This is a genomic window from Nocardioides sp. SRI_004 (genome assembly GCF_057586415.1).
This window is the reverse complement of the sequence record NZ_JBYCZV010000004.1, coordinates 54392-165490: the sequence shown is the minus strand read 5'-3', so window position 1 is coordinate 165490 and position 111099 is coordinate 54392. Positions and strand designations below refer to the sequence as shown.

The window sequence follows — 111099 nt, the reverse complement described above, 5'->3', positions numbered from 1 at the left end:
CGGTCGTGGAGAAGACCAGCAGCCGCACGATCCGGGTGCGCTGGCCCTCCAGCTCGCATCGGTAGCCGACGGCGCCGGCGACCGATCCCGGCACGAGGCCGAGGCTGTTGGACATGTTGGCGGTCACGGGGGGAACGCCGAGCGCCAGCAGGGTCGGGAAGGTGATGAGGGTGCCGGAGCCGACGACGGCGTTGATCGTCCCGGCGCCGACGCCCGCGAGCAGGACGGCGGCGATCTCGAGGATGGTCACGGCTGGGCGGGAGGCTCCCCCGGCTGGCCCGGGCGTGCCGCGCTCTCGGCCTCGGCGATGGCCTCCTGGACCGCCTCGCTGGTGCCGGTCACCGACTCCACCGGCTCGGACGGGCCCATGTCGACGCGCTTGGCCGGGCCGGAGGTCGACCTCGGGATGCCGGCGACCTCGTGGATCGAGGAGCCGAGGCCCTCGAGCGCCTTGGTGATCTCGGACGGGATGACCCACACCTTGTTGGCGTCGCCCTCGGCGATGCGCGGCATCATCTGGAGGTACTGGTAGGCGAGCAGCGACTGGTCCGGGCGGCCGTCGTGGATCGCCTGGAAGACCGTCTGGATCGCCTGCCCCTCGCCCTGGGCCCGCAGGATCTGGGCCTCCCGCTCGGCCTGGGCGCGCAGGATCTGCGACTCGCGCTCACCCTCGGCGTTGAGGATCGCGGCCTGCTTGTTGCCCTCCGCGGTGAGGATGGCCGACTGGCGCTGGCCCTCCGCGGTGAGGACGAGGGCGCGCTTGTCGCGCTCGGCGCGCATCTGCTTCTCCATCGCGTCCTTGATGGACGGCGGCGGGTCGATCCCCTTGATCTCGACGCGCTTGACCTTGATGCCCCAGCGCCCGGTCGTCTCGTCGAGCACTGCGGACAGGCCGCTGTTGATCGACTCGCGGCTGGTCAGCGTCTGCTCGAGGTCCATGCCGCCGACGACATTGCGCAGCGTGGTCATGGTGAGCTGCTCGATCGCCTGGATGTAGTTGGAGATCTCGTACGTCGCCGCGATGGGGTCGGTGACCTGGAAGTAGATGACCGTGTCGACGTCGACCGTCAGGTTGTCCTCGGTGATGGCGGCCTGGGGCGGGAAGCTGACGACCTGCTCGCGCAGGTCGATCATGTAGCGCACCTTGTCGATGAAGGGCACCACGAAGTTCAGGCCCGCGGGCAGCGTCTCCTTGTACTTGCCGAAGCGCTCGACGATGCCGGTGTAGGCCTGCGGCACCACCCGGATCGACTTCGCGACCACGGTGATCACGAAGAGAAGCAGGAGGATCAGGACGACCAGGACGACCATGGGGGGCTCCTTCAGCCGGGGTCTGGGGGGTCAGTTCGCTTCGGGAAGCGCGGGCGGAGCAGGCGGGTCGCTCACCGGGCGCACCACGGCGGTGGCGCCGCCGATGGAGACGATCTCGACGGTACGCCCGACCTCGATGCCGGACTCCGCGCCCGCGGAGACGGCCAGCCAGCTCTCGCCGCCGATCTTCACGCGGCCGGGCCGGTGCTCGGCGACGGCCTCGGTGACGATGCCGCGCGACCCGACCAGGCTCGCCGGTCCGAGGACCAGGTCCGGTCCACCGTGCAGGCGGCGTACGAGCGGTGGGCGGACGCCGGCCAGGAGCAGCAGCGCTGCAGCCGAGGCGACGAGGACCTGGACGACGACGCTGTCGGTCAGGAAGGCCGCGCCCATGCCGGCGAGCGCACCGCCGGCGAGCATGAGCAGGAACAGGTCCATGCTGAGCAGCTCGGCCAGCGCGAGGGCGATCCCAACGGCGAGCCAGGTCTCCCAGAGGTGGTCGCGCAGCCAGTCCATGACCGAACCCTAACCGTGGCGACTAGCCACGCCGCTGGCGGCGGCGGGCGGCGTACCGTCCGTCGTTCTGCTCCAGCACGAGCGGCATGCCGAAGGTCGCCGACAGGGCCTCGGCGTTGAGCGTCGACTCCATCGGACCCTGCGCCACGACGCCGCCACCGCGCAGCATCAGCACATGGGTGAAGCCCGGCGGGATCTCCTCGACGTGGTGCGACACGAGGACGGTCGCCGGCGACGTCGGGTCGTAGGCGAGCACCGACATCGTCGACACCAGGTCCTCGCGGCCGCCGAGGTCGAGGCCGGCAGCCGGCTCGTCGAGGAGCAGCAGCTCGGGGTCGGTCATCAGGGCGCGGGCGATCTGGACGCGCTTGCGCTCGCCCTCGCTGAGCGTCCCGAAGGTGCGGTCGGCGAGGTGCATGACACCGACCTCCCGCAGGAGCGCGTCGGCGCGGGCGTGGTCGACGTCGTCGTACTGCTCGCGCCAGCGGCCCAGCACGGCGTACGACGCCGACAGCACCACGTCACGGACCTTCTCGTCGCGCGGGATCAGCTCGGCGAGCGCGGCGCTCGAGACGCCGATGCGCGGACGCAGCTCGAACACGTCGACGGTCCCGATCAGCTCACCGAGCACGCCGACGGCACCGGTGGTGGGATACATCTGGGCGGCGGCGACCTGCATCAGCGTGGTCTTGCCCGCACCGTTCGCCCCGAGCAGGATCCACCGCTCCCCCTCGCGGACCACCCAGCTCACGCGGTCGAGCAGCGTGGCCTGGCCACGCCGTACGGTCACCTCTGCGAGCTCGAGCACGGCGGACATGAAGGCCACCCTAACGACTAGGTTTGCACCGTGAGTGGACTCCCCGCATCTGGCCGGCTCGCGTGGTGGGGTACGGCGTGGCTGCAGGGCCGGATCGGACCGGACGCCTTCCTCGACGGCGTGCTCGGCGACGACGCGGCGCACGTGGTCGGTGGCCCCGACGGCGCCTCTCCCCTCCTGCTCGAGCTCGCCGACGCCCGCAACCGGGGCGCGACCGGCGTCGCGGCGGTCTTCCCCGTGCCCGGCGACCCGGCCGGCTTGCGGGGGCCGCGGGAGCTCAACGCGGCCGCGATCGACGCCGGCGAGGCCGCCCTCCTGCTCGGCGCCGCGACCGCGCTGGTGCCCGCCCAGGTCGGGCGCGCCGTCGAGTGGACCGTGCTGCCCGCGGAGCGGCGTCCCCCGCTCGACCTCGGCGAGGCCGACCGGGCGCTGCGGTCCGGGCTGCTGGCGGCGGCGAACCTGCTCGCGGAGCTGGACGTGGCGAGCTGGCAGCCGGAGGTCGCCGACGAGCTGCACGACCTGCGGGCCGCCGTACCGCTGCCGGCGCCGGAGGGCGTCCCGGCCCGGTCCGTCGAGCTCGCCGGGCGTGCGCAGCACCTGCTGGCCGTCGCCCAGCTGGCCCTCGGCGACGACGGCGGAGCGGTCAGTGCGGGCGAGGCGGCGGCCCGGCGGGCCGCGATCGAGCCGCTCGAGCGGGCCGCGCGGCACGCCCTCGGCGCCGCGTGCTCGCCCGACGGCTGGCCACCGGCTCGGTGACAGCCCCCGGAGCCGATAGCCTGCAGCCGCGATGAGCCCTCACGACGCCCCTGACACGCTGCTGATCACCGTCACCGGAACGGACCGGCCGGGCGTGACGTCCGCGGTCCTCGAGACCCTCTCCCTCTCCGGGGTCTCGGTCGTCGACGTCGAGCAGATCCTGATGCGCGGGCGGCTCGTGCTCGGCGTGCTGGTCACCGCGCCGCGCGACGCCAAGAAGCTGCGCAAGGCCGTCACCGAGACCGTCGAGGCACTCGGCATGAGCGTCGACATCGAGCGCGGCTCCGGCGACAACCGCAGCCGCTCGCGCGACCGCGCCCACGTCACGATCATCGGCGCTCCCCTCAAGGCATCGGCCATGGCGGCGATCGCCGGCCGGATCGCCGACTGCGGCGGCAACATCGACCGCATCGAGCGGATGGCGCGCTACCCCGTGACCGCCATCGAGCTGCACACCTCGGGCGCCGCGCCGGACCGCCTCCGGACCCTGCTCGCCGTCGAGGCGGCCCGCCACGGCATCGACGTCGCCGTCCAGCCGGCCAGCCTCCTGCGCCACGGCGTCCGCCTGATCGTGATGGACGTCGACTCGACGCTCATCCAGGGCGAGGTCATCGAGATGCTCGCCGAGCACGCCGGCTACGGCGCCGAGGTCGCCGACGTCACCGAGCGTGCGATGCGCGGCGAGCTCGACTTCGAGCAGTCGCTGCGCGCCCGGGTCAAGCTGCTCGCGGGACTCGACGCGTCCGTCATCGACGAGGTGTACGACGCCATCGTGGTCAACCCCGGCGCCCGGACGATGGTCCGCACCCTGCGCCGGCTCGGCTACCGGTTCGCCATCGTGTCCGGCGGGTTCAGCCAGATCACCGACCGGCTCGCCGAGGACCTCGGCATCCACCGCGCCCGCGCGAACACGCTCGAGATCGTCGACGGCAGGCTCACCGGCGAGGTCGTCGGCGAGGTGGTGGACCGGGCCGGCAAGGCGCGGGCACTGCGCGAGTTCGCCGCCGACCTCGGCGTCCCCGAGGCGGCCACCATCGCGATCGGCGACGGCGCGAACGACCTCGACATGCTCGACGCCGCGGGCCTCGGCATCGCGTACAACGCGCGCCCGGTCGTGCGCGAGGCGGCCGACACCTCGCTCACCGTGCCCTACCTCGACACGATCATGTACCTCCTCGGGATCAGCCGCGAGGAGATCGAGGCGGCCGACGCCGAGGCCGGGATCGTGACCCCGGCTCCCCCGCTGGCCTGATCCGGGCCCGGCTCGCCTCAGGGCCCGGTCAGGGTCCGGTCAGGCCCGGGCGACGTGGAAGGCGTCGAGCCGGGCCGCCATGGGCGCCAGGTCCGCCCAGGCGCCGTCGACGGTGAAGATCGCCGCCGTGCTGGTCGGGAAGCTGCCGAGCGCGACGGAGCCGGTCGCGGCACCCTCGCCGTCGTCGAGGAGCTGGACCAGCATCCCCATCGTCGGGTTGTGCCCGACGACCACGACCGTCGCAGCGTCGTCCTTCGTGCCGCGGACCAGGTCGAGGACGCCCTCCTCGTCGGTGCCGTAGAGGTTGCCGTCGTACTCGGGCACGAGGGTCCAGCCGGCTCCGGCGGCGACGACGTCCCAGGTCTCACGGGTGCGGGCGGCGTACGAGACGTAGGCGGCATCGGGGGCCACGCCCTCGGCCGCGAGCCACTCGCCGAGCATCCGGCCCTCGACCCGGCCCCGGTCGGCCAGCACGCGCTCCACGTCGGTGGGCGCGTACGGCTCCGCCTTGGCGTGCCGGATGATGACGAGACGCCGAGAGTTCTGCACGTGCTCACCCTACGACGTGGGCCATGCTGGATCCGTGGACCCGTACGGCACGACACACCTGGTGCCGCTGGGCCTGTTCGTCGTGGGCCTGGCGGTCGCGGTCGTGCTGGGCAGGCGACACGCGGAGGCCGACGGGCCGACCCGGTTCAGCCGCGCCTGGGCGCTCCTCGTGCCGGCGGTGACGATCCCGTTCCAGGTGATCGACCTCGTCGCGAACTTCGACATCGACGTCACGCTGCCGCTGCACCTGTGCGACCTGGCCTGGATCGCCGCGACCTGGGCGCTGTGGACGCACCGTCCGTTCCCGGTGGCGCTGACCTACTTCTGGGGTCTCACGCTAACGATCCAGGGCGTGCTCACGCCCTCGCTCAACGAGGACCTGCCGCACCCGCGGTACTTCGCCTTCTGGGCGCTGCACCTGCTGATCGTGTGGGCGGCGGTGTACCTCGTCGTCGGGCTGCGCCGGGCGCCGCGCTGGCAGGACTACCGTGCCGCCGTCGTCACGACGCTGGCGTGGGCCGTGGCGACGTACACCTTCAACGTGCTGGCCGACACCAACTACGGCTACCTCGTCCGCAAGCCGCGCTCGTCGATCCTCGACCTGCTCGGCCCGTGGCCGTGGTACGTCGTCGAGGAGATCGCGATCGTGGTCACGGCCTGGGCGCTGCTGACCGTCGCCGCCCAGTGGTGGGCGGCGCGTGCGGCAGGACCGTCAGGCACCCATGGCGTGGAAGCCGCCGTCGACGTGGACGATCTCGCCGGTGGTGGCCGGGAACAGGTCTGACAGCAGGGCGCAGACCGCCTTGGCGGTCGGCTCCTGGTCGGTGTTGTCCCAGCCGAGCGGCGACTTCGTGGTCCACATCGACTCGAGGTCCTCGAAGCCGGGGATGGCCTTGGCGGCCAGCGTGCGCAGCGGGCCGGCGGAGACCAGGTTGACCCGGACACCCTCGGAGCCGAGGTCGCGCGCGAGGTAGCGGTTGGTCGACTCGAGGGCCGCCTTGGCGACGCCCATCCAGTCGTAGACCGGCCAGGCGACCGACGCGTCGAAGGTGAGGCCGACGATCGAGCTGCCCGGCTGCAGCAGGGGGCGGCAGGCGACGGCGAGGGACTTCAGGGAGTACGCCGAGACCTCGACGGCCTGCGCGACGTCCTTCCACGGACCCTCGAGGAACTTGCCGCCGAGCAGCGTCTCCGGGTTGCCGTAGGCGATCGAGTGGACGACCCCGTGGAGGACCGCGTCCTCGCCGAGCGCCTCGCGCACCGCGCCCGGGAGGGCGGCGAGGTGCTCGGGGTCGGTGACGTCGAGCTCGATGACCTCGGGCAGCACCGGGAGGCGCTTCACGATCCGGCGGGTGATCCGCAGGGCCTGGCCGAAGTTCGACACGAGGACGGTCGCGCCCTGCTCCTGCGCGAACTTCGCGACCGCGAAGCCGATCGAGGTGTCGAGGGTGACGCCCGCGACGAGGACGTTCTTGCCGGCGAGAATGCCGTTGCTGTTGATGGTGGTCTCCGTCATTGTCAGTGCCCCATTCCGAGTCCGCCGTCGACAGGGATGACCGCGCCGGTGACGTACGACGCCGACGAGCTCGCCAGCCAGAGCACGGCTCCGGCGACCTCCGTCGGGTCGGCGTACCGGCCGAGCGGGACCTGGCTCCGGATGCCTTCCTTCTGCTCGTCGGTGAGCACCGCGGTCATGTCGGTGTCGACGTAACCGGGCGCCACGACGTTCGCGGTGATGGACCGCGGGCCGAGCTCGCGGGCCATCGAGCGGGCCATGCCCACCAGGCCGGCCTTCGAGGCGGCGTAGTTGACCTGGCCGGGCGAGCCGAGCAGGCCGACGACGCTGGAGATGAAGATGATCCGGCCCTTCTTCTGGCGCAGCATGCCCTTGGCGGCACGCTTGGCCAGCCGGAAGGATCCGGTGAGGTTCGTGTCGATCACCGACTGCCAGTCGTCCTCCGACATGCGGAGCAGCAGGGTGTCGGCGGTGATGCCGGCGTTGGCGACGAGCACCTCGACGGGGCCGTGGGCCTCCTCGGCCGCGGCGAAGGCGGCGTCGACGGCAGCGGCGTCGGTGATGTCGGCCTTGAGCTCGAGCGCGCCGTCGGGCGCACCGCCGCTCCGGGTGGTGACGGCGACCTTGTCGCCGTTGGCGAGGAACGCTTCGGCGATGGCGCGGCCGATGCCGCGGTTGCCGCCGGTGACCAGGACGGATCGGGGTTCGTTCACGCTCCTGACGCTACGGGCGTCGGTGCCTGCCGCTCGCCCGCGGCAGGCACCAAGTTCGCCCCGCTCCCTTGTAGGGGTCCTACAAGGGAGCTCGACAGGCGGTTGCCTACTCGTCGTCCTCCAGCCGGAAGCCGATCTTCATCGTGACCTGGAAGTGCTCGACCTGGCCGTCCTTGACCTGGCCACGGACCTGGGTGACCTCGAACCAGTCGAGGTGGCGCAGGGTCTGGCCGGCGCGGTCGACGCCGTTGCGGATGGCCTGGTCGATGCCGTCGGGAGAGGTGCCGACGATCTCGCTGATGCGGTAGGTGCGATTGGACATGCGGATCAGCCTAGTCCTGCGGCCCGGCGTAGGCTGGGGGCATGTCCTCCTCGCGTCACGGCCGCTCGCACGAGCCCGACGCGATCCGGATCACCACGGCGGGCGACAGCCCGGAGGCCGACATCGCCCGGCGGCAGAAGAAGTACGCCATCGCGATGGGCATCCGCACCCTGTGCTTCATCGGCGCAGCCATCACCGGCGCAGCCGGCCTGCACTGGGTCTGGCCCTTCCTCATCCTCGCCTCGCTGTTCCTGCCGTACGTCGCCGTCGTGATGGCCAACGCCAACGACAGCCGCTCCACGGAGCTCCCGCTCACCGGTGGCGGCGACGCGCAGCGCCAGCTCGGACCGGGCGGCCATGGAGACTGAGCCCGACTTCTGCTCGGCCAAGGGCTGCCGGGCCGACGCCGTGTGGCAGCTGCACTGGAACAACCCCAAGCTGCACACCCCCGAGCGCCGCAAGATCTGGTTGGCCTGCGACGACCACCGCGAGTCCCTCGAGCACTTCCTCGGCGCCCGCGGCTTCCTCAAGGACACCCTCCCCCACCCCTGACTTGCCGCTCTGCCGGGTCGAGTTGCCGGTCCGGCGCGGCGAGTTGCCGATCTGGCGCGTCGAGTTGCCGGTCTGCCCGACCGACTCGCCAATCTGCTCCGACGAGTCGGCCCCATGAGTCACTCCATCAGCCACCGCCCGCCCACAGGTCGATCCGTCGCAACGACCATCCACAGCCATGAAGGCACCCCCGTCGCTCACCGACCGGAGTGACGACAGTCGTGCAGCATGGAGATCAACGACTTGCCGGTCGAGCCCTTCCTGATCCGCAATGCAGAAGCGCTCGGGCTCACCCGGCGGCAGGTTCAACTGGCGACGGAGGACGGTCTGCTGGTCCGGGCCGCCAACGGCGTCTACCGACGCTCAGACATCGCCGACACGATCCAGGCACGTGCACTGGTCGTTGCTTGCGCGGTGGCAGCTCACCACGTGGCGGTGGACCGGACCGCAGCTTGGCTCCATGGGGTGGAGATGCTGACCCTCGACGAGCAGGTGCTGCCGCCGCCGATCGAGAGCTGCGCGCTGCGCGGGCGTCGCCCGTCGCGCCGACCGGAACTGGACGGCCGAACGCGCGATCTCGCCCCGGATGACGTCATGGTCGTCGACGGTGTCCGGGTCACCACGCCGCTACGAACCGCTCTTGACCTCGGCTGTCACCTCCGTCAGCGAGAGGCCTTCGCAGCGATGTGTCTTCTGGCCCGAGGGCACGCCTTCAATTCCCGGGACCTCGTCCACGAGCTCCCGAGATTCCGTGGGCGTCGCGGCGTGATCCAGCTGCGCGCCCTCGCACCACTGGTGGATCCGCGCGTCGAGTCGCACCGGGAGGCGTGGACCCTGCTGGAGATCGTCGGCTCGGGCTTGCCGGCCCCGCAACCCCAGTGGTGGGTCGAGATCGACGGTGTTCCGACCTATCGCCTGGACTTCGCCTATCCCCTCGCCCGGGTATGCGTCGAGTACGACGGCTTCGAGCACCATCTGCGAACGCCGGAGCAACGCGAGCACGACGAGAGGCGACGCCGCTGGCTGCACGAGGCGGGGTGGACGGTCATCGTGATCCGCCGCGGTGACTTCGCCGACGGCGCCTCGGCGCGCTGGACCCGTGAGCTGCGAGAGGCCCTCACGCCGTCGTACACGAACCGGCGCTGGTGACAGCTCGCACCGCGGAACCGGCAACTCGCGCCGCCAAAGTGGCAACTCGGCGGAGGAGGGGGAGCGTCAGCCGCCGATGGCGGACATGGGGCGGTCGGGCTGGAGGAAGGTGGGGTCGTCGATGCCGTGACCCGGGAGCTTGCCCCACATGGCAGTGCGCCAGCGCTCGGCGAGCTCGGCGTCGGTGGCACCGGCGCGCAGGGCGAGGCGGAGGTCGGACTCGGAGCGGGCGAAGAGGCAATTGCGGACCTGGCCGTCGGCGGTGAGCCGGACCCGGTCGCAGTCGCCGCAGAACGGGCGGGTCACCGAGGCGATCACGCCGACCGTGGCCGGGCCGCCGTCGACGGTGAACAGCTCGGCGGGAGCGCTCCCCCGCGGCTCGGAGGCGGTCGACAGCGTGAAGGCGGCCGACAGCGAGGCCAGGATCTCGTCGGCGGTGACCATCTCGGCGCGGCTCCACCCGTGCTGGGCGTCGAGCGGCATCTGCTCGATGAAGCGGAGCTGGTAGCCGCGCTCGATGCACCACGCGAGCAGCTCGGGCGCCTGGTCGTCGTTGACGCCACGCAGGAGCACGGCGTTGACCTTGACCGGGCCGAGCCCGGCGGCCTCCGCGGCGGCCAGCCCGGCCACCACGTCGTCGAGGCGATCGCGTCGGGTGATCTCGTGGAAGGAGTCGCGGCGCACCGTGTCGAGGCTGACGTTGACCCGGTTGAGCCCCGCGTCGGCGAGGGCGCCGGCCGTGCGGGCGAGGCCGAGCGCGTTGGTGGTGATCGACATCTCGACGTCGGCGTCGCGCTCGCGCACGCGGCGGACGATGTCGACGAGCCCGCGGCGCACGAGCGGCTCGCCGCCGGTGAACCGGATCTCCTCGACGCCGAGCTCGCCCACGGCGATCCCGATCAGCCGGACGACCTCGTCATCGGTGAGCTGGTCGTCGGTGGGCAGCCAGTCGAGGCCCTCGGCCGGCATGCAGTAGGTGCAGCGCAGGTTGCAACGATCGGTCAGCGAGACCCTCAGGTCCGTCGCCACCCGTCCGTACTGGTCGATCAAGGGCTGCACCCCACCATCCTAGGCCGCCTACTGGTTGGAACCAGGCTGGTCCTACCTTTGTCGGGTGCGATCGTGGCTGGCCTCCTGGCGATTCCTGCTCAGCAGGCGCTGGGTGCTCTTCTTCCTCGCCATCATCGTGGTCGGCTACGGCACGTGGTGGCTCGGCGAGTGGCAGTTCGGCCGGCTCGAGGACCGCAAGGAGCGCAACGCCTATGTCGTCGCCAACGAGAGCCGCGAGCCGATCCCGGTGACCGACGTCCTCGCCCCCGGCAAGGACGTCGCCGAGAGCGACGAGTGGCGGCTGGTCACCGCCACCGGCGTGTACGACGCCGAGGAGACCATCGTCGTGCGCTACCGCACCCGCAAGGGCGCCCCCGGCGTCGAGGTCGTCGTCCCGCTCGTGACCGCCGACGGCACCGCCGTCGTGGTCGACCGGGGCTGGTTCGCCACCGACGACCCCGAGATCGGCGCCGACGAGCTGCCCGCCCCTCCGGAGGGCGAGGTCACCGTCACCGGCTGGGTCCGCGCCGACGGCGAGGGCGACAGCACGGAGATCGTGGGTCACTCGACCCGGGCGATCTCCAGCGAGAGGATCGGCGACGCGATCGACACCCCGGTCCTCACCGGCTTCGTGGCGCTCAAGGCCGAGGACCCGGCCCCGGACGAGGCGCTCGCACCGGTCGAGCTCCCCGAGCTCGGCGAGGGCCCGCACTTCTTCTACGGCCTCCAGTGGTGGTTCTTCGGGGTGCTCGGCGTCGGCGGCTTCGCCTATCTCGCCTGGGACGAGCGCAAGAACGGTCGCCGCGGCGACCGGCGCCCGCAGCGGAAGGCCCGCGGACCGTTCTCCCGGCGCACCGACGACGAGGACGAGGACCGACGCGCGGCTCAGAGCCCGCGCGACATCCCGCCGTCGACCGGCACCATCACCCCGGACAGGAACGACGCGACGGGCGAGAGCAGGAACGCCGCCACCCGGCCGAACTCCTCCGGCCGGCCGTAGCGCCCGAGCGGGATCTGCGCGACGGCGGCTGCCTTCGAGGCCTCCGCGTCGCCGGTCGAGGCGTCCAGCTCGGCCACCCGCTCCGTCGCGATCCGCCCCGGGAGGAGCCCGTTGACGCGGATCCCCCGCGGGCCGAGCTCGTCGGCGAGGTTCTTCGCCACCATCGCCAGCCCGGGCCGGAGGCCGTTCGAGATGGCGAGACCGGCGATCGGCTGGCGCACGCTGGTGGACAGCACGAACGCGATCGAGCCGCCCTCGCCGAGCGCGGCGGCCGTCGTACGGGCCAGCCGGACGGCGCCGAGGAAGACCGAGTCGAAGGCGGCGAGCCACTGCTCGTCGGTCATGTCGGTGACCTTGCCGCCCGGCGGGCCGCCGACGCTGACGAGGACGCCGTCGAGCCGGCCCCAGGCGTCCTTCGCCGCCGCGACGAGCCGGTCGGCGGAGTCCGGCGCCGCGTTGTCGGCGACCACGCCGACGGCGCACCCGGCCCCACCGACGGCTTCCAGCGCGGCGACGGCCGCGTCGACCGACTCCTGTCGTCGCCCGGAGACGACCACTCGCGCGCCGTCGGCGACCAGCGCCTCGGCGGTGGCGTGCCCGAGCCCGCGGGTGGCGCCGGTGAGCAGGTAGACGTGGTCGCGAACCCCGAGGTCCATCAGCTGGTCTCCATCATGTCGTCGTTGTTCTCGAGCTCCTCCGCGATCCGGGACACCGGTACGACGTCCGGGGCGCCCTTCCGCGCGGCGTCGGCCGTGTGGTCGTCGGGCTGGCGCTGGCTCTCGCGCTCGGCCTCGACCCGCTTCAGGTAGTGCTCCAGCTCGCGCTTGGTCTGGTCGACGTCCCACTGGAGGTAGCCGCGGACCAGCTCGGCCACGTGCGGTGCGGCCGCGACGCCGCGGTCGAAGGTCTCGAAGGAGATCCGCATCCGCCGGGTGAGGATGTCGTCGAGGTGGCGGGCACCCTCGTGCGTGACGGCGTACACGGCCTCGGCCTGCAGGTAGTCCTCGGCGCCCGGCAGCGGCTCGGCGAGGTCCGGCTCGGCGGCGATCAGGTCGAGCACCTCCAGCACCAGCGAGCCGTAGCGCTCGAGCAGGTGCTCGATGCGGTTGATCGCGAGGCCGGACTGGGTGGCGAGGGTGCGGCGCTGGTTCCACAGCGCGTGGTAGCCGTCGGCCCCGACCAGTGGGATGTTCTCGGTGACGCACTCCCCCGACTTGCGCCCGAGCACGGTCTCCAGGCCGTGGACCGCCTCGTCGACGGCGTCGGCGGCCATCACCCGGTAGGTCGTGTACTTGCCGCCGGCGACCACGACGAGCCCCGGCACGCTGTGCGCGACCGCGTGCTCGCGCGACAGCTTCGACGTCGCCTCGGACTCACCCGCGAGCAGCGGCCGGAGGCCGGCGAAGACGCCCTCGACGTCGTCGCGGGTCAACGGCACCTCGAGCACGTCGTTGACGTGGGCGAGCAGGTAGTCGATGTCGCTGGAGCTGGCCGCCGGGTGGTCCTTCGAGAGCTCCCAGTCGGTGTCGGTGGTGCCGATGATCCAGTGCCGCTTCCACGGGATCACGAAGAGCACGGACTTCTCCGTGCGCAGGATGAGCCCGGTCTCGCCCCGGATCCGGTCGCGCGGCACGACCAGGTGGATGCCCTTGCTGGCACGCACCTTGAACTGCCCGCGCTCGCGCGCCATCCCCTGCGTCTCGTCGGTCCACACACCGGTGGCGTTGATGACCTGGGAGGCGCGGATGTCGAAGCGGCGCCCGGTCTCCAGGTCGATGACCGACGCGCCGACGACGCGCTCGCTCTCCTTGATCAGGCCGAGGACGCGGGTGCGGGAGGCCACCGCGGCGCCGTACGTCGCGGCCGTGCGGGCCAGGAACATCGTGTGCCGGGCGTCGTCCACCTGGGCGTCGTAGTAGCGGATCGCGCCGACCAGGGCGTCCTTGCGCAGCGACGGGAACACCTTGCGCGCCCCGTGCCGGGTCAGGTGGCGGTGCAGCGGCAGGCCGTCGCCGTACCCGCTGGCCCTGGACATCGCGTCGTACAGCGCGACGCCGCTGCCGGCGTACCAGCGCTCCCAGCCGCGGCCGTTGAGCGGGTAGAGGAAGGGCACCGGGCGCACCAGGTGCGGCGCGAGGCGCTGCATGAGCAGGCCGCGCTCCTTGAGCGCCTCAGCGACGAGGCGGAAGTCCATCATCTCCAGGTAGCGCAGGCCGCCGTGGATCAGCTTGGAGCTGCGGCTCGACGTCCCGGACGCGAAGTCGCGGGCCTCGACGAGCCCGACGGACAGGCCGCGCGTGGCGGCATCGAGGGCGGCGCCGGCACCCACGACTCCCCCGCCGATGACGAGGACGTCGAAGTGCTGGCTGCCGAGCTTCTTCAGCGCTGCCGAGCGGGCGCGCGGGGAAAGTGCTGCGGGCTTCATCGGTCGGTCTCCACATCCACCCAGTCGAGGGTTCGCTGGACTGCCTTCTTCCACTGCGCGTACCCCGCTGTACGCCGGTCCTCGTCCCACTGGGGCTCCCAGCGGGTGTCCTCCTGCCAGTTCTCCCGCAGCTCGTCGGTCGACGACCAGTAGCCGACCGACAGGCCCGCGGCGTACGCCGCTCCGAGCGCGGTCGTCTCCGGCACGACCGGCCGGCTCACCGGTACGCCGAGGACGTCGGCCTGGATCTGCATGCAGAGGCTGTTCATCGTCACGCCGCCGTCGACCTTGAGCACGCCGAGCTCGACGCCCGAGTCGCTGCACATCGCCTCGACGACGTCACGCGACTGGTAGCAGATCGCCTCCAGCGTCGCCCGGGCGACGTGGGCGTTGGTGTTGAAGCGGGAGAGCCCGACGATCGCACCGCGGGCGTCCGAGCGCCAGTAGGGCGCGAACAGGCCCGAGAACGCGGGCACGAAGTAGACCCCGCCGTTGTCCTCGACCTGCCGGGCGAGCGACTCCGACTCCGATGCCCCGCTGATGATGCCGAGCTGGTCGCGCAGCCACTGCACGGCCGAGCCGGTGACCGCGATCGATCCCTCGAGGGCGTAGACGCAGGGCTGGTCACCGAGCTGGTAGGCCGGCGTGGTCAGCAGCCCGGCCTTCGAACGCACGATCTCCGTGCCGGTGTTGAGCAGCATGAAGTTGCCCGTGCCGTAGGTGTTCTTCGCCTCGCCGGGAGCGAAGCAGACCTGTCCGACCGTGGCCGCCTGCTGGTCGCCGAGGATGCCCGTGATCGGGACCTCGCCGCCGAAGGGGCCGCTGCGCAGCGTCGTACCGAAGGGCGTGGTGGCCGAGGACTCCCGGATCTCCGGCAGCATGGCGCGCGGGACGCCGAAGAAGCCCAGCAGCTCGTCGTCCCACTGCAGCGTCTCGAGGTCCATCAGCATCGTGCGGCTGGCGTTGGTCACGTCGGTGACGTGGACTCCTCCGTCCGGCCCGCCGGTGAGGTTCCACAGCACCCAGGTGTCGGGGGTGCCGAACAGTGCGTCACCGCGCTCGGCCGCCTCCCGCGCGCCCGGGACGTTCTCCAGGATCCACTGCAGCTTGCCGCCCGAGAAGTACGTCGCCGGCGGCAGCCCCGCGCGGTGGCGGATCACGTCGCCGCGGCCGTCGCGGTCCAGCGCCGCCGCGATCGCGTCGGTCCGGGTGTCCTGCCACACGATGGCGTTGTGCAGCGGCCGTCCGGTCCGGCGGTCCCAGACGATGGTGGTCTCGCGCTGGTTCGTGATCCCGACCGCCGCCAGGTCCGCCGCGTCGAGGCGCGCCTTGCCCAGCGCGGTCTTCACGACGGCGGAGGTGCGCTCCCAGATCTCGACCGGGTTGTGCTCCACCCAGCCGGCCCGCGGCAGGACCTGCACGTGCTCCAGCTGGTGCCGCGCCACCTCCCTGCCCTGGTGGTCGAACACCATGAACCGGGTGCTGGTGGTGCCCTGGTCGATGGCCCCCACGAACCGCGCCTGCGCCATGCGCACACCCTACGGGCGCCGGGTCACCTCCCGCGCGACCTCCCACGCCATCTCTCGGGGACGACTCGGGGTCAATCCTGATGCCGGGGGTCCGTGGCGACTGGCAGGGTGGTGCCATGAGCGCCGCCCCCACGACCTCTGTCCCCCCGTCCGTCCCTCCGTCCCGCGCCGCGGCCCGGGCCATCGACCTCCGCAAGGTCTACGGCTCGGGCGACTCCGAGGTCCGTGCCCTCGACGGCGTGTCGATCGACCTCGCGGCCGGTGAGTTCACGGCGATCATGGGCCCCTCCGGCTCCGGCAAGTCCACCCTGATGCATTGCCTGGCCGCCCTGGACACCCCCACGTCGGGGCAGGTCGTCATCGGCGACACAGAGCTCTCCCGGCTGCGCGACAAGGCGCTCACGGCGCTGCGCCGCGACGAGATCGGCTTCGTCTTCCAGGCCTTCAACCTGGTCCCCACGCTCTCGGCCCGGGAGAACATCCTGCTCCCGCTCAGCCTCGCCGGGCGCAAGCCCGACCAGCAGTGGTTCGACACGGTCGTCGACACCGTCGGCCTGCGCGACCGGCTCGGCCACCGGCCCGCCGAGATGTCCGGCGGCCAGCAGCAGCGCGTCGCCTGCGCCCGCGCCCTGGTGAGCAAGCCGGAGATCGTCTTCGCCGACGAGCCGACCGGCAACCTCGACAGCACGTCCGGCGCCGAGGTGCTGTCCTTCCTGCGCCGGAGCGTGGACGAGTTCGGCCAGACGATCGTGATGGTCACCCACGACGCCGTCGCGGCGTCGTACTGCGACCGCGTCGTTTTCCTCGCCGACGGCCGGATCGTCGACGAGCTCCGCAAGCCGGAGCGCGAGCAGATTCTCGAGCACATGACCTCCCTGCAGGACGCCGCTGCGCGCGGGAAGGCCTGAGATGCTGCGCCTGACCCTGCGCAACCTCCTCGCCCGCAAGGTCCGGCTCGTGATGAGCGGGCTGGCGATCGTGATCGGCGTGGCCTTCCTGTCCGGCGTGCTGGTCTTCAGCAACGGGCTGTCCACGACCTTCGACGGGATCATCTACGGCTCGACGCCCGACGGAGTCGTCCGCGCACAGGACACCGACGAGTTCAGCGGCGGCGTGTCCGGGCAGTCCGCCCAGGCGATGACGCCGGACACGGTGGAGGCGCTCGCGGCCCTGCCCGAGGTCGCCCGCGCGGACGGTGACATCAACGCCGGCGGCATGAGCCTGCTCGCGAAGGACGGCACGCTCGTCGGTGGCACCGGCGCGCCGACGCTGGCCTTCAACTACCACGACGGCCCCAACATGGCCGGCGACGAAATCCTGCTGCTCAAGGGCGGTCGCTGGCCGCAGGGCAAGGACGAGATCGTCCTCGACGAGGGCGCCGCCGAGGCGGGCGACTACCGGATCGGCGACGAGGTCAAGCTCCTCGCGCCCTTCGGCGTCCTCGAACGCACCGCGACGCTGGTCGGCACGGCCGAGTTCAACGGAGGCGGTACGGCGGGCGCCACCCTCCTGGTCTTCTCGACCGAGGGTGCGCAGGACCTGTTCTTCCAGGGCAAGGACGTCTACAACCGGATCAGCCTCACGGCCGCACCCGGTGTCACCCAGCGCGAGCTCGCCGACGCCGCCTCGACCGTGCTCCCGGACGGCTTCGAGGCAGTCACCGGCGACAAGGTGGCCGAGGAGTCGCAGGACGCCGTCGGCAGCTTCCTCGACGTGATCAAGACCTTCCTGACCGTCTTCGCGATCATCGCCGTCATCGTCGGCGGCTTCATCATCGTCAACACCTTCTCGATCCTGATCGCCCAGCGAACCCGCGAGCTCGCGCTGCTCCGCGCGCTCGGGGCCTCCCGCGGCCAGGTGATGCGCTCCGTTCTCGTCGAGGCCTTCGTGCTGTCGGTCGTGTCGTCGACGCTCGCCATCGGGCTGGGGCTCCTGCTCGCGCGTGCCCTCGCCGCGCTCTTCCGCAGCGTCGGCCTCGACATCTCCGGCGACGCGCTCGACCTGACGTCGAAGGCGACGATCCTCAGCTATGTCGTCGGCATCGGCGTCACCATGGTGGCCGCCTTCCTGCCGAGCTGGCGGGCCGGCAAGGTCGCCCCGGTCGCCGCCATGCGGTCCGACGTCGCGCCCGAGCGCGCATCCCTGCGGCGTCGTACCGTCATCGGGGCGGCGCTCCTCGCCATCGGCGCCGGGTTCGCGGTCGCCGGGCTGGCGCAGTCCAACGCGCTCCTGATCGGAATCGGGGCGGTGCTGTGGATCCTCACCGTCGCCGCCACCAGCTCGATCATCGGCAAGCCGGTCCTGGCGCTGTGCCGCGGCCTGTTCGCCGGCGTCTTCGGGACCACCGGGCGCCTCGCGGGTGAGAACGCGCTGCGCGACCCGCGCCGCACCGGCGCCACCGCGTCGGCACTGATGATCGGGCTCGCCCTCGTCTCCACGATCGGCGTGCTCGCAGCCTCGCTCAACAAGTCCGTCGACGACGTGGTGGACGAGCAGTTCACCGCCGACCTGCTGGTGCAGAGCACGACCTTCCTGCCCTTCTCCACCGAGGTGGGCGACCGGATCGCCCAGGTCGACGGGGTGGGCACGATGAGCCGCCAGCAGTTCACCACGGCGCAGTACGACGGCAAGGCGGCCTACATCACCGGGATCGACCCGGAGTTCGGGTCGATCTACCACCTCGACGTGCTGGACGGTACCGAGCGGATCAGCGGCGACCAGGCCTTCATCGGCACGGACTTCGCCGAGAAGCACCACCTGTCCGTCGGCGACACGTTGCCGCTCGCCTTCCAGGGCGGGAAGAAGCTGACGCCCGAGGTCGTCGGGATCGTCGACGACACCGAGGTGGCGTCCGAGGTCAACGTGCCGCTCGACCAGCTGGCCGAGGTGGGCGTGCTGCGGCAGGACACCTCGATCAGCATCCTGCTGGAGCCGGGCGCCGACTCCAGCACGGTCCGGGACGCCGTCGACGACGCCGCGAAGTCGGTGCCGATCGTCGGCGTCTACGACAAGGAGGAGTTCTCCGACCAGATCCGCGGTCAGGTCAACCAGCTGCTCTACATGATCTACGGGCTGCTGGCGCTGGCGATCGTGATCGCCGTCATCGGCATCGTGAACACCCTCGGCCTCAGCGTCATCGAGCGCACCCGTGAGATCGGCCTGCTGCGGGCCGTCGGCATGAGCCGGGCCAAGCTGCGCCGGATGATCATGCTCGAGTCGGTCACGATCGCGGTGCTCGGCGCGGTGCTCGGCATGGCGCTCGGCCTGCTGATCGGCGTACTGCTGCAACGGGTGCTGAAGGACGACCTGACCAGCCTCGGCCTCCCGGTCGGACAGCTGGTGCTCTTCCTCGTGATCGCGATCGTCGTCGGCGTGCTCGCCGCCGTCATCCCCGCGATCCGCGCCGCCCGGCTCAACGTGCTGGCCGCGATCGCCACGGAATAGGACTACGCCAGCGCGACCAGGTCCGCGTAGTCGGCGCTCCAGAGGTCCTCGACCCCGTCCGGGAGGATGAGCACCCGGTCGGGCTCGAGGGCGTGGACCGCGCCCTCGTCGTGGGTGACCAGCACGATCGCGCCCTCGTAGCGGCGGATCGCGTTGAGCACCTCCTCGCGAGAGGCGGGGTCGAGGTTGTTCGTCGGCTCGTCGAGGAGCAGCACGTTGGCGGCCGACACGACCAGCGACGCCAGCGCGAGCCGGGTCTTCTCGCCACCGGACAGCACGCCCGCCGGCTTGTGGACGTCGTCGCCCGAGAACAGGAAGGAGCCCAGCACCGAGCGGGCCTCGGTGTCGGTCAGCTGCGGCGCCGCCGACTGCATGTTGTCGAGCACCGTCCGCCCGACGTCGAGCGTCTCGTGCTCCTGGGCGTAGTAGCCGACCTTGAGGCCGTGACCGGCCACGACCTCGCCGGTGTCCGGCTTGTCGACGCCCGCGAGGATCCGCAGCATCGTGGTCTTGCCGGCGCCGTTGAGGCCCAGGATGACCACTCGGGAGCCCTTGTCGATGGCCAGGTCGACGGCGGTGAAGATCTCCAGGGCGCCGTACGACTTGGAGAGGTCGTGGGCCGACAGCGGCGTCCGGCCGCAGGCGGCCGGCGTCGGGAACTTGATCGCCGCGACCTTGTCGGACTGCCGCTCGCCCTCGACCCCGTCGAGGAGCTTCTCCGCCCGCTTGAGCATCTGCTGGGCGGCGCTGGCCTTGGTGGCCTTGGCGCGCATCTTGTTGGCCTGGTCGGTGAGCGTCTTGGCCTTGTTCTGCGCGTTCATCAGCTCGCGCTTGCGGCGGGCCTCGTCGGTCTCGCGCTGGGTGAGGTAGTTCTTCCAGCCCATGTTGTAGACGTCGATGACGGCCCGGTTGGCGTCGAGGTGGTAGACCTTGTTGACGGTCTCCTCGAGCAGGGCGTTGTCGTGGGAGATGACGATGAACCCGCCCTTGTACGACTTCATCCAGTCGCGCAGCCACGTGATCGAGTCGGCGTCGAGGTGGTTGGTGGGCTCGTCGAGGATCAGCACCTCGGCGCTGGAGAAGAGGATCCGCGCGAGCTCCACGCGGCGCCGCTGGCCACCGGAGAGCGTGCCGAGCGGCTGCTCCATCAGGCGGTCGGGGATGCCGAGGCTCTGCGCGATCTGGAGCGCCTCCGTCTCGGCGGCGTACCCACCGCCGGCGTCGAGCTCGTCCTGCGCCCGCTGGAACTTGCGGAACGCCTTGTCCCGCTCGTTCGGGTCGTCGGAGGCCATCGCGACCTCGGCGGCCCGCATCCGTCGTACGGCGTCGTCGAGGCCGCGCGCCGAGAGGATCCGGTCGCGGACGATCACCTCGGGGTCGCCCACGCGGGGGTCCTGCGGGAGGTAGCCGAGCTCACCGCTGTTGGTCACCGAGCCGTTGGCAGGCAGGACGTCGCCGGCGAGGACCTTGGTGAGGGTCGTCTTGCCGGCGCCGTTGCGGCCGACGAGGCCGACCTTGTCGCCGGGGCCGACGCGGAAGCTGACGTTCTCCATGAGGAGCCGCGCACCGACGCGGACCTCGAGCTGGTGCGCAGTGATCATGACGGGTCGATTCTCCCACCGCGCCTCTCGCTCCCCCTAAACCGCGCGGTGCTGGCATAGGGTGCTGACCGTGGTGCGATTCAATCCGAAGGCCCGCCTCGACCAATCTCGGGTTCGTGACGCCGGGAGCGGCGGTGGCGGCGGCATGGGGGGCGGCGGACTCGGCGGCGGCGGGATGCGCCTCCCGATCCCGACGGGCAGGGGCGGCATCGGCGGCATCATCCTGCTGGTCGTGCTGTTCGTGGTCGCGCGCTGCGCGGGCATCGACCTCGGGCTCGGCGGCGACGGCGGGACCGGCGGGCTCGGCTCCGTGTACTCCCCCTCGCGGCTCAGCGACGCCCAGGACGGCTCCGACCGCTACGCGAACTGCAAGACCGGCGAGGACGCCAACAAGAGCCAGGACTGCGCCCGGGTCGCGATCGAGAACTCACTGACCGACTACTGGGGGTCCGAGCTGGGTGGCAAGTTCCGTCCCGAGGAGGCGATGGTCACCTTCACCGGGTCCGTGAACACCGGCTGCGGCGCCGCGTCGAGCGACGTCGGCCCGTTCTACTGCCCCTCCGACGAGACGATCTACCTCGACACCACCTTCTTCGACGACGTCCTCGAGGGCCAGCTCGGCGGGCCGGACGGCAGCTTCGTCGAGTTCTACGTGCTGGCGCACGAGTACGGCCACCACATCTCGAACCTGCTCGGCTTCATGACCGAGGCGAGCCGCCGCGGCCAGAACGGCCCGCAGAGCGGCAGCGTCCGCCTCGAGCTGCAGGCCGACTGCTACGCCGGGCTGTGGGCCAACCACGCCGAGTCCACCGAGGACGCCGCCGGTGAGCCGCTCATCGAGGGTCTGACGCAGGAGGACATCGACCAGGCCATCGAGGCCGCCAAGGCCGTCGGCGACGACTACATCCAGAAGCGCAGCGGCGGTCGCGTCGACGAGGAGGCCTGGACCCACGGCTCCTCCGAGCAGCGCAAGAAGTGGTTCATGGTCGGCTACGAGCAGGGCAGCCGCGACGCCTGCGACACGTTCTCCGTCGACCGGGTCTGACCATTCGGGCGAGCGCGTCTCCGGCGCGATGACGGGAGGCAGCAAGCTGCCGTCGCGCCTCCCGCCGCGCTGCCGCCGGGACCCGGAGACGCTGCGGTTTGGTCCCAAACCGCAGAGATCCGGCCCGAGATGTTGTGGTTTGGGACCAAACCGCAACCATTCGACCGGCCCCGCGGGTCACAGCTCGAGCAGCGCCTCCATGTGCCCGAACGTCCGCTGCAGCGTGCGCAGGTGGGGCGCGACGGCCGGATGCCGGTACTTCGCCGCCAGCGCTCCCTCGCCGGTCGCGACCCGCGCCAGCGCCCACTCCGCGCGGCTGAGCGCCGTGTAGACCGCGACCACCCGGGCGCCGAGGACGACGGTGTCACGGTCGGCGGTGGCGGTCGGCAGCCCGAGCAGGTAGGCGTCGAGCAGCGGCTCGAACTCCTCGCGCGACGACAGCGACAGGTAGCCGAGGTCGCCGCCGACCGGGCCGTGGCCGAGGGTGCCCCAGTCGATCGCGAGCGCGTCGTCGCCCTCGCGACCCGGCAGGTTCAGCGGCGTGGGGTCGCCGTGCTGGAGCACCTGCGGCAGTCCGTCGAGGAGGGTCAGCATCAGCTCGCGGCGGGTCCACAGGTGCTCGGCGATGTCGGCGACGGTGGTCCGGGCGAGGGTCGGCCAGCCGCCGCGCCGCGCCACCCGGTCGAGGCGGTTGCGCATCAGGTCGTTCGCCAGGAAGGTCGGGTGCCCGAGCGCGGCGCCGGCGAAGCGGCCGACGGAGAGGGCCAGGAAGAGCCCGCTCGACGCGGCGTCCTCCACCCAGTCGCGGGTGATCGTGATGCCGTCGTCGTCCTCCTCGACGGAGGCACCGGCGGCGCGCAGCCCCGGCGTGCCCGCCGTGAGGCCGGTCTCGAGCACGTCGGCCTCCCGACGCCAGTACGCCACGTGGCCGCGCTCGGAGAGGATGCCGGGGTCGCCGGGCTCGGGCCTGCCGAGACGCTTGACCACGACCGGTCGGCCGCCGAGGGCCGTGCGCCACACACCGACGGTGGACGTCCCGGATCCTCCCGGGAGCGCCACCCAGTCGGGCTCGGGCTGCCACATGGGGCCGAAACTAGTGGATGCGGTGCCCCATCTAGTGGATGTCACGCTCGCGGAAGCGCCACCACGCCACGACGAGGAGTCCCGCGGCGACCGCGCTCAGTGCCGTGGCGCTCCCCCAGCTCCACGGTTCGGAGGGCACCGCCGGCACGTGTGCGTACGGCGACAGGTCGGTCACCCACGCCGGGAGCTGGAGCAGGTCGCCCATCAGCGCGAGCACCATGAACGCGGCCGGCCACACCCACGCGAGCACTGCCCACCGGGTTCCCCAGGCGAGGGAGAGGACGGCGAGCGCCCCGACCACCCACGCGGCCGGCACCCACGCGAGGGCCGCCACGAGCAGGTTGCCGATCCCGGGACCGTCGGCGGCGACGTACCCGATCCAGAGGCCGAGGCCGGTGACCGCGAGGAGCAGTGCGGTGCCCACGAGCGCGAGGAGCAGCGAGGCACCGAACCAGGGCGCGCGGCTGGTGCCGGTGGCGAGGACCAGCTCGGCCCGGCCGTCGGTCTCGTCGCGGGCGGTGTGCGCGACGACGGTCGCGGCGAAGTAGGTCAGCACGACGGCGACCACCGACAGGATCGCCGCGACGAGCTCGCCGCCGAGCTCGTCGATGATCGACTGGGCGGTCTCGGAGTCCAGCAGGTCGCCGATCCCCGGCGCGATCATCCCGAAGACGACCCCCATGACGCCGGCCGCCAGCGTCCACAGCACGAGCGTCGTGCCGCTGGTGCGGACCGCCAGCGCGAAGGCGTCGGCCAGCCGGGGTGAGCCCGTCGCCGGTCCCGGGCGGGCGGCGAGCAGGCCGGAGCCGAGGTCGCGGCGCGCCCGGAGCGCGACCGCGACCGCACCGAGGACGAGCGCCAGGACGGGGTACGCCGCGAGCAGCCACCAGCGGGTGTCGCCGTACGCGCCGACCTGGGTGTTCCACCCGAGCGGCGAGAGCCAGCTCAGCCACTGCGGGCCGGTGTCGCCGGCGGCCCGGAGGACGAAGGCCACGCCGATCACGCCGGCCGCGAAGCCCGCGCAGGTGCGCGCGCCGGCGGAGAGCTGCGCGGTGACAGCGCCGATCCCGGCGGCGACCAGGCCGGTGCCGGCCCAGAGCCCTCCGAACGCCACCGAGCCCGTCGCGGAGAGACCGCTCAGGGTGTTGCCGACCGCAGTCAGCGCGCCGAGGGCGACGGCGAGCAGCAGCGCCTCGACGGCCACCGCCGCGAGCGGCGCGTTGCGTCCGACGGCCGTGCCGCCGACGAGCTCGGTCCGGCCGCTCTCCTCCTCCACCCGGGTGTGCCGGCGGACGACCACGACGAACAGCACGGCGACGAAGACGGCGTACAGGACGGTCATCTTGGTCATGGCGAGCTCACCCTCGCTCGTCACGTCCAGCACGGGGCCGTAGAGCGCGACGATGGCGGGGCTGGCGTTGAGGGCCTCTGCGGCGTGGACCCGGGCGGCCTGGTCGGCGTACAGGCTGGGCGTCGCGGCGGCCGAGGCGACGCTCATCATGACCAGCACGGCGATCCAGACCCCGGCAGGAACGCGGTCGCGACGCAGGGCCAGGCGCAGCAGCAGCCGCCAGCCCGCGGTCGTGCTCATCGCCCGGCGCCGGCGCGGTCGCGGTAGGCGTCGAGGAAGAGCTCCTCGAGGCTCGGCGGGCTGCTGGTCAGGCTGGTGATGCCGGCAGCCGTGAGCTCGGCAAGGACGCCGGGCAGCGCGTCGGCGTCGACGGTGCAGGAGAGCTGGGCGCCGTCCACCGTGACGTCGTGGACGCCGGGCCGCCCCGACAGGTCGGGTACGGCGCCGGAGAGTCCCGCCACCAGCCGGGTCCGCTGCAGGTGCCGCAGCGAGGCCAGGGTGCCGGTCTCCACCACCCGGCCCTCGCGGATGATCGTCACCCGGTCGGCCAGGCGCTCGACCTCGCTGAGGATGTGGCTGGAGAGCAGAACGGTGGCGCCGCGGGCGGTCTGCTCGGCCACGCAGTCGTTGAACACCTGCTCCATGAGCGGATCGAGGCCCGAGGTGGGCTCGTCGAGGATCAACAGGTCCGGGTCGGTGGCGAAGGCCGCCACGAGCGCCACCTTCTGGCGGTTGCCCTTGGAGTAGGCGCGCCCGCGCTTGGTCGGGTCGAGCCCGAACCGCTCGACCAGCTCGTCGCGGCGCGACGTGCGCGGGTCGGCGCCGCGCATCCGGATCAGCAGGTCGAGCGTCTCGCCGCCGCTGAGGTTCGGCCAGAGGCTGACGTCGCCGGGCACGTAGGCGAGGCGCCGGTGCAGCGACGCCGCGTCGCCCCACGGGTCGCCGCCGAGCAGCCGCACGTCCCCGGAGTCCCTGCGCAGGAGGCCGAGCAGCACCCGGATCGTCGTGGACTTCCCGGCCCCGTTCGGGCCCAGGAAGCCGTGCACCTCCCCCGGCGCCACCGACAGGTCCAGCTCGTCGAGGGCGCGGAAGCTGCCGAAGGTCTTCACCAGGTCGCGGATCTCGATGACGGGCGTCGTGCTGTCGTCCACGTCCCGAGGCTAGACCTCGAATCCTTCCGCAGGGGCCCGCGCCGACGGGGTGGGGACGAAGGACCCGGCGCCGTGGTGACCTCCGCCCCGCGGCAGGATGGCCCCGTGCAGATCCAGGTCGACGACCCCCGCCGTCCCGACGTGCTGGCGCTCCTCGAGGAGCACCTCGCCGACATGTACGCCACCTCGCCGCCCGAGAGCGTGCACGCCCTCGACCCCGACGCGCTGACGGTCCCGTCGATCACCTTCTGGACCGCGCGGGACGGCGACACCCTGCTCGGCTGCGTCGCCCTGAAGGCGATCTCGGGCGAGCACGCCGAGATCAAGTCGATGCGCACCGCCACGGCGGCCCGCCGCCGGGGCGTGGCCGGCCTGCTGCTGGACCACGTCCTGGCCGAGGCCCGCGAGCGCGGGCACGCGCGGATCAGCCTGGAGACCGGCGCGGAGGACTACTTCGTCGCGGCCCGGACCCTCTACTCCACCCGAGGCTTCCGCGAGTGCGGGCCGTTCGAGGGCTACGCGCCCGACCCCAACAGCGTGTTCATGACCCTGGAGCTCTGACACCCGGACCGGCGGCGTTCTCCACGTCGACCACCAGCGACTCCGCGTCCCGGACGACCTGCTCCAGCACCGCCCGCCGCGGATCGGGTACGGCGAACCACGGGCCCACCACGCGCACCGACCCCAGCCTCCGGTCGGCCAGCACCTCGGCGACCGCGGCCCGGTCGCCGCCGGCGACGACCACCTCGACGCCCTCCAGCACCCGGACGGCGTGGTCGGCCGCTGCCTCGAACGCCTCGCGCGCCTGGTTCGCCCGGCGGCGCGCGAACCGCTGCTGCGACTGGCCTCCGGCCTTCGTGCGGCCCTGGACGTGGCGCTGGCCCGTCTTCGATGCGACCACCGTGCCCCGCTCGATGCGGGCCGCCGCGAAGCCGCCCTTGCGCACGAGCAGGACTCCCCAGCCGGCTGGCGCGGCGACCGCATCGGCGAAGGCAGCGGGATCGGGCGGTCCGTCGTACCCGGTGGAGAAGGGGAGGTGGGCCACGAACCGCGACCCGTCGGGAGCGCTCCCCCGCAGACCGCCGGCAGCGACCTCGATCGTCGCGGGTCCGTGGGACGCCTCGAAGTTGGCGAGCCACCGGGGCCAGCGGGCGACTGGGACGAGGACCTCGGGCACGCGCCGACGGTACCGGCAGTCCGTTCACGAGAACGTGTTCTAGTCTGCTGCCATGGCCCGGATGCACCCCTGCGAGCGCGTCGGGATCGACTTCGTCGAGACCGCTCCCCACCGCTACGCCAACAGCGTCGAGCTCGCCGTCACGCCGGAGCAGCTCTTCGAGGTGCTGGCCGACGCCGACGCCTGGCCGCGCTGGGCGAGCGTCATCACGAAGGTGGTCTGGACCACCCCGGAGCCGCGCGGCACGGGAACGCGCCGGACGGTCACCATGCGCGGCGGGCTCGTGGGCGACGAGGAGTTCCTCGCGTGGGAGCCACCGAGGATGATGTCCTTCCGGTTCAACGAGGCGTCCACGCGCACCGTCAAGGCCTTCGCCGAGCGGTACGACGTCGTCGCGACCCCGACCGGCTGCCGGCTCACCTGGACCCTCGCCCTCGACGTCCGCGGACCCTCGCGCCTCGGCATGCCGCTGGGCAAGCCGGTCATGAACGCCGTCTTCCGGCGCTTCCTGAAGAGCCTCCGGACCTACACCGACGAGCGCTTCGCCTGAGCCCGGGCCGGGCAGTCCTCGGATCCGACGGTCCCCGTTCCGCCCACGCACGGGTCGGGTCGAGCCTACGATCCAGGGATGCTCCCCCGTCGCGTCGTCGTCGCGCTGGTCCTGCTGGCGCTCGCCGCGCTGTCCCTCCCGAACGGTGGGTCCGCGACAGCGAGCACCGGCACGCCGTCGTACACGTGGTCGGCGACGCCCTCACCCGTCGTGCTGCTGCTGCCGAGCAGGATGGTGCGGCTCCGGGCGACCACCTTCTGCTGGACGGCTCCGCCGGAGAGCTCGGGCGAGGGCGAGATCGGCTCGGCGCTGTGCAGCGACGGGATCGAGCCGTCCCGGGCGGACCTGCCGAAGGTGGCGCGCAGCCGGCCGATCCGGTTCTGGTTCGGCCGTCCCGGCTGGCGCTGGAGCGCGACGCTGACCAGCTTCGCGCACCCGCGCCGCGACGGCTGCCGGGTGCGCCGGGTGCCGACCCGGGTCACGGCGCAGCGCTACGACCTCGCACCGCCGCGCCACCGCGGCACCTACCGGGTGCGCCTGTTCGGGCAGGGGCCCGAGGGCGACGTGCTGGTCAGCTTCTCGTGGCGCTACGGGAGCCGGCCGGGCCGCTGCTCCTGAGGTTTCGAGACGATCGGTTCTCAACCTCTTCGCCCCACGCCGACCGCTCGTCCCTCGCGGCCGACTGGCCTCAGGTTTCGAGACGATCGGTTCCGGCCTCGCAGGCTCAGCCGGACGATCCCTCAACCTCTTCGCCCCACGCCGACCGCTCGTTCCTCGCGGCCGGCTGGCTCAGACGTTGAAGCCGAGCGCGCGCAGCTGCTCGCGGCCGTCGGGCGTGATCTTGTCGGGGCCCCACGGCGGCATCCAGACCCAGTTGATCGCGACGTCGTTGACCAGGCCCTCGAGGGCGCTGTTGGTCTGGTCGGTGATCACGTCGGTCAGCGGGCAGGCCGCGGACGTGAGGGTCATGTCGAGGACGAGGTTGGTGCCCTCGTCGACGTGCATGCCGTAGACGAGGCCGAGGTCGACGACGTTGATGCCGAGCTCGGGGTCGACCACGTCCTTCATGGCCTCCTCGATGTCCGCGAGGGCGACGCTCGTGGAGGCGTTGGTGCTCGACTCGGCGAGGCCGGCGGCCTCGGGCACGTGCGGCAGGTCGTCGTGGTGGCCGTGACCGTGGCCGTGGTGGCTGTGGTCGTGCCCGTCGTGGGAGTGCCCGTCGTGGGAGTGGTCGTGGGTGTGCTCGCTCATGCCTTCTCGTCTCCGTCTGCTCCGCTGGCGACGACCTGGGCCGTCGCGTCCTTCCATGCCATCCACGACAGCAGCGCGCACTTCACGCGCGCGGGGAACTTCGCCACGCCGGCGAAGGCGATGCCGTCCTCGAGGACGTCCTCGTCCGGCTCGACCGTGCCCTTGCCCTGCATCAGGGTCAGGAACTCCTGGTGGATCTCCATCGCCTCGTCGACGCTCTTGCCGACCACGAGGTCGTAGAGCACCGACGCGGACGCCTGCGAGATCGAGCAGCCGACGGCGTCGTACGACACGTCCTCGACCACACCGTCGTGGAGGTGGACGCGCAGCGTCACCTCGTCGCCGCAGGTGGGGTTGACGTGGTGGACCTCGGCCTCGTGGGCCTCGCGCAGGCCCTTGCCGTGGGGGTTCTTGTAGTGGTCGAGGATGATCTCCTGGTAGAGCGCGTCCAGGTCCTGACCGTGTGCGGTGGTCATCGTCAGTCCAACTTGAAGTACGAGCGGGTGTATTCCAGCGCCTCGACGAGGGCGTCGATCTCCCGCGGCTCGGTGTAGAGGTACGACGACATCCGCGTCGAGCTCTGCACGCCGAAGCGCGCGTGGGCGGGCTTCGCGCAGTGGTGGCCGGCCCGCACGGCGACGCCGCGGCTGTCGAGCACCTGCGCGATGTCGTGCGGGTGCACGCCGTCGAGCTCGAACGAGATCGCACCACCGCGGGAGGCCGCGTCGAGCGGTCCGAGGACCGTGAGGCCCTTGACCGACTGCAGGCCCTCCAGCGCGTAGCCGGTGATGGCCTGCTCGTGGCGGTGGATCGCCTCCATGCCGATGTGGCCGAGGTAGTCGACCGCGGCGCCGAGGCCGATCGCCTCGACGATCGGCGGAGTGCCGGCCTCGAACTTGTGCGGGATGCCGGCGTACGTCGACGCCTCCATCCGGACCGTCTCGATCATCTCGCCACCGCCGAGGAACGGTGGCAGCTGGTCGAGGACGGCGCGGGCGCCCCAGAGCACGCCGATACCGGTCGGTCCGACGACCTTGTGTCCGGTGAAGGCGACCAGGTCCGGTCGCTCGTCAGCGGGCATGGCCGCGATGTCGATCGGCAGCTGCGGCGCGGCCTGCGACGCGTCGACGACGACGATCGCGCCGACAGCGTGCGCCTTGCGGGTGATCTCGGCGATCGGGTTGATCGTGCCGAGCATGTTGGACACCCAGGTCAGCGAGACGACCTTGGTGCGCTCGTTGATCATCTCGTCGATCGTCGACAGGTCGAGACGACCGTCGTCGGTGAGGCCGAACCACCGCAGCGTCGCGCCGGTGCGCTGCGTGAGCAGCTGCCACGGAACGATGTTGGAGTGGTGCTCCATCTCGGTGATGACGACCTCGTCACCCGGACCCACCTGCCGCTCGCCGGCCCAGGCCAGCGTGTTCGCGACCAGGTTGAGCGCCTCGGAGGCGTTCTTGGTGAAGATCACCTCGTCGCGGTCGGGGGCGCCGATGAAGGCCGCCACCCGGTCGCGGGCCGCCTCGAAGGCCTCGGTCGACTCCGCGCCGAGCTGGTGCATCGCCCGCGCGATGTTCGCGTTGTGCCGCTCGAGGTGGTCGACCATCGTGTCGATCACCACCTGCGGCTTCTGCGAGGTGTTCGCGCTGTCGAGGTAGACCAGGGGCAACCCGCCCGCGAGCGTGCGCTCGAGGATCGGGAAGTCCTTGCGGATGACCGCCAGCTCGGGGAGCAGGCCTTCGAGGGACATGGTCAGACCGCCGCGCCGGTGGTGAACCGCTCGTAGCCGCTGGCCTCGAGCTCGTCGGCCAGCTCGGGACCGCCGGACTCGGCGATCCGGCCGTCGACGAACACGTGGACCACGTCGGGCTTCACGTAGCGCAGGATGCGGGTGTAGTGCGTGATCAGCAGCAGGCCCTTGCCCTCGCGCGCGGCGTAGCCGTTGATGCCGTCCGAGACGACCTTGAGCGCGTCGATGTCGAGGCCGGAGTCGATCTCGTCGAGGATCGCGAACTTCGGGTCGAGCAGGTCGAGCTGGGCGATCTCGGCGCGCTTCTTCTCACCGCCGGAGAAGCCCTCGTTGACCGAGCGGCTGGAGAACTGGGTGTCGAGCTTCATCCGGTCCAGGGCGCCGTTGACGTCCTTGACCCAGGTGCGCAGCTTGGGCGCCTCGCCGTCGAGGGCGGTCTTGGCGGTGCGCAGGAAGTTCGACATCGAGACGCCGGGGACCTCGACGGGGTACTGCATCGCGAGGAACAGGCCGGCGCGGGCGCGCTCGTCGACGCTCATCTCGAGCACGTTCTCGCCGTCGAGGAGGACCTCGCCACCGGTGACGGTGTACTTCGGGTGCCCCGCGATGGAGTACGCCGTGGTCGACTTGCCCGAGCCGTTGGGGCCCATGATCGCGTGGGTCTCGCCGTCCTTGATGGTCAGCGTGACGCCCTTGAGGATCTCCTTGGCGCCGTCCTCGGTGTCGACCGACACCTGCAGGTTCTTGATCTCGAGGGTGCTCATGCGGGGGTGACTCCATTCAGGGTCGTGGTGACGTCGACGTAGATCTCGCCGTCACGCACTTCGACAGGGAAGGTGGCGACCGGTTCGGTCGCCGGGAGGCTGGTGGGCTTGCCGGTGCGCAGGTCGAAGGTCGACCCGTGCAGCCAGCACTCGACGGTGCAGTCGGCGACCTCGCCCTCGCTCAGCTGCACGGCAGCGTGCGAGCAGAGGTCCTGCAGGGCGAAGACCTCGTCGCCGTCGCGGGCGATCGCGACGTCGTACCGGTCGACGGTGACCGCGAGGGCCTCGTCGTCCGGTACGTCGGCGAGCGCTGCGACTCGTTCGAACGTCACAGCGCGGCCTCGCGCAGGACGTTCTTCGCGAGCTCGGCCTCGACGGTGGTGAGGAGCTTCTCCTCGATCTCCGGGACGTCGATCTTGCGGATCACGTCGTTGAAGAAGCCGTGCACGACCAGGCGCTGCGCCTCCTTCTCGGAGACACCGCGCGAGCGGAGGTAGAAGAGCTGCTCGTCGTCGAAGCGGGCGGTCGCCGACGCGTGGCCCGCGCCCTCGATCTCGCCGGTCTCGATCTCGAGGTTGGGGACCGAGTCGGCCTGGCAGCCGTCGGAGAGGACCAGGTTGCGATTCTCCTCGTAGGTCTCGATGCCCTCGGCGACCTTGCGGATCAGCACGTTGCCGATCCACACGGTGTGCGCCTTCTCGCCCTGGAGCGCGCCCTTGTAGACGACGTGCGACTTCGTGCGCGGCGCCGTGTGGTCGACGAACAGCCGGTGCTCGATGTGCTGGCCGGCGTCGGCGAAATAGAGGCCGAGGCCCTCGTAGGACCCGCCGGGACCGGCGTAGTCGGCCGTGCTGTCGCTGCGGACGACGTCGCCACCGAAGGTGACGGCGACGTGCTTGAGCGCGGCGTCGCGGCCGATCCGGGCCCGCTGGCTGACGACGTGGACGGCGTCGTCGTCCCAGTCCTGGACCGTCACGAACGTCAGGTCGGCGCCGTCCTCGACGACGACCTCGATGTTCTCGGCCCAGGTCGCGGAGCCGGAGTAGACGACGACCACGGTCGCCTTGCTGAACCGGCCGGCGCGCACCAGCAGGTGGGCGGCGGTCGCGTGGTCGGTGCCCGTGCCGGTCAGCCGGATCGTCGAGGCACCCTCGACGACGGCGTCCTCGGGGATGTCGACCTCGTAGACCGAGGTCGCGGCCTCCCAGGCGCGCGCGGAGATCCGGTCGAGCGGGATGAAGCCCGACGTCCCGCGGCGGGAGTCGGCGGCCGCGACGCTCTGCGCGGTGACGCCGTCGGCGAGGTCGGCCTCGACCTTGAACGACGAGCCGTCCAGCGCCGCGTCCTTGTGGACGTCGCGCAGCCGCTTGAGCGGGGTGAACCGCCAGATCTCCTCGCGACCGGTCGGCACCTCGTGGGCGTCGACGTCGAAGGAACCTTCGGGGTGGAGGTGCGACTCGACCTTCTCGAGCGCGTTCTCCAGCACTTCCGCCGTCATCCGACAGCACCCTCCATCTGCAGTTCGATCAGTCGGTTCAGCTCGAGGGCGTACTCCATCGGGAGCTCCTTCGCGATCGGCTCCACGAAGCCGCGCACGATCATCGCCATCGCCTCGTCCTGCTCCATGCCACGCGACATGAGGTAGAACAGCTGGTCGTCGGAGACCTTCGAGACCGACGCCTCGTGGCCCATCGACACGTCGTCCTCGCGGATGTCGACGTAGGGGTAGGTGTCCGAGCGGCTGATCTGGTCGACCAGCAGCGCGTCGCACAGCACGTTGGACTTCGAGCCGTAGGCGCCCTCGTTGACCTGGATCAGGCCGCGGTACGACGTACGGCCACCGCCGCGCGCCACCGACTTGCTCAGGATGCTGGACGAGGTGTGCGGGGCCGCGTGCACCATCTTGGCGCCCGCGTCCTGGTGCTGGCCCTCGCCCGCGAACGCGATCGACAGGGTCTCGCCCTTTGCGTGCTCGCCCATGAGGTAGACGGCGGGGTACTTCATCGTGACCTTGGAGCCGATGTTGCCGTCGACCCACTCCATCGTCGCGCCGGCCTCGCAGACCGCGCGCTTGGTGACGAGGTTGTAGACGTTGTTCGACCAGTTCTGGATGGTCGTGTAGCGGCAGCGGCCGCCCTTCTTCACGATGATCTCGACGACCGCGGAGTGCAGCGAGTCGGACGAGTAGATCGGCGCGGTGCAGCCCTCGACGTAGTGCACGTAGGCGTCCTCGTCGACGATGATCAGCGTCCGCTCGAACTGGCCCATGTTCTCGGTGTTGATCCGGAAGTAGGCCTGCAGCGGGATGTCGACGTGGACACCCTTCGGGACGTAGATGAACGAGCCGCCGGACCACACCGAGGTGTTGAGCGCGGAGAACTTGTTGTCGCCGACCGGGATGACGGTGCCGAAGTACTCCTTGAAGAGCTCCTCGTGCTCCTTCAGCGCGGTGTCGGTGTCGAGGAAGATGACGCCCTGCTCCTCCAGGTCCTCGCGGATCTGGTGGTAGACGACCTCCGACTCGTACTGCGCGGCGACACCGGCGACGAGGCGCTGCTTCTCCGCCTCCGGGATGCCGAGCTTGTCGTAGGTGTTCTTGATGTCCTCGGGCAGGTCCTCCCAGCTCTGGGCCTGCTTCTCCGTGGACCGCACGAAGTACTTGATGTTGTCGAAGTCGATCGCGCTGAGGTCGGAGCCCCAGGTCGGCATCGGCTTGCGGTCGAAGAGCTTGAGGCCCTTCAGGCGCAGGTCGAGCATCCAGCCCGGCTCGCTCTTCTTCGAGGAGATGTCGCGGACGACGTCCTCGTTGAGGCCACGCTTGGCGTTGGCGCCGACGTCGTTCTTGTCGGACCAGCCGAAGTCGTAGCGACCGATTCCCTTGAGCTCGGGGTTCAGCTCTTCGATCGAGGTCATGAGACCTGCTCCTTCTTGTTGATGCCTGCGTCGGGGATGCACGTGGTGCACACCCCGTCACCGTGGGCGATGGTGGCCAGGCGCTGGACGTGGGTGCCGAGGACCCGGCTGATCGCCTCGGTCTCGGCCTCGCACAGCTGGGGGAACTCGTGGGCGACGTGGGAGACCGGGCAGTGCTGCTGGCACAGCTGCTCCCCCACGACGGGCAATTCACGGACGGCGGCGGCGTAGCCCTCGTCGGAGAAGACCATCGCCAGCACCTGCGCCGGCGAGGCTTCCGGGTGGGCGGCCTGGACCTCGGGGAAGCGCCGCTCGATGAAGGTGGCGCGCCGGTCGGCGAACGCCTTCACCGCCTCGGCTCCGCCCGTCTCGGCCAGGAAGCGCAGGGCCTCGGTGGCGAGGTCGTCGTACTGCTGGTCGAAGAGGTCGCGTCCGTGCTCGGTCAGGGCGAACACCTTGGCCGGGCGACCACGACCGCGCGAGCCGACCGGCCGCGGGTCCCGCTGCTCGACCGCCCCGTCAGCGAGGAGCTGGTCGAGGTGGCGGCGGACGGCGGCCGGGGTGAGCCGGAGGCGCTCCGCGAGCGCCGCCGCGGTGGACGGGCCGTTGACCAGGATCGACTGCGCGACGCGCTGGCGCGTCGGCTGGTCGCTCTCGGTCGGCATTTCCACAACACAAGTGTGCCGATAATGCCCCGGCCCGTTCAAGCAAGGTGACCCTTACCGGCTCAGGAGTCGGCGGCCGGCCTCGTGTGGTGCAGCCACGCCAGCCCGGCGAAGGGCAGTACGAGCGGCAGGAAGCCGTAGCCCTGGCCGAAGTGCGACCACACCGTCTTGTCGTGGAACAGGTCGGTGTCGAGGTAGCTCCAGGCACCCACCGCGAGCACGCCGACCAGCTCGACGGAGACCGCGACCCGGGCCACCGCCCAGCCGGTCCGGCCGCCCACGAGCAGGCACGTGGTGGCGACCAGGTAGAGCACGGCGGCGAGCAGGGAGAGCCAGTACGGCAGCTTGCCGGCGTCCTCGCCGAGCTGCACCGCCGACCGGCCGGTCGCGGCGACCGCGAAGACGCCGTAGACGAAGACCAGGGCGCGGCCCCAGCCGCTGGAGAGCTCAGCCACCGGTGCCTCCCCAGATGTCCCACAGGCGCAGCTCGAGCCCGGCGACCGTCGCGACGGCGAGCAGCAGGATCGTCGTACCGACCCGGGAGCGCTCGGCGAGCGAGAAGAAGGCGCCGACGACCGGGAGCAGCGCCACGGTCACGAGATAGCTGACGAAGACGGCGCCCTCGACGTCGCGGTCGGTCCGCGCCAGCGCGACGCACCCGCCGACCAGCTGGGCGAGCGCGCCCACCTGCAGCACGCCGAGGCCGATGTAGTGCGCGTCCTGCGCCGCCCGGTCGCGGACCAGGTCGACCACCAGCAGCACCGCGACCACGCCCGAGATGGCGAGGATCACGCCGTAGGACCAACCAGTCACGGCCGCCAGCGTAGAGCGGGAGGCCTGGTCCTACACTCGCCGGGTGCCCGATGCCCGTCCTGCTGTGCTCGTCGACGGCCTGGTGATGCGGTACGGCGAGCGTACGGCGGTCGACGGCCTGTCCTTCGAGGTCGAGTCCCACACCATCACCGCCGTCCTCGGCCCCAACGGCGCCGGGAAGACCACGACGCTCGAGACCTGCGAGGGCTACCGCCGCGCGCAGGGCGGCACCGTCCGCGTGCTCGGCCTCGACCCGGTGCGCCAGCGGCACGAGCTGATCCCGCGGATCGGCGTGATGCTGCAGTCGGGCGGCGGGTGGAGTGGCGCGCGCGCCGACGAGATGCTGCGACACTTCGCCAAGCTGCACGCGAACCCGCTTCCGACCGACCTGCTGATGGAGCGCCTCGCCCTGCACGAGTGCGGCCGGACGCCGTACCGGCGGCTCTCGGGTGGCCAGCAGCAGCGCCTCGGCCTCGCCCTGGCCCTGGTCGGCCGGCCCGAGCTGGTGTTCGTGGACGAGCCCACCGCCGGCCTGGACCCCCAGATCCGCCGGGGCGTCTGGGAGCTGCTGGAGGAGCTGCGCGCCGACGGCGTGACCGTCGTGCTCACCACGCACTACCTCGAGGAGGCCGAGCGGCTCGCCGACAAGGTCCACATCCTCGACCAGGGCCGGCTGGTCGCGAGCGGCTCGCCGCTCGAGCTGACCCGCGGCGGCACCGTCGCCACCATCCGGCTCGTCGTGACCCAGCCCTTCCCCGAGGGCGCCCCTCAGGCGCTGGCCCGCGCCCTCGGCGACAGCACCGAGCTGACCGTCCTCGACCCGCTGAGCCTGCAGGTCTCCGGCCCTGCCGACGGTACGACGCTCGCCACCGTGGCTGCGTGGTGCGCCGACCACGACGTCCTCCCCGAGTCGCTGTCCCTGGGCCAGCGCAACCTGGAGGACGTCTTCCTCGAGCTGACCGGTCGGGAGGACTTCGCATGAGCGGCACCTTCGCACCCGCGCCCGGCGGCGCGCCCGTGGTCCGCCAGCTGCTGACCCAGGCCGGCATGGAGGCGCGGCTGATGCTGCGCAACGGCGAGCAGCTGCTGCTGGCGGTCGTGATCCCGGTCGTCGTACTGGTCGGCGCGGTCCGCAACGCCGACCGGATCGACCTCGGCATCGACGGCCGCCCCGTCGACGTCCTCACCCCCGGCGTGCTCGCGCTCGCCGTCATGTCGACCGCCTTCACCTCGCTGGCGATCGCCACCGGCTTCGAGCGCCGCTACGGCGTGCTCAAGCGCCTCGGCACCGCTCCCCTGTCCCGCACGACGCTCCTCGGCGGCAAGGTCGCCGCACTGCTCGTCGTCGAGGTCATCCAGTTCGTGGTGATCGGCGGCGTCGGGCTCGCACTCGGCTGGGACGGCCCGTCGGGCGTCGCCGGCGTGCTCGCGGTGGTGCTGGCGGCCCTCGCTGGAACCGCCGCCTTCGCCTCCCTCGGCATGCTGATCGCCGGCACGCTGCGCGCGGAGGCGACGCTCGCCGCCGCCAACCTCGTCTACCTGCTGCTCCTCGCCGGTGGCGCGGTCATCCTGCCCGCCAGCACGTACGGCGGCCTCGGCGACCTCGTGCAGTGGCTGCCCTCCGGCGCCCTGGGCGAGGCGATGCGGTCCGCCTGCGACGGCGCCGTCGCCGTACGGGACCTGCTGGTGCTGCTCGCCTGGACCGTCGTCGGCTCCGCCCTGACCGCCCGCACCTTCCAGTGGGAGTGAACGTGACCACCTCGACCACCGGCCGCCTCGCGACGCTCCGGCAGGCCCTCGGCGACCGGCTGGTGCCGCTCGCGTGGGCGAACCTCGTCGCCAACATCGCGATCGCCGTGACCGGCGGCGCCGTGCGGCTGACCGACTCCGGCCTCGGCTGCCCGACCTGGCCGAAGTGCACCGACGAGTCGTACCTCCCCCACGGTGCCCTCGGCGTCCACGGCGCGATCGAGTTCGGCAACCGGATGCTGACCTACGTGCTCGTCGTGATCGCGGTGGCCTGCTGGGTCGCGGCCCGCGAGCGCGCGGCGGAGCACCCCCTCGCCGTACGGCTGACGACGATCGTCGCGCTCGGCATCCCGGCGCAGGCCCTCGTCGGCGGCGTCACCGTCCTGACGGACCTCAACCCGTGGATCGTGTCGATCCACCTGCTGCTGTCGATGGCCCTCGTCGGGGTGTGCGTGCTGCTCCTCGACCACCTGACCGGCCCCACCCGGTCCTCCGCGCCGCTGCCGGTACGCCGCCTCACGGCCGCGCTCTTCGCCGTCGGATGGGTCGTCCTCTACCTCGGCACCGTCGTCACCGGATCCGGGCCGCACTCGGGCGACCTCGAGTCGAAGCGGACCGGACTCGACCCGCAGGTGATGTCGCACGTCCACGCGTGGGCGGTCTACGTGCTCGTCGCCCTGACGCTCGTCACGCTGTGGCGCGCGCGCCGGCTCGGCCTGCTGACCCTCTACCGCGCCGCTCGCCTGCTCCTGCTCATCGAGCTCTCGCAGGGCGCGATCGGCTTCTGGCAGTACTTCACCGACCTCCCGGAGCTGCTCGTCGGCGTCCACATGCTCGGCGCCGGCATCACGTCCGCCGGCATCACCTGGGTGCTCCTGGCGTCGCGGACGCGCGGCTGGTCACGCAGCTCCTGACCGGCAGGAGCCGAGCTCACTCGACCAGCGCCGCCATCTCCTGGAGGGCCTCGATGATCGCCTCGTTGCCCTCGATGCCGTTCTCGTGGTTGCCGACGAGGGTGAGCACGCCGCCGGCCACCTCGATGCCGCAGTAGTCACCGGAGACCGTGCCGGGGTAGCACTTGCCCTCGCCGACCGGTGTGACGGGGTACTGGCCGTCGGTGGCCTGGTAGGTCGTCCAGTCGTCCAGGTCGTCGTCCGGGAACCACTGGAACAGCATCAGGTCGGCGCCCTCGCGGGGGTAGAGCGCCTGGGAGCGGTACTCGGACCGCTTCGCCTGGCGCTGTGACTCCGCCTCCTCGATCGGGACGCCACGGAAGTGGTCCGGGAAGGTGAAGGCGAGCTCCGCGGTGGGCTCGGTGGACGCCTCCTCCGTCGAGGGCTCGGTCGGGGGCTCCGTCACCGCGTCGGTCAGGGCGTCGGTCGGTCCGTCGGTCGAGCCCGTCTGCTCCGTGGTGTCCGACTCGCGGTCCTCGGCCACCGGGTCGTCGTCGCCGCTCGACACCGCGATCGCCACGCCGACGACGACCAGCACCAGCACCACCGCGGCGGCGATCGCACCCCCGATCAGCAGCCCTCGGTTGCCACCGGGCGGCCGTTGGCCCGGGGGTGGCCCCCAGCAGGGCGGCGGGCCCTGGGGCGGCGGGCCCTGGGACGGCGGGCCCTGGGGCGGCGGGCCCTGGGGCGGCGGACCCTGGGGCGGGAAGGAAGGGGGCGGCGGCAGCTGTCCGGACACGCGAGGGCCTTTCGGTCACGAACCACCCGGCGGCCCGAGCGGCCCGGAGGTCATCCCCGGACCCGACCTTTGCCAAACCCTCTCGGGTCCAGCAGCCAGCGCGGCTCAGTGCAGCAGCGGGTCGATCGCGACGGCGACGAACAGCAGGCTGAGGTAGAGGTTCGACGAGTGGAACAGCCGCATCGGCTGGAGAACGCTCAGCTCGTCGGAGTCCTTCGCCCGGCGGTACAGCCCGTGCGCCTGGACCAGGAAGACGGCGCCGAGAACCGCCGCGACCACCGGGTAGACCAGTCCGGTGTCGGCGACGGGCCAGAGCACCAGCGAGGTCGCGACCATCACCCAGCTGTAGACGACGATCTGGAAGGCGACCGAGCGCGCCGACTTCACGACGGGCAGCATCGGGACGTCGACCTGGGCGTAGTCCTCGCGGTAGCGCAGCGCGAGCGCCCACGTGTGCGGCGGCGTCCAGAAGAAGACGACCATGAAGAGCACGATCGGCACCCACGACAGCTCGCCGGTGACGGCCGTCCAGCCGATCAGCGCCGGGAAGCAGCCCGCGATGCCACCCCAGACGATGTTCTGGGTCGTCCGCCGCTTGAGCAGCATCGTGTAGACGAAGACGTAGAAGGCGTTGGCGCTGACCGAGAGCACGGCCGACAGCGGGTTGACCCAGATCGCCAGGACCACCGTCGACAGGACGCCCAGCACGGTGCCGAACACCAGCGCCGCGGCCGGCGTCACGATGTGCCGCGGCAGCGCGCGACGGCGGGTACGCCGCATCTGCTCGTCGATGTCGCGGTCGTAGACGCAGTTGAAGACCGACGCCGAGCCGGCGGACAGCGTGCCGCCGATGACGGTGGCCACGACGAGGCCCAGCCCGGGAACGCCCCGCGCGGCGAAGAACATCACCGGAACGGTGGTGAGGAGAAGGAGCTCGATGACGCGCGGCTTGGTGAGACCCACGTAGGCCATCACCACGTCGCGCAGCGTCTTCGGGGTCCCTGCGTCGTCGGCCAGCAGCTCGGGGCTGGTGGGGTCGACGTAGGTCACGACAGGTGTTCCTCGTGGCAGGGCCTCGCGGGCAGGGCTTGAGAGCGCTCCGAGTGTAGCCGCAGGTACCCGTGTCCGCCGCACCCAGCCGGTGTCGTGTGCGCCACCGCGCTCGGTAGGCTCGGAGCATGATCCCGGAGCTGGACTGGACCGACCTCGACCGCAAGGCCGTCGACACCGCACGAGTGCTGGCCATGGACGCCGTGCAGAAGGTCGGGAACGGCCACCCCGGCACCGCGATGAGCCTCGCGCCGGCGGCGTACCTCCTCTTCCAGAAGGTGATGCGCCACGACCCCGCCGACCCGGCGTGGACCGCCCGCGACCGCTTCGTGCTGAGCTGCGGCCACAGCTCGATCACGCTGTACACGCAGCTCTACCTGGGCGGTTTCGGCCTCGAGATCAGCGACCTCGAGAGCCTGCGCACGTGGGACTCCAAGACCCCCGGCCACCCGGAGTACGGCCACACCGCCGGTGTCGAGGTCACGACCGGCCCGCTCGGCCAGGGCGTGGCGAACGCGGTCGGGATGGCGATGGCCGCCCGGCGCGAGCGCGGCCTGCTCGACCCGGCGGCCGACGGCGGCCCGTCGATCTTCGACCACCACGTCTACGTCATCGCCTCCGACGGCGACCTCGAGGAGGGCGTGAGCGGCGAGGCGTCGTCCATCGCCGGCACGCAGGAGCTCGGCAACCTCACCGTCATCTACGACGCCAACCGGATCTCGATCGAGGGCGACACCCACATCGCGTTCAACGAGGACGTCGCGAAGCGCTACGAGGCCTACGGCTGGCACGTCCAGACCGTCGACTGGACCGGCAACGACCACTCCGACCTCACCAACTACGAGGAGGACGTCCCCGCCCTCCACGCCGCCATCAAGGCCGCCGACGAGGTCACCGACAAGCCCTCGCTGATCGTCCTCAAGACCGTCATCGCCTGGCCCGCTCCCAGCGCGCAGAACACCGAGGCCGCGCACGGCTCCGCGCTCGGCGCGGACGAGGTCGCCGCGACCAAGGTCGTCCTCGGCTTCGACCCGGAGAAGAACTTCGAGGTCCCCGAGGACGTGATCGCCCACACCCGCGGCCTCGTCGCCCGCGGGAAGGTCTGGGCGGCGGAGTGGAACGAGCAGTTCAACGCCTGGGCAGCCGCCAACCCGGAGGGTGCCGCCCTCCTGCACCGGCTCAAGGAGCGGCGCCTGCCGGACGGCATCGAGGCCGCGCTCCCGGTGTTCGAGGCCGACCCCAAGGGCGTCGCGACCCGCGCCGCGTCCGGCAAGGTCATCAACGCGCTCGCGCCGGTCATGCCCGAGCTGTGGGGCGGCTCGGCCGACCTCGCCGGCTCCAACAACACGACCATCAAGGACGCCAAGTCGTTCCTGCCCGTCGACCGCTCCGTCGAGGAGTGGCAGGGCGACCCCTACCAGGGCCGCGTCCTCCACTTCGGCATCCGCGAGCACGGCATGGGCGCGATCATGAATGGCATCGCCGTCCACGGCGGCACCCGCGTCTTCGGCGGCACCTTCCTCACCTTCTCCGACTACATGCGCGGCGCCGTCCGCGTGGCCGCGCTCATGAAGGTCCCGGTCACCTACGTCTGGACCCACGACTCGGTCGGGCTCGGCGAGGACGGCCCGACCCACCAGCCGATCGAGCACCTCTGGGCGCTGCGCGGCATCCCCGGGCTCGACATCATCCGCCCTGCGGACGCCAACGAGACCGCCGCCGCGTGGCTGCAGGTGCTGCGCAACAGCGACCGCCCGGCCGGCCTCATCCTGAGCCGCCAGAACGTCCCGACCTTCCCCCGCGGCACGGAGGGCTTCGCGTCCACCGAGGACGTCGCCAAGGGCGGCTACGTGCTGATCGACTCCGAGGGCGGCGAGCCCGACGTCGTACTGCTGGCCACGGGCTCGGAGGTCCAGCTGGCCGTCGCGGCGCGCGAGCAGCTCGCGGCCGAGGGCATCGGCGCCCGCGTGGTGTCGCTCCCCTGCCTCGAGTGGTTCGAGGCGCAGACCCAGGCCTACCGCGACACGGTCATCCCGCCGATCGTCAAGGCCCGCGTCTCCGTCGAGGCCGGCACGAAGACCGGGTGGCGCGAGTACGTCGGCGACGCCGGCCGGATCGTGAGCATCGACCACTACGGCGCCAGCGCCGACGCCGGCACCCTGTTCCGCGAGTTCGGGTTCACCCCCGAGGCCGTGGTGAAGGCCGCCAAGGACAGCATCGCCGCTGCCGGAGCCTGACCGGTTCCCGCAGCACCCCGCATCTCTCACAAGGAGGACACATGACTGACCGACTGAAGGCCCTTGCTGACGCGGGGGTGTCCATCTGGCTCGACGACCTGTCGCGCGAGCGGATCGAGACCGGCAACCTCGCCGAGCTCGTGACGAGCTCCTCGGTGGTGGGCGTCACGACCAACCCGACCATCTTCGCGAGCGCGATCTCCAACGGCGAGCGGTACGACGACCAGGTCCGCGGCCTGGTCGCCGACGGCGCGGACGCCGACGGCGTGATCTTCGCCCTCACCACCGACGACGTGCGCAACGCCTGCGACATCCTCGCGCCCGTCGCCGCGGCGACGAAGGACGACGGCCGGGTGTCGATCGAGGTCGAGCCCACGCTGGCCAACGAGACCGACGCCACCATCGCCTCGGCGAAGGCGCTGTGGGCTGCCGTCGACCGCCCCAACGCCCTGATCAAGATCCCCGCGACCCTCGAGGGCCTGCCGGCCATCACCGAGGTCATCGCGGCGGGCATCAGCGTCAACGTCACCCTGATCTTCTCCGTCGAGCGCTACCGCGCCGTGATGGACGCCTACCTCGCGGGCCTGGAGAAGGCGCAGGATGCGGGCATCGACCTGTCGACCATCCGCTCGGTCGCGTCCTTCTTCGTGTCCCGCGTGGACACCGAGATCGACGCCCGCCTCGAGAAGGTGGGCTCCGACGAGGCCCTGGCGCTGCGCGGCAAGGCCGCCGTCGCCAACGCCCGCCTCGCCTACGCCGCCTTCGAGGAGGTCGTGGCCTCGGAGCGCTGGCAGGCGCTCGCGGCGGCCGGCGCCCACGCCCAGCGCCCGCTGTGGGCATCGACCGGCGTCAAGAACCCGGCCTACCCGGACACGCTCTACGTCAGCGACCTGGTCGTCGCCGACACCGTCAACACGATGCCGGAGAAGACCCTGCAGGCGTTCGCCGACCACGGCGAGGTCACGGGTGACGAGGTCAGCGGCAAGGCCGCCGAGGCGCAGGCCGTCTTCGACCAGCTCACCGCGGTCGGCATCGACATCGACGACGTGTTCGTGACGCTGGAGACCGAGGGTGTCGACAAGTTCAAGGTCTCCTGGACCGAGCTGATCGACACGGTCAAGGCACAGATGGCCGCCGTCGCTGGTCCCACCCAGGCCTGAGCCCATGTGTGCGGCGCCGGTCGACCCCCGTTCCACAGCCGCCTGGACGACGCTCACCAAGCTCGCCGACGGCTTCACCCCGGACCTGCGGCGCTGGTTCGCCGAGGACGCCGATCGCGCGTCCCGGTTCACGCACGACGCTGCCGAGCTCCATGTCGACCTGTCGAAGAACCTGGTCGACGACACCATCTTGGGCGCCCTCGTGGAGCTCGGCCGCGAGGTCGGGCTCGAGGCGCGGCGCGACGCCATGCTGCGCGGTGACCACATCAACGTCACCGAGGACCGCGCCGTCCTGCACACCGCCCTGCGGCAGCCGGCCGACGCCGACCTCGAGGTCGAGGGCCACGACGTCGTCGACGACGTCCACGACGTCCTCGCGCGGGTGTACTCCTTCGCCGCCGACGTGCGCTCCGGCGCGTGGACCGGAGTCACCGGCGAGCGGATCCGGACGGTGGTCAACATCGGCATCGGGGGTTCCGACCTCGGTCCGGTCATGGCCTACGAGGCCCTCGCGCCGTACGTCCAGGACGGCCTCGAGTGCCGCTTCATCAGCAACATCGACCCGACCGATGCCGCCCGCACGCTGGCCGGCCTCGACCCCGCGTCGACGCTGTTCGTGGTCTCGAGCAAGACCTTCGGCACCCTCGAGACGCTGACCAACGCGCGGCTGTGTCGCGCGTGGCTGCTCGACGCGCTCCGCGCCGCCGGAGCCATCGAGGCGGGCGACGAGGCCGCGGCCGCTGCCGTCGCCAAGCACTTCGTCGCGGTGTCGACGGCGCTCGACAAGGTCGCCGCCTTCGGCATCGACCCGGCCAACGCCTTCGGCTTCTGGGACTGGGTGGGCGGGCGCTACTCGGTGGACTCCGCCATCGGCACCTCGCTTGTGGTCGCCATCGGTCCGGAGCGGTTCGAGGAGTTCCTCGCCGGCTTCCACGCCATGGACGAGCACTTCCGGACCGCTCCCCTGGAGCAGAACGTGCCGGCGCTGATGGGCCTGCTGAACATCTGGTACGTCAACTTCCTCGACGCCCAGACCCACGCCGTGCTGCCCTACGCGCAGCTGCTGCACCGCTTCCCGGCGTACCTCCAGCAGCTGACGATGGAGTCCAACGGCAAGGGGGTGCGCTGGGACGGCACGCCGGTCACCACCGACACCGGCGAGGTCTTCTGGGGCGAGCCCGGCACCAACGGCCAGCACGCGTTCTACCAGCTGATCCACCAGGGCACGCGGCTCATCCCGGCGGACTTCATCGCATTCGCCGAGCCCGCCTACCCGCTGGTCGACGGCGACACCGACGTCCACGAGCTCCTCCTGGCCAACTTCTTCGCCCAGACCAAGGCGCTCGCGTTCGGCAAGACGGCCGACGAGGTCCGCGCCGAGGGCACGGCCGAGGCACTCGTGCCCGCGCGTGTGTTCCCGGGCAACCGGCCGACCACCTCGATCATGGCGCCGTCGCTGACGCCTGCCGTGCTCGGCCAGCTGATCGCGCTCTACGAGCACATCACCTTCACCCAGGGCGTGGTGTGGGGCATCGACAGCTTCGACCAGTGGGGCGTCGAGCTCGGCAAGCAGCTCGCGCTCCAGGTCGCGCCCGCGATCCACGGCGACGAGACGGTGCTCGCCGGGCAGGACCCGTCCACGCAGTCCCTGATCCGCTACTACCGGGAGCACCGCGCATGACCCTCGACCGACCTGCTCCCCTCGTCGAGGTCCACGCCGACGCCGCGACGCTCGCGACGGCGGTCGCCGGCGAGCTGCTCAACCGGATCGCGGACTCGCAGGCCGCCGGCCACGTCCCCGACGTCGGGCTCACCGGCGGCACGATCGCCGAGGCGATCCACCGGGAGGTCGCCCGGCTCGCGGACGCGTCCGGGGTGGACTGGGGTGCCGTGCAGTTCTACTTCGGCGACGAGCGGTTCGTGCCGTCCGACTCCCCCGACCGCAACGTCGGCCAGGCCCGCGCGGCCTTCCTCGACGAGGTCGGCGCCCGCCGGGTCCACGCCGTCCCGGCGTCCGACGAGGTGGCGACGGCGGAGGAGGCGGCCGACGCCTACGCCGCGACGATCCGTTCGACGGGCAGCGGCGACTTCGACGTGCTGATGCTCGGCGTCGGCCCGGACGGCCACATCGCGTCGCTGTTCCCCGGCCACGCCGGCCTGGACGCGGTCGACGCCATCGCGATCGGGGTCCACGACTCCCCCAAGCCCCCGCCCGACCGCGTGTCGCTGACCTTCGAGGCGCTCAACCGGGCGCAGGCGGTCTGGTTCCTCGTGAGCGGGGAGGGCAAGGCCGACGCCGTACGACGCGGCCTGGCCGAGCTCACACCCGAGGACGAGGCGGGTGCGCTCCGGGAGACGCCGGCGCGCGGCGTCCGCGGGACGGCCGAGACGGTCTGGTTCCTCGACAGCGCCGCCGCCTCGCTGCTCTGACCCACTCGTCCCTCCCGCCCCGGGAGGGTCCGTCAGCCCTCCCCAGGCCGCGTGGGCGGAGGACTCCTCCACAGCGCCCCTCCGGGCTGCGGCGGAGGGTCGAGCCCCGCCCGCAGGATCTCGGGCATGACCTCCATGCCCCGTGCTGCCGTGCGCGCCCTGCTCGGCGCCCTCGTCCTCCTCTGCCTCGCCCTGCCGCCCGCCCGTGCCGAGCGGCTCGGGCCCGGCCACGCCTCGTCGCCGGGCTTCTCCGGCTACGTCACGCGGTCCGGCCACGAGCTCGGCGTCGCCCGAATCCCCGGCGGCCCGTTCGGCATCTGCCTCGACACGGGCACGCGCCGGTGGCCCTCCGGCGCCGGATCGCCCACCCGCGTCACCGATCCCGTGACGGCCTACCTGCTCTCCCGCCACCTCGACCGTGCCCGCACCGACGGAGCGCTCGCCACCGCCCTGTGGTGGGCGATCGGGCGGCTGCGCGGCCTGAACGCCGAGCCGGAGCGGATGAGCCGGCGGATGGCCGAGCTGGGGCGCGAGGCTCCCGCGCTGCGTGACCGGGTCCTGCGCCGGGCGAGGTCGCTGCTCGCCGACGCGCACCGCTTCGCCCCACCGCCGACCGGGTACGCCGCTCGCACGCCACGGCTCTCCACGGACGGCCCGACCGGGACGCTCACCGGCGTCGGGCTGCTGTCGGCCAGTGGCCGCTGGACGCCGGGCGTCGTAGCGCGGATCGAGCTCTCCGGCGCGACCTTCGCCGACGGCAGCGCGAGCCAGGTGGTCCGCACCGGCACCGTTCCGGTGCGGGCGGCATGGCGCCGCGACAGCGCGAGCGAGGTGGTCGTCCGCGTCCGCTACACCGACGTTCCCGAGCACCGCTACCTCCGCTACCGGCTCGGCGCCCGGTTCCAGCGGGTCGCCAGCTCCGCGGGCTCCCGCACCGTCGTCGCGACGGCACGCACCGCGGCCCTGAGCACGCCGCAGCTCTCCACCCGGGTGAACCGACAGCGGTCCCGGGTGGGCGACCTGATCGTCGACGCGGTGACCGTCACGGGCAGCCGCGACGGCGACCTGCGCGGCGAGTGGATGCTGCTCGGCCCGGTGGCACCTGACGACCGCCACCGATGCCGGCAGGCCCGGTGGACCGGTGCTCCGGTCGCGGCGCGCGGTGCCTTCTCGACCCGGGGCGATGGCACCGTGCAGGTCGGGCGGACGCGGATCCGTCGCGGCGGCTGCTACACCTACCGCGAGCGACTGCTGGCCTCACCCACGTCGACGGGGGCGCCGTGGACGCCGGCGGGCCTGGTCACCGAGACCTCGCTCGCCGGTCCGCGGCAGCCCACGGTGCCCGAGCACCCGCAGGTCGACACGGGTGCCCGCTGGACCGCGGGATCGCGGACCCCCGCTCCGCGGCACGCGGCGCGGGTCGTCGTACCGTCGGCACGGATCGCGGCGGGGCTCTCCTCCGTCCGCTTCCGCGGATCGGTGCTCCCCGCGCCGCACCGACGCAGCAGCGCCGGGGTGTGGGACGGCAGCGTGCCGCTGTCGTCGCTCGTCGGCACCACGCTGCTCGCCGGCCACGTCTCCGACGCCCGCGACCGCGCCGGCGCCTTCCACGGACTGCGCCGCGCGCGGGTGGGCGACCGGGTCGCGACCACGGACACCACCGGCGCCGTGCGCCAGTGGCGGATCGTGCGGGTCGACTCCGTCGACCGCCGCCGCCTGCCGAGGAGCCTGTTCCAGCAGGGCATCGCTCGCCGACTGGTCCTCGTCACCTGCACCGACCGGGTGACCCGGCCGGGCGGTGGCTTCCACTACCGCCGGAACCTCGTGGTCCAGGCGGTGCCGTGGTGAGGGATCAGAAGATGATCTCGCCCGACTTGCGGCGCGAGCGCAGCAGCTGGATCGCCTCGTCGAGGATGACCTCGGCCTCCTTGTCGGAGCGGCGCTCCTTCACGTAGGCGAGGTGCGTCTTGTAGGGCTCGATCTTCGGCGCCGGCGGCGCGTTGTCCGAGTCCAGGCCCGCAGGGAGGCCGCACTTCGGGCAGTCCCACGAGTCCGGCACGGTCGCCTCGACCGAGAAGGTGATCACCGAGCGGTGGCTGTTCGCACAGAAGTAGGTCACCGCCTGACGCGGCGCCGCCTCACCACGCTCGGCCTCGCCCATCGGGCCTGCACCGACGCGACTACCGCGGATCGCGTTCCCACCACCAGCCAACGGATTCTCTCCTCAAGCATTTCCATCGACCCGGAGCCAGGGTCGGTTGGAGTCGATCAGTTCTGATAGGCGAGCAGCAGGCCGAGTGCGATGACGCACGCGAACCAGATGACGCCGATGCCGACCGTGAACCGGTCGAGGTTGCGCTCGGCAACGGAGGAGCCGCCGAGCGAGCTCGACACACCGCCACCGAACATGTCCGAGAGTCCGCCGCCACGACCCTTGTGCAGCAACACCAGAAGGATGAGCAACAGGCTCGTGATCACGAGCAGCACAGTGAGAAGCGTCGACAACACGCGGGAATCCTACGTCAGACCCGGTGCTAGCCCAGCACCGGCATGTCGTAGAACCGGCAGATGCCGCCGAACTCGTCGGCCTGGAGGCTGGCGCCGCCCACGAGGGCACCGTCGACATCGGTCTTGGCCATGATGCCGGCGACGTTCGCGGCCTTCACCGAGCCGCCGTAGAGGATGCGCACGGAGTCGGCGGCCTCGTCGCCGTACGACTCCCGGACCTGGCCGCGGATGGCCTCGCAGACCTCCTGGGCGTCGTCCGGCGTCGCCACCTCGCCGGTGCCGATGGCCCAGACCGGCTCGTAGGCGATCACGAGACCGGCGACCTGCTTCTTCGACAGCCCGGCGAGGGAGCCCTCGACCTGCGCCATCGTGTAGGGAACGTGCTCGCCGGCCTGGCGGACCTCGAGGCCCTCGCCGACGCACACGATCGGGGTGATCTTCTCCCCCAGCGCCGCCTTCGCCTTGGCGTTGACGACCGCGTCGGTCTCGGCGTGGTACTGCCGCCGCTCGGAGTGGCCGACCACGACGTAGGAGCAGCCGAGCTTCGCGAGCATCGCTGCCGAGATCTCACCGGTGTAGGCGCCGCCCGCGTGCTCGGAGACGTCCTGGGCACCGTACCGGATCGAGAGGCGGTCACCGTCGACGAGGGTCTGCACCGAGCGGATGTCGGTGAACGGCGGGATCACCGCGACCTCGACCTTGCCGTAGTCGTGCCGCTTGTCGGACAGCGTCCACGCGAGCTTCTGGACCAGCACCACCGCCTCGGCGTGGTTGAGGTTCATCTTCCAGTTGCCCGCCATGAGCGGGGTGCGCCCCGCGCCTGCGGTCGAGCTCGTCGAAGCCATCAGTCCTCCAGAACCGTGATGCCGGGCAGTTCCTTGCCCTCGAGGTACTCGAGGCTGGCGCCACCGCCGGTCGAGATGTGGCCGAAGGCCGACTCGTCGAAGCCGAGGGTGCGGACGGCGGCCGCGGAGTCGCCGCCACCGACGACCGAGAGGCCGTCGACATGGGTGAGCGCCTCGGCGACCGCACGGGTGCCCTCGGCGAAGGCAGGCTGCTCGAAGACGCCCATCGGGCCGTTCCAGAACACCGTGCGGGCGTCGGCGAGGGCCGCGGCGAACGCCTTGCCGGACTCGGGGCCGATGTCGAGGCCGAGGGCGTCCGCCGGGATGTCGGTGGCCGCGACGACCCGGGCCGAGGCCTCGTCGCCGAAGCTGTCGGCTACGACGATGTCGGTCGGGAGCACGATCTCGACGCCGAGCTCCTTCGCGCGGGCCTGGTAGGACCGCACGGTGTCGAGCTGGTCCTCCTCGAGCAGGCTCTTGCCGACCTCGAGGCCGTCCGCCTTGAGGAAGGTGAAGACCATGCCGCCGCCGATGAGCAGCTTGTCGGCCTTGCCGAGCAGGTTGTCGATCACGCCGAGCTTGTCGGAGACCTTCGAGCCGCCGAGGACGACGACGTAGGGACGCTGCGGGTCGACGGTCAACCGGCGCAGGACGTCGATCTCGGTGGCGACGAGGCCGCCCATGGCGTGCGGCAGCCGCTGCGCGACGTCGTACACACTGGCCTGCTTGCGGTGCACGACGCCGAAGCCGTCGGACACGAACGCGTCGGCGAGCGCCGCGAGCTGGTCGGCGAAGGCGCCGCGCTCGGCGTCGTCCTTGCTCGTCTCGCCCGCGTTGAAGCGGACGTTCTCGAGCAGCGCGACCTGGCCGTCGCCCAGGGCCGCCACCGTCTCCTGCGCCGAGGCACCCACGGTGTCGGTCGCGAAGGCGACCGGGGCGCCGAGGAGCTCGGCGAGGCGCGCGGCCACCGGGGCCAGCGAGTACGCCGGGTCCGGCTCACCCTTCGGTCGGCCCAGGTGCGCCGTCACCACCACCCGGGCACCGGCGTCGGCCAGCGCCTTGATGGTGGGGACGCTCGCACGGATGCGCCCGTCGTCGGTGATCGTCGTGCCGTCCAGCGGCACGTTGAGGTCCGATCGGACGAGGACGCGCTTGCCGCTGACCTCGCCAAGTCCCTTGAACTCCGTCACAAGCGTCAGAGCCTAGTGGCGTTCAGAGCGACGCGCCGACGTGGGTGATCAGGTCGGCGAGGCGGTTGGAGTAGCCCCACTCGTTGTCGTACCAGCCGGCGACCTTGACCTGGTTGCCGATCACCTTGGTGAGCGGCGCGTCGAAGATGCACGACGCCGGGTTGGTGACGATGTCGGACGAGACGATCGGGTCGGTGGAGTAGACGAGGTAGCGGCCGTCGGCGGCTGCCTTCACGATCTCGTTGACCTCCTCGACCGAGGTCTCGCGCGAGGCCTCGAAGGACAGGTCGGTCAGGGAGCCGGTCGGGGTGGGCACGCGCAGGGCGTAGCCGTCGAGCTTGCCCTTGAGCTCGGGCAGGACCAGGCCGATCGCCTTCGCGGCGCCCGTCGAGGTCGGGATGATGTTGAGCGCGGCGGCCCGCGCGCGGCGCAGGTCCTTGTGGATGTTGTCCTGCAGGTTCTGGTCGGCGGTGTAGGCGTGCACCGTCGTCATCAGGCCACGCTCGATGCCGAGGCCGTCGTTGAGCGCCTTCGCCATCGGGCCGAGGCAGTTGGTGGTGCACGACGCGTTGGAGATCACCGTGTGGGCGGCGGCGTCGTAGAGCTCGTGGTTGACGCCCATCACGATCGTGATGTCCTCGTTGGAGGCGGGCGCGGAGATAATCACCTTCTTGGCCCCGCCGCCGTCGACGTGAGCCCGCGCCTTGGTGGCGTCGGTGAAGAAGCCGGTCGACTCCACGACGACGTCGACACCCAGGTCGCCCCAGGCGAGGGCGGCCGGGTCGCGCTCGGCGAACGCCTTGATCTTCGTGCCGCCGACGACGATCGCGTCCTCCGTCGAGGAGACGTCGGCGTCGAGCGGGCCGAGGATGGAGTCGTACTTCAGCAGGTGCGCGAGCGTGGCGTTGTCGGTGAGGTCGTTGACACCGACGATCTCGATGTCTGCCCCGCTGGCTCGCACTGCGCGGAAGAAGTTGCGGCCGATCCGGCCGAATCCGTTGATGCCTACGCGGACAGTCACCGTTGTTGCTCCTCTTGTGTCAGCTGGGTGAGTCAGGGTGTGACGCAGATCATGCGTCCACTGACGACCCTAGCCTCGGCGCCCTGTTCGGCGCCGCCCCCCGTCCGCGATACGGGCAGGTAACAACACAAAGCCACACAAAACAACATTCCGGGCAGGGGGCAGCGCCACCACCGCGGTCGCGGACTCCGTCGTCCGCCCGGCGCCTCAGGCGTCGCCGGCCAGCATCTCCGGCGTCAAGGACGCCTCGGTGTCGGGGATGCCGAGGTCCTCGGCACGCTTGTCGGCCATCGCGAGGAGCCGACGAATCCGGCCCGCGATCGCGTCCTTGGTGAGCACCGGGTCGTGCAGCTGCCCGAGCTCCTCGAGCGAGGCCTGCTTGTGCTGGAGACGCAGCTCCCCCGCCATCCGCAGGTGGTCGGGCACCTCCTCGCCGAGGATCTCCATCGCCCGCTCGACCCGCGCACCGGCAGTGACGGCGGCGCGCGCGGAGCGGCGCAGGTTGGCGTCGTCGAAGTTGGCGAGCCGGTTGGCGGTCGCGCGGACCTCGCGACGCATCCGTCGCTCCTCCCACGCCATCAGCGTCTCGTGGGCACCGAGCCGGGTGAGGAGCTGCCCGATGGCGTCGCCGTCGCGGATCACCACGCGGTCGACGCCACGCACCTCGCGGGCCTTGGCCTGGATGCCGAGCCGGCGGGCCACGCCGACCAGCGCGAGCGCCGCCTCGGAGCCGGGGCAGGTCACCTCGAGGGAGGACGAACGGCCGGGCTCGGTGAGCGAGCCGTGCGCGAGGAAGGCCCCACGCCAGGCGGCGACCGCGTCACAGGCACCACCGGACACGACCGCGGGCGGCAGGCCGCGGACCGGACGGCCGCGCTGGTCGAGCAACCCGGTCTGGCGGGCCAGCGCCTCGCCGTCCTTGGCGACGCGCACGATGTAGCGGCTGCCCTTGCGCAGGCCGTTGCCCTGCACCATCACGACGTCGGAGGACTGGCCGTAGATCTCGGAGATGTCCTTGCGCAGGCGGCGAGCGGCCGCACCCGTGTCGAGCTCTGCCTCGACCACGATCCGGCCGCCGACGATGTGCAGCCCGCCCGCGAAGCGCAGGGTCGAGGCGACCTCCGCCTTGCGACAACACGCCTTGGTGACCGGGGTACTGGCCAGTTCCGCCTTCACCTGTGCCGTCATCGCCATGCGCCCGATCCTGCCACGTTGGTCAACAACCCCCGACGGCGACGACGACGTGATCGTCATGACTCCGGAGAGCTCAGCGCCCGCCGAAGATCCGGGAGTACGCCGCCGCCAGCTTCACGGGGTCGTGGCGCGGCGTACCGTCATCGGCGGCGACGTCGTCGACGACCAGCCGGGCGCCGAGGGCGTGGACCATCTCCTCCAGCTCGTGCAGGTCTCCCCCGACCGAGCCGGTGTCGGCGAGCACGGTGTGGATGTGTAGGTCGGGTGCGTGCTCGGCGAGGACCCGCAGGTGGTCGGCCGGCCCGAAGCCGGGCGTCTCCCCCTCCTGCTCGTCGAGGTTGAGCACGACGACCAGGCGCGCGTCCGTGCGGACGAGGGCCTCGCGCAGCGCCGGCACCAGCAGGTGCGGCAGCACGGAGGTGAACCAGGAGCCCGGCCCCAGCACGGCCCAGTCGGCGCCGGTGATCGCGTCGATCACCGCCGGGCTCACCTCGGGCGCGGCCGGGTCGAGGGCGATCGAGTCGATCACCCCGTCGGTCGTGGCGACCTCCACCTGGCCGCGCACCGACGTCAGGGCATCGGGGTCACCAGGCACCAGACCGCGCACCTCGGCGGTGATGTCCATCGGGGTGAGCGCCATCGGCAGCACCCGACCGCGGGCGCCGAGGAGCCGACCGACCCAGTCGAGCGCGTCGACGTGGTCACCGAGGAGCTCCCAGAGACCGACGATCAGCAGGTTGCCGACGACGTGGCCGCGCATCTCCCCGTCACCCTCGAAGCGGTGCTGGAGGACGCGGGCCCAGGTGTCGCCCCACTCGTCGTCACCGCAGAGGGCGGCGAGGGCCATCCGCAGGTCGCCCGGCGGCAGGACGCCGAACTCGCCGCGCAGCCGGCCCGACGAGCCGCCGTTGTCGGCCACCGTGACGACCGCGGTGAGCGTGTCGACGGTCAGGTCGTCGAGCAGGTGCCGGAGGGCGCTGAGCGACGCGTGCAGGCCGTGGCCTCCCCCGAGCGCCACCACTGCCTGGGCGCGCTGGTCACTCACGGCCGAGGTCGCGGTGGATCGCGCGGGCGACGAAGCCCTGGTCGCGCAGGCGGCGGGTGATCTCCTCGGTCATCGCCACGCTGCGGTGCTTGCCGCCGGTGCAGCCGATGGCCACGCGCATGAAGCGCTTGCCCTCGCGCAGGTAGCCCTCGGCGACACCGGTGAGGAGGGGCACGTAGGCATCCAGGAACTCCTCGGCCCCCGGCCGGCCCAGAACGTACGACGACACCTCGCCGTCCTGGCCGGTGCGCGGGCGCAGCTCGGGGACCCAGTGCGGATTGGGCAGGAAGCGCATGTCGGCGACATAGTCCGCGTCGACCGGGATGCCGTACTTGAAGCCGAAGCTGATCACGCTGACCCGCAGCCGGGTGGCCTCCTCGTTGCCGAAGGCGTCGGCGATCCGGTCGGTCAGCTGGTGCACGTTGAGGTTGCTGGTGTCGATGACGAGGTCGGCCTCGGAACGGAGGTCGCCGAGCACGACGCGCTCGCGCTGGAGGCCGTCGAGGAGGCGACCGCCGTGCTGCAGCGGGTGCGGCCGCCGGGCGGCCTCCTGCCGCCGGACGAGCACCTCGTCGACGGCGTCGAGGAAGACGAGGGTCGTGTCGCGACCGGTCGCACCGTGGGCGAGGACGCTGCGCAGGCTCTGGAAGAACTCACCCGAGCGGACGTCGACGACCACGGCCACGGGCTGGGCCGGTCCGTGGCTCTCGTCGACGAGGCGTACGACGTCGGCCAGCAGGCTCGGTGGCAGGTTGTCGACCACGAAGAAGCCGAGGTCCTCGAGCTCCTTCGCGGCGGTGCTGCGGCCGGCGCCGGTCATGCCGGTCACCACCACGAGCTGGCCGGGCGTGCTCTCACTCATGGACGTCATTGTGGTGCAGTCTTCGCCCGGCCCGCCTTCTGGGCCGCGGCACCGGTGTCCTCGCGGTCCAGCGCGTCCTTGATCGCGCTCGCGGTGCGCGGGCCCACCCCCGGCACGGCGGCGATCTCCTCGACCGTCGCCGCCCGCAGCTTGCGCAGCGACCCGAAGTGGCGCAGCAGGGTCCGGCGCCGGACCTCGCCGAGGCCCGGCACGCCGTCGAGGACGGACTCGACCATCGACTTCGACCGCCGGTTGCGGTGGTGGGTGATCGCGAAGCGGTGGGCCTCGTCGCGGACCCGCTGCAGCAGGTAGAGCCCCTCGGAGGTGCGCGGCAGGATCACCGGGTCCTCCTCGCCGGGCAGCCACACCTCCTCCAGGCGCTTCGCGAGGCCGCAGACCGGGATGTCGTCGATGCCGAGCTCGTCGAGGGCGCGCTGCGCCGCGGCGACCTGGGGCGCACCGCCGTCGACGACCACCAGCCCGGGCGCGTAGGCGAACTTCCGGGGGCGGCCGGTGTCCGGATCGACCAGCATCGGGCCGCTGCCGGTCTCCGGGTCGCCGGGCTTCAGCTCCGAGCGGGCCTGCTCGTCGAGCAGCCGGCGGAAGCGGCGGGTGATCACCTCGTGCATCGCCGCGACGTCGTCGGAGCCTTCCTGGTCGCGGATCACGAAGCGGCGGTACTCCCCCTTGCGAGCCAGGCCGTCCTCGAAGACGACCATCGACGCGACGATCTCGGTGCCCTGGATGTGCGAGACGTCGTAGCACTCGATCCGCAGCGGCGCCTCCTCGAGGTCGAGCGCCTCGGCGATCTCGGCGAGCGCCAGGTTGCGGGTGGTCAGGTCGCTCGCCCGCTTGGTCTTGTGCAACGCCAGGGACTCCGTCGCGTTGCGCGCCACCGTCTCCTGCAGCGTCCTCTTGTCGCCGCGCTGGGGCACCCGGATCTCCACCCGCGAGCCCCGCAGGTCGGAGAGCAGCTGCTCCCACGTCGCCGCCTCGGGTGGCAGCTGCGGGACCAGGATCTCGCGGGGTACGGCGTCGCGGGCGTCCTCGGCGGCGACGCCGGCGTAGAGCTGCAGCAGGAAGTGCTCGACCAGCGAGGAGGTGTCGCCGTCGTCCGTGCGGTCGGCCACCCACCCGCGCTGGCCGCGGATCCGCCCGCCGCGGACGTAGAACACCTGCACGGCGACCTCGAGCGGGTCCTCGGCGATCGCGATCACGTCGGCGTCCGAGCCGTCGCCGAACACGACGGCCTGCTTCTCGAGGGCCTTCTGCATCGCGCCCAGGTCGTCGCGCAGGCGCGCCGCCTTCTCGAAGTCCAGCGCGTCGCTGGCGGCGTACATCTCCTGCTCGATGCGCTTCATGAACGGTCGCGTCCGCCCGGCCATGAACTCGCAGAAGTCGTCGACGATCGCCCGGTGGTCCTCGGGCGAGATGTTGCCGACGCACGGCGCCGAGCACTTGTCGATGTAGCCGAGCAGGCAGGGCCGGCCGATCTGGCTGGACCGCTTGAACACGCCGTTGGTGCACGAGCGCATCGGAAAGACGCGGAGCAGGATGTCGACGGTCTCGCGGATCGCCCACGCGTGGCTGTAGGGCCCGAAGTAACGGGTGCCGCGGCGCTTGGCCCCGCGACCGACCATCACCCGGGGGAACTCGTCCGAGACCGTGACGGCGAGCCACGGGTAGGACTTGTCGTCGCGGTACTTCACGTTGAAGCGCGGGTCGAACTCCTTGATCCAGGAGTACTCCAGCTGCAGCGCCTCGACCTCGGTCTTCACGACCGTCCACTCGACCGACGCGGCCGTGGTGACCATCGTGGCGGTGCGCGGGTGCAGGTTGCCGATGTCCTGGAAGTACGACGACAGGCGGGCCCGCAGGCTCTTCGCCTTGCCGACGTAGATGACCCGGCCCTTCGCGTCGCGGAACCGGTAGACCCCCGGCTCCGTCGGGATCTCCCCCGGCTTGGGCCGGTAGCTCAACGGGTCGGGCACGCCCTCCACCCTACGGATCGGCGCCGACAACGCCTTACTAGGGAATGTCAGGTGGTTTACTGTGGTTATGGGTTGTCGCGACTCCTACGGTTACCCCCTGACCACCAGCCGGCCCGCTGCCGATGCCTACGTCGACGGTGTCCGCGACCTGCTGCGCCTGCGCTCCGGCGCCGCCACCCGGTTCGCCACCGCGATCGCACTCGACCCGACCTTCGCCCTCGGGCACGCGACGCTGGCGCTGCTCGGGCACGAGATGTGCGTGCAGGTCGACGTCCGGGCCCGCCTCGCCGACGCCAGGCTGCACGCGCAGCGCGCGACGGAGCGCGAGCGCAGCCACGTGCACGCCGTCGACCGGCACCTCCAGGGCGACCCCGGCCCGCTGGTGGCCCACCTGGCGTCGTACCCGAGGGACGCGGTGCTGCTCTCCGTCGCGATGCCGACGATCGCCTTCGCGGGCGTCACCGACCTGCCCGAGCAGGCGTGGCGGATCGTCGAGGCCGCAGCACCGGCCTACGGCGACGATGCGTGGATCAACGGGCTGATGGCGTTCGTGCGGCAGGAGCAGCGCCGCTTCGACGACGCGATGGACCTCGCCTGCCGGTCCCTCGCGGTGGAGCCCTCCGGCGGCCATGCGGCGCACGCCCGCGCCCACGCGCACTACGAGACGGGCGACCACGCCGCGGGACTGGCCTGGATGGACTCGTGGGTGCTCGGCGACGGTGCGGCCACCGACAGCCTCACCCACTTCTCGTGGCACGCCGCGCTCCACGAGCTCTCCCTCGGCGACGTCGCCGCCGTACGCCGCCGCTACGACGAGCAGCTCCAGCCGCGCCACGCCGTCGGCTGCCGGGCGCTGGTGGACACCGGATCGCTGCTGGTCCGCTGGGCACTGACGCCGGGCGGCGCCGTCGTACCTCCGCTGGACGAGGTCGTCGCGCTCACCGGGACCGCCGTCCTCGAGCAGCCGTCGACGGCCTTCCTCGGCATGCACGCCGCGGTCACCCTCCTGGCGGTCGACGACGCCGCCGGGCTCGACCGGCTGGCCCGCTGGTGCGACGGCCACGACGGCGCCACCCACCGCGAGGTCGTCGCGCCGCTCGCCCGCGCACTGCGGCTGATGGCGGGCGGACGCTGGAGCGAGGGCGCGGACCGGCTGGCCGCCCTCGCCCCGCAGGTCTGGCGGCTCGGTGGGTCCGACGCGCAGCGCGAGATCGTCGAGGAGGCCCGGATCGCCGCACTGCTCCGCGCCGGACGGTACGACGAGGCGCGGCGCCTGCTCGACGAACGGCTCGACCGACGACCGGCCGTCCGCGACGAGCGGTGGCGCGACGAGGCGCTCCGGGCGGATCAGGCAGCGAGGATCTTGTCGCCCTGAACGTCGATCTCGACCGACGCCAGTGCGGACGGGGCGGGACCGCCCTCGACCTCACCGGTCTCCGCGGAGTACGACGAGCCGTGGTTGGCGCACTTGATCGTCCCGTCCTCGACGGACGTGACCAGCAGGCCCTGGTGGGTGCACACCGCAGTGAACGCCTTGAACTCGCCCTCGGTCGGCTGGGTGATCACCAGCTTCTGCTCGGTGAGGATGATCCCACCACCGACCGGCACCTCGCTGGTCGAGGCCAGCTCGGCACCCGCGTCGACGGTGGGCGTCGATCCGCCGTCGTCGCCGCTCCCGGCGCAGCCCGCGAGTGCGACCGCGACGCCGAGGGCCCCGAGGCCCGAGAAGACGATGCGGCGGTGGACGACCGGCCCCGTCACGCCTTCACCACCTGGTCGCCGTCGACCTTGACCGCGACCTCCGCGAGCGGCGCCGTGGCCGGCCCGCCCTCGACCGAGCCGTCCGCGGCGGAGAACGTGCTGCTGTGGCACGGGCAGTGGATCGTGCCGTCGGAGACGGAGCCCACAAGGCAGCCCTGGTGGGTGCAGATCGCGGTGAACGCCTTGAACTCGCCCTCGGCCGGCTGGGTGACCACCAGCTCGTCGTCCTTGAGCACGACGCCGCCGCCCACCGGCACGTCCGCGGTCGCGACGAGCCCGCCGGCCGCGGGAGCCTGGCTGGTGGCCCCGTCGGCGGTCTCGGTGGTCGCCGCCGAGGTCGGTGCGCTGGTGGGGTCGCTGCTGGCGGGGTCGTTCGCCGTCGCCTCCCCGTCGTCGCCGCACGCAGCGAGAAGGGGGACGCCGACGCCGAGGGTCGCTGCTCCGGTGAGTGCGCGTCGCCTGCTCAGGGGGGCCGTCATGGCGCTCAGGCTACGGGCCCTTCCTGAGGGGACCCTATGAGCTCGCCGCGGCCTTCCGTGGCGTCCGCGTCGTGGTCTTCTTCGCCGCTGCCTTCTTCGCCGGCGCCTTCCTCACGGCTGCCTTCTTGGCCGGGACCTCCGCCTTGGGCGCCCGCTTCGGCGCGCCGGGCTGCTTCGCCCCGCGGCCGTCGAGCAGCGGCTTGAGGAACTGTCCGGTGTGGCTGGCCGCCACGGCGACGACGTCCTCGGGGGTGCCCTCGGCGACGACCGTGCCACCGCGCGAGCCTCCCTCGGGCCCCATGTCGATGAGCCAGTCGGCGGTCTTGATGACGTCGAGGTTGTGCTCGATCACCAGCACTGTGTTGCCCTTGTCGACCAGGCTGGACAGCACGCCGAGCAGCTTGCGGATGTCCTCGAAGTGCAGGCCGGTGGTGGGCTCGTCGAGCACATAGACCGTGCGCCCCGTGGACCGCTTCTGCAACTCCGCGGCGAGCTTGACCCGCTGGGCCTCGCCGCCGGACAGGGTGGTCGCCGGCTGGCCGAGCCGGACATAGCCCAGGCCGACCTCGACCAGGGTCTTCATGTGCCGCGCGATGGCCGGCACGGCCGCGAAGAACTCCAGCGCCTCCTCGATCGGCATGTCGAGGATCTCGGCGATGGTCTTGCCCTTGTAGTGGACCTCGAGCGTCTCGCGGTTGTAGCGGGCGCCGTGGCACACCTCGCACGGGACGTAGACGTCGGGCAGGAAGTTCATCTCGATCTTGATCGTGCCGTCACCGGCGCACGCCTCGCAGCGGCCGCCCTTGACGTTGAACGAGAACCGGCCCTGCTGGTAGCCGCGCATCTTCGCCTCGGGCGTCTGCGCGAACAGCTTGCGGACGTGGTCGAACACCCCCGTGTACGTCGCCGGGTTGGACCGCGGGGTGCGGCCGATCGGCGACTGGTCGACGTGGATCACCTTGTCGACGTGCTCGAGACCGGTGATCTTCTGGTGCCGTCCGGGGATCGCGCGGGCGTTGTAGATCTGCTTGGCCAGCGAGGTGTAGAGGATGTCGTTGACCAGCGTCGACTTCCCGGAGCCCGAGACGCCGGTGACCGCACAGAAGACGCCGAGCGGGAAGCTCACGTCGACGTTCTTCAGGTTGTGCTCGCGGGCGCCGTGCACCTTGAGCTCGCGGCCGACGGTCCGCGGACGGCGCACGGCCGGGACCGGGATCTCGCGGCGACCGGAGAGGTACTGCCCGGTCATCGAGTCGGGGTGCTCGAGGAGGCCCTTGACCGTGCCCGAGTGGACGACCTGTCCCCCGTGCTCGCCGGCCCCCGGGCCGATGTCGACGACCCAGTCGGCGACGCGGATGGTGTCCTCGTCGTGCTCGACGACGATGAGCGTGTTGCCGAGGTCCTTGAGCCGGACCAGGGTCTCGATCAGCTTCTGGTTGTCGCGCTGGTGCAGCCCGATCGACGGCTCGTCGAGCACGTAGAGCACGCCGACGAGGCCGGCACCGATCTGGGTGGCGAGCCGGATCCGCTGCGCCTCGCCGCCGGACAGCGAGCCGGACGGCCGGTCGAGCGAGAGGTAGTCGAGGCCCACGTCCAGGAGGAAGTTGAGCCGCTCCTGGATCTCCTTGAGCACGCGCTCACCGATCTGGCGCTCGCGGGCCGACAGGTCGAGGTCCCTGAGGTAGGCCGCTGCCTCGTTGATCGGCAGCGCGCACACCTCGGCGATGTTCTTGCCACCGCCGTTGGGGCCGTCCTTGGGGCCGAGGGTGACCGCCATCGACACCGGCTTGAGCCGGCTGCCGTGGCACACGGGGCACGGGACCTCGCGCATGAAGCCCTCGAAGCGCTCGCGGCTGGTGTCGCTCTCCGCCTCGCGGTGCCGGCGCTCGACGTACGTCCGCACGCCCTCGAAGTCGGCGTAGTAGGACCGCTCGCGGCCGTAGCGGTTGCGGGTGACGACGTGGACCTTGGTCGGGTGGCCCTCGAGGATCGACTTCTGCGCCCGCGGGGGCAGCTGCTCCCACGGGGTGTCGACGTCGAAGCCGAGCTCCTCGCCGAGCGCGATCAGCAGGCGGCCGAAGTAGTCGGCGACGTGGGCGTGGCTCCACGGCTGCAGGGCGCCCTCGGCCAGCGTCGCGGTCGGGTCGGGCACGACCAGCTCGGGGTCGACCTCCATCCGGGTGCCGAGGCCGGTGCAGGACGGGCAGGCACCGAAGGGCGAGTTGAACGAGAACGAGCGCGGCTCGAGGTCGTCGGTCTCGATCGGGTGCTCGTTGGGGCACGCCATCTTCTCGGAGAACTTCAGCTCCTGGCCGCTGTCGACCATGTCGAAGACGACGAGGCCCCCGGCCAGCCCGAGCGCGGTCTCGACCGAGTCGGTGAGCCGGCGCTTGGCCGTCTCCTTGACCGCGAGCCGGTCGACCACGACGTCGATGGTGTGCTTGTACTTCTTGTCGAGCGTCGGCGGGTTGTCGAGGCTGTGGGTCTCGCCGTCGACACGGGCGCGGGAGAAGCCCTGCGTCTGGAGCTGTCGGAACAGCTCGACGAACTCGCCCTTGCGCCCGCGCACGACCGGCGCGAGGACCTGGAAGCGGGTGCCCTCCTCGAGCGCCATCATCCGGTCGACGATCTGCTGGGGCGTCTGCCGCTCGATCGGCGCGCCACAGGTCGGGCAGTGCGGCCGGCCCGCGCGGGCGTAGAGCAGGCGCAGGTAGTCGTAGACCTCGGTGATCGTGCCGACGGTCGAGCGGGGGTTCTTCGACGTGGACTTCTGGTCGATCGAGACGGCCGGCGAGAGGCCCTCGATGAAGTCGACGTCGGGCTTGTCCATCTGGCCGAGGAACTGCCGGGCGTACGCCGACAGCGACTCGACGTAGCGGCGCTGGCCCTCGGCGAAGATCGTGTCGAACGCGAGGCTCGACTTGCCCGAGCCGGAGAGGCCCGTGAACACGATGAGCGAGTCCCGCGGGAGGTCGATCGACACGTCCTTGAGGTTGTGCTCGCGCGCCCCACGGATGATCAGCTGATCCTGCACTACCGGGTCCCTTGCTGGTCTTGACGGAATCGAACAAGTGTTCGCCATGGTACGGCGTGGAGGCAAGCCGCCACGCAGGGATCCACCCTCTCACCCACCGCCGACAACCACATTTCAGCGGCATGATGGGGACGTGACCCTCCACGTCCAGGCCGCGACGCAGCGGCTGCTGCACACGGTCGACCGCCTCCCCGACAGCGCCTGGTCCGGGCCCAGCCACTGCACGGGCTGGTCGCGCGCCCACGTGATCGCCCACCTCGCGCTCAACGCGGAGGCGCTGGCCGGCGTGCTCCGCGGGTTCCGGGACGGCGTGCCGACGACGATGTACCGCTCCGACGAGGCGCGCGACCAGGACATCGACGACCTCGTGGCCGTCGCGGGCACCTCACCGGCGGCCGTCCGGGAGCGCTTGCGCACGGCCGTCGCCGCGTTCGCCGACGTGGTCGCCGTCGCCGACGGCCTGCCGAAGGACGCGACCTTCGAGCGGACCCCGGGCGGCCGCGTGGTGCCCGGACGCGCCGTACCCTTCCTCCGGCTGCGGGAGGTCGAGATCCACCACGCCGACCTGGACGCGGGCTACACCGCCTCCGACTGGCCACCGGACAACGCGATGTCCTTCCTCAGCAACGACGCACGGCAGTACCGCGGTCCCGGCTTCCACGCCGTCGCCACCGACGAACCGGCCCGGTGGACCTTCGGCGAGACCGACGCGACGTCGCCGACGGTGAGCGGCCCGCTCGGTGCGCTCGCGTGGTGGGCGACGGGCCGCGACCCGGGGTCGGTACTGTCCAGCACGAACGGGACGCTGCCGACGATGGAGGGACGATGACCTACACCGGAGAGGTGACGCCGGGAGGCGCACCCGACGTACGCGAGCTGCCGGCGCTGACGATCACCAAGCTGGCGGTCGACGAGAAGATGTCGAACAACTGCTACCTCCTCACCTGCCGCTCGACGGGCGAGAACCTCCTGATCGACGCGGCGGACCAGCCGGAGACCCTCTTCCAGGTCGCCGACGGCGCGATCGCCACGATCGCCACCACCCACCAGCACTGGGACCACCACCGCGGCCTCGCCGAGCTCGTGAAGCTGACCGGGGCCACCACCGTCGCCGGCGAGCCCGACGCGGACGCGATCATCGAGCAGACCACGGTCCCGATCGACCGCCGGGTCGTCGACGGCGACACCGTCACCGTGGGCGACTGCACGCTCGAGATCATCCGGATCACCGGCCACACCCCCGGCTCGATCTGCCTGCTCTACCGCGACCCCGAGGGCCACGGCCACCTGTTCACCGGCGACTCGCTCTTCCCGGGCGGGGTCGGCAACACCTTCGGCGACGCCGCCGCCTTCGCGACGCTCATCGACGACGTCGAGACCAAGCTGTTCGGCACCCTCCCGGACGACACCTGGTTCTACCCCGGCCACGGCAACGACTCGACCCTCGGCAACGAGCGGCCGCACCTCGCGGAGTGGCGCGAGCGCGGCTGGTGAGCAGCCCCGGCGACGAGCTCGTCCCCCTGTACGACGAGTCGGGCCGCCCCTCCGGCGAGGTGGTCACCCGCCGCGAGATGCGTGCGCGCAACCTCCGCCACGCGGCGACCGCGGTCGTGGTGCGCAACAGCGTCGGTGACGTCTACGTGCACCGGCGCACCGACACCAAGGACGTCTTCCCCGGCCGCCACGACTTCGCCGCGGGCGGGGTGCTGCAGGTCGGCGAGGCGCCGTACGACGCCGCGGTCCGCGAGGCCGAGGAGGAGCTCGGCGTCACCGGGGTCCCGCTGGAGCCGCTGGGCGAGGCGGACTACGCCGACGACCACACGTCGTACCACGCGTTCTGCTTCACCTGCGTGTACGACGGCCCGATCACCTGGCAGGCCGAGGAGGTCGCCTGGGGCGCATGGGTCCCGGTGGCCGAGCTGCGCGCGATGGTCGAGCGGGAGGAGTTCGTGCCGGACACGCTGGCGCTGCTCTGGCCGCTCGACCGTTCGTCCAGTTGAGCCGGAGCTGGGGCGGGACGTCATACGAAAGGGTCGCCCCGGCGGCCGCTCCGTATGACATCCCGCCCCAGACCAGCAGGAATCTCCGGGACGTCATGCGAATCGGTCGCCCGGGGGCTCGCAACGTATGACATCGCGGCTCCGCCACCGTGGGAGCGACAACCGGGTCCCGTAGGACGACGAGAACGACGACCCTACTCAGCGACCCGGCGGTTGTGGCACGCTCGCCGCGTGACCTCCGTGACCTCGCTCGCCACCGCCATGTTCACCGTCGCCGACCAGGACGCCGCGGTCGGGTTCTACACCGACACCCTGGGCTGGGAGCTGCGCTCCGATGTCGGCTTCGGCGAGGGCGACACCGCCGGGCGCTGGGTCGAGGTCGCTCCGCCCGGCTCGGTCGCGGTGCTGGCGCTCAATGTCGCCTGGGACGGCTCGGCGCCCGGCGGCGGCGCCGTCGGGGTGGAGGCCACCGATGTCCGGGGCGAGCGCGACCGGCTCGAGCAGGCGGGCGTCGCGGTCGGCGAGCTCATGGGCGGGGAGGGCCCGGTGCCGCTGATGTTCTCCGTCAGCGACGCGGACGGCAACACGATCTGGGTGGTCGAGGCGCCGCCCGTCACGCCGGGGGCGTGAACCCCGCCCGCGCCTTCGCCACCTCGTCGCGGGTCACGCAGCCCTCGGCGTGGTCGTTGACCAGCCCCATGGCCTGCATGAACGCGAACGCCGTCGTCGGCCCGACGAACCTCCACCCGCGCTTCTTGAGGTCCTTCGACATCGCGATCGCGGCGGGCGAGGTGGTAAGTGTCTGCGGCTCCCCCAGCTCGGCGAGGTCGGGCTCGAAGGACCAGAAGTAGGCGGCGAGCGAGCCGCGCTCCGCCACGAGGTCCAGCGCGCGGCCGGCGTTGTTGACCACCGCCTCGATCTTGCCGCGGTGGCGGACGATCCCCGCGTCGGCGAGCAGGCGGGCGACGTCCTCCTCGTCATAGCCTGCGACGACGGACGGGTCGAAGTCGGCGAACGCCGCGCGGAAGGCCGGGCGCTTCACCAGGATGGTGCGCCAGCTGAGGCCGGACTGGAAGCCCTCGAGGCTGACCTTCTCGAAGAGGCGCTGGTCGTCCACGACCGGGAAGCCCCACTCCGTGTCGTGGTAGGCGGGGAACTCCGGGGCGGAGGTCGCCCACGCACAGCGCAGAACGCCGTCGGGGCCGGGCAGCACGCTCGTCATGCGACGAACTGTGCCACCCGGCCCCGACAGGCCGATCAGCTGATCGAGGTGATCTGGGAGATCAGATCGCGCGGACGTTCTCCGCCTGCAGGCCCTTCTGGCCCTGCGTCACGTCGAACTCGACGCGCTGCTCCTCGGCGAGCGACTTGAAGCCGCTGCCGGCGATACCGGTGTGGTGAACGAACACGTCGGCGCCGCCGCCGTCCTGCGCGATGAAGCCGAAGCCCTTGGTGTCGTTGAACCACTTCACGGTGCCCTGTGCCATTTTTCTGCTCCTTGTGTGTCATCCCGGAAGCCACGCGAACCGGATTGGACGCGCGGGCTGAAGCCAACTGAACGCGCCTCGTGGAATGACCAGGTGGAGCTACAACAGTGAACCGGACGCCGGCGAGATGGCCCGGCGTCAAGACAGGGCCGACGAATCGGTCCCCTTCAACACGACGAGGCTATCAGGCAAGTCCTCGCGGCGCTCCATTCCGAGGTCCTAGTGTCAGCCCATGGCGTTCACCCCGAGGCAGGTCCGGGCGATGGGCCTCATCGCCGACACCTTCGCGACCGGCGGCGACGGCGTCCCGTCGCCCACCGAGGTCGGCTCCCACGAGCTCGCGCTCCGGATCGCGGAGGCCAACCCCCGCGCCGGCGAGGTGCGCCAGCTCAAGGCCCTGCTCGACGCGTGGGACACCCGTGCCCTCGGCCTCGCGCTGACCGGGCGACCGCGACTGTTCTCGCAGCTCAGCCAGGCCGAGCGCGAGGCCGTCCTCCTGTCGCTCTCCGACTCGCGCGTCGGCGCCAAGCGGGCCCTCTTCCAGGGACTCAAGGGCGCCTCCCTGCTCCCCTACTACATGACCGGCGGCCCGGCCCTGTGGGAGGGCATCGGGTTCCCCGGTCCGCTCGGCGTCCGCGCGGACCCGCCGCCGGCGACGATCACCCCGTTGCCCGTCGCCCGCGACACCGACCTGTCGTGCGACGTCGTCGTCGTGGGCAGCGGCGCCGGCGGGGGTACGGCGGCGGGCGTGCTCGCCGCGGCCGGGCTCGACGTCGTCGTACTCGAAGCGGGCGGGTTCCACGACGAGCGCCACTTCGACGGCGGCGAGGAGACCGGCTTCCTCGAGCTCTACGCGCTGGCACCGCAGGCCACGGCCGAGGGCCAGGTCCAGCTGGTCGCCGGGCGCGGACTCGGCGGCGGCACGGTCGTCAACTACACGACGTCCTTCCGCACCCCCGACCACGTCCGCGCGGAGTGGGCGTCCCACGGTGCGACGCAGTTCTCCGGCCCCGAGTACGACGCCTCGATGGACGCCGTCTGCGCCCGGCTCGGCGTCAACACCGACCACGACAAGGCCGCGCCGCGCGACGCGATCCTCGAGCGGGGCGCCCGCGGCCTCGGCTGGGACGTCGCGGCGATGCCCCGCAACGTCGACGGGTGCGACCAGGACGTCGAGTGCGGGCGGTGCGGGATGGGCTGCCGGCTCGGCGCCAAGCAGTCGACCGCCAAGACCTGGCTCGCCGACGCCGCTGCCGCCGGTGCCCGGATCCTCACCGGCGTCTCGGTGCGCACGGTGAGCACCAGCTTCGGCCGCGCGACCGGCGTCGTCGGCAGCACGGCCGAGGGCCACCGGGTCAGGGTGCGCGCCCGTGCCGTCGTCGTGGCGGCCGGTGCCATCCAGACACCGGCGCTCCTGCAGCGCAGTGGCCTGGCCAACCCCAACATCGGCCGCTACCTGCGCCTGCACCCCGCCACGGCGGTGTGGGGCCGGATGGACGAGCCGGTCGACGGCTGGGTCGGCGCCATGCAGAGCCGCTACGTCGACGCGCTCACCGACCTCGACGGCACCGGCTACGGGGTGCTCTACGAGACCGCTCCCCTGACCCCTGCCTTCGGCACCGGCTTCGTGAACTGGCGCGGCGCCGACGACTTCCGCCGCCGGATGGAGGAGCTCAAGCACACGCTCGGGGTCGCCGTGATCGTGCGCGACCGCGACCCCGGCGGGACCGTCCGGATCGGCCGCGACGGCGAGCCCGTCGTCCGCTACCAGCTCTCCCCGCGCGACACCGACCACCTCGTGCAGGGCCTGGTCGGCGCGGCCCGCATCGCCGAGTCCGCCGGCGCTGACTGGATCGCCTCCACCCACCACCGCACCGTCAGCTACGAGCCCGGCCGGCGTGGGTCCGTCGCGACCTTCGAGGCCGATCTCCGCGCGGCAGGGGCGGCTCCGGCGACGATGGCGCTCGCGGCGCTGCACATCATGGGCACCGCCCGGATGGGCGGCTCCGCCGCCGGCTCGGCCGTCGACCCCGACGGCCAGACGTGGGACGTCCAGGGCCTGTACGTCGCCGACGCGTCCTGCTTCCCGACCGCCTCGGGCGTCAACCCGATGATCTCCATCGAGTCCATCGCGCACATGACGGCCACCCGCCTGGCGGCGAAGCTGGGCTGAGCGCGGCGGCGGGCTCAGAGGGCGAGCAGGTGCTCCTCGAGACTGGCCGCCACCCGGGTCCCGAGCAGCTCGATGCCGCCCGCGAGGAGAGGCGTCGCCAGCTTCGCCGCGCCCTTCGGCCTGAACTCCGAGCGGTAGGTGACCGTCGTCGTCTCCGGGCCGGACGCGAAGCTGATCGTGTCGCGAAGGTCCATCCCGTTCGCGGTCCCCGTCAGCTCGAAGACCCGGTACGGCTCGTACTGCACCACCTCGTAGTCGACCGCCACCTCGCGGCCGAGCAGGCGGCTCACGTTGTGGTACGTCGTCCCGACGCCGCCGTCACCCGAGGTGCAGACGGTGGAGACGGTGGGCGGGTCCCACTGCTCGGTGGTGGTGAAGTCGGTGAGGTAGGTCCAGATGGCCTGGACCGGCCTCTCGACGGTGATCGTGCGCTCGACGGTCGGCATTCCGCGGAGGTACCCGGCATGGCAGCCGCCATCCGACCTCCCGCAGGGCTGTCTTGCCGCCCGACAGCCGCAACCACGCACCCATCCCGACTGCGCGCGCGGCAGCGTGGCGCCACCGCGGCGAAGCCGCATCGGAGGCAAGCGTGGGTCCGAAGGGTCTGCGCGCCGCCTTCGATCTGGCGACGCGCTCGCGCCAGTTCAGCTGTACGTGACCTTGACGTGGTCGGTGAGCGGGACCGACTGGCAGCCGAGCCGGATGCCGTCGTCCAGGTCGTCCTTGTCGAGCACGTCGTTGTAGATCATCTTGACGTCGCCCTCGAGCAGCCGGATGGCACAGGCGGAGCACTCGCCCTCGCGGCACGAGTACGGCGCCTTGACGCCCTTCGACTCGAGGAAGTCGAGCAGCTTGGTGCGCGGGTCCCAGTCGTCGAACGTGAACTCCTCGCCGTCGAGCTCGACCTCGACCTTGACCGGCCCGGTCGGGCCGTCCGCGAACACGTCGGCGGCGGAGCCGTCCTCGTCCGACTCGGCGAGGGCGATCTCCTCCTCGGCCGCCTGCACCTCGGCGATGTCGCCGAACGGGTTGCCGCCGAGCGAGACGAACTTCTCCTGGTGGCGCAGGCTGCGCGGGACCTCGAGCTCCTTGAGGACGGTGGTGACCATCTTCATGAAGGGCGCCGGGCCGCACACGAAGGAGTCGTAGCCGCCGTACTGAGACGAGAAGGCCTTCATCTGGGCCTCGGTCGGCAGGCCCTGGACGGACTCGAGCCAGTGGATGACCTGCAGGCGGTCGGGGAACTCCTGGGCGAGCCGGGTGAGCTCGTCGGCGAAGATGACCGACTTCTCGTCACGGTTGGCGTAGAAGACGACGATCCTGCCGGAGCCGTGCGCGAGCGCCGTGCGGGTGATCGACATGATCGGGGTCACGCCCGAGCCACCGGCGAAGAGCAGCAGGTCGGCGTCGAGCGAGGCGGGCGTGAAGATGCCCGACGGCGGGAGGACCCGGAGCGTGTCACCCACCGACAGGTTGTCGCAGATCCAGTTCGACGCGTAGCCGTCGGCGGTGCGCTTGACGGTGACGGTGAGCGGGCCACCGTCGTGCGGGCTGCTGGACAGGGAGTAGCAGCGGGCGGCGATCCCGGTCTGGTCGCTCGGGACGGCGACGGTCAGGAACTGGCCCGGCTTGTAGTCGAACGTGTCCTCCGCGCCGGCCGGCACGGCGAAGCTGATCGACTTGGCGTCGGCGGTCTCCTCGACCACACCGACGACATCCAGGACGAAGGACTCGATGTCCACGGAACTCCCCTGTAGAAAGACGACATTTGGCGGGGCTCAGTACCCGTCGTGCGCTCCGACCGGGACGACCCCGTCCCGAACGGCCCCATCGATGCTAGCCATCAGACGAGGGCACGGCTTGTGCATGTCCCGCCCAGCGGGCGCTTCGCCTCGTCGCTGGAACTCTTGACAATCGGACCTCGACTGTCCAGTCCACTGCACGGAGGTGTGGTGGTCGCTGTTCTTCTTGACCCGGACCCGGGCCAGGCAGTCCATGCACGCCACCTCGACGAGGCGCTCCTCGGTGTAGCGCCGGAGGTCGGCGAGGGTCTCCTCGCTGGTCGGGACGAAGGAAGCCATGTCAGCCGCCGGTCAGGCGTCCGCGGGCGCGGCGGCCTCGTCGGCCGCACGCTTGGCGAGGTTCTCGGCGACCTCGGCGTGCCAGTACTCGTTGGCCTTGGTGGTGTCGACCTCGAACTCGAAGCGGTCGACCATCTCGGGCTTGATGTCGGCGACGTCGACGTAGAACTGCTCGTACCAGCGGCGCAGCTGGTAGACCGGGCCGTCCTCCTCGCACAGCAGCGGGTTCTGCACGGCGACCTTGTTCTCCCAGATGGCGACGTCCTGGAGGAAGCCGTCGCCGAAGGACTCGGTGTAGCGCTCGGCGATGTAGTTGCACGTCTTCTCGTCCAGGCCCTCCGGCTTGCGCACGCTGATGCCGTACTGGAGCGTGAACGAGTCGGGGCCGGTCGGGATGTGGCAGTTGATGAGGATGACCTCGGTGATGAAGCCCTTGTAGTCGACCTCGAGCCAGTTGATCATGTACGACGGCCCGTAGTAGGTGGCCTCCGATTTGAGCGTCGAGTTCTCGTCGCCGTACCCGCCGCCCATCGTGTCGGGGCGGCCCTTCGACTCCATGAACTGGGTCGCGGTGTGGCCGTCGAAGATGTTGCGGAAGCTGGTCGGGAAGGCGAAGTGCACGTAGTAGAAGTGCGCCATGTCCGCGACGTTGTCGATGAGCTCACGGCAGTGGGAGCCGTTGATCTCCCGGGTGTGCCACGACCACGGCGTGTACTTGTCGGTCATCACGTCCGGCAGCTCGGGCGGCAGGATGTCGTGGTCGGCGGCCGAGCCCTCGGGGTCGTGCCAGATGAGCAGCTGGCCGTTGCGCACGACGGTCTCGTAGCGCTGGGTCCGCGCCCGCAGCGGCACCCGGCGCGCGTACGGGATCTCCTTGCACTTGCCGTCGCCACCCCAGCGCCAGTCGTGGAAGGGGCACGCGACGTTGTCGCCCTTGACCTCGCCCTGGGTCAGGTCGCCGCCCATGTGGCGGCAGTAGCCGTCCAGCACGTTGAGCTCACCCGAGCTGTCGGCCCACACCACGAGCTTGGTGCCGAAGCCGTGGACGGCGTGCGGCTTGCCGTCGGAGAAGTCCGAGGCCAGTCCCAGGCAGTGCCACCCACGCGCGAAGCGGATCGGCGCGGTGCCCTGATCGAGAAGTCGGCTGTCGCTCATGTAGAACACGTTACAGTTTTGGCGTTAGGGTGACAACAACCAGGCGGCCCGACCCGCCTGAAATCATCGTCACAGGAGAGCCGATGCACATCGACCTGGAGCCGCAGCAGGTAGCGCTGCGCGAGGAGCTGCGCGCGTACTTCGCCGAGCTCGTCACCCCCGAGATCCGCGCCGGGCTGGCCTCGGCCACCGGCGAGTTCGGCGAGGCCGGCGTCTACAAGGACGTCATCCGCCAGATCGGCAAGGACGGCTGGCTCGGCATCGGCTGGCCGAAGGAGTACGGCGGCCAGGCGCGCTCCATGGTGGAGCAGCTGATCTTCACCGACGTCGCCGCCATCGCCGGCGTGCCGATCCCCTACCTGACGCTCAACACCGTCGGCCCGACGATCATGCGCTTCGGCAGCGACGAGCAGAAGGAGTACTTCCTCCCGAAGATCCTCGCCGGCGAGCTGCACTTCTCGATCGGCTACTCCGAGCCGGGCTCCGGCACCGACCTCGCATCGCTGAAGACGAAGGCGACCCTCGAGGGCGACGAGTGGGTGATCAACGGCCAGAAGATGTGGACCTCCCTCATCCAGTACGCCGACTGGCTCTGGATGGCCTGCCGCACCGAGCCCGACGCCCCGCGCCACAAGGGCCTCTCGATGATCCTCGTCCCGGCCGACGCGCCGGGCGTGTCGTACACGCCGGTGCACACGGTGGCCGGTGTCGGCACCTCCGCGACCTACTACTCCGACGTCCGCGTCCCGGCCTCCAACCTGGTCAGCGAGCGCGGCGGCGGCTGGGCGCTGATGACCAACCAGCTCAACCACGAGCGGGTGGCGCTCACCTCGGCCGCTCCCCTGGTCCACTCGCTCCAGCTCGTGAAGGACTGGGCCGCCGAGACCCGCAACCCCGACGGCCGCCGCGTCATCGACACCGAGTGGGTGCAGATCGCCCTCGGCCGGGCGCACGCCCGGGTCGAGGCGCTGTCGCTCATCAACTGGAAGCTCGCCGCCGACGCCGACCACGGCGTCGCGCTGTCGCCGGCCGAGGCGTCGGCCACCAAGATCTACGGCTCCGAGCTGGCGACGGAGGTCTACCGCTCGCTGATGGAGATCGTCGGGCCGCACGCCGGCATCACCGGCGACTCCCCCGGCGCCGCCCTCGCCGGGCGCCTCGAGCGCTTCCACCGGTCGTCCCTGGTGATGACCTTCGGTGGCGGCACCAACGAGATCCAGCGCGACATCATCGGCTACGTCGGCCTCGGCCTGCCTGCCGCCAAGCGAGCCTGAGGAGCTGACATGGACTTTCTCTTCACCCCCGAGCAGGACGAGGCCGCCGAGCTGGCGGCGCAGATCCTCGCCGACAAGACCACCAACGAGCGGCTCAAGGAGGTCGAGGCCGGCGGCGACCGGTTCGACCGCGAGCTCTGGGCCACGCTCGGCGATGCCTTCGACTGGACCGAGCTCGACCTGATCATGCTCGCGCGCGTGCTGGTCGAGTGCGGCAGGCGCGTCGCGCCGGTGCCGCTGGCGGTCCACGCCGCCTGCATCAGCGTCCTCGGCGACGCGGTCGACCCGTCGCTGCTGTACGCCGCCGCCGTCGCCGAGGAGCGGGCGCACCTGCCCGCCTCGCCGACCGCCACGGCGGACGCCGAAGGCGCGCTCACCGGCACCAAGACCCTCGTGCGCGCCGGCATGGCCGCCGACGCGCTGCTCGTCACCGCGACCGGGCCCGACGGCCCGGGCGTGTACCTCGTCGACGCGACGGCGACCGGTGTCGAGCGGCAGGCGCAGAAGACCAGCGACGGCGACGTCGCCGCGCTGGTCACGCTCACGAACGCCGCGAGCACCCGGATCGGTGGGGCCGAGACGACGTCCCGCCTGAACCAGCTCCTGGTCGCGCTGTCGGCGGCCGAGCAGCTGGGCGTCACCGAGGGCGCCCTGCGCCTGACGTCGGAGTACGCCAAGACCCGCGAGCAGTTCGGCCGCCCGATCGGCACCTTCCAGGCGGTGTCGCAGCGCCTCGCCGACGGCTTCATCGACGTCCTCGGCCAGCGCCTGACGCTCTGGCAGGCGATCTGGCGCCTGCAGGAGGGTCTCCCGGCCGAGACCGAGGTCGCGACCGCGAAGCTCTGGGCCGCCGACGCGGGCCACCGGATCGCCCACACCACCGTCCACGTGCACGGCGGCGTCGGGATCGACCTCGACGGCGAGGCGCACCGCTACTTCACCAGCGGCAAGCGGTTCGAGTTCCTCTTCGGGGGCGCCACCGAGCAGGCTCTCGCCATCGGCCGCTCCTTCGCGTGACCGTCCGGGACCTGCTTCTCGCCCGCGCCGAGGACGACCGTCCGGCACTGCGCTGGCGGGAGGCAGGATCCGTCGCCTCCCTGTCGTGGCGTGAGTACGTCGCCGCCGCGGCCCGCCTCGCAGCGGAGCTCGGGTCGCGGCTCGACCCAGCGCGACCCCCGCACGTCGGCGTGCTGCTGCCGAACGGGCCGGCCTTCGCGCTGCACCTCGCGGCGGCCGGCCTCGGCGGCCACGTGCTCGTCGGGCTGAACTCGACCCGCCGCGGCGAGGCCCTCGAGGCCGACGCCGCCAGGGCCGACTGCCAGCTGGTCGTCGACTCCCTCGACGTGGCGCTGGGCGCGCTGCGCAGCAGGGAGACCGTCGCGCCGCCGGTCGCCGATCCGGCGCCGGACAGCCTCTTCATGCTGATCTTCACCAGCGGCACCAGTGGCTCGCCCAAGGCCGTCCGGGTGACCCACGAGAAGATCACCGGTCCCGGCACCCACCTCGTCGGCCGGCTCGGGCTGACCCCGGACGACGTCCACTACATCGCGATGCCCCTGTTCCACTCCAACGCGGTCATGGCCGGGTGGGCGCCGGCCCTCACGACCGGGGCTGCGTTCGCGGTCGCACCGTTCTCGGCGAGCGGCTTCCTTCCCGACGTACGCGACTTCGGCGCGACCTACGCCAACTACGTGGGCAAGCCGCTGACCTACGTCCTGGCCACCCCCGAGCGGCCCGACGACGCCGACAACCCGCTGCGCCTGGTGTTCGGCAACGAGGCCAACGAGGGCGACATCGCGGCCTTCGCGGAGCGGTTCGGGTGCGAGGTCGTCGACTCGTACTCGTCCACCGAGAACGCCGTCATCGTGCAGCGCCGCCCGGGGATGCCCGCCGGGAGCCTCGGCCTGCCGCTCGACGGGATCAAGGTGCTGTCCAGCGAGACCGCCGAGGAGACGCCTGATGCCGTCTTCGACGCGACCGGGCGCCTCACCAACCCGGACGAGGCGATCGGCGAGCTGGTCAACACCACCGGTCGCGGTGCCTTCGCCGGCTACTACAACGACGACGACGCCGAGGCCGAGCGGATGCGCGGCGGGATGTACTGGTCCGGCGACCTCGCCTACCGCGACGCCGACGGCTGGGTCTACTTCGCCGGCCGGACCGGGGACTGGCTACGAGTCGACGGCGAGAACCTCGCCGCGGCACCGATCGAGCGGATCCTGCTCCGACACCCCGCCGTCGCCGAGGCGGCCGTGTACGCCGTGCCCGACGAGAAGGTCGGCGACCAGGTCGCCGCGGCACTCGTCCTGCGTGGGTCGCTCACGCCCACCGAGCTCGAGGAGTTCCTGGCCGACCAGGACGACCTCTCGTCGAAGGCCTGGCCGCGCTACGTGCAGGTCGTGGCCGACCTCCCGCGGACCGCCACCAACAAGGTGCTCAAGCGCGCGCTGGCCGCCGGCGGGGTGCCGGCGCCCGGGACCGCATGGCTGCGCGCGTCCCGCGGGACGTCGTACCGCTGACGCGGGGGCTACTCGTCGTCGCAGTGGTCGAGGGTCGAGCGGTCCTCGACGGAGCCGTCGGCGACGACGACCTGGTCGGCGTCGAGGTCGCGCAGCTGGTCGGGCGTGAACGAGACCTGGCTCGCCTCGGCGTCGGCGCCCGAGTCGGACGCGTTCAGGACATAGGTCCGGCCGTCCTCGAGCTCGGGCGCCTCGGGGCCGGTCCAGCCGTCCTGACGGCCGTCGAGGGTCAGCTCCACGGTGCCCGTCCGTCCACGGTCGGCCCGCCACGTGCCCAGGACCGGGTTCGGCTCGTCGTCATCGAGGCCGGTGCGATCGCCCAGCAGCTCGATCGTGTCGACCTCGCCGTCGCAGACCCGGACGACGGCCACCGCCCGGCCCTCGTCGTCGACGCCGATGCCCGCCCAACCGACGATCTGCGCGTCGACGGAGTTGCCGCAGGCGGTCAGGGCCGTGCCGGTGACGGCGAGGAGGACGGCGAGGAGGACGGTGCGGACGGGGGTACGGCGCTGGGTGGTGTTCATGAGCCCGATCGTCGAGGCTGGGAGCTCCGTGCGGTTGAGTACGGCTGCTCAGAATCAGGGCAGCAGGGCTGCCGCGCGGCCCCGCAGACCCACCGCGAAGAAGCCCTCGTCGGTGTCGGTGTACCAGACCTGCCGGCGGGCGATGTCCCACGCCGGCTGCGACATCGCCGAGGCGCCGTCGGGACCCGGCTGGTTGAAGTAGCCGACCTCGCGCGGGTGGGCCAGGTCGGAGATGTCGAAGAGCCGGAGCCCGGAGCCGATCATCGAGCAGGCCGCGATCCGGGGGTTCGAGCGCGTCGGCACCGAGCAGTAGTGCCCGGTGTAGCTGCGCACGATCGACGACGCCCCGGGGTCCTTCATGACGTCGGCGCGGATCGCCGGGTCGTGCACGTCGAGGCGCACGTTGGACACGACGACCGGCGCCCGCGGGTCGGTCACGTCGATGATCCGGGCCGCACCGACCGGGCTGGTGGCGGAGTTGAACTTCGTGATGTCGCCGAACAGGTCGCTGAACTCGTCGACCTCGAGGACGTAGCGCCGCGCGCCGCGGACGAAGGGCTCCGCCACCTGCGGGATCGACGACTCCTCCCACGTGAGCCGCGAGAGCGTGCGGATCTGCGGGTTGGCGCGGCGGTCCTGGACGTCCGACACGTCGAGGATGTCCAGGCCGGCACCGTCGAGGAAGTTCGCGTCGCGGCCGCTGGGGCTGCCGATGTTCGCGACGTACATGGTGCGGCCGTCGCCGGACAGGCGCAGGCCGTGGTAGACCACGCCCGTCTTCGTCTTCAGCGTCCGCGGGCGGCGCGGGTCCGTGAGGTCGACCGCGGTGAGGGTGAAGCCGGCCGCGCCGGCGGTCCAGAAGGTCTTGCCGTCCGGGGCGAACCCGCTCTCGTGGCCCATCACGCCGGAGAGCGTCGTGGACATGAGGCGCGGCTTGCGGCAGTCGCGGCTGACGTCGTACACGTCGAGGACGCCGGGCGCCGTGGCCAGCGTGCCCATCACGGCCGCGAGCAGGCCCCGCTTCTGGTTGACGAGCAGCGACTCGTGCGGCTGCAGCATCGCCGGGGTGATCAGGTTGGCCGTCCTCACCGGCTTGGCGGGATCGGTCATGTCGAGCACGACGACGCCGAGCCCGGCACCTCCGGTGAGCAGGCCGGGGACGTTGAGGCCGACCATCAGCGCCGAGTCGTAGTAGGCGCAGGTGCGGCCGGTGACATCGGTGTACCGCTGCACCTTGAAGCCGCCCGAGCCGAGCACGGAGCGCTTGCCGTGGTGGCCGACCTGCACGGTGTTGCAGCGGTAGCCCCGGGCCGCGCGTCCGGACTCGTAGTCGGCCTTCGGGACGCGGCCCTGCTCGGCGGTCTCGGTGAGGTCGCCGGCCGCGCAGGTCGCCTCGGGTACGCCGCCGAGCGGCAGCTCGGCCTGGGACGACCCGGCCGTGACCACCGCGCCGCTGACGACCAGCGCCGCGGCGGCACCGGCGAGCAGCAGCCGCCGTACAGCGTGCTGGGAACGCCCCGCCGGCGGAGCGTCGTGAACCGTCTGGTCTGCCATCTCGACCCCCATGTCGCGTCCGGCGCGCCTCCCGCCGCCGGGTCGGGCCCACCCTGACACGGTGACGACGGTCACGTCGACCGTTCCGAATGACGGTTTGCCGAAAACCGGTCACGGGAGCCGCGGCGTTGCTGCACCATGGCGGCTGACCCGCGGAGGGCGGGTCGCTGCAGGGATCGGGAGCACATGGACGACGTACAGCAGGGCGGGCAGCCCGACGAGGACGGATCGGGTCCGGCGGACACCGCAGCACCGCTCCGCAGGCGACGCTGGGCGCTCGCCAGTGCGGGCCTCGCGACCCTCGCGGCGGCCTCCACGGGACTCGCCCTCGCCCTGACGGGCGGCGACGGGGGCGCAGGTGCCTCGGCCGACGAGCTGCCCTCACCCCGGTCGATCACCCGCGACGGAGTCACCTACGAGGTCGGCCTGATCTCGCCTGCGGCCGCGGCCCTCGACCCGGACGACCCGAAGGCCGTGACCGTCTACGTGTTCGCGGGTGAGAGCGCGGAGCAGCCCGAGTGCTCGATGCTCGAGCCCCGGGCGCGGATCGTCGAGCAGACGTCGAGCGCCGTCCGGATCGCCACCTACGTCTACCGGGTCCCGATCGAGGGCGACGAGTCGATCTCGTGCGGGTTCGTCACCAGCACGCCCGGCGCGGACTACCGGGCGATGACCATGCACCTCAGCGAGCCGCTGGGTCAGCGTCGCCTCGTCGACGAGCAGTCGGGCGAGGACATCGGCCATCTCGAGCACGACTACGAGCCCACCCCGGGATGGCTGCCGAGCGGCTTCGCGCCACGGGACCGCGACCCGATGCTGGATCTCTACTCAGGATTCACACCGGAGGGCGACTTCCGCGTGAGCCGCCAGTACGTCCGTGGCCGCGACGGCTTCCTCGATGTCGACGTCCGGTCGTCCACCGGCTGCTGCGAGATGGGCGACGCGGTGTCACACGCCGACGTCGGCGGCCACGAGGCGACCATCACCGAGAACGACTACCACCGCTGCGTCAGCTGGTCGCCCCTGCCCGGCATCGTCACGGACGTGTGCTCCACGATGACGTTGCTGCCGGCCGACGACCTGCTCCGCGTCGCCCGTAGCGTCCCGGAGCCCTGAGCGACGGCTCAGCCCTCGTAGGCGATCTCCGGACGCCAGTCGGACTCGTCCTGGTCGATCGCGGCCCGCAGCGCCTTCGCGACGTTGTCGGGCGCGAACGGACCCTCCTTGGCGAGCATCCCGCGCACGGTCACGGACACCGCACGGATCCCGTCGCCCGCGAGCGCGGCGTCGATGCTGCGCACGAGGTTCTGGAGGCCGGCCTTCTGCACGCCGAGCGATGCCGCCCCGAACCACGGCTTGTCCGCCGCCATGCTGCCCGTGGCACTCAGCCGGCCACCCGGTCCCATGAACGGTCGCGCCGCCTGGAGGAAGGTCAGCAGCGCCCCGACCCCGAGCCGGACGTCCTCGAGCAGCTCGTCGGGCGACAACGACAGCGGGTCCTTCTCCCGGTACGCCGAGGGGTTGAAGTGCAGGACGTCGACGTGCCCGAGCTTCTCCGCCATCCGGGTCACGGCCGCCCGGGTCGCGACGTCGTCGGTGAGGTCGGCCACGGCGGTCTCGGCGGACCCACCGGCCGCCTCGACCTGGTCCGCCAGCGTGGCCAGCACTCCCTGGTCCGCGCCCAGCAGGCCGACCGTCGCGCCCTCGGCGGCGTACAGGCGGGCGAGCGAGCCGCTCACCCCGGGTCCGGCTCCGGCGATCAGGACGTTACGGGTCATGACGCCAACCTAGTGGGGCCACGCCTGCTCAGCCGAGCGGGCCGACCCCCGAGGGGACGTCGGGGTCGACGGTGAAGCTGGGAGGCAGGCCGCGCTGCCGGCCCGGCTCGAGCACGCCAGCGCGCCGACCCAGCCGCATCGCGGCCACCTTCGCCGCCGGGAGCAGGCCGTCCTCGCGGGTCGAGCGCGGGACCCGGCCGAGCCGGTTGCGCAGGTAGTAGTTGGCCGTCCAGAGGTGCTCGCGGCGGACCGACGCGGCCGTCCAGTGCTCCGTTGACAGGGAGACGTTCATGCCGCCGACGTTCTCGACACGGTGCGGGCTGTTCTGGGGCCACCACGCGACCTGACCGGGCTCCAGGTCGAGGACGGCCGCATGCTCGTCGTACGCGAGCTCGAAGGGTAGCTCCTCCTCGGTCTCCCCGGCGACCAGTCGCTCGAGGTTCTGGTCGCTCACGAACCGCTGGGCACGCGGGTACACAAATGCCCGCTTGCGCCCCCGCAGGTGCCACAGCAGGTTCGGCTGGTTGTCGGCGTGGTAGTAGACCATCGCCGCCGGCGAGGACAGCAGCAGCGTGGCCGAGGTGCGGACGGGGGCGAACCCGGGCACCAGCTCGCGGATCCCCGCATAGAGCTCGTCGACGAGGCGCGCGATCTCGGCATCGTGGCGGTGGACGCCGACCAGGTTGAGCCACAGGTGGCCGCGGGCGACCACCTCGAGCAGCTCCTTGCCGGGCAGGTCGGTCTCGGCGCCCGGCCGCCAGTCGTCCGGCCGGGCCGGGTCGTCGCCCATCGTGTAGGGGTGGACGATCGACCTCGGCAGCCGGTCGAGCAGGTCGGCCAGGGCGTCATCGGTGAACAGCGGCTGCTCGTGCAGCCGGTGGCGCGCTAGGTGCGGGCGGGCGCCGAACGCAGCGATGTCGTCGAAGCCCCACGGGAGGAGGGAGGAGTCGGTCACGTCGTACTGGTGCGTCCGGTACAACGAAAAGATCCTCGCTCCGTCAGATTCCTGCGATCCCGTCCAGCTTCTTCACCGTGTCCTCGAACTCCGCCACGAGGTCGGCCATGACCTCGGCGACGGGGCGCACCTCGTTCATCCGGCCGACGATCTGGCCGACGGGCATCGAGATGACGTCCGGGTCGCCGGAGGCGTTGATCCGGTTGTGCGCGTCGGCCACGAGCAGGTTCTGCAGGGGCATCGGCAACGGAGCCGGAGCGCCCTCCTCGGCCCAGGCCTCGGTCCACTTCGTCTTGAGCAGGCGAGCCGGCTTGCCGGTGTAGATGCGCGTGCGCACCGTGTCGGACGAGGTGGCGCGCAGGAAGGCCGTCTCCCAACCCTGGTTGGAGGCCAGGTTGCGGTACTCCTCGGTGCCGAGCCAGATGGAGCCGGTCCACACGCCCTGCGAGCCGAGCGCGAGCGACGCCGCGATCTGGCGGCCCGAGCCGATGCCGCCGGCACCGAGCACCGGGACGTCCGGGCCCACCGCGTCGACGATGTCGGGCGTGAGCACCATGCTGGCGATCTCGCCGGTGTGGCCGCCGGCCTCGTAGCCCTGGGCGATGATGATGTCGACGCCGTTGGCGACATGGCTCTGCGCGTGCTTGGGCGCCCCGGCGAGCGCGGCGACCTTGAGGCCCGCGGCCTGGCACTCGGCGATCACGTCGTTGGGCGGCGTGCCGAGGGCGTTCGCGATGAGCACCGGGCGGTGCTGCAGGGCGACGTCGACGTGCGAGCGGGCCATCGAGTGCAGCCAGCCGAGCACGCCCTCGCGGCCCTCGCCCTCCGGGAGCGGCGGCACGCCGAGCTTGAGCAGCGTCTCGTCGACGAACTTCTTGTGCTCCTCGGGGATGTACGACGACAGGTCGGCCGAGGTCCCCTCGGTGGGCACCTTCATCGGCATCACGACGTCGACGCCGTAGGGCTTGCCGTCGGTGTTCTCGTCCATCCAGGTGAGCACCCGGTCGAGCTCGTCGGGGTCGTTGAAACGGACGCAGCCGAGGACGCCGAGGCCACCGGCGCGCGACACGGCCGCCGCGACGTGCTCGGACGGGGTGAAGGCGAAGATCGGGTACTCGATGCCGAAGGCATCACAGAGGGGGGTGCGCATCAGGCGTTCGCTCCTGCGGTGGTGTCGGACTCGGTGCCGGACTGGCGGGCGGCGAGGGCCATCTCCTTCGCCTTGGGGTACTGCGCCTTGCCGGTCGCGTTGCGCGGGATCTCGGGCACGATCGTCAGCGCGCGCGGCAGCTTGTAGCCCGAGAGGTGGGCGCGCAGGAAGGTGCGCAGCTCCTCGAGCTCGACGGTGTGGCCGGGACGCTCCTCGACGACGGCGGCCACGGTCTGGCCGTACTTCTCGTCGGGGAGGCCGACCACCAGGACGTCGTACACGCCGGGGTGGGCCTTGATCGCCTGCTCGACCTCCTCGGGGTAGACCTTCTCCCCGCCGGTGTTGATGCAGTTCGAGCCACGGCCGAGCAGGGTGATCCGGTTGCCCTCCTCGATCCGGGCGTTGTCGCCGGGGATCGAGTAGCGGACGCCGTCGATCTCGATGAAGGTCTTCGCCGACTTCTCGGGGTCCTTGTAGTAGCCGACCGGGACGTTGCCGGAGCGGGCCGTGCGGCCGATCCTCCCGACGTCCTTCACCGGGTCGAGGATCTGGTTGTCGTCGCCGAGGATGACCGTCGTGGGCGGGATCGAGACGACCGGCCCGTCGGTGGACAGGGCGCTCGCGTCCTGCAGGCCGGTGCCCTGGAAGCCGGTCTCCGAGGAGCCCACGGAGTCGGTGAAGACCGCATTCGGGAAGTGCTTCATCCAGCGCTCCTTCACCGACTTCGAGAAGATCGCGGCGCTGGAGGCGATGGCGAACAGGGTCTGGCCGTCGAAGCCGCCGGCCTCGTAGGCGTCGATGAGCGGGACGGCCATGGCGTCACCGGTCATGAAGAGCATCTGCACGCCGTGCTCGTCGACGAGCTCCCAGGTGCGCACCGGGTCGAACTTCGGCTCGAGGATGGTGACCTGGCCGGCGAACAGGTGCATGAGCAGCGACGCCTGCGCACCGCCGTGCATGAGCGGGCTGAGCGGCAGGGTGACGAGGCTGTCCTGGAGCGCCTTCTTCGACTGGTCGTACTCCTCGAGCGGCTCGGCCGTCATGAAGTCGATGCCACCGCCCAGCACGCGCCAGAAGTCCTCGTGGCGCCACATGACGCCCTTCGGGAAGCCGGTGGTGCCGCCGGTGTAGATGATGTGGATGTCGTCGGGGCTGCGCTCGCCGAAGTCGCGGGCGTCCGACTGGCCGGCCACGGCCTCCTCGAGGGTGACCCCGCCGAAGGGCGCGAGGTCGCTGGCGTCGTCGGGCTCGAGCGGGTTCGGCACCGCGATGATCGCCTTCATCGGCGCGACCTTGGGCGTCACCTCGGCGACCAGCGGGGCGTAGACCCGGTCGTGGACCAGGCCGACCAGGTCGGCGTTGTCGAAGAGGTACTCGAGCTCGCCCGCGACGTAGCGGTAGTTGACGTTGATCGCCACCGCCCGCACCTTGAGGATCGCGATGAGGGCGATGACGTGCTCGATGCTGTTCTTGGCGTAGAGGCCGACGTGGTCACCGGTGCCGATGCCCTGGGCCTGCAGGTAGTGGGCGAGCTTGTTGGACTCCGCCTCCAGCTCGGCGAAGGAGATGACGCGGTCCCCCACCTGCACGGCAGGCTTCTCCGGGACGGCGTCGACGGCGTGTTCGAAGAGATCGGCGATGTTCAGGGCCACGACGCGAGACTAGAACACGTTTCACTTTTTCGCTAGCGTGGTTCACATGTCCGCGACCGACGCCCCCGTGCGCACCACCCCCGACTGCCTCGTCGAGCAGGACGGGCACAAGCTGATCGTCACCATGAACCGCCCCGAGCGACGCAACGCGCTGTCCAGCGAGATGCTGCGGATCATGGAGGACGCCTGGGACCGGGTGAACGAGGACCCGGAGATCCGGGTCTGCATCCTCACCGGTGCCGGTGGCTACTTCTGCGCGGGCATGGACCTCAAGAAGGCCGACGAGAAGCCGCCGTCGGAGAGCTTCGAGGACGGCAGCTACGACCCCACCGTGATCAAGGGCCTGCTCAAGGGCTTCCGGCTGACCAAGCCGCTCATCGCCGCGGTCGAGGGCCCCGCCATCGCCGGCGGCACCGAGATCCTGCAGGGCACCGACATCCGGGTGGCGGGCGAGTCGGCGAGGTTCGGCGTGGCCGAGGCCCGCTGGTCGCTGTACCCGATGGGCGGCTCCGCCGTCCGGCTCCCCCGCCAGGTCCCCTACACCGTCGCGGCCGAGCTGCTCCTCACCGGTCGCACCCTCGGCGCCCCCGAGGCGAAGGAGCTCGGCCTGATCGGCCACGTGGTCCCCGACGGCGAGGCGCTCGCGAAGGCGCACGAGCTCGCCGACATGATCGCCGCCAACGGCCCGCTCGCGGTCCAGGCGATCCTCAAGACGATGCGCGACTCCGAGGGCAAGCACGAGGAGGACTGCTGGGCCGACGACGCCAGGATCGGCGCCGCCGTGTTCTCGTCCGAGGACGCCAAGGAGGGCCCGCGGGCGTTCCTCGAGAAGCGGAAGCCGGAGTTCAAGGGCCGCTAGCGTGGGTCCCGTGGTTCGGGCGGGCCCGGCAGCGGGAAGGAGGGCGGCATGGACGTCGTCCTCCCCCTGATCCTGTTCGGGTTCCTCGGCGCGGTGACCCTCGGCGTCCTCGTGCTGGTGCCGGTGCTGCTCGTGCAGGCGCACCGGCGGGCCGTGGAGCGACGCGCGGGGCTGGCGGCGTACGCGCAGGCACGGGAGTGGGAGTACCGGCCCCAGGACCCGGCCCTCGTGGGCCGCTTCCACGGCGCCCCCTTCGGTCGGGGCCACGGCCAGCGGGCCGTCAACGTCATCCTCGGCCGGTACGACGGCCGGGCGTTCACGGCGTTCGACTACCACTACGTGACCGGCAGCGGTGACGAGCGACGCTCCCACGACTGCTCGGTGATCGCCCTCAACCTCGGTGTCACCGCGCCGGACCTCGCGGTCGGTCCCACCACCACGCTGCGGCGCTGGGTGGACGCGCTCACGGGCCGTGACATCGCCATCGGCGACCCGCCCTTCGACGACTTCTTCACCGTGCACTCGCCGTCACCGGAGTTCGCGCGCGACGTCCTGCTCTCCGACGTCCGTGACGTCATGCGCCACCACCCGACCCTGGCGTGGCGGATCGCGGGCGACTCCCTGCTGGTGATCCGGCCGGGCGGGCACACCCCCGCCGACGTCGACGCCACCTTGCAGGCGATGGGCGCGTTGCTGGACCGGGTCCCGGAGCACGTGTGGCACCGGCTGGACCCGCGACGCGAGCAGGAAAGGTAAAGACTTCGCCATTCCGTGGCGCGCGGCCCCCGACAGGAAGATAGTGATCATCGCCACTTCCTGCTCTGCTCCCAAACCCCCCCATTGGCAGGTGAACTCGTGCGCGCTCGGATGCTTTGTGCTGCCCTCTCCGCGACGGCGATGCTGACGGTTCTCGTCAGCCCGACGTCCGCCTTCGCCGAGCCCGGAGACCCGGGCTCCTCCTCGACCGTGCGGTGCGCGAGCCCACCCGGGACCGACGGCGCGACCGCGGAGAACCGCGACCGCTTCGTCGACCTCTGGTCCGCCCGCTTCCGCGACAACGCGTGGCGCAAGGACTTCGTCGCGCTCAAGGCCGTGCCGGCGGACATCCTCGCCGAGGGCTTCCACTCGCTGCCGGAGCCGACGCAGCTGTGGCTCAGCGCCTGCCTCCTCGAGGACATCCTCGCGTCGTCGCACGAGTCGCCGACCGCACAGGAACGGGAGACCTACCTCGCGGGGGTCGCGCTGGTGATCTTCGGCAAGGAGGGCACGCGGGAGCTGCGCGAGGAGCTCAACGAGCCCGCGCCACCGGCGCCCGCCGACCTGCCCCCGGTGAAGCGTGACCTCACCGGCCAGGCACTGGACGAGGTCGCCGGCGACCTCGCCGAGGAGCCGAGCCTGACCTCCGCGAAGCAGCCGCGCGTGAGCGTCGCCGCCCCGACGACGCGGACGTCGAGCAACATCACGGCCGGCGCGCCGGGGGCCTTCCTCGACGAGCTGACCGCGCTGCCCGCCGTACCGCTGGTCCTGGACGCGCTCGACGCGCTCCTCCAGGAGGTCAGCAAGGTGCAGGGCACCCTGTTCACGTTGCCCGTGGTCAACCTCCTGTCGCCGCTCTTCTACAAGATCTGCGCCGAGTCGTCGACCATGGAGCTGTCCTGCAGCGTGTCCGTGCCGATCGGCGTCCCGGTCCCGGCGGACGTGACCGGCGACAAGCTGCCCGACGTGCTCGCGCAGCTGAACCCGATGACCAACCTCGTCGACGTCGGCGCCCGGTTCTGGGTGCAGCGGCTCAACACCACCGGCGGTCCCCTGCCGGCCCACGTGTTCGCCGTCTACGACACGCCCGTCGTGAAGAAGCGCGTCGCCGTCGGCATCGACGGGCGCGGCTCGACCCTGGGCTGGAACAGCACCGCGAAGCTGACCCTGAAGAACATCGTCAAGGCGATCACGGGCGACATCGAGGTCGCCGCCAACGTCAGCACCAACCACCCCGGCGCCACCCAGGCGATCACCTTCGGCGTGAAGTCGCTCGTCGCCGGCGCGCCGGGCGTCCCGGCCACCGAGCAGGACCCGCTCACGGGATCCGTCCAGATGAGCCCGTTCCCGACCACACTCGACGTCGGCGCCCGGATGACCCACGGCAGCACCCGGAGCCAGGACACGATCACCGTGTCCACGCCGACCCCGACGAAGGTCGACGCCGTGATCGACCAGGCCGTCGACTCAGGCACCACGGACAGCAACCGCCGGTTCACCGCGACGGTCGACAAGCTCCCGACCGACGTCCGCATCGACCTGGTCCGCCAGGGCACCCGCCAGGACGTCACCTACAAGGCCAGCGACGAGATCGGCTTCGTCCAGGCGACGGACACCACCACGCCCGACACCAGCAAGCCGGCCGAGGTGGACCACGCCGTCTACCAGGTCCACGGCGTGCCGAAGGAGGTCGGCGTCGCCCTCGACGGCAACCGGATCGTGTACGACGCCAGCGACACCATCGACAAGGTCTACGCCGGCGTCGAGCGGATGGACGGCGACACCGTCACCGCCGAGGTCGTCGACATCCCCGACCACGCCGAGGTCCTGTTCGACGGCAAGAACGCGATCCTCGACTGGGACGCCTCGGCGGCGATCACCAGCGCCTCCGCCGCCGCCCACCTGACGGCGAAGACCCTCGACATGGACCGCGACTTCGACGCGGGCCTGACGATCACGTCGATCCCGGCGAAGTGGAACGCCAGCTGGGCGAACGGCAACGTCCTGTTCGAGGCGCCGGAGGGCGGCATCGGGTCGATCACGGCGCATGTCACCAACCACGAGGACTACCAGACCCTCGCCGGCGACCACCTCAGCGGTTACTACGACGAGGCCTCCGGCGACCTGGACGCGAGCCTGCGGATCAGCAACCTGCGCCGCGCGGCGTTCACGAAGCTGGCCGACACCGGCAACGGCGGCGGCTTCGAGGCGGGCCTCGACATGGGCGACAAGGGCGCGTTCTCCTTCGCCGGCGAGGTCCACACGGCCCAGGGCGACCTCCAGGCCACCGGTGGGTTCACCAAGCTCCCGTCCGAGATCACCCTGCGCAGCGAGGGTGGCCACATCACCTACACGGGCAGCACGAACCCCGACCTGACGCTGTCGGTGGCGGCCGGCAAGAAGGCGGCCCTCGCGGCGACGCCGGTGCCCAACCAGGTGCACGGCGTGGCGGTCCGCGACGGCGCGAGCGGCGCCGACAAGGCGGTGCGGGCGAAGGTCTACCTGACCGGCCTGCCGACCGGGCTCGACCTCGACTCGACGACCGGCATCTACACCGTCACGGGCTACCACCCGACGATCGACAAGCTCGTCGTCGACGCGGTGCTGACGGCGCTCACCCCCAAGCCGCTCAGCCTGCAGCTGCAGCAGGGCGTGCCGACGGCGGAGCCGGTCGACTTCACCTTCGGGCCGATGACGACCCGAACCGAGCCGGACGGCAGCCGGACCATCGGCATCGACTACGTCACGAGCCAGCCGCTCGGCGCGCTCCTCGCGAACGCGCGCTACGACAACACCGACGAGGCACAGCTGTCGATCAGCGCGATCCCGGAGACGATCGGCGTCGACGCCTCGTTCGGCGCCGACACCAAGACCGTCAACGTCGCGATGAGCCGCGGGATCGACGACATCACGGCGTCGTACAAGCACGTCGGCGACGCCGACTTCGCGGCGTCGGTGCACCTGCACGACGTGCCGAAGACGGTCGACCTGACCATCGGCAAGAAGACCACCGCGGGCGGCGGCACCACCGTCGACGCCCCGGTGTTCACGATGGAGGCCGAGAAGCCCGGCCTCGACATCGACGCGTTCGCGTCGGCCCGCATCACGGACCCGGTGGACGCGTCGGCCGCGGTGACGCTGACGGTGACCGACCTCGGCCAGCTGGTCACCGCCGACCTCGTCGGAGCTCGCCTGCACATCACGTCGAGCCCGGCGACCGCCGAGTTCGCCCTCGAGGCGGCCGGGCGGGTGCAGAAGGACATCTCGCTCGACTGGGGCAGCGGTGAGGACGGCAAGACCGGGTTCTTCCAGAACCGGGGCAGCCTGGCGGTCGACCTGAAGATCAACCGGGTCACCCTGGGCCTCACGGCCTTCTCGGACGTGAACCTCCGGCTGGGCTTCACGACCGGCCTCGACGGTAGCTTCGGCAGCTTCACGTTCGGCCAGGACAGCGACCTGACGGTCGAGCTCGAGGACGAGTTCTCGGTCTTCATCGACTGGCCCGACCCGCTCGGGTCGGACACCTTGTCGATCGTGAAGATCCCGCACCTGCGGATCCCGTTCGGCAACGTGGTCCCGCAGTGGCACATCAACGAGAACGTGCAGGCGCGCGCCTTCCACCTCCCGATCATCCACTTCGGGATCGCGGACTGCGGGGTCTCCTTCGACGTGCGGCCGGCTCCGGGCTACACGACCCCGGGCAACACGTTCACGCTGCCCCAGCCGACCGGCGACGGCACGAACACGCCCGCCTGGCTGATCACGCCCGACATCAACCTGCTCGGGTTCTCGCTGCCGAGCTTCGGGCTGGACATCATCGCCTACTTCCTCTCGCCGTACGGCAACAACATCCACCCATACCCGGAGTGCCAGTGGCTCGTGTAGAACCCGCCACCGCCACGCGCCGACCCGCGGCTCTCCTGCTGGGCCTGCTGGTCGCGCTGGCGGTGGCCTCCGGGTGCAGTGACGACACCGACCCGCCAGAGGCCGACCCGTCGGCCCCGCTGAGCGACGTCACCGTCGACTGCGACCGCTACGAGGACACGGCACAGCGGATCACCGACGCGCAGACCGCCCTGTACGACGGCAAGGACTCCCCCGAGGACGCCACGGCCGTCGACGACCTGGTCGGCGAGCTCGAGGCGCTCGAGGACGACGCGCCCGACGACGTCGACGCCGCGCTCAACGGACTCGCCGACGGCTTCCGGTCCGCGCAGGAGCTCCTCGCGGATCCGGAGGCGGCGGACCCCGGCGAGCTGTCGGCGCTGTCGGCCGCGCTGGCCGAGGACAGCCAGGCGGTGACGGCCTGGATCCTCAGCCAGTGCGAAGGCTGAGATGGCCTGAGAGCCAGTCGGGGAAGTCCTCGAGGCTGTCGAGCACGGCGTGCGTGCCGGCCGCCCGCAGCTCCCCCGCCGTGCATCCGCCGGTCAGCACGGACACGCCGGTGACGCCGGCGGCCAGGGCGCCCTCCACGTCGTGCACGTGGTCGCCGACGTAGACCGAGGCGGCCTCGCGGCGCAGCACGTCGGCCTTGCCGACGCCCCAGACCCACCCCTCGAGCACGTCGACGTCGAGCCCGGTGTGGTCGATGTGGAGCTGGGCGTTGGGCGCGTACTTGCCGGTGACCACGACCACCCGGCCTCCGAGCCGTCGTACGGCGGCGATGGCCTCGTGCGCGCCGGGGAGGACCGGCACGGTGGTGATCGCGTGGTCGGGGTAGAGCGCGCGGAAGCGCTCGCCGGCGGCCGGGATGCGCTCCGGCGGCAGGTACGGCGCGAGCAGCATGTCGAGCGGGGGCCCCAGCCGACGGGTCATCTCCTCGACCGGGAACTCCACCTCGAGCTCGGCGCCGAGGGCCCGGAGCACCTGTTGGAAGCCCGGAGCGGTGTCGATGAGGGTCAGGTCGAGGTCGAACCCGACGACGAGGTCCGGCATGCCGCAACGGTACCGGCGCGCCGGCGGCGGACCTCAGCCGACGGAGCGCTCGCCCGTCCAGAAGCGCGCGCGCAGCGCCTTCTTGTCGGGCTTGCCCAACGCGGTCAGGGGCAGCGCGTCGACCGCGATGACGTCCTTCGGGGACTGCACCGAGCCCTTGCGCTCCTTCACGGCCGCCTGGATCTCGGCGACGACCTCCTCGGTGAGCTCGTGCCCCTCGCGCAGGACCACGACCGCGGTGACCGCCTCGCCGAACTTCTCGTGCGGCGTACCGATCACGCCGACCTGGGCGATCGCCGGGTGCTCGGCGATGACGTCCTCCACCTCGCGGGGGAAGACGTTGAAGCCGCCCGTGACGATCATGTCCTTGGTGCGGTCGACGATGTACCAGAAGCCGTCCTCGTCCTCGCGCGCCACGTCGCCGGTGTGCATCCAGCCGTCGCGGAAGGTCTCGGCCGTGGCCTCGGGAAGCTGCCAGTAGCCCGCCGACAGCAGCGGGCCGGCCACGCAGATCTCCCCCGGCTCGCCCTGCGGCACCGGGTTGCCCGCCTCGTCCAGCAGCGCGGTCCGGAGGTACGCCGAGGGCCGGCCGCAGGAGGTGAGCCGGGACTCGACCGGGCGACCGTCGGCGTCGACGTGGTCGCCCTTCGGGAAATAGCTGATCACCATCGGCGCCTCGGACTGGCCGTAGTACTGCGCGAAGATCGGCCCGAACCGCTCGATCGCCTCCTTGAGCCGGACCGGGTTGATCGCGGACGCGCCGTAGTAGACGGTCTCCAGCGACGACAGGTCACGGGTGCGGGAGTCAGGGTGGTCCATCAGCGCGTAGAGCATCGTCGGCACGAGCATCAGCGAGTTGATCCGCTTCTCCTCGATCGTCTGCAGCACCTCGGCCGGGTCGAAGCGCGAGGAGACGAACAGGGTGCCGCCCTTGAGCACGACCGGCACGAAGAAGGCCGCGCCGGCGTGCGACAGGGGCGTGCACATGAGGAAGCGCGGCTCGGCCGGCCACTCCCACTCCGACATCTGGACCTGCGACATCGTCGAGAAGGCGCGGGCGGTGCCGATCACGCCCTTCGGCTTGCCGGTCGTGCCGCCGGTGTAGGTGATCGAGGTGATGTGGTCGGGCTCCAGCACGGCCGCCGTCAGGGTCCGCGGCTCGAAGGTGGCCGCGACCGCGGTCAGGTCCGTGCCCACCTCGGCGAGCTCCTCGGGGACCGGGCCGATGGTGAGGACCTGCTTGAGGCCGGGGCACTTGCCCAGCAGCTCGACCGCACGGGCGGCGAAGTAGGGGTCGATGACGAGCGTGGTGATGCCCGCGTCGTTGATCACGTAGGCGTGGTCGTCGGCCGAGCCGAGCGGGTGCAGCGAGGTCCGCTGGAAGCCCTGCGTCTGGCCGGCGCCGAGGATGAAGAGGACCTCGGGCCGGTTGAGCGCGAGCAGCGCCCCCGGCGTACCACGCCCGGCGCCGAGGGACTCGAACGCCTGGATGTACTGGGAGATCCGGTCCGCCGTCTCCTTGCCCGTGAGGGTCACGTCGCCCAGGTGGACGATCGGGCGGTTCGCATGCCGCTTGAGGGCGGCGACCATGAGGTGGCCGTTGTGGGCAGGGGTGCGCAGCGTGTCGGTCACGAGCGCAACATTAGAACGTGTTCTATTTCAGGGCAAGCAACCCGCAGCTTCAGCCCGCAGCCTTCTCGACCGGCGCGACGAGCGGCCGCACCCCACCGAGCCGGCGCTGGAACCGGACCTGCTCGGCGTGCGCGTCCAGCACGTCCCACAGGGCGCGGTGGGCGGCCCACGGCAGCGGGTCGCCGCCCGAGGCCCAGCGCTCGCCGAAGCTGATCCAGACCGGCGTCCACCCGGCAGCGCAGTCCCAGGCGCCCCGCTGCGCCTCGACCAGGCGGCGCCGCACCTGGAAGGCGGTGCGCGGACCGTCGACACAGATCGGCGCGGTCCGGACCGGCCAGACCCACAGGTCCAGCTCCATCAGCTCGATCTCGAGGTCGCGCAGCAGCGCAGGATCGACCAGCACCGTGGCGACGTTCTCGTGCGGCTCCCGCCTCATGCCCGGAACGCTAGTCGGCACCGCCGACAGCGGCCAGCGTTCCGGACAACCGGCTCAGCGGGGATCCAAGCTCAGGCGAGGACCTCGGCCACCTGACGCACCTCGGCGGCGCTGCGGCACGAGAGCAGCAGCGTGGTCACGCCGGTCTCCTCCCACTGCGCGACCCGCTCCCTCACCTCGGAGGCGGTGCCGATGATGTGCATGTCGTCGACGAGCTCGTCGGGGATGAGCGCGGTCGCCTTGTCCTTCTCCCCCGACAGGTAGAGCTCCTGCACCTGGGCCGCGAGCTCGCCGTAGCCCATGCGCGTGAAGACCTGGTTGTGGAAGTTCTGCTCCTTGGCCCCCATGCCGCCCATGTAGAGCGACACGAACGGCTTCATGGCATCGACGACCATCTGCTTCTGCTCGGCGTTCTCCACCACCTGCAGGTGGCAGGTCGCGGAGATCTCGAAGTCGGCGCGGGTACGACGGGCGCCGGGTCGCGCGAAGCCCTCGTCGAGCCACGGCTGGTACATCCCGGCACTCCTGGGCGTGTAGAAGATCGGGATCCAGCCGTCGGCGATCTCCGCGGTCTGGGCGACATTCTTCGGCCCCTCGGCCCCGAGCCAGATCGGCAGGTCGGCGCGCAGCGGGTGCACGATCGGCTTCAGCGGCTTGCCCAGCCCGACCGAGCCGGGACCGCGGTAGGGCAGCGGGTGGTGCGGTCCGTCGTTGGTGACCGGCGCCTCGCGGGCCAGCACCTTGCGGATGATCGAGACGACCTCGCGGGTGCGCGCGAGCGGCTTCTCGAAGGGCTGGCCGTACCAGCCCTCGACGACCTGCGGGCCGCTGACGCCCATCCCGAGGATGACCCGGCCGCCGGTGAGGTGGTCGAGGGTCAGCGCGTGCATGGCGATCGAGGTCGGCGTACGGCCGGACATCTGGACGATCGAGGTGCCGAGCCGGACCCGCGAGGTCTCCCGGCCCCACCAGGCGAGCGGCGTGAAGGCGTCGCTGCCCCAGGCCTCCGCGGTGAAGATCGCGTCGAAGCCGGCGTCCTCCGCCGCGGCGACGAGCTCACCGACGCCCTGCGGGGGCTGTGCGCCCCAGTAGCCCAGCTGCAAGCCAAGTTTCATGCTCCGCATCATGGCGGATCGACCGGATTCATTTCTAGAACATGTTTCACTTTCGAGCAGAACATGTTTCACTTTGGCCCATGAGCCGTACCTTGCAGGCGCCGGTGACGGTCGCCTTCGACTACACGCGTTCCACCGGCCCCGTCGTCGGTCGCTTCCTCTCCGGGCTCCGCGACGGCGTCGTCGTCGGCGGCCGCACCTCGACCGGCCAGGTCGTCGTACCGCCGCTCGAGTTCGACCCCGTGACCCACGAGCCGACGACCGAGTTCGTGGAGGTCTCCTCCGTCGGCACGGTCACCTCGTGGACCTGGGTGCCGGAGCCCGTGAAGGACCAGCCGTTCGACCGGCCGTTCGCGTTCGCCCTGGTCACCCTCGACGGCGCCGACGTGCCGCTCCTGCACGCGCTGGACGTGTCCTCGCCCGCGGAGGTCACCACCGGCATGCGGGTGCGCGTGCGCTGGGCCGCCGAGCGGGTCGGCCACATCAACGACATCGCGTGCTTCGAGCCCCTCGCCCCCGGCGAGGCCGACGCCCCCGTCCCCCCGGTCGCCTCCGATGAGCCGGTCACCGGCGTCGTCACCAAGGTGTCGCTCGACTACAACTACGCCGCCTCGCCCGAGGAGTCGCTGTTCTACCGCGGGCTCAACGAGGGCCGGATCATGGGCCAGCGCTGCCCCACCTGCCAGAAGGTGTACGTCCCGCCGCGGAGCGCCTGCCCCTCCGACGGCACGCCGACCGTGGAGGAGGTCGAGCTGTCGCAGACCGGCACCATCACGACCTTCTGCATCGTCAACGTGCCCTTCCTCGGCCAGAAGATCACCCCGCCGTACGTCTCGGCGTACGTCCTCCTCGACGGCGCCGACATCGCGGTTCTCCACCTCATCCTCGGCGTGCCCGCCGAGGAGGTCCGGATGGGCATGCGGGTCAAGGCGGTCTGGAAGCCGAAGGACGAGTGGGCGTACTCCCTGGAGAACATCGACCACTTCGCGCCGACCGGCGACCCGGACGCCGACTTCGACACCTACAAGCACCACCTCTAGAGAGGGACAACGACAGATGCGTGACGTCGCCGTCGTCGGGTTCGCCCAGCGACAGATGCCCCAGTTCGACGGGTCGCCGACCTGCGTCGAGCTCCTGGTGCCGGTCTTCAAGGAGCTCTACGAGCAGACCGGCTGGACCCGCAAGGACGTCGGGTTCTGGTGCTCCGGCTCCTCCGACTACCTGGCCGGACGCTCGTTCTCGTTCGTCCAGGCCGTCGACGCGATCGGCGTCATCCCGCCGGTCAACGAGTCGCACGTCGAGATGGACCTCGCCTGGGCCATGTACGAGGCGTGGATCAAGATCCAGACCGGCGAGGTCGACACCGCCCTCGTCTACGCCTTCGGCAAGAGCTCGGCGGGCGTCCTGCGGCGTACCCTCGCGCTCCAGCTCGAGCCCTACACGATGACGCCCCTGTGGCCCGACACCGTGTCCCTCGCCGGCCTCCAGGCCCGGGCGGGCATCGACGCGGGTGCCTGGGACGAGCGGGCGATGGCCGAGGTGGCGAACCGCTCGCTCACCGACGCGGAGAAGAACGAGCACGCCATCCGCAAGGGCGGCTCGTCGGTCGAGGAGCTGCTCACCCGCCCGATGTACGCCGACCCGCTGCGCAAGCACGACTGCGCCCCGGTGACCGACGGCGTGGCGGCCCTGGTGCTGGCCGCCGGCGACCGGGCCCGCGACGTCCGCGAGCGGCCCGCCTGGCTCACCGGGATCGCCCACAACGTCGACCCGATGGGCATGGGCGTGCGCGACCTGACCCGGTCCCCCTCCGCCCAGCGGGCCGGCGCCGCACTCGACCTCGGCGGCGTCGAGGTGGCCGAGCTGCACGCGCCGTTCAGCCACCAGGAGCTCATCCTGCGCAAGGAGCTCGGCCTCGGCGACGACGTCGTCATCAACCCGTCCGGCGGCGCGCTGGCGAGCAACCCGATGTTCTCGGGCGGCGGCATCCGCGTCGGCGAGGCCGCGCAGCGGATCTGGTCCGGCGAGGCCGACAAGGCCCTCGCCCACGCCACCAGCGGCCCCGCCCTGCAGCAGAACCTCGTCTGCACCCTGGCAGCCAGCACCGAAGGAGCACGGAACTGATGGGCAAGCAGCCTGCAGCGATCATCGGCGTCGGCCAGACGCACCACCGCGCGAAGCGCGAGGACGTCTCCATGGCGGGCCTGTGCCGCGAGGCGATCGACCGCGCGCTCCTCGACGCCAACCTGACGCTCGACGACATCGACGCGATCGTCGTCGGCAAGGCGCCCGACCTGTTCGAGGGCGTGATGATGCCCGAGCTGTTCCTCGCCGAGGCGCTCGGCGCCGCTGGCAAGCCCCTGCTGCGCGTCCACACCGCGGGCTCGGTCGGCGGCTCGACCGCCATCGTCGCGTCGTCGCTGGTGCAGGCGGGGGTCCACAAGCGGGTGCTGACCGTCGCCTACGAGAAGCAGTCGGAGTCCAACGCCATGTGGGCGCTGTCGGTCCCGCTGCCGTTCAACATGCCCGTCCACGCGGGTGCCGGCGGCTACTTCGCGCCGCACGTGCGCTCCTACATCCGCCGCTCGCAGGCGCCCACCCACGTGGGTGCGATCGTCGCGGCCAAGGACCGCAACAACGCGCTCAAGAACCCCTACGCGCACCTGCACAACGAGGGCACGACGGTCGAGTCGGTGCTGGCCTCGCAGATGCTCTGGGACCCGATCCGGTACGACGAGACCTGCCCGTCGAGCGACGGCGCCTGCGCACTGGTCATCGTCGACGAGGACACGGCGAAGTCCTCGCCGAACCCCGCGTGGATCCACGGCACCGTGATGCGGTCGGAGGCCACCACGGCCGCCGAGCGCGACCAGGTCAACCCGCAGGCGGGCCGCGACGCGGCGGCCGCGCTGTGGAAGCAGGCCGGCATCACCTCGCCCATCGACGAGATCGACGCCGCGGAGATCTACGTCCCGTTCTCGTGGTTCGAGCCGATGTGGCTGGAGAACCTCGGCTTCGCCGCCGAGGGTGAGGGCTGGAAGCTCACCGAGGCCGGCGAGACGGCCATGACCGGCCGGATCCCGGTCAACTGCTCGGGCGGCGTGCTGTCCTCCAACCCGATCGGCGCCTCCGGCATGCTCCGCTTCGGCGAGGCGGCCCTGCAGGTGCGCGGTGCGGCCGGCGAGCACCAGGTCGAGGGCGCCCGCAAGGCCCTCGGCCACGCCTACGGCGGTGGGTCGCAGTTCTTCGCGATGTGGGTCGTCGGCTCGGAGAAGCCCACCAACTGAGCACCAGCCGGGAGGTCCCTCCTCCGCGGCGTTCACTGCCGTTTCGACAGCGGGCGCCGCGGAGAGGCTTCTGGGCGTGAACGACCCCACCTCGTCGTACCCGCCGCCGCCCGGACCGATCCCTCCCGGGCCGTTCCAGCCGACCCCGGCGAGGCCGCCGTCCAACGGGCTCGCGGTCGCCGCCCTCGTGATCGGCATCGTCGCCCTGACCATCGCGCTGATCCCGATCCTCAACCTGGTCGGCGTCGTCGGCACGCTGGTCGGCATCCCACTCGGCATCGCGGGTGTGCGGAAGGGCCGCCGCGTCGGGCGGGGCACTGCGATGGCCGGCGCGGGCATCGCGCTGTCCGGCGTCGCGCTCGTCCTCTCGGCGGTGATCTCCTTCCTGTTCTGGCGCTACCTCGGCGACCTGCTCGACTTCGTGGAGCCGCCCGACCCGAGCGCCGAGATCGGTGAGGAGTTCGAGACCGATGGCGGCGACCTCGTCGTCACGGTCACCTCGCTGGAGTGCGGCACGGAGCCCGACGAGTGCACCTTCACGTTCGACGCCACCAACAACGGACACCGCTCGATCTCCCTGGACGACATCACCGTCAAGTCGGTCGTCGACGGCCAGTGGGACAGCGCGGACGTGAGCGATCCGGGGACGTCGAGCTACGGCGTCGACCTCGCGCCCGGGGAGTCGAAGTCGCTCACCGGCTCGGTCCGCGTCTACTCCGGTGAGCACCTCGACGGCATCGTCTTCGACGCCAACGACGCCTCCAGCCACAGCGCCGTCGTGGTCGATGCCGGTGACGCCTCGCCGGGTCAGTAGGCTCGCCCTGTGATCGAGCTGCGCACCCCGACCCAGATCGAGCAGATGCGTCCCGCCGGACGCTTCGTCGCCTCCGTGATCAAGGCCCTCGCCGAGAAGGCCGCCGTCGGGGTCAACCTGCTCGAGCTCGACGAGCTGGCGCACCAGATGATCAAGGACGCCGGCGCCGAGTCCTGCTACATCGACTACCACCCGTCGTTCGGTGCGAGCCCGTTCGGAAAGGTGCTGTGCACCTCGGTCAACGACGCGGTGCTGCACGGCCTGCCCTTCGACTACGTCCTCCAGGACGGCGACCTGCTCTCGGTCGACTTCGCCGCCTCCGTCGACGGCTGGGTCTCCGACTCCGCGCTCTCGGTCATCGTCGGCACGCCGCGCGAGGAGGACGTCCGCCTCATCGAGGTCACCGAGCGGGCCCTCGCCGCAGGCATCGCGGCCGCGCGGCCGGGCAACAAGCTCGGCGACATCTCCTTCGCGATCGGCAGCGTCGCCCACGAGGCCGGCCTCAAGGTCAACCTCCAGTTCGGCGGCCACGGCGTCGGCCGCACGATGCACGGCGAGCCGCACGTCGCCAACGACGGTCGCGCCGGCCGCGGACTCAAGCTGCGTCCCGGCCTGGTCATCGCCATCGAGCCGTGGTTCCTCCACACCACCGACGAGATCGTCTTCGACCCCGACGGCTGGACCATCCGCAGCGCCGACGGCTCGCGTGGCGCCCACGCCGAGCACACCGTCGCGATCACCGACGGCGACCCGATCATCCTCACCGCGCGCGACTGACGTCCCGGACCGACGCGCCGTGGCACTCTTCAGGCGCCGTCGGCGGGACGACGGCGACCGGACCCCCGCCCGGCCGGCCGACCCCGACGAGGCGCTCACCTTCCTCGGCGCCGAGGACGCCCAACGGGTCCGGGCACTCGTGCGCGATGCCTTCGCCCGCCGCGGCATCGAGGTCACGGTGTACGTCGACCACGTCGTCGACGACTCGGGGCGCCAGTTCGGCCTGTGGAACGTCGCGGCCGCCTGCCACCAGGACGATCGCGGCCGCTCCGCCTGGGCGGACGTCGTCGACCAGCACGTCGGCCGGGTGCTGGCCAGCATGGACGCGCCCGACCCGTTCGACGGGCTCACCCCCGAGCAGGCGCGGCAGCGCACCTACGCACGCCTCTACGAGCGCGACGGGATCCCGGACCTGACCGGCTTCCCGCACCAGGAGTTCGCCCCCGGCCTGGTCGAGATGATCGCCCTCGACCTGCCCGACGCGGTCGTCGTCTACAACGAGGAGCGCGCCGAGGCGTTCGGCGGCGCGGACCTCCTGCGCACGTGGGGGCGGGAGACCCTGCGCCGCGAGCCGGTCGAGCGCCACGAGCGGATCGACCTCCCCGACGGCGGCTGGTTCGACGTACTGCTCGGGTCCTCCGTCCACACCGCGAGTCGCGCGCTGCTCATGCCCTCGCTCGCGGCCGAGGTCGCCGGTGAGGAGGCCGGGCGCCACGGGTGGCTGCTCAGCGTGCCCAACCGCCAGCAGGTCGTGTGGCACCTGGTCCGCGACATCTCGGTGCTGCCCAGCCTGCAGGCGATGGCCGGCTTCGCGTCCGCCGGCTTCAGCGACTCCCCCGGCCCGCTCAGCCCCCACGTCTACTGGTGGGACGGCACGGCCTACCAGCAGCTGACGCGGATCGACGACGACGGCGCACTTGCGATCGTGGTCGAGGCGGACTTCCAGGCCGTCCTCGAGGAGCTCGCCCGCGACGCCTGAGCGCCGCGGCTGCGCATCGACGCCCCGGGTACCTCCCCGCCATGGTGCGCACCGTGGGGGTCGAGGAGGAGCTGCTGCTGGTCGACCCGCAGACCCGGACCGCCGCGCCACGCTCCCAACAGGTCCTGAAGTACGCCGCCGAGCACGGCATCGCGGCCCACGACCAGCTCGACCACGAGCTGTTCCGGCACCAGCTCGAGACGCGGACCCGGCCGGCGGTCGACCTGGCGGACCTGCGCCGCGACGTGATCGCCGGACGGCGCGCCGCCGCGTCCGCCGCGGCCGGCGTGGGGCTGCTGACCGCCGCCACCGGCGCCGTACCCCTGCCGGGCGGCCCGCCGAGGACGACGAGGGACGACCGCTATCTCGCCATGGTCGAGACCTACGGCGAGGTCGCGCGGCCGGGAGGGACGTGCGGCATGCACGTGCACGTCCACGTCGCCTCCGACGAGGAGGGCGTGACGGTGATCGACGGGATCACGCCCTGGCTCCCGGTCCTGCTGGCGATCAGTGCCAACTCGCCCTTCCACCACGGCCGCGACACCCGCTACGCCTCGTGGCGCTCGCACTCGTGGTCGCAGTGGCCCAGCGCGGGGCCCGTCGAGCGGTTCGGCTCGGTGGCTGCCTACCGCGACGTGAGCCGCAGGATCATCGCCTCGGGTGCCGCGCTCGACGAGGGCATGCTCTACTACGACGCCCGGCTCGCGCGCTCGCACCCGACGGTGGAGGTCCGGATCACCGACGTGTGCACCGATCCCGACGACGCGGTGCTCGTCGCCGCCCTGGTCCGCGCGCTGGTCTCCCATGCCGCGGAGCGCCCTGTCGAGGGCATCGCCTGGCGGGCGGAGCTGCTGCGCGCGGCCCGATGGCGCGCCGCGCGCTACGGCCTGGCCGAGCGCCTGCTCGACCCCGTGACCGGTGAGCTGCGGCCGGCACGGGAGGTGCTGGAGCACCTGCTCGCGACGGTGACCGAGCCGTTGGAGGACGCCGGCGACGCGGAGCTGGTCCAGGACGCGGTGGCCCGGGTGCTGTCGGAGGGGGGATCCGTCCGGCAGCGGGCGGCGTACGAGCGCAACGGCGGCAGCGTGGCCGCCGTCGTCGACGACCTCGTCGGGCGCACCAACGCCGCGTTCAGTGCGTGACGCCCCAGATGAAGCCGAAGACGCCGGCACCCACGCCGAGCACGATGATCGTCCACAGGGAGATCCACGCGAGCGTGTGCATCCCGTGCTGGTAGTGGTTCTCGGAGAACCCCTGGAACTGCTCCACGTTGACGTCGCTCATCGCGTCCTCCTGTCGGCCTGCGTCCACGACGGAACGCTACTGCAACTTCGGCCGGTTGGGTGTGAGGTCCGGCGTCGGGTTCAGCGGTCGGCGCGCTTCGCCACGACGGAGAAGTCGGCGGCCAGGTCGACGTCCCACTCGACACCCTTGGCGTCGCGGACCTCGGCCTCGTAGGCCACCCCCGGGTCGTCGCTCGGGTCGACGTCGACCACCGTGCCGCTGCCGACCGCCGCGAGGGCCGCCGTCTCCGCGGACGCGCGCTCGGCAGCGCTGAGGACCCGGTCGTCGGCGTCGGGCCGCTCGCCCACGTCGTCCCGGTCGTCGGCCTCGTCCCGGTCGTCCCGGTCGTCCCGGTCGTCCCGGTCGTCCTTGTCGACGGTGACGACGCCGAGCTCGGAGTCCAGGGTCACGTCGACCTCGCTGCCGTCGGCGAGCCGGACCTCGACCTCGTAGGCCTCCCCCGGGTCGTCGGCCTTCTCGACCTCGACGGCCTCGCCGCCGCCGGCCGCCTCGGTCGCCGCGGTGGCGACCCGGTCGCGCTCGTCGCCCGACACGTCGTCGGCCGAGGCCGCCCAGACGGTGCCGCCGACAGCGAGGACGGCGACGGTGGCGAGGGCGGGCAGGACGACGCGCTTGCGGCGCAGGGTGCTGGTCTTCATGGGAGATCTTCCTCTCGGTCCTTCTCGGGCTGGCTTGCTGCTCCGAGCCTGCCGGGAGGTCGCTGAACCCTTCCTGAACCCTCCTGAAGGTGGCTTCAGGAAGCACCCGACGGCAGTCGTACGACGAAGCGCGCGCCCCCGAGCGCACCCGACTCGACCGCCACCGAGCCACCGTGGCCGGCGACCACGGCGCGCACGATCGCCAGTCCGAGACCGCTGCCACCGGCATCGCGGGCGCGGGCCTCGTCGAGCCGGACGAACCGCTCGAAGACCCGCTCACGGTCGGCGGTCGGCACGCCCGGTCCGTCGTCGTCCACGGCCAGCACGACCGTCTCCCCGTGCTGCGCGACCGACACCGCGATCCGCGCCGCCGCATGCCGCGCCGCGTTGTCGACCAGGTTGCGGACCACCCGGCCCAGCGCCAGGGGGTCGCCGAGCACGCGCCCGGGTCCCACGCCGGTGGTGTCGGTGGCCAGGCCCGACCGGGCGACGCGTCGTACCTCCGCGAGGACGAGGTCGTCGACGTCGACCTCCGTGCGCGGCGTGCGGACGGGTCCCTCGCCCGCACGGGTGAGCGCGAGCAGCTGGTCGACGAGCGACTGCATCCGCTCGGACTCCACCAGCACGGTCTCCGCGAGCTCGCCCTCCGGGAGCGCGTGGGGATGGGCGTGCGCGACCTCGGCCGCCTGGCGCAGACTGGCGAGGGGCGAGCGCAGCTCGTGCGAGGCGTCACCGACGAACTGCCCCTGCCGTTCGCTGGCGTCCTGCAGCCGGCCGAGCATCGCGTTCATGGTGCGGGCCAGCCGGCCGACCTCGTCGCGCGCGGCCGGTTCGGGGACCCGGCGGTCGAGGCTGCTGCCACTGATCCGCTCGACCTCGGTGCGGATCCGCTCGACCGGGCGCAACGCCCGGCCGACGACGAGCCAGGTCGTCGCACCGACGACGAGGACGAGCACCGGGAGTCCGAGCAGGAGCGGCAGGGCCAACGCGGCGGTGGTCTCGTCGACGTCCTCGAGGGACACCGCCACGGCGACCTCCCCGCCCTCGGCCGTGTCCTCGGTGACGACGAGGTAGGGGTGCTCGCCCCCGGACAAGCGGGCTCTCTCCCCGTCCTCGGTCGGGATGGCGCCGCCGTTCAACGACGCCGACGCGGCGAGGACCCGGCCCTCGGCATCGGTGACCTGCCACACGACGTCGTCGGGCTCGTCGTCGGCCTCCCCCGGCGCCGGCAGCCCGCCGTCGTCGACCTGGCCGGCGATCGCGGCCGCCTGCTGCTCGGCCGTGGACTCGGCCGCGCCGTGCAGCGACGAGCGGACGGTCAGTACGAGCGCGACGGCCGCGATGAGCAGCGCGACCCCGACGACCACCGTGGCCGCGAGCGTCGTCCGGGTGCGGACGGAGGAACGACGCACGTCAGCCCCCGTCGCTCGCGAGCCGGTAGCCGGCGCCGCGCAGGGTCTGGATCGCCTCGCGCCCGAACGGCCGGTCCACCTTGTTGCGCAGGTGCCGGACGTAGACCTCCACGATGTTGGGGTCGCCGTCGAAGTCGCCGTCCCAGACGGCGTCGAGGATCTGGCGCTTCGAGACGACGTCGCCCTTGTGACGGGCGAGGAAGGCCAGCACGGCGAACTCCCGCGCCGTCAGGCTGACCGCGACCTCCCCACGCCGCACCTCCCGCGCCGCGGGGTCGACGACGAGGTCGCCGATCTCCAGCGCCGTCGGCCGTTCCCGCGCGCCCCGCCGGGCCACCGCCCGCAGCCGCGCCACGAGCACCGGGAAGGAGAAGGGCTTGGTCAGGTAGTCGTCCGCGCCGGTGTCGAGTCCCTCCACCTGGTCCCACTCGCCGTCCTTGGCGGTGAGCATCAGGATCGGTGTCCAGTTCTCCTCGGCCCGCAGGGTCTCGCAGACCTTGTAACCGTTGATCCCGGGCAGCATCAGGTCGAGCACCATGGCGTCGTACGCGTTCTCGCGCGCCAGCCACAGGCCGTCGGTGCCGTCGTGCGCCACGTCGACCGCGAAGCCCTCGGCCTCGAGGCCGAGCTTGAGTGATCGCGCGAGCCGCCGCTCGTCGTCGACGACCAGGACACGCATGCGACCTCCGGGAAAGCAGTTCAGGGCGGCCCCATTCTCACGGAGCCACCCTGAACCTGCGCTGAAGAGCGCCGGAGTACGACGCTCAGGCGTATTTGACCTGCATCTCCTTGATCGCGTTGAGCCAGCCCGAGCGCAGGCGGCGCGGCTTGCCCACCAGCTCGATGTCGGGCGCGAGGTCGGCGATCGCGTTGAAGATCAGGTTGATCTGCAGCCGCGCCAGGTTGGCGCCGAGGCAGTAGTGCGCGCCGTGGCCGCCGAAGGCGACGTGCGGGTTGTGCTCGCGCAGGATGTTGAAGGAGAACGGGTCCTCGAAGACGGTCTCGTCGAAGTTGGCGGACGCGTAGAACATGGCCACGCGGTCGCCCTTCTTGATCGCCTGGCCGGCGAGCTCGGTGTCCTTCTTCGCGGTGCGCTGGAAGACGGTGACGGGGGTCGCCCAGCGGACGATCTCGTCGATGGCCGTCTCCGGGCGCTCCTTCTTCCACAGCTCCCACTGGTCGGGGTGCTCGAAGAAGGCGTGCATGCCGTGGCTGGTCGCGTTGCGCGTGGTCTCGTTGCCGGCGACGGTCAGCAGGATCACGAAGAACCCGAACTCGTCGTTGGTGAGCGCGCCGTGGTCGTCGTCGGCGCCCACGCTGATCAGCTTCGTGACGATGTCGTCCTGCGGGTTCGCGCGACGCTCGTTGGCGAGCTGGTCGAAGTAGACGAGGATCTCCATGGACGCGACCGCCGGGTCGGCGCCGATGTCGGGGTCGTCGTACCCCATCATCTGGTTGGACCACTCGAAGAGCTTCTTGCGGTCCTCCTGCGGGACGCCGAGGAAGTCGGCGATCGCCTGCAGCGGCAGCTCGGCGGCGATGTCCTCGACGAAGTCGCCGGAGCCCTTCGCCACGGCAGCGGCGACGATCTCGCGGGCGCGCTCCTCGAGGACGGTCCGGAGGGCGGCGATCACGCGCGGGGTGAAGCCGCGGGACACGATGCCGCGCATCTGGGTGTGGTCCGGCGGGTCGTGGTGGATCAGCATGGCCCGCTGGACCTCGACCTGGTCGCGGGTCATGTCGGGGGCGAAGCGGATGATGACGCCGTTCTCCATCGCGGACCAGTTCTCGTTGTCCTTCGAGACCTGGCGGACCTCGGCGTGCCGGGTCAGCGCCCAGTACCCGGTGTCGAGGAAGCCGGCGCGCGCCTCGGGGACCTGCTCGATCCACCGGATCGGCTCGTTGGTCCGCAGCGCGCGGAACTCGTCGTGCGGCAGGGCCACTTCGTTGATGTCGGGATCGGTGGGATCCCATCCCTCCGGAATGAGGAGCTCGGTCACGGCGAACCTTTCGCAGATGGGGGTGGTGGAACACGTTCTAGACCCACCGTACAAAGCATCGCGGGATTACGAAAGGGTTTCGTTCAACGTTTCTCGCGCGAGCGGGACAGAACGAGAACGTGTTCTAGTTCGGTGCTATCGTGGGCCCATGGGCAACCCTGTGATCGTCGACGCCGTCCGCACTCCCCTGGGCAAGCGGAAGGGCTGGCTGGCCGGCCTCCACCCGTCCCAGACGCTGGGCTTCATCCAGGCCGAGGTGCTCCGCCGCGCCGGTGTCGACCCCGCGCTGGTCGAGCAGGTCATCGGCGGCATCGTCACCCAGGCGGGCGAGCAGTCCAACGACGCCGTACGCCGCGCATGGCTCTACGCCGGCCTGCCGATCGCGACCGCCGGCACGGCGCTCGACGCCCAGTGCGGCTCGGGCCAGCAGTCCACCCACCTGGTCAACGACATGGTCGCCGCGGGCACGATCGACGTCGGCATCGCCTGCGGCGTCGAGATGATGTCGCGCATCCCGCTCGGCGCCAACGTGCCGCCCGGCATGGGCGACCCGCGCCCCGCCGACTGGTCGATCGACATGCCCAACCAGTTCGAGGCGGCCGACCGGATCGCGCGCAACCGCGGCATCTCGCGCGCCGACCTCGAAGTGCTCGGCCTCGCCTCGCAGGCCAAGGCCCGTGTCGCCGTCGACGAGGGCCGCTTCAAGCGCGAGATCGCCGCCATCGAGGCGCCGGTGCTCGACGACGAGGGCAACCCGACCGGCGAGACCCGTCTCGTCGACACCGACCAGGGCCTGCGCGACACGACGGCGGAGGGACTCGCGTCGCTGCGCAGCGTGCTGCCCGACGGCCTGCACACCGCCGGCACCTCGTCGCAGATCTCCGACGGCGCCGCGGCGCTGCTGATCATGGACGAGGACAAGGCGCGGGCTCTCGGCCTCACCCCGCGTGCCCGGATCAAGGCCCAGTGCCTCGTCGGCTCCGACCCGTACTACCACCTCGACGGGCCGATCGACGCCACCCAGCGGCTCCTCGACCGGACCGGCATGGCGATCAGCGACTTCGACATCTTCGAGGTCAACGAGGCGTTCGCGTCCGTCGTACTCTCCTGGGCCGGCGTCCACGGCGTCGACCTGGACAAGGTCAACGTCAACGGCGGTGCGATCGCGCTCGGCCACCCGGTCGGCGCCACCGGCGTCCGGCTGATCACGACCGCGCTGCACGAGCTGGAGCGGCGCGACGCCTCGACCGCCCTGATCTCGATGTGCGCGGGCGGGGCGATGGCGACTGGCACGATCATCGAGCGCATCTAGGGGCTCACGGCCGGCAGAGGGTCTTGCCGTGACGCCGCGTCACGGCAAGACTCCTGCGCTATGGGCTCCCGTCACCATGTCGTCGTCGTCGGCTCCGGCTTCGGCGGTCTCTTCGCCACCAAGGCGCTCAAGCACGCCGACGTCGACGTCACGCTCATCTCGAAGACGACCCACCACCTGTTCCAGCCGCTGCTGTACCAGGTGGCGACGGGCATCCTGGCCCAGGGCGAGATCGCGCCGCCGACCCGCGAGGTGCTGGCGCGCCAGGCCAACGCCCGGGTCGTCCTCGGCGAGGTGAGCGCGCTCGACCTCGAGGCGCGCACGATCACGTCCGACATCCAGGGTCGCGTGCACCAGCTCTCCTACGACTCCCTGGTGGTCGCTGCCGGCGCCGGCCAGTCGTACTTCGGCAACGACCACTTCGCCGACTTCGCCCCCGGCATGAAGACGATCGACGACGCGCTGGAGCTTCGCGGCCGGATCTTCGGCGCCTTCGAGCTGGCCGAGCTCGCCGAGACGAAGGAGGAGCTGGCGCGCTACCTGACCTTCGTCGTCGTCGGCGCCGGCCCGACCGGCGTCGAGATGGCCGGCCAGATCGCCGAGCTCGCCCACAAGACGCTGCGCCACGACTTCCGCAGCTTCGACCCCCGCCAGGCGCGGGTGGTCATGGTCGACGCGGCGCCGCAGGTGCTCCCGCCCTTCGGCGCCAAGCTCGGCGCGGTCGCCCAGCGCTCGCTGGAGAAGCGAGGCGTCGAGGTGCTGCTCGGCGGCATCGTGACGAGCGTCGACCAGTTGGGCATCGAGCTGCAGCACAAGGACGGCACGACCACCCGGATCGAGGCCGCCACCAAGGTCTGGGCCGCGGGCGTCCAGGCCTCCCCGCTGGGCAGGCTCCTCGCCGAGCAGACCGGTGCCCAGCTCGACCGCGCCGGCCGGGTAGCCGTCAACCCCGATCTGACGCTGCCGGGCTACCCCGAGGTCTTCGTGATCGGCGACATGATGGCCCTCGACAACCTCCCGGGCGTCGCGCAGGTCGCGATCCAGGGCGGCAAGTACGCCGCGCGGACGATCACCCGTCGCGTCGAGCAGAAGGCTCCGCCGGCGCCCTTCAAGTACTTCGACAAGGGCTCGATGGCGACCATCTCGAGGTTCAGCGCCGTCGCGCTCGTCGGCAGGCTGCGCCTCAGCGGCTTGCTGGCCTGGTTGATGTGGCTGGTGATCCACCTGCTGTACCTGACCGGCTTCAAGAACCGCTTCAGCGCCCTGCTGCACTGGCTGGTGACCTTCGTGAGCAACAGCCGCTCCGAGCGCACCGCGACGGCGCAGCAGATCTATGCCCGACTGGCCATCGGCCGGCTCGAGGGAGGTACGGCGTCCGTCGCCTCCTCCCCCGCGCACTGGAACGAGCTGCGTGCCGAGCTCGAGGCCCGGGCGGCCGAGGAGACCCGCCTCACCGACAGCGGCGAACGCGGCGCCCGGGTGGACGCCGGCTGACCGACCTGCCGCTCAGGCGCCGTACACGGGCTCGGGAGTGGGCGCCTCGGCGAGCAGCTCGCGCAGGGCGGGGCCGACCTTCTCGGCCTCCCAGCGGCCGCCGGCGTCCCGGGACGGACCGTGCGACCAGGCGTTCTCGACGGTCACGACGGAGCCGTCGACCTCGATCACCCGTCCGGTGACGTCGCCGGCCTCCTCCGACGCGAGCCAGGCGACGATCGGCGAGTTGTCCTCGGGCAGCGCCATCGCGGAGGTGTCGAACGCCCCCTCGGTCATCCGCGTCTTGGCGACCGGGGCGATCGCGTTGACAGTGACGCCGACGCGTCCCAGCTCGGCAGCGGCGACGAGGGTCATCGTGGCGATGCCGCCCTTCGCGGCGGAGTAGACGACCTGGCCGATGGAGCCCTGGAGCCCGGCGCCCGACGTCGTGTTGATGACGCGCGCCGCCCGCTGGCGGCCCTCCTTCGACTCGGCGCGCCAGTAGGCCGCGGCGTGGCGCAGCGTGGCGAAGTGGCCCTTGAGGTGCACCCGCACGACCGCGTCGAACTCGTCCTCGGTCGCGTTGACGAGCATCCGGTCGCGGACGAATCCGGCGTTGTTGACGAGGATGTCGAGGCCGCCGAAGGTGTCGACGGCCTGCTGCACCAGGGCGGCGGCCTGCTCGAAGTCGGCGACATCGGCACCGTTGACCACGGCCTCGCCCCCCATCGCCTCGATCTCGGCGACGACCTCGTGCGCCGGCGAGTCGGTCTTCTCGCCGTTGTTGGAGACGCCGTAGTCGTTGACGACGACCTTGGCCCCGTGGCGGGCCAGCTCCAGGGCGTGGGCCCGGCCGATCCCCCGGCCTGCGCCGGTGACGATCGCGACGCGGCCTTCGAGAAGCTTGCTCACTGGGACTCTCCTTGGTTGCTCTTGCTGTTCTGGGTGCTCTGGGTGCTCTGGGCGATGTAGAGGAAGACGGGCTGCTCGCCGCCGCCGTGGCAGGCGACCCGCGCCCCCGAGACGTACGACGCCAGGTCGCTCGCGAGGAAGGCGACGACCTGTCCGATCTCGGCGACATCGGCCATCCGCCCCGCGGGGATGGTGGCCTCGATCGCGGCGACGGTCTCGTCGCCCCCGTAGTGGTCGGCGGTGTCGGCCGTGCGGACGAGGCCGACGTCGATCGCGTTCACCCGCACCCGGGGGCCCCACTCCTGGGCCAGCGAGGTGGTCAGCGAGTCGACACCGGCCTTCGCGGCGCCGTACGCGGCCGTCCCCGGAGAGGGGCGCACGCCCGACACCGAGGAGATGTTCACGATCGAGCCGCCGCCGGGCTGTTCCTGCATGACCCGGTTGGCGGCCTGGCTGACGAGCAGCGACGACATCAGGTTGAGCCCGACGATCTTGTCGTGGAACCGCGGCGACGCGGTCGCGGCCGGTGCGAAGGGAGCGCCGCCGGCGTTGTTGACCACGACGTCGAGCCGGCCGTGGTCGGCGACGATCCCGCTCACCAGGACCTCGACGGACTCGGCGTCGCGGACGTCGCACAGCCGGTGCGTCGCGCCCGCGGGCGGCTCGGCCTCGGAGCGGCCGCAGGTCACCACGGTCGCGCCGGCGGCCAGCAGGACCTCCGTGATGCCGCGGCCGATGCCGCGGGCACCACCGGTCACCAGCGCGACGCGCCCGGTCAGGTCCAAGGTGAGAGCCATGGCGGGAGCATACCAAGCAAATGCTTGGTAGGGTGCCTCCATGCCCATCACCAGCGAGCTCCGTGACGACGGGATCCGCCTCGTCACCATGAGCGCTCCCCCGGTCAACGCCCTCACCGTGCAGGGCTGGTTCGACGTGGCCGCGGCCCTCGACGAGGCCAGCGCGGACCTGGCGACGAAGGTCGTCGTGCTGCGCGCCGAGGGCAAGGGCTTCAACGCCGGCGTCGACATCAAGGAGATGCAGAACACGACCGGGTTCGACGCGCTCCTCGGCGCCAACAAGGGCTGCTTCGCCGCGTTCAAGGCCGTGTACGAGTGCTCCGTCCCGGTGATCGCGGCCGTCAACGGCTTCTGCGTCGGTGGCGGCGTCGGGCTGGTCGGCAACGCGGACTGCGTCGTGGCGAGCGACGACGCCTACTTCGGCGTACCCGAGGTCAACCAGGGCGCCCTCGGTGCCGCGACCCACATGGCGCGACTGGTGCCCCAACACATGATGCGGACCCTCTACTTCACCGCCCGCACGATCCCGGCGAAGGACCTCGTGCAGTTCGGCTCGGTGCTCGAGGTGGTGCCCCGTGACGAGCTCGACGAGGCGGCGCTGCGGGTCGCCCGCGACATCGCCGCCAAGGACACGCGCGTCATCCGCGCGGCCAAGGAGGCGCTCAACGGGATCGACCCGGTCAACGTCAACAAGTCCTACCGCTGGGAGCAGGGGTTCACCTTCGAGCTGAACCTGATGGGCGTCAGCGACGAGCTCCGCGACGAGTTCGCCGGAACCGACAAGGGGAGCAACAAGTGAGCAGCCGCAAGCCCCGCGACAAGCAGATGACGATCGACGAGGTCGTCGCGTCGCTCGAGGACGGGATGACGATCGGCATCGGCGGCTGGGGCCCGCGGCGCAAGCCGATGGCGCTGGTCCGCGCGATCCTCCGCTCCGACCTGAAGGACCTGACCATCGTCAGCTGGGGCGGCGCCGACGTCGGCCTGCTCGCCCGCGCGGGCAAGATCCGCAGGCTGGTCTACGCCTTCGTCAGCCTCGACTCCATCCCCCTCGAGCCGAACTTCCAGCGAGCGCGCCAGACCGCGTCCATCCCCGAGGTCGTCGAGCTCGACGAGGGCATGTTCCAGACCGGCCTCAAGGCCGCGGCCGAGCGGCTGCCCTTCCTGCCGATGCGCGCCGGCCTCGGCTCCGACGTGCTGGTCAACAACCCGTGGATCAAGACCGTCACCAGCCCGTACGACGACGGGGCCGGCCACGAGGAGCTCGTCGCCGTGCCCGCGCTGAGGCTCGACGTGGCGCTGGTCCACCTCAACCGCGCCGACGTGCACGGCAACGCCACCTATCTCGGCCCCGACCCCTACTTCGACGACCTGTTCGCGATGGCCGCGGACCGCACCTACCTGTCGGTCGAGCAGATCGTCGACACCGCCGGCCTCACCGTCGACACCCCCGTCCAGCGGGTGCTGCTCAACCGGATGATGGTCACCGGCGTGGTCGAGACCCCCAACGGTGCGCACTTCACCAACTGCGTCCCCGACTACGAGCGCGACGAGCGCTTCCAGAAGGCCTACGCCGCCGCCGCGGGCGGGTCCGACGAGGACTGGGCCGCGTTCGAGGAGCGGTTCCTGTCCGGCGACGAGGCCGCCTACCAGGCCGCGGTCCAGGCGTTTGCAGAGGAGAGCAGCAAGTGAGCACCGACAGCCCCGCCAACGAGCAGATCACCCGGGCGGACGTCTGCGCCGCCGCCATCGCCGACGCGTTCGCCGACGACGGCGAGATCTTCGGCAGCCCGATGGGGATGCTCCCCATGCTCGGCGTCCGGCTCGCCAAGCTCACCAGCAACCCCGACCTGGTGATCTCCGACGGCGAGTCGCTCTTCCTCTCCGGCGTCCCGCCGCTGTTCGCCAAGGGCGACGTGGTCGAGGGCTGGATCCCCTTCCGCCGCGTGTTCGACGTCGTCGCCTACGGCAAGCGCCACGTGATGATGGGTGCCACGCAGGTCGACCGCCACGGCAACCAGAACATCTCCGCCATCGGCCCCTTCTCCCAGCCGAAGCGCCAGCTGCTCGGCTCGCGCGGGGCGCCCGGCAACACCGTGAACAACCGGACGTCGTACTGGGTCCCGAAGCACTCGCCCCGCGTCTTCGTCGAGCAGGTCGACATCGTCTCCGGGGTCGGCCCGAAGCGGGCCAGGGAGGCGGGTCCCGGCGCCGCCCGCTACAACGACATCCACCGGATCGTCAGCAACCTCGGTGTCTTCGACGTCAAGGGCGCCGACGACACGGTGCGGCTGCTGTCGGTGCACCCGGGCGTGAGCGTCGACGAGGTCGTCGAGGCCACCGGCTTCGCCCTCGACCTCCCCGCCGACCGCTCCGAGGTGCCCACGACCCGCGAGCCGTCGTACGAGGAGCTCGTGATCATCCGCGAGATGCTCGATCCCAAGGGCCTGCGCTTCCGCGAGGTCCCCGAGCCGGAGGCCGCGAAGTGATCGGGCAGCAGCTCCGCACGCCGTTCACCGACCTCGTCGGCGTCCCGCACCCCGTCGTCCAGACCGGCATGGGCTGGGTCTCCGGTCCGCGCCTGGTCTCCGGCACCGCCAACGCCGACGGCCTCGGCATCCTGGCCTCCGCGACGATGACCTTCGCGGAGCTCGAGAAGGCGATCATCGAGACCAAGGGCCGCACCGACAAGCCGTTCGGCGTCAACCTGCGCGCCGACGCGAGCGACGCCGCCGACCGCTGCCAGCTGCTCATCGACCACGGCGTCAAGGTCGCCTCCTTCGCGCTGGCCCCCAAGCCGGAGCTGATCGCCAAGCTGAAGGAGCACGACATCGTCGTGATGCCGTCGATCGGCGCGGCGAAGCACGCGAAGAAGGTCGCCTCGTGGGGCGCGGACGCCGTGATGGTCCAAGGCGGCGAGGGAGGCGGCCACACCGGCCCCATCCCCACCACCCTGCTGCTGCCGACCGTGCTCGACGCCGTCGACATCCCGGTCATCGCGGCCGGCGGGTTCTTCGACGGGCGCGGCCTCGCGGCCGCCCTGTCGTACGGCGCCGCCGGCGTCGGCATGGGCACCCGCTTCCTGCTCACCCAGGACTCCGCCGTGCCCGACGCGGTCAAGCAGCTCTACCTCGACCGCGGCCTCACCGACACCGTCGTCACCGCCAAGGTCGACGGCATGCCGCACCGCATGCTGCGCACCGATCTCGTCGAGTCCCTGGAGGAGACCTCCGCCGTCCGGCGCCTCGGCCCGACGGCCCGCCGCACGCTGGAGTTCAAGAGGTCGTCCGGGATGTCGTGGACCGCGCTCCTCAAGGACGGCCGGGCCATGAAGAAGGCGCAGGGCCGCACGCTCGGGCAGATGGCCCTCGCCGCCAACACGCCGACCATGCTCCGCGCCGGCCTCGTCGAGGGCGACACCTCCGCGGGCGTGCTCGCGAGCGGCCAGGTCGTCGGCGTCATCGACGACCTGCCGACCTGCGAGGAGCTGGTCGACCGGATCGTCGTCCAGGCTGCCGCGGAGCTGAAGCGCGCGTCGTCGTACGTCGTGTGAGGCTGCGCCTTGCGGCCGGCGCTCAGCTCTCGGGGCCGAGCACCTCGCCGCACCCGCAGGCGGCCTGGATCGCCGGAGCCAGGTCGACATTCGAGCCGGTCGTCTTGACGTAGGCCTCGCCCGGGATGTGGAACACGGCCCGCCCGACCAGGTCGTCGGTGGCCGCGGCGAAGTTGTCGGCGTAGTTGTCGGCACCGACGACGTAGTCGAAGCGCGGGATCCCCGCGCAGACGAATCGGACGTACTCCCCGTCGGCCGACGAGCCGATGCTCTTGTCCTCCGTCTCACCGGTCTCGCAGGAGGTCCGGTCACCGTCGGAGGTGCTGGCCAGCCAGAGCGCCTTCACCTCCTCGTACGACGGCAGCTCGCCCGCGGCACCCGGATCGGCGGCGCCGGTGTCGTCGCTCGACCCGGCAGGGGGCGAGGTGGGATCCGACGTGGCATCGGAAGCCCCCTGGCTCGTGGTCTCCGAGGTGGGATCCTCCGCGGCGTCGCCGTCATCGGAGCCGCAGGCCGCCGAGGCCAGGAGGAAGAGGACGGTG

The 111099-nt window shown here is 71.6% G+C and carries 112 protein-coding genes (2 of these 112 only partly in view); 48 read left to right on the top strand and 64 right to left on the bottom strand.

Translation table 11 applies throughout. The features are described from left to right. The 4 genes in view from AC2YHB_RS06690 to AC2YHB_RS06675 are tightly spaced (at most 30 nt apart) and all read right to left on the bottom strand, a layout consistent with a single transcriptional unit that may run on beyond the window. A protein-coding gene (locus AC2YHB_RS06690) for a sulfite exporter TauE/SafE family protein (RefSeq protein ID WP_179651359.1) crosses the window boundary here: on the bottom strand, positions 1-250 show its start. It extends 554 nt beyond the left edge of the window; only the first 250 of its 804 coding nucleotides appear in the window; the start codon lies at positions 248-250; its stop codon lies beyond the left edge, outside the window. Continuing rightward, positions 247-1311, bottom strand: a complete 1065-nt coding sequence (locus AC2YHB_RS06685; protein WP_179651361.1) for an SPFH domain-containing protein — start codon at positions 1309-1311, stop codon at positions 247-249. The genes AC2YHB_RS06690 and AC2YHB_RS06685 overlap by 4 nt, the downstream gene beginning before the upstream one ends. Before the next feature lie 30 nt (positions 1312-1341). Then, on the bottom strand, positions 1342-1827 hold the full coding sequence (locus AC2YHB_RS06680; RefSeq protein ID WP_179651363.1) for an NfeD family protein: 486 nt from the start codon (positions 1825-1827) through the stop codon (positions 1342-1344). Between the two features lie 22 nt (positions 1828-1849). After that, positions 1850-2644 carry an ABC transporter ATP-binding protein gene (locus tag AC2YHB_RS06675; protein ID WP_036546274.1) on the bottom strand — a complete coding sequence of 265 codons (795 nt, stop codon included), beginning with the start codon at positions 2642-2644 and terminating at the stop codon, positions 1850-1852. A 30-nt stretch (positions 2645-2674) separates the two neighbouring features. Here AC2YHB_RS06675 and AC2YHB_RS06670 point away from each other — a divergent pair, with 30 nt between their 5' ends. Together AC2YHB_RS06670 and serB are read left to right on the top strand one after the other, a co-directional pair. Further along, positions 2675-3400, top strand: a complete 726-nt coding sequence (locus tag AC2YHB_RS06670; RefSeq protein ID WP_179651365.1) for a hypothetical protein — start codon at positions 2675-2677, stop codon at positions 3398-3400. A gap of 31 nt (positions 3401-3431) precedes the next feature. Next, positions 3432-4652 carry a phosphoserine phosphatase SerB gene (gene serB / locus AC2YHB_RS06665; protein WP_036545848.1) on the top strand — a complete coding sequence of 407 codons (1221 nt, stop codon included), beginning with the start codon at positions 3432-3434 and terminating at the stop codon, positions 4650-4652. 39 nt (positions 4653-4691) lie between these two features. Here the strand turns inward: serB and AC2YHB_RS06660 are convergent, their stop codons facing one another. Continuing rightward, entirely contained in the window at positions 4692-5201 is a 510-nt protein-coding gene (locus tag AC2YHB_RS06660; protein WP_179651367.1) for a SixA phosphatase family protein, read from the bottom strand. A 34-nt stretch (positions 5202-5235) separates the two neighbouring features. On the opposite strand from AC2YHB_RS06660, the gene AC2YHB_RS06655 reads away from it, so the two are divergent. Continuing rightward, positions 5236-5985, top strand: coding sequence for a YwaF family protein (locus AC2YHB_RS06655; protein WP_179651369.1), 750 nt, complete (start codon positions 5236-5238; stop codon positions 5983-5985). On the opposite strand, the gene fabI is transcribed toward AC2YHB_RS06655, so the two are convergent. The 3 genes from fabI to AC2YHB_RS06640 form a co-directional block, all read right to left on the bottom strand. Further along, positions 5914-6717 (bottom strand): enoyl-ACP reductase FabI, encoded by an 804-nt coding sequence (gene fabI / locus AC2YHB_RS06650; RefSeq protein WP_036545853.1) that lies wholly within the window; start codon positions 6715-6717, stop codon positions 5914-5916. The two genes, AC2YHB_RS06655 and fabI, sit on opposite strands and share 72 nt — an antisense overlap. Positions 6718-6719: 2 nt before the next feature. Beyond that, positions 6720-7430 (bottom strand): 3-oxoacyl-ACP reductase FabG, encoded by a 711-nt coding sequence (gene fabG / locus AC2YHB_RS06645; RefSeq protein WP_179651370.1) that lies wholly within the window; start codon positions 7428-7430, stop codon positions 6720-6722. Between the two features lie 106 nt (positions 7431-7536). Next, positions 7537-7752: a dodecin gene (locus tag AC2YHB_RS06640; protein ID WP_036545859.1), complete on the bottom strand. Its 216-nt coding sequence runs from the start codon at positions 7750-7752 to the stop codon at positions 7537-7539. A gap of 41 nt (positions 7753-7793) precedes the next feature. Between AC2YHB_RS06640 and AC2YHB_RS06635 the strand changes: the two genes are divergently transcribed. The 3 genes from AC2YHB_RS06635 (at position 7794) to AC2YHB_RS06625 (ending at position 9453) form a co-directional block, all read left to right on the top strand. Continuing rightward, positions 7794-8120 carry a DUF3099 domain-containing protein gene (locus AC2YHB_RS06635; RefSeq protein WP_036545861.1) on the top strand — a complete coding sequence of 109 codons (327 nt, stop codon included), beginning with the start codon at positions 7794-7796 and terminating at the stop codon, positions 8118-8120. Next, on the top strand, positions 8110-8304 hold the full coding sequence (locus tag AC2YHB_RS06630) for a hypothetical protein (protein ID WP_036545864.1): 195 nt from the start codon (positions 8110-8112) through the stop codon (positions 8302-8304). Before AC2YHB_RS06635 ends, AC2YHB_RS06630 begins: the two co-directional genes overlap by 11 nt. Positions 8305-8532: 228 nt before the next feature. After that, a complete protein-coding gene (locus AC2YHB_RS06625; RefSeq protein ID WP_179651373.1) occupies positions 8533-9453 on the top strand; it encodes a type IV toxin-antitoxin system AbiEi family antitoxin in 921 nt (306 codons plus the stop codon). A 66-nt stretch (positions 9454-9519) separates the two neighbouring features. On the opposite strand, the gene moaA is transcribed toward AC2YHB_RS06625, so the two are convergent. Next, positions 9520-10512, bottom strand: coding sequence for a GTP 3',8-cyclase MoaA (gene moaA, locus AC2YHB_RS06620; protein ID WP_308645678.1), 993 nt, complete (start codon positions 10510-10512; stop codon positions 9520-9522). Positions 10513-10567: 55 nt separating this feature from the next. On the opposite strand from moaA, the gene AC2YHB_RS06615 reads away from it, so the two are divergent. Further along, positions 10568-11503, top strand: coding sequence for an SURF1 family cytochrome oxidase biogenesis protein (locus AC2YHB_RS06615; RefSeq protein WP_308645679.1), 936 nt, complete (start codon positions 10568-10570; stop codon positions 11501-11503). On the opposite strand, the gene AC2YHB_RS06610 is transcribed toward AC2YHB_RS06615, so the two are convergent. The 3 genes from AC2YHB_RS06610 to glpK are packed head-to-tail and all read right to left on the bottom strand — an operon-like array spanning position 11389 to position 15457. Next, positions 11389-12159, bottom strand: coding sequence for an SDR family oxidoreductase (locus AC2YHB_RS06610; protein WP_179651375.1), 771 nt, complete (start codon positions 12157-12159; stop codon positions 11389-11391). The genes AC2YHB_RS06615 and AC2YHB_RS06610 overlap by 115 nt on opposite strands. Further along, positions 12159-13928, bottom strand: coding sequence for a glycerol-3-phosphate dehydrogenase/oxidase (locus AC2YHB_RS06605; protein WP_051932294.1), 1770 nt, complete (start codon positions 13926-13928; stop codon positions 12159-12161). The genes AC2YHB_RS06610 and AC2YHB_RS06605 overlap by 1 nt, the downstream gene beginning before the upstream one ends. Then, complete coding sequence (glpK, locus tag AC2YHB_RS06600; RefSeq protein ID WP_036545874.1) at positions 13925-15457, bottom strand: glycerol kinase GlpK; 1533 nt, start codon at positions 15455-15457, stop codon at positions 13925-13927. Before glpK ends, AC2YHB_RS06605 begins: the two co-directional genes overlap by 4 nt. A gap of 116 nt (positions 15458-15573) precedes the next feature. Between glpK and AC2YHB_RS06595 the strand changes: the two genes are divergently transcribed. Both AC2YHB_RS06595 and AC2YHB_RS06590 read left to right on the top strand, forming a co-directional pair. Beyond that, complete coding sequence (locus AC2YHB_RS06595) at positions 15574-16365, top strand: ABC transporter ATP-binding protein (RefSeq protein ID WP_036546283.1); 792 nt, start codon at positions 15574-15576, stop codon at positions 16363-16365. 1 nt (position 16366) lies between these two features. Beyond that, positions 16367-18901, top strand: a complete 2535-nt coding sequence (locus AC2YHB_RS06590; RefSeq protein ID WP_179651377.1) for an ABC transporter permease — start codon at positions 16367-16369, stop codon at positions 18899-18901. Between the two features lie 2 nt (positions 18902-18903). Here AC2YHB_RS06590 and abc-f read toward each other — a convergent pair whose 3' ends face one another. Beyond that, entirely contained in the window at positions 18904-20502 is a 1599-nt protein-coding gene (abc-f, locus tag AC2YHB_RS06585) for a ribosomal protection-like ABC-F family protein (protein ID WP_179651379.1), read from the bottom strand. Positions 20503-20572: 70 nt separating this feature from the next. Between abc-f and ypfJ the strand changes: the two genes are divergently transcribed. Continuing rightward, positions 20573-21547: a KPN_02809 family neutral zinc metallopeptidase gene (gene ypfJ, locus AC2YHB_RS06580; protein WP_308645680.1), complete on the top strand. Its 975-nt coding sequence runs from the start codon at positions 20573-20575 to the stop codon at positions 21545-21547. A gap of 177 nt (positions 21548-21724) precedes the next feature. Here ypfJ and AC2YHB_RS06575 read toward each other — a convergent pair whose 3' ends face one another. The 3 genes from AC2YHB_RS06575 to AC2YHB_RS06565 are packed head-to-tail and all read right to left on the bottom strand — an operon-like array spanning position 21725 to position 25132. Next, positions 21725-22630, bottom strand: a complete 906-nt coding sequence (locus tag AC2YHB_RS06575) for a phosphotransferase (RefSeq protein WP_179651381.1) — start codon at positions 22628-22630, stop codon at positions 21725-21727. A gap of 31 nt (positions 22631-22661) precedes the next feature. After that, positions 22662-24221, bottom strand: coding sequence for an ABC transporter permease (locus AC2YHB_RS06570; RefSeq protein ID WP_487353676.1), 1560 nt, complete (start codon positions 24219-24221; stop codon positions 22662-22664). Continuing rightward, entirely contained in the window at positions 24218-25132 is a 915-nt protein-coding gene (locus tag AC2YHB_RS06565) for an ABC transporter ATP-binding protein (protein WP_308645681.1), read from the bottom strand. Before AC2YHB_RS06565 ends, AC2YHB_RS06570 begins: the two co-directional genes overlap by 4 nt. Before the next feature lie 105 nt (positions 25133-25237). On the opposite strand from AC2YHB_RS06565, the gene AC2YHB_RS06560 reads away from it, so the two are divergent. Continuing rightward, complete coding sequence (locus AC2YHB_RS06560) at positions 25238-25693, top strand: GNAT family N-acetyltransferase (protein WP_308645682.1); 456 nt, start codon at positions 25238-25240, stop codon at positions 25691-25693. On the opposite strand, the gene AC2YHB_RS06555 is transcribed toward AC2YHB_RS06560, so the two are convergent. Next, positions 25674-26309 (bottom strand): acVLRF1 family peptidyl-tRNA hydrolase, encoded by a 636-nt coding sequence (locus AC2YHB_RS06555; protein WP_179651385.1) that lies wholly within the window; start codon positions 26307-26309, stop codon positions 25674-25676. The genes AC2YHB_RS06560 and AC2YHB_RS06555 overlap by 20 nt on opposite strands. Before the next feature lie 52 nt (positions 26310-26361). Between AC2YHB_RS06555 and AC2YHB_RS06550 the strand changes: the two genes are divergently transcribed. Further along, the gene (locus AC2YHB_RS06550) at positions 26362-26859 is read left to right on the top strand and encodes an SRPBCC family protein (RefSeq protein ID WP_487353675.1); all 498 of its coding nucleotides are present in this window, start codon (positions 26362-26364) and stop codon (positions 26857-26859) included. A gap of 78 nt (positions 26860-26937) precedes the next feature. Beyond that, the gene (locus AC2YHB_RS06545; protein ID WP_487353674.1) at positions 26938-27477 is read left to right on the top strand and encodes a hypothetical protein; all 540 of its coding nucleotides are present in this window, start codon (positions 26938-26940) and stop codon (positions 27475-27477) included. Between the two features lie 171 nt (positions 27478-27648). Here AC2YHB_RS06545 and AC2YHB_RS06540 read toward each other — a convergent pair whose 3' ends face one another. The 10 genes from AC2YHB_RS06540 to AC2YHB_RS06495 form a co-directional block, all read right to left on the bottom strand. Then, positions 27649-27939, bottom strand: a complete 291-nt coding sequence (locus AC2YHB_RS06540; RefSeq protein WP_277987709.1) for a metal-sulfur cluster assembly factor — start codon at positions 27937-27939, stop codon at positions 27649-27651. 167 nt (positions 27940-28106) lie between these two features. Further along, complete coding sequence (gene sufU / locus AC2YHB_RS06535) at positions 28107-28586, bottom strand: Fe-S cluster assembly sulfur transfer protein SufU (RefSeq protein WP_036545892.1); 480 nt, start codon at positions 28584-28586, stop codon at positions 28107-28109. 2 nt (positions 28587-28588) lie between these two features. Next, on the bottom strand, positions 28589-29860 hold the full coding sequence (locus tag AC2YHB_RS06530) for a cysteine desulfurase (RefSeq protein WP_179651391.1): 1272 nt from the start codon (positions 29858-29860) through the stop codon (positions 28589-28591). A 2-nt stretch (positions 29861-29862) separates the two neighbouring features. Then, a complete protein-coding gene (gene sufC, locus AC2YHB_RS06525) occupies positions 29863-30624 on the bottom strand; it encodes a Fe-S cluster assembly ATPase SufC (RefSeq protein WP_179651393.1) in 762 nt (253 codons plus the stop codon). After that, positions 30621-30956 (bottom strand): non-heme iron oxygenase ferredoxin subunit, encoded by a 336-nt coding sequence (locus tag AC2YHB_RS06520; RefSeq protein WP_179651395.1) that lies wholly within the window; start codon positions 30954-30956, stop codon positions 30621-30623. The genes sufC and AC2YHB_RS06520 overlap by 4 nt, the downstream gene beginning before the upstream one ends. After that, positions 30953-32122, bottom strand: a complete 1170-nt coding sequence (gene sufD / locus AC2YHB_RS06515; protein ID WP_179651397.1) for a Fe-S cluster assembly protein SufD — start codon at positions 32120-32122, stop codon at positions 30953-30955. Before sufD ends, AC2YHB_RS06520 begins: the two co-directional genes overlap by 4 nt. After that, positions 32119-33537, bottom strand: coding sequence for a Fe-S cluster assembly protein SufB (sufB, locus tag AC2YHB_RS06510; protein WP_036545902.1), 1419 nt, complete (start codon positions 33535-33537; stop codon positions 32119-32121). Before sufB ends, sufD begins: the two co-directional genes overlap by 4 nt. Next, on the bottom strand, positions 33534-34202 hold the full coding sequence (locus AC2YHB_RS06505; RefSeq protein WP_179651399.1) for a helix-turn-helix transcriptional regulator: 669 nt from the start codon (positions 34200-34202) through the stop codon (positions 33534-33536). The genes sufB and AC2YHB_RS06505 overlap by 4 nt, the downstream gene beginning before the upstream one ends. 62 nt (positions 34203-34264) lie before the next feature. Then, positions 34265-34657 carry a hypothetical protein gene (locus tag AC2YHB_RS06500; protein ID WP_179651401.1) on the bottom strand — a complete coding sequence of 131 codons (393 nt, stop codon included), beginning with the start codon at positions 34655-34657 and terminating at the stop codon, positions 34265-34267. After that, a complete protein-coding gene (locus tag AC2YHB_RS06495) occupies positions 34650-35015 on the bottom strand; it encodes a hypothetical protein (RefSeq protein ID WP_179651403.1) in 366 nt (121 codons plus the stop codon). The genes AC2YHB_RS06500 and AC2YHB_RS06495 overlap by 8 nt, the downstream gene beginning before the upstream one ends. Before the next feature lie 43 nt (positions 35016-35058). Between AC2YHB_RS06495 and AC2YHB_RS06490 the strand changes: the two genes are divergently transcribed. Genes AC2YHB_RS06490 through AC2YHB_RS06480 form a run of 3 tightly spaced genes read left to right on the top strand, consistent with a single transcriptional unit; the run spans position 35059 to position 37678 of the window. Then, the gene (locus tag AC2YHB_RS06490; RefSeq protein WP_308645683.1) at positions 35059-35997 is read left to right on the top strand and encodes an ABC transporter ATP-binding protein; all 939 of its coding nucleotides are present in this window, start codon (positions 35059-35061) and stop codon (positions 35995-35997) included. Next, a complete protein-coding gene (locus AC2YHB_RS06485; RefSeq protein WP_179651405.1) occupies positions 35994-36764 on the top strand; it encodes an ABC transporter permease in 771 nt (256 codons plus the stop codon). The genes AC2YHB_RS06490 and AC2YHB_RS06485 overlap by 4 nt, the downstream gene beginning before the upstream one ends. A gap of 2 nt (positions 36765-36766) precedes the next feature. Then, positions 36767-37678, top strand: a complete 912-nt coding sequence (locus tag AC2YHB_RS06480) for a COX15/CtaA family protein (RefSeq protein ID WP_308645684.1) — start codon at positions 36767-36769, stop codon at positions 37676-37678. A gap of 16 nt (positions 37679-37694) precedes the next feature. Here AC2YHB_RS06480 and AC2YHB_RS06475 read toward each other — a convergent pair whose 3' ends face one another. Continuing rightward, positions 37695-38264, bottom strand: coding sequence for a hypothetical protein (locus AC2YHB_RS06475; RefSeq protein WP_179651409.1), 570 nt, complete (start codon positions 38262-38264; stop codon positions 37695-37697). A gap of 297 nt (positions 38265-38561) precedes the next feature. Beyond that, positions 38562-39476 carry a heme o synthase gene (locus AC2YHB_RS06470; RefSeq protein ID WP_257027668.1) on the bottom strand — a complete coding sequence of 305 codons (915 nt, stop codon included), beginning with the start codon at positions 39474-39476 and terminating at the stop codon, positions 38562-38564. 158 nt (positions 39477-39634) lie between these two features. Between AC2YHB_RS06470 and tkt the strand changes: the two genes are divergently transcribed. The 5 genes from tkt (at position 39635) to AC2YHB_RS06445 (ending at position 47181) form a co-directional block, all read left to right on the top strand. Further along, positions 39635-41743: a transketolase gene (tkt, locus tag AC2YHB_RS06465; protein WP_179651411.1), complete on the top strand. Its 2109-nt coding sequence runs from the start codon at positions 39635-39637 to the stop codon at positions 41741-41743. Between the two features lie 41 nt (positions 41744-41784). Then, a complete protein-coding gene (gene tal, locus AC2YHB_RS06460; protein WP_179651413.1) occupies positions 41785-42903 on the top strand; it encodes a transaldolase in 1119 nt (372 codons plus the stop codon). A gap of 4 nt (positions 42904-42907) precedes the next feature. After that, positions 42908-44584 (top strand): glucose-6-phosphate isomerase, encoded by a 1677-nt coding sequence (pgi, locus tag AC2YHB_RS06455; RefSeq protein ID WP_179651415.1) that lies wholly within the window; start codon positions 42908-42910, stop codon positions 44582-44584. Continuing rightward, positions 44581-45333 carry a 6-phosphogluconolactonase gene (gene pgl / locus AC2YHB_RS06450; RefSeq protein WP_179651417.1) on the top strand — a complete coding sequence of 251 codons (753 nt, stop codon included), beginning with the start codon at positions 44581-44583 and terminating at the stop codon, positions 45331-45333. Before pgi ends, pgl begins: the two co-directional genes overlap by 4 nt. Before the next feature lie 126 nt (positions 45334-45459). Next, the gene (locus AC2YHB_RS06445) at positions 45460-47181 is read left to right on the top strand and encodes a class F sortase (protein ID WP_179651419.1); all 1722 of its coding nucleotides are present in this window, start codon (positions 45460-45462) and stop codon (positions 47179-47181) included. Positions 47182-47185: 4 nt separating this feature from the next. Here the strand turns inward: AC2YHB_RS06445 and AC2YHB_RS06440 are convergent, their stop codons facing one another. The 9 genes from AC2YHB_RS06440 to uvrC form a co-directional block, all read right to left on the bottom strand. Next, positions 47186-47545 carry an RNA polymerase-binding protein RbpA gene (locus tag AC2YHB_RS06440; RefSeq protein ID WP_036545935.1) on the bottom strand — a complete coding sequence of 120 codons (360 nt, stop codon included), beginning with the start codon at positions 47543-47545 and terminating at the stop codon, positions 47186-47188. Between the two features lie 56 nt (positions 47546-47601). Further along, positions 47602-47820, bottom strand: coding sequence for a preprotein translocase subunit SecG (secG, locus tag AC2YHB_RS06435; RefSeq protein ID WP_373366960.1), 219 nt, complete (start codon positions 47818-47820; stop codon positions 47602-47604). A 47-nt stretch (positions 47821-47867) separates the two neighbouring features. After that, positions 47868-48686 (bottom strand): triose-phosphate isomerase, encoded by an 819-nt coding sequence (tpiA, locus tag AC2YHB_RS06430; protein WP_257026965.1) that lies wholly within the window; start codon positions 48684-48686, stop codon positions 47868-47870. Next, a complete protein-coding gene (locus AC2YHB_RS06425; RefSeq protein WP_036545941.1) occupies positions 48686-49876 on the bottom strand; it encodes a phosphoglycerate kinase in 1191 nt (396 codons plus the stop codon). Before AC2YHB_RS06425 ends, tpiA begins: the two co-directional genes overlap by 1 nt. A 22-nt stretch (positions 49877-49898) precedes the next feature. Beyond that, positions 49899-50897 carry a type I glyceraldehyde-3-phosphate dehydrogenase gene (gene gap / locus AC2YHB_RS06420; RefSeq protein WP_179651423.1) on the bottom strand — a complete coding sequence of 333 codons (999 nt, stop codon included), beginning with the start codon at positions 50895-50897 and terminating at the stop codon, positions 49899-49901. A 207-nt stretch (positions 50898-51104) separates the two neighbouring features. Beyond that, entirely contained in the window at positions 51105-52091 is a 987-nt protein-coding gene (whiA, locus tag AC2YHB_RS06415; protein ID WP_036545945.1) for a DNA-binding protein WhiA, read from the bottom strand. A 73-nt stretch (positions 52092-52164) separates the two neighbouring features. After that, on the bottom strand, positions 52165-53136 hold the full coding sequence (locus AC2YHB_RS06410) for a gluconeogenesis factor YvcK family protein (RefSeq protein ID WP_179651424.1): 972 nt from the start codon (positions 53134-53136) through the stop codon (positions 52165-52167). Then, positions 53129-53998 (bottom strand): RNase adapter RapZ, encoded by an 870-nt coding sequence (gene rapZ / locus AC2YHB_RS06405; RefSeq protein ID WP_179651425.1) that lies wholly within the window; start codon positions 53996-53998, stop codon positions 53129-53131. The genes AC2YHB_RS06410 and rapZ overlap by 8 nt, the downstream gene beginning before the upstream one ends. 5 nt (positions 53999-54003) lie before the next feature. Further along, positions 54004-55989, bottom strand: a complete 1986-nt coding sequence (gene uvrC, locus AC2YHB_RS06400) for an excinuclease ABC subunit UvrC (protein ID WP_051932318.1) — start codon at positions 55987-55989, stop codon at positions 54004-54006. Positions 55990-56056: 67 nt separating this feature from the next. Between uvrC and AC2YHB_RS06395 the strand changes: the two genes are divergently transcribed. Continuing rightward, on the top strand, positions 56057-57364 hold the full coding sequence (locus AC2YHB_RS06395; protein WP_179651426.1) for a tetratricopeptide repeat protein: 1308 nt from the start codon (positions 56057-56059) through the stop codon (positions 57362-57364). Here the strand turns inward: AC2YHB_RS06395 and AC2YHB_RS06390 are convergent. From AC2YHB_RS06390 to uvrA, 3 genes are read right to left on the bottom strand one after another with little or no spacing between them, the layout of a single operon-like run. After that, on the bottom strand, positions 57337-57750 hold the full coding sequence (locus AC2YHB_RS06390; protein ID WP_051932299.1) for a Rieske (2Fe-2S) protein: 414 nt from the start codon (positions 57748-57750) through the stop codon (positions 57337-57339). The two genes, AC2YHB_RS06395 and AC2YHB_RS06390, sit on opposite strands and share 28 nt — an antisense overlap. Beyond that, entirely contained in the window at positions 57747-58229 is a 483-nt protein-coding gene (locus AC2YHB_RS06385) for a Rieske (2Fe-2S) protein (RefSeq protein ID WP_179651427.1), read from the bottom strand. The genes AC2YHB_RS06390 and AC2YHB_RS06385 overlap by 4 nt, the downstream gene beginning before the upstream one ends. 34 nt (positions 58230-58263) lie before the next feature. Further along, positions 58264-61263, bottom strand: coding sequence for an excinuclease ABC subunit UvrA (gene uvrA / locus AC2YHB_RS06380; RefSeq protein WP_179651428.1), 3000 nt, complete (start codon positions 61261-61263; stop codon positions 58264-58266). 133 nt (positions 61264-61396) lie between these two features. Here uvrA and AC2YHB_RS06375 point away from each other — a divergent pair, with 133 nt between their 5' ends. The 4 genes from AC2YHB_RS06375 (at position 61397) to AC2YHB_RS06360 (ending at position 63893) form a co-directional block, all read left to right on the top strand. Beyond that, entirely contained in the window at positions 61397-62092 is a 696-nt protein-coding gene (locus tag AC2YHB_RS06375) for a maleylpyruvate isomerase family mycothiol-dependent enzyme (RefSeq protein ID WP_179651429.1), read from the top strand. Further along, positions 62089-62757, top strand: coding sequence for an MBL fold metallo-hydrolase (locus tag AC2YHB_RS06370; RefSeq protein WP_179651430.1), 669 nt, complete (start codon positions 62089-62091; stop codon positions 62755-62757). The genes AC2YHB_RS06375 and AC2YHB_RS06370 overlap by 4 nt, the downstream gene beginning before the upstream one ends. Continuing rightward, the gene (locus AC2YHB_RS06365) at positions 62754-63263 is read left to right on the top strand and encodes an NUDIX hydrolase (RefSeq protein ID WP_308645685.1); all 510 of its coding nucleotides are present in this window, start codon (positions 62754-62756) and stop codon (positions 63261-63263) included. The genes AC2YHB_RS06370 and AC2YHB_RS06365 overlap by 4 nt, the downstream gene beginning before the upstream one ends. 231 nt (positions 63264-63494) lie before the next feature. Further along, positions 63495-63893, top strand: coding sequence for a VOC family protein (locus AC2YHB_RS06360; protein ID WP_308645686.1), 399 nt, complete (start codon positions 63495-63497; stop codon positions 63891-63893). Here the strand turns inward: AC2YHB_RS06360 and AC2YHB_RS06355 are convergent. After that, positions 63877-64485, bottom strand: coding sequence for a DNA-3-methyladenine glycosylase I (locus AC2YHB_RS06355; protein WP_036545961.1), 609 nt, complete (start codon positions 64483-64485; stop codon positions 63877-63879). The two genes, AC2YHB_RS06360 and AC2YHB_RS06355, sit on opposite strands and share 17 nt — an antisense overlap. Before the next feature lie 61 nt (positions 64486-64546). Further along, complete coding sequence (locus AC2YHB_RS06350; protein ID WP_036545964.1) at positions 64547-64750, bottom strand: cold-shock protein; 204 nt, start codon at positions 64748-64750, stop codon at positions 64547-64549. A gap of 232 nt (positions 64751-64982) precedes the next feature. On the opposite strand from AC2YHB_RS06350, the gene AC2YHB_RS06345 reads away from it, so the two are divergent. Beyond that, positions 64983-66923 (top strand): GMC family oxidoreductase, encoded by a 1941-nt coding sequence (locus AC2YHB_RS06345; RefSeq protein WP_179651431.1) that lies wholly within the window; start codon positions 64983-64985, stop codon positions 66921-66923. A gap of 14 nt (positions 66924-66937) precedes the next feature. On the opposite strand, the gene AC2YHB_RS06340 is transcribed toward AC2YHB_RS06345, so the two are convergent. The 3 genes from AC2YHB_RS06340 to AC2YHB_RS06330 all read right to left on the bottom strand — a co-directional run bounded on the left by AC2YHB_RS06340 (position 66938) and on the right by AC2YHB_RS06330 (position 70159). Then, positions 66938-67369, bottom strand: coding sequence for an SRPBCC family protein (locus AC2YHB_RS06340; RefSeq protein ID WP_179651433.1), 432 nt, complete (start codon positions 67367-67369; stop codon positions 66938-66940). Between the two features lie 198 nt (positions 67370-67567). After that, the gene (locus tag AC2YHB_RS06335) at positions 67568-68665 is read right to left on the bottom strand and encodes a ferredoxin--NADP reductase (RefSeq protein ID WP_179651435.1); all 1098 of its coding nucleotides are present in this window, start codon (positions 68663-68665) and stop codon (positions 67568-67570) included. Between the two features lie 351 nt (positions 68666-69016). Next, complete coding sequence (locus AC2YHB_RS06330) at positions 69017-70159, bottom strand: 3-ketosteroid-9-alpha-monooxygenase, oxygenase component (protein WP_036545975.1); 1143 nt, start codon at positions 70157-70159, stop codon at positions 69017-69019. Positions 70160-70242: 83 nt separating this feature from the next. On the opposite strand from AC2YHB_RS06330, the gene AC2YHB_RS06325 reads away from it, so the two are divergent. The 3 genes from AC2YHB_RS06325 to AC2YHB_RS06315 are packed head-to-tail and all read left to right on the top strand — an operon-like array spanning position 70243 to position 73952. After that, positions 70243-71433: an acyl-CoA dehydrogenase family protein gene (locus AC2YHB_RS06325; protein WP_179651437.1), complete on the top strand. Its 1191-nt coding sequence runs from the start codon at positions 70243-70245 to the stop codon at positions 71431-71433. Between the two features lie 9 nt (positions 71434-71442). Continuing rightward, a complete protein-coding gene (locus AC2YHB_RS06320) occupies positions 71443-72450 on the top strand; it encodes an acyl-CoA dehydrogenase family protein (protein WP_179651439.1) in 1008 nt (335 codons plus the stop codon). Further along, complete coding sequence (locus tag AC2YHB_RS06315; protein WP_179651441.1) at positions 72447-73952, top strand: AMP-binding protein; 1506 nt, start codon at positions 72447-72449, stop codon at positions 73950-73952. The genes AC2YHB_RS06320 and AC2YHB_RS06315 overlap by 4 nt, the downstream gene beginning before the upstream one ends. Positions 73953-73960: 8 nt before the next feature. Here AC2YHB_RS06315 and AC2YHB_RS06310 read toward each other — a convergent pair whose 3' ends face one another. Together AC2YHB_RS06310 and AC2YHB_RS06305 are read right to left on the bottom strand one after the other, a co-directional pair. Continuing rightward, positions 73961-74476 carry a hypothetical protein gene (locus tag AC2YHB_RS06310; RefSeq protein ID WP_179651443.1) on the bottom strand — a complete coding sequence of 172 codons (516 nt, stop codon included), beginning with the start codon at positions 74474-74476 and terminating at the stop codon, positions 73961-73963. Positions 74477-74530: 54 nt separating this feature from the next. Beyond that, positions 74531-76030, bottom strand: a complete 1500-nt coding sequence (locus AC2YHB_RS06305; RefSeq protein WP_487353673.1) for an LVIVD repeat-containing protein — start codon at positions 76028-76030, stop codon at positions 74531-74533. A gap of 186 nt (positions 76031-76216) precedes the next feature. On the opposite strand from AC2YHB_RS06305, the gene AC2YHB_RS06300 reads away from it, so the two are divergent. After that, on the top strand, positions 76217-77146 hold the full coding sequence (locus AC2YHB_RS06300; protein ID WP_179651447.1) for a hypothetical protein: 930 nt from the start codon (positions 76217-76219) through the stop codon (positions 77144-77146). Between the two features lie 8 nt (positions 77147-77154). Here the strand turns inward: AC2YHB_RS06300 and AC2YHB_RS06295 are convergent, their stop codons facing one another. From AC2YHB_RS06295 to AC2YHB_RS06280, 4 genes are read right to left on the bottom strand one after another with little or no spacing between them, the layout of a single operon-like run. Further along, positions 77155-77808, bottom strand: coding sequence for an SDR family oxidoreductase (locus AC2YHB_RS06295; RefSeq protein ID WP_036545992.1), 654 nt, complete (start codon positions 77806-77808; stop codon positions 77155-77157). 28 nt (positions 77809-77836) lie between these two features. Further along, positions 77837-78787, bottom strand: coding sequence for a hypothetical protein (locus tag AC2YHB_RS06290; protein WP_487353672.1), 951 nt, complete (start codon positions 78785-78787; stop codon positions 77837-77839). A 19-nt stretch (positions 78788-78806) separates the two neighbouring features. Further along, positions 78807-79913, bottom strand: a complete 1107-nt coding sequence (locus AC2YHB_RS06285) for an NAD(P)H-dependent flavin oxidoreductase (RefSeq protein WP_036545995.1) — start codon at positions 79911-79913, stop codon at positions 78807-78809. Continuing rightward, entirely contained in the window at positions 79913-81565 is a 1653-nt protein-coding gene (locus tag AC2YHB_RS06280) for an acyl-CoA synthetase (protein WP_179651451.1), read from the bottom strand. Before AC2YHB_RS06280 ends, AC2YHB_RS06285 begins: the two co-directional genes overlap by 1 nt. 46 nt (positions 81566-81611) lie before the next feature. Here AC2YHB_RS06280 and AC2YHB_RS06275 point away from each other — a divergent pair, with 46 nt between their 5' ends. The 4 genes from AC2YHB_RS06275 (at position 81612) to AC2YHB_RS06260 (ending at position 87514) form a co-directional block, all read left to right on the top strand. Continuing rightward, a complete protein-coding gene (locus AC2YHB_RS06275) occupies positions 81612-82424 on the top strand; it encodes a crotonase/enoyl-CoA hydratase family protein (RefSeq protein WP_179651453.1) in 813 nt (270 codons plus the stop codon). Between the two features lie 48 nt (positions 82425-82472). Beyond that, positions 82473-83180: a type III secretion system chaperone family protein gene (locus AC2YHB_RS06270; protein WP_179651455.1), complete on the top strand. Its 708-nt coding sequence runs from the start codon at positions 82473-82475 to the stop codon at positions 83178-83180. A 141-nt stretch (positions 83181-83321) separates the two neighbouring features. Then, positions 83322-87065, top strand: coding sequence for a hypothetical protein (locus AC2YHB_RS06265; protein ID WP_179651457.1), 3744 nt, complete (start codon positions 83322-83324; stop codon positions 87063-87065). Further along, positions 87053-87514 (top strand): hypothetical protein, encoded by a 462-nt coding sequence (locus AC2YHB_RS06260; RefSeq protein WP_179651458.1) that lies wholly within the window; start codon positions 87053-87055, stop codon positions 87512-87514. The genes AC2YHB_RS06265 and AC2YHB_RS06260 overlap by 13 nt, the downstream gene beginning before the upstream one ends. On the opposite strand, the gene AC2YHB_RS06255 is transcribed toward AC2YHB_RS06260, so the two are convergent. The 4 genes from AC2YHB_RS06255 to AC2YHB_RS06240 form a co-directional block, all read right to left on the bottom strand. Further along, entirely contained in the window at positions 87495-88115 is a 621-nt protein-coding gene (locus AC2YHB_RS06255; RefSeq protein ID WP_179651460.1) for an HAD family hydrolase, read from the bottom strand. The genes AC2YHB_RS06260 and AC2YHB_RS06255 overlap by 20 nt on opposite strands. A 33-nt stretch (positions 88116-88148) precedes the next feature. Continuing rightward, entirely contained in the window at positions 88149-89747 is a 1599-nt protein-coding gene (gene fadD8, locus AC2YHB_RS06250) for a fatty-acid--CoA ligase FadD8 (RefSeq protein ID WP_179651462.1), read from the bottom strand. Between the two features lie 49 nt (positions 89748-89796). Beyond that, entirely contained in the window at positions 89797-90183 is a 387-nt protein-coding gene (locus AC2YHB_RS06245; protein WP_036546012.1) for a hypothetical protein, read from the bottom strand. A gap of 71 nt (positions 90184-90254) precedes the next feature. Next, the gene (locus tag AC2YHB_RS06240) at positions 90255-91298 is read right to left on the bottom strand and encodes an LLM class F420-dependent oxidoreductase (RefSeq protein ID WP_179651464.1); all 1044 of its coding nucleotides are present in this window, start codon (positions 91296-91298) and stop codon (positions 90255-90257) included. A gap of 80 nt (positions 91299-91378) precedes the next feature. Between AC2YHB_RS06240 and AC2YHB_RS06235 the strand changes: the two genes are divergently transcribed. From AC2YHB_RS06235 to AC2YHB_RS06205, 7 genes are all read left to right on the top strand, one after another. Continuing rightward, positions 91379-92338, top strand: a complete 960-nt coding sequence (locus tag AC2YHB_RS06235) for a Zn-ribbon domain-containing OB-fold protein (protein ID WP_179651466.1) — start codon at positions 91379-91381, stop codon at positions 92336-92338. A gap of 16 nt (positions 92339-92354) precedes the next feature. Further along, positions 92355-93422 (top strand): thiolase domain-containing protein, encoded by a 1068-nt coding sequence (locus tag AC2YHB_RS06230; RefSeq protein WP_036546019.1) that lies wholly within the window; start codon positions 92355-92357, stop codon positions 93420-93422. Continuing rightward, positions 93422-94585 carry a thiolase domain-containing protein gene (locus AC2YHB_RS06225; RefSeq protein ID WP_036546021.1) on the top strand — a complete coding sequence of 388 codons (1164 nt, stop codon included), beginning with the start codon at positions 93422-93424 and terminating at the stop codon, positions 94583-94585. Before AC2YHB_RS06230 ends, AC2YHB_RS06225 begins: the two co-directional genes overlap by 1 nt. 76 nt (positions 94586-94661) lie before the next feature. After that, positions 94662-95399 carry a DUF4190 domain-containing protein gene (locus tag AC2YHB_RS06220; RefSeq protein WP_179651468.1) on the top strand — a complete coding sequence of 246 codons (738 nt, stop codon included), beginning with the start codon at positions 94662-94664 and terminating at the stop codon, positions 95397-95399. A gap of 9 nt (positions 95400-95408) precedes the next feature. Next, positions 95409-96176, top strand: a complete 768-nt coding sequence (gene map / locus AC2YHB_RS06215) for a type I methionyl aminopeptidase (RefSeq protein ID WP_036546023.1) — start codon at positions 95409-95411, stop codon at positions 96174-96176. 19 nt (positions 96177-96195) lie between these two features. Beyond that, positions 96196-97155, top strand: a complete 960-nt coding sequence (locus AC2YHB_RS06210; RefSeq protein ID WP_179651470.1) for a hypothetical protein — start codon at positions 96196-96198, stop codon at positions 97153-97155. Positions 97156-97196: 41 nt separating this feature from the next. Next, positions 97197-98297 (top strand): carboxylate-amine ligase, encoded by a 1101-nt coding sequence (locus AC2YHB_RS06205; protein WP_179651471.1) that lies wholly within the window; start codon positions 97197-97199, stop codon positions 98295-98297. On the opposite strand, the gene AC2YHB_RS06200 is transcribed toward AC2YHB_RS06205, so the two are convergent. From AC2YHB_RS06200 to AC2YHB_RS06180, 5 genes are all read right to left on the bottom strand, one after another. Next, positions 98287-98466 carry a hypothetical protein gene (locus AC2YHB_RS06200; RefSeq protein ID WP_179651473.1) on the bottom strand — a complete coding sequence of 60 codons (180 nt, stop codon included), beginning with the start codon at positions 98464-98466 and terminating at the stop codon, positions 98287-98289. The two genes, AC2YHB_RS06205 and AC2YHB_RS06200, sit on opposite strands and share 11 nt — an antisense overlap. A 53-nt stretch (positions 98467-98519) precedes the next feature. Beyond that, positions 98520-99098, bottom strand: a complete 579-nt coding sequence (locus AC2YHB_RS06195) for a PepSY domain-containing protein (protein WP_179651475.1) — start codon at positions 99096-99098, stop codon at positions 98520-98522. A 95-nt stretch (positions 99099-99193) separates the two neighbouring features. Further along, positions 99194-100510, bottom strand: coding sequence for a sensor histidine kinase (locus tag AC2YHB_RS06190; protein ID WP_179651477.1), 1317 nt, complete (start codon positions 100508-100510; stop codon positions 99194-99196). 1 nt (position 100511) lies between these two features. Continuing rightward, positions 100512-101189 (bottom strand): response regulator transcription factor, encoded by a 678-nt coding sequence (locus AC2YHB_RS06185; protein WP_179651479.1) that lies wholly within the window; start codon positions 101187-101189, stop codon positions 100512-100514. Between the two features lie 85 nt (positions 101190-101274). Continuing rightward, on the bottom strand, positions 101275-102510 hold the full coding sequence (locus AC2YHB_RS06180; protein ID WP_036546041.1) for a cytochrome P450: 1236 nt from the start codon (positions 102508-102510) through the stop codon (positions 101275-101277). Positions 102511-102658: 148 nt separating this feature from the next. Here AC2YHB_RS06180 and AC2YHB_RS06175 point away from each other — a divergent pair, with 148 nt between their 5' ends. Further along, positions 102659-103822: a steroid 3-ketoacyl-CoA thiolase gene (locus AC2YHB_RS06175; RefSeq protein ID WP_179651481.1), complete on the top strand. Its 1164-nt coding sequence runs from the start codon at positions 102659-102661 to the stop codon at positions 103820-103822. Between the two features lie 60 nt (positions 103823-103882). Next, complete coding sequence (locus tag AC2YHB_RS06170; protein WP_179651483.1) at positions 103883-105316, top strand: NAD(P)/FAD-dependent oxidoreductase; 1434 nt, start codon at positions 103883-103885, stop codon at positions 105314-105316. Positions 105317-105328: 12 nt separating this feature from the next. On the opposite strand, the gene AC2YHB_RS06165 is transcribed toward AC2YHB_RS06170, so the two are convergent. Continuing rightward, positions 105329-106207: an SDR family oxidoreductase gene (locus tag AC2YHB_RS06165; protein WP_179651485.1), complete on the bottom strand. Its 879-nt coding sequence runs from the start codon at positions 106205-106207 to the stop codon at positions 105329-105331. Continuing rightward, the gene (locus AC2YHB_RS06160) at positions 106204-107004 is read right to left on the bottom strand and encodes an SDR family oxidoreductase (RefSeq protein WP_179651487.1); all 801 of its coding nucleotides are present in this window, start codon (positions 107002-107004) and stop codon (positions 106204-106206) included. The genes AC2YHB_RS06165 and AC2YHB_RS06160 overlap by 4 nt, the downstream gene beginning before the upstream one ends. A 40-nt stretch (positions 107005-107044) precedes the next feature. Here AC2YHB_RS06160 and AC2YHB_RS06155 point away from each other — a divergent pair, with 40 nt between their 5' ends. Genes AC2YHB_RS06155 through AC2YHB_RS06140 form a run of 4 tightly spaced genes read left to right on the top strand, consistent with a single transcriptional unit; the run spans position 107045 to position 110557 of the window. Further along, entirely contained in the window at positions 107045-107803 is a 759-nt protein-coding gene (locus tag AC2YHB_RS06155) for an enoyl-CoA hydratase family protein (protein WP_179651489.1), read from the top strand. Continuing rightward, entirely contained in the window at positions 107800-108696 is an 897-nt protein-coding gene (locus AC2YHB_RS06150) for a CoA transferase subunit A (RefSeq protein WP_242530227.1), read from the top strand. Before AC2YHB_RS06155 ends, AC2YHB_RS06150 begins: the two co-directional genes overlap by 4 nt. Continuing rightward, complete coding sequence (locus tag AC2YHB_RS06145) at positions 108693-109493, top strand: CoA-transferase subunit beta (RefSeq protein ID WP_036546051.1); 801 nt, start codon at positions 108693-108695, stop codon at positions 109491-109493. The genes AC2YHB_RS06150 and AC2YHB_RS06145 overlap by 4 nt, the downstream gene beginning before the upstream one ends. Next, complete coding sequence (locus AC2YHB_RS06140) at positions 109490-110557, top strand: NAD(P)H-dependent flavin oxidoreductase (RefSeq protein WP_179651491.1); 1068 nt, start codon at positions 109490-109492, stop codon at positions 110555-110557. Before AC2YHB_RS06145 ends, AC2YHB_RS06140 begins: the two co-directional genes overlap by 4 nt. A gap of 22 nt (positions 110558-110579) precedes the next feature. Here AC2YHB_RS06140 and AC2YHB_RS06135 read toward each other — a convergent pair whose 3' ends face one another. Beyond that, positions 110580-111099 carry the 3' portion of a hypothetical protein gene (locus AC2YHB_RS06135; protein ID WP_487353671.1) on the bottom strand. 26 nt of this gene lie beyond the right edge of the window, so the window shows 520 of its 546 coding nt (coding positions 27-546); its start codon lies off the right edge, out of view — the gene reads right to left on this strand; its stop codon occupies positions 110580-110582.

Excerpts from the sequence above, each read along its gene's own strand:
- AC2YHB_RS06175 (WP_179651481.1), top strand. The coding sequence starts at position 102,659 with ATGGGCAACCCTGTGATCGTCGACGCCGTCCGCACTCCCCTGGGCAAG.
- AC2YHB_RS06445 (WP_179651419.1), top strand. The coding sequence starts at position 45,460 with ATGACCTCCATGCCCCGTGCTGCCGTGCGCGCCCTGCTCGGCGCCCTC.
- AC2YHB_RS06255 (WP_179651460.1), bottom strand. The coding sequence starts at position 88,115 with ATGCCGGACCTCGTCGTCGGGTTCGACCTCGACCTGACCCTCATCGAC.
- AC2YHB_RS06170 (WP_179651483.1), top strand. The coding sequence starts at position 103,883 with ATGGGCTCCCGTCACCATGTCGTCGTCGTCGGCTCCGGCTTCGGCGGT.
- AC2YHB_RS06310 (WP_179651443.1), bottom strand. The coding sequence starts at position 74,476 with ATGAACACCACCCAGCGCCGTACCCCCGTCCGCACCGTCCTCCTCGCC.
- AC2YHB_RS06630 (WP_036545864.1), top strand. The coding sequence starts at position 8,110 with ATGGAGACTGAGCCCGACTTCTGCTCGGCCAAGGGCTGCCGGGCCGAC.
- AC2YHB_RS06610 (WP_179651375.1), bottom strand. The coding sequence starts at position 12,159 with ATGGACCTCGGGGTTCGCGACCACGTCTACCTGCTCACCGGCGCCACC.
- fabI (WP_036545853.1), bottom strand. The coding sequence starts at position 6,717 with ATGACGGAGACCACCATCAACAGCAACGGCATTCTCGCCGGCAAGAAC.
- AC2YHB_RS06345 (WP_179651431.1), top strand. The coding sequence starts at position 64,983 with ATGGCGTTCACCCCGAGGCAGGTCCGGGCGATGGGCCTCATCGCCGAC.
- sufD (WP_179651397.1), bottom strand. The coding sequence starts at position 32,122 with ATGACGGCGGAAGTGCTGGAGAACGCGCTCGAGAAGGTCGAGTCGCAC.
- AC2YHB_RS06330 (WP_036545975.1), bottom strand. The coding sequence starts at position 70,159 with ATGAGCGACAGCCGACTTCTCGATCAGGGCACCGCGCCGATCCGCTTC.
- sufB (WP_036545902.1), bottom strand. The coding sequence starts at position 33,537 with ATGACCTCGATCGAAGAGCTGAACCCCGAGCTCAAGGGAATCGGTCGC.
- whiA (WP_036545945.1), bottom strand. The coding sequence starts at position 52,091 with ATGGCGATGACGGCACAGGTGAAGGCGGAACTGGCCAGTACCCCGGTC.
- AC2YHB_RS06300 (WP_179651447.1), top strand. The coding sequence starts at position 76,217 with ATGGACGACGTACAGCAGGGCGGGCAGCCCGACGAGGACGGATCGGGT.
- AC2YHB_RS06505 (WP_179651399.1), bottom strand. The coding sequence starts at position 34,202 with ATGCCGACCGAGAGCGACCAGCCGACGCGCCAGCGCGTCGCGCAGTCG.
- tpiA (WP_257026965.1), bottom strand. The coding sequence starts at position 48,686 with ATGGCTTCGACGAGCTCGACCGCAGGCGCGGGGCGCACCCCGCTCATG.
- glpK (WP_036545874.1), bottom strand. The coding sequence starts at position 15,457 with ATGGCGCAGGCGCGGTTCGTGGGGGCCATCGACCAGGGCACCACCAGC.
- AC2YHB_RS06225 (WP_036546021.1), top strand. The coding sequence starts at position 93,422 with ATGGGCAAGCAGCCTGCAGCGATCATCGGCGTCGGCCAGACGCACCAC.
- AC2YHB_RS06550 (WP_487353675.1), top strand. The coding sequence starts at position 26,362 with ATGGCCCGGATGCACCCCTGCGAGCGCGTCGGGATCGACTTCGTCGAG.
- rapZ (WP_179651425.1), bottom strand. The coding sequence starts at position 53,998 with ATGAGTGAGAGCACGCCCGGCCAGCTCGTGGTGGTGACCGGCATGACC.
- AC2YHB_RS06395 (WP_179651426.1), top strand. The coding sequence starts at position 56,057 with ATGGGTTGTCGCGACTCCTACGGTTACCCCCTGACCACCAGCCGGCCC.
- AC2YHB_RS06265 (WP_179651457.1), top strand. The coding sequence starts at position 83,322 with ATGCTGACGGTTCTCGTCAGCCCGACGTCCGCCTTCGCCGAGCCCGGA.
- AC2YHB_RS06240 (WP_179651464.1), bottom strand. The coding sequence starts at position 91,298 with ATGAAACTTGGCTTGCAGCTGGGCTACTGGGGCGCACAGCCCCCGCAG.
- tkt (WP_179651411.1), top strand. The coding sequence starts at position 39,635 with ATGATCCCGGAGCTGGACTGGACCGACCTCGACCGCAAGGCCGTCGAC.
- tal (WP_179651413.1), top strand. The coding sequence starts at position 41,785 with ATGACTGACCGACTGAAGGCCCTTGCTGACGCGGGGGTGTCCATCTGG.
- AC2YHB_RS06370 (WP_179651430.1), top strand. The coding sequence starts at position 62,089 with ATGACCTACACCGGAGAGGTGACGCCGGGAGGCGCACCCGACGTACGC.
- AC2YHB_RS06350 (WP_036545964.1), bottom strand. The coding sequence starts at position 64,750 with ATGGCACAGGGCACCGTGAAGTGGTTCAACGACACCAAGGGCTTCGGC.
- AC2YHB_RS06320 (WP_179651439.1), top strand. The coding sequence starts at position 71,443 with ATGGACTTTCTCTTCACCCCCGAGCAGGACGAGGCCGCCGAGCTGGCG.
- AC2YHB_RS06575 (WP_179651381.1), bottom strand. The coding sequence starts at position 22,630 with ATGTGGCAGCCCGAGCCCGACTGGGTGGCGCTCCCGGGAGGATCCGGG.
- AC2YHB_RS06305 (WP_487353673.1), bottom strand. The coding sequence starts at position 76,030 with ATGGCAGACCAGACGGTTCACGACGCTCCGCCGGCGGGGCGTTCCCAG.
- AC2YHB_RS06195 (WP_179651475.1), bottom strand. The coding sequence starts at position 99,098 with ATGAAGACCAGCACCCTGCGCCGCAAGCGCGTCGTCCTGCCCGCCCTC.
- AC2YHB_RS06275 (WP_179651453.1), top strand. The coding sequence starts at position 81,612 with ATGTCCGCGACCGACGCCCCCGTGCGCACCACCCCCGACTGCCTCGTC.
- AC2YHB_RS06230 (WP_036546019.1), top strand. The coding sequence starts at position 92,355 with ATGCGTGACGTCGCCGTCGTCGGGTTCGCCCAGCGACAGATGCCCCAG.
- AC2YHB_RS06245 (WP_036546012.1), bottom strand. The coding sequence starts at position 90,183 with ATGAGGCGGGAGCCGCACGAGAACGTCGCCACGGTGCTGGTCGATCCT.
- AC2YHB_RS06385 (WP_179651427.1), bottom strand. The coding sequence starts at position 58,229 with ATGACGGCCCCCCTGAGCAGGCGACGCGCACTCACCGGAGCAGCGACC.
- AC2YHB_RS06545 (WP_487353674.1), top strand. The coding sequence starts at position 26,938 with ATGCTCCCCCGTCGCGTCGTCGTCGCGCTGGTCCTGCTGGCGCTCGCC.
- AC2YHB_RS06685 (WP_179651361.1), bottom strand. The coding sequence starts at position 1,311 with ATGGTCGTCCTGGTCGTCCTGATCCTCCTGCTTCTCTTCGTGATCACC.
- AC2YHB_RS06590 (WP_179651377.1), top strand. The coding sequence starts at position 16,367 with ATGCTGCGCCTGACCCTGCGCAACCTCCTCGCCCGCAAGGTCCGGCTC.
- AC2YHB_RS06270 (WP_179651455.1), top strand. The coding sequence starts at position 82,473 with ATGGACGTCGTCCTCCCCCTGATCCTGTTCGGGTTCCTCGGCGCGGTG.
- AC2YHB_RS06605 (WP_051932294.1), bottom strand. The coding sequence starts at position 13,928 with ATGAAGCCCGCAGCACTTTCCCCGCGCGCCCGCTCGGCAGCGCTGAAG.
- sufC (WP_179651393.1), bottom strand. The coding sequence starts at position 30,624 with ATGAGCACCCTCGAGATCAAGAACCTGCAGGTGTCGGTCGACACCGAG.
- abc-f (WP_179651379.1), bottom strand. The coding sequence starts at position 20,502 with ATGATCACTGCGCACCAGCTCGAGGTCCGCGTCGGTGCGCGGCTCCTC.
- AC2YHB_RS06635 (WP_036545861.1), top strand. The coding sequence starts at position 7,794 with ATGTCCTCCTCGCGTCACGGCCGCTCGCACGAGCCCGACGCGATCCGG.
- AC2YHB_RS06595 (WP_036546283.1), top strand. The coding sequence starts at position 15,574 with ATGAGCGCCGCCCCCACGACCTCTGTCCCCCCGTCCGTCCCTCCGTCC.
- AC2YHB_RS06640 (WP_036545859.1), bottom strand. The coding sequence starts at position 7,752 with ATGTCCAATCGCACCTACCGCATCAGCGAGATCGTCGGCACCTCTCCC.
- AC2YHB_RS06355 (WP_036545961.1), bottom strand. The coding sequence starts at position 64,485 with ATGACGAGCGTGCTGCCCGGCCCCGACGGCGTTCTGCGCTGTGCGTGG.
- AC2YHB_RS06325 (WP_179651437.1), top strand. The coding sequence starts at position 70,243 with ATGCACATCGACCTGGAGCCGCAGCAGGTAGCGCTGCGCGAGGAGCTG.
- AC2YHB_RS06570 (WP_487353676.1), bottom strand. The coding sequence starts at position 24,221 with ATGAGCACGACCGCGGGCTGGCGGCTGCTGCTGCGCCTGGCCCTGCGT.
- AC2YHB_RS06485 (WP_179651405.1), top strand. The coding sequence starts at position 35,994 with ATGAGCGGCACCTTCGCACCCGCGCCCGGCGGCGCGCCCGTGGTCCGC.
- AC2YHB_RS06675 (WP_036546274.1), bottom strand. The coding sequence starts at position 2,644 with ATGTCCGCCGTGCTCGAGCTCGCAGAGGTGACCGTACGGCGTGGCCAG.
- AC2YHB_RS06680 (WP_179651363.1), bottom strand. The coding sequence starts at position 1,827 with ATGGACTGGCTGCGCGACCACCTCTGGGAGACCTGGCTCGCCGTTGGG.
- serB (WP_036545848.1), top strand. The coding sequence starts at position 3,432 with ATGAGCCCTCACGACGCCCCTGACACGCTGCTGATCACCGTCACCGGA.
- AC2YHB_RS06295 (WP_036545992.1), bottom strand. The coding sequence starts at position 77,808 with ATGACCCGTAACGTCCTGATCGCCGGAGCCGGACCCGGGGTGAGCGGC.
- AC2YHB_RS06625 (WP_179651373.1), top strand. The coding sequence starts at position 8,533 with ATGGAGATCAACGACTTGCCGGTCGAGCCCTTCCTGATCCGCAATGCA.
- AC2YHB_RS06185 (WP_179651479.1), bottom strand. The coding sequence starts at position 101,189 with ATGCGTGTCCTGGTCGTCGACGACGAGCGGCGGCTCGCGCGATCACTC.
- AC2YHB_RS06160 (WP_179651487.1), bottom strand. The coding sequence starts at position 107,004 with ATGGCTCTCACCTTGGACCTGACCGGGCGCGTCGCGCTGGTGACCGGT.
- AC2YHB_RS06205 (WP_179651471.1), top strand. The coding sequence starts at position 97,197 with ATGGTGCGCACCGTGGGGGTCGAGGAGGAGCTGCTGCTGGTCGACCCG.
- pgi (WP_179651415.1), top strand. The coding sequence starts at position 42,908 with ATGTGTGCGGCGCCGGTCGACCCCCGTTCCACAGCCGCCTGGACGACG.
- pgl (WP_179651417.1), top strand. The coding sequence starts at position 44,581 with ATGACCCTCGACCGACCTGCTCCCCTCGTCGAGGTCCACGCCGACGCC.
- AC2YHB_RS06530 (WP_179651391.1), bottom strand. The coding sequence starts at position 29,860 with ATGTCCCTCGAAGGCCTGCTCCCCGAGCTGGCGGTCATCCGCAAGGAC.
- sufU (WP_036545892.1), bottom strand. The coding sequence starts at position 28,586 with ATGACCACCGCACACGGTCAGGACCTGGACGCGCTCTACCAGGAGATC.
- AC2YHB_RS06235 (WP_179651466.1), top strand. The coding sequence starts at position 91,379 with ATGAGCCGTACCTTGCAGGCGCCGGTGACGGTCGCCTTCGACTACACG.
- AC2YHB_RS06340 (WP_179651433.1), bottom strand. The coding sequence starts at position 67,369 with ATGCCGACCGTCGAGCGCACGATCACCGTCGAGAGGCCGGTCCAGGCC.
- AC2YHB_RS06155 (WP_179651489.1), top strand. The coding sequence starts at position 107,045 with ATGCCCATCACCAGCGAGCTCCGTGACGACGGGATCCGCCTCGTCACC.
- AC2YHB_RS06285 (WP_036545995.1), bottom strand. The coding sequence starts at position 79,913 with ATGCGCACCCCCCTCTGTGATGCCTTCGGCATCGAGTACCCGATCTTC.